A 115,343-nucleotide genomic window follows, 5' to 3' on the forward strand; every position below is an offset into this window, starting at 1 on the left:
GATGGGGGCGGCCTGGGCGGGGGTGCCGGGGGCGGGGATGCCCTTGCCGGGGATGGGGTCCTGGACGGCCCCGTAGTTCTTCAGGACGGTGGTGACGATTCCGGTGAGCTCGTTGAAGATCAGGGCGCCGTTCTGGAAGTCGGTGCGGACGCCGTCCTGGACCGGATATTCATTACTGGTCGGCAGACCGAGAAGTCCTGTGCCCGCGCCCAATTGCAGGAAACGCTCCAGAATCTTGCCGACCACCGAGTAGATCTGACCGGTCGGCGAGGAATACACGTAGCCATTGGTGAATTGGCCGTACTGGCCGCCGTCCGCCAAGGCGATCGGTTCCGCTTTCGGTTGTCCCAGTGGGCCGTTCGCGCCGCCCTGATCGTTCCAGTAGCGGGCCACCGGACTGCGGTCGAGCATGTTCAGGATCTTCTGGGTGAGGTCGGCCAGGGCGGCCAGATCCTCCTGATTGCCGGCGTCGGGGGCGGGGTCGGGCTGCGGATTGCCCGCGTTCTGGCCGGGATGGACCCGCGTCGGACCGGGTTCGGCGGGCGTGCTCGTGCCGGCCGCCACGTCCTCGGCGATCTGCCGGATCTTGTCCATCATGGCGTAGGCGGCGTCACCCGGGCAGGTGGTGTTGCCGACATCGCGGTGCGCGAAGATGTTCGGCAGCTTGACCGCCTGTCCCAGAGCGTATTTCGTGTAGTCACTGCCCTCGGAGTACATGGTGGTCTGACCCTCGGGATCGATGCCCGCCACCTTGGCGCGCCAGCCGATGTAGTTGCCGATCGCCTGGATGGACACGTCCGTCGGCGCCTCGTCCTCGTAGTCGCCCATCAGCGCGACGCCCGCGGTATTGATATTGAAGCCGCCCGCGTGCGCGCCCTCGACCGGCTTGTCCAGACCGCCGTAGCGGCCCTCGAAGATCTGCCCGTACTTGTCGACCAGGGCGTTGTAGCCGATGTCGCACCAGCCCAGCGTCTTCGCGTGATACGAGTAGATGGCGCGCACGATGCCCGCGGACTCGGCCTTGGTGTAGTCGTTGCGACCCGCGGTGTGGTGCACCGTGATCGCGGAGACGCCGTCGTCGTAGGTGGGCTCCTCGCAGCGCAGCGATTCGTCCGCGCCCCACTGCGCGCGGGCGATCACCTTGGGCCCGCCGCCGGGCAGTGGCGCCGCTACCGTCTGCAGGTTCTCGTCGATGCTGCCGCGGCCCGGATCGATCAGCACCGCGGCCAGCTTCTCCAGATTGATCTGCGCCGGATCGGCCGAACCGTCGTCCAGCGGTTTGGTTTCGGCGGGCGCGGCGGCCGGCTTGCGGGTCACCAGCATCTGCACGGTCTTGGTATTGCCGACGTAGATCGGCTCGGTGCCGGCGCGCTTGCCCGGCGTGGGATGGTCCTTGCCGTTCTCGGTTTCGGCGTCGTACCAGGGTCCCCAGGTGCCGTCGGGCCGCTGGGCGCGGAGCTTGGTAGTGGTTCCGGCCAGGTCCGCCGCGGTGAGCGCGACCATGCTGAACGGGGTGTCCCGGGTCAGCTCCTTGACCTGTGCACCGACCTTGTCGACCAGGTCGGCGGGCACCGCGCCCGCGTTCAGCGCGGGGGTGCGCAGGTCACCGGTGAGGCCGGGCACGGGGTGCGGGCCGGGGGCAGCCGGATTGTCGGCGGTCGGGATCGGAGCCGGAACCCCGGAATCGGCTGGGGCGACGGTTGTTCGACTGCCGGGAGCCGGTGTGACGACGGGAGCTACTGGCGCGGACGGGGTTTCGGCACCCGGCGGCCCGGGGACCTCGGGCCCGGGTTCGGCGATGAAGCCGGGCGTGCCCGTGGCCGGGCCGGTCGGCCGGGCGACGATGGTGGCGTTGGGGAGCGAGCCCGGGACGGTGGGGCGGGTGACGTGCGGCCCGGTGTCGGATGCGGGCCCGACGGGCTGCTGCTGCGGGTCGTTCAGCCGCGGTAGCGGAATCTCGCTGGGTAGTTGGACGCCCGGTATGAGATTCGGCGGGATCGGAATCGATTTGGGCAGCGGCAACATTCGCAGATCGGACAGGCGCAGGTCGGGCAGGTCCAGTCCGGTGAGCTCGCGCAGCGGCAGCACGATGTCAGGCACCGAGGAAAGGGCGACTTCTGCCATTTGTGCAGGTATAGCTGCCCAATTGCTTTCATCGGCGTTCCGGACATCCCGGGAATCGCTCAGCGCCAGAATGCCGACGGGAGCAGATAGCGCGAGGACGGTGATGACCGGGAGCGTATAGGCAGGTTTCGGTTTGCGATACGGCACAAGCATCTCCCATTCAGGTAAATCCGTCTAACCGCGCCCGGAGCCCAAGCTTGCTACTTGGCGCATCAACGATCACACTAGTCTCTACTGTCACATTCCCTGAACGTATGGTTGAGGCTTAGCTTTGGGGTAACTCGAATGTAGCTTCGACTCTCGACAGAACGGGTATGACATGCCGAACGGGTACCTAGCCAAGCGCCGTAGACGGCGCGGTCTGCTCACCCTCTCCCTCGCCGTCGCGGCCACCACCGGCGGCACCGCACTACTGGTCTGGGCCTGGCCCGACAATGCCTTCCTCTTCACCGCCGGCGCCGGTCACGGGCGTGGCCTGAGCCAGAACGGCGCCTTCGACAAGGCCGTCGCGGGTTGGAACGCCGACCGCATCCTGGCCAACTACTACTCCGGAGCCGAGCTGGCCGACGTCGGCCGGACCACGGTCCGCGTCCGCCTCATGGAGCAGGACGACAAGACCCTCGATCTCGCCTCCGACTCCGTCTTCTATGTCGCCGGCCGCCGTGTCATCCCCGGCCAGGCCGCGCATCTGACGCCCACCGCCACCGGCGCCGACGTCACCATCACCCAGGGCTGCGACGGAAACACCCTCTGGGAGGGCAGCACCGACGACCCGTGGGCCTACCCCGTCACCGACGGCACCGACCGCCCCGCCAACGAACAGCTCGAGATCTGCGGCGGCAACGCCTACCGCGGCGTCCTCGGCGTCGCCCTCGACAACGGCTCCCCCCGCACTGTCAACGAGGTCGACCTCGACGACTACCTCAAGGGCGTCGTCCCCGCCGAAATGGTCCCCGGCTGGGCCGACAAGGGTGGGGCCGAGGCGCTGCGCGCCCAGGCCATCGCCGCCCGCTCCTACGCCCTCGCCGAGCAGCGCTACTCCTACGCCCAGACCTGCGACACCGAGGACTGCCAGATGTACCTCGGCACCGACAAGGAAGACTCCCGCACCACCAGCGCCGTCGAGGTCACCTCCGGCCGAGTCCTGGTGCGCGACAACCACATCCTGCGCGCCGAATACTCCGCCGCCCCTGACGGCGGCCTCCCCACCCCCGCCTCCGCCATGGAGGTCGGCCCCGCCCTCACCGACTTCCCCGCCTCCGCAACCCCCGCCGACCCCAACCTCCCCTCCTTCGACCCACAGTCCCCCCAAACCCAGCCCACCCCAACGGAATCCGACCCGGCTGCGCCCACAACCCCGGACGCCACCACCACGGACCCCGTCACCCCGGGCGCTGCGACCCCGGACGCGACGGCCCCGACCCACACCGACCCGACCGACACCGTCCCCGGCACCCGAACTCCCGCCACCCCAGGCAATGTCACCCCGGCGACCCCGCTGCGCCCCACCCCCGACAACCGCTCCGGGTTCACCATCCCCCTGCCGTCCCCCGGCAGTGCCGACCCCAACTCCGTGCACTCCGACCCCCGCCACGCCCCGGCACCGGCGAACTCGGGCCCGGTCAACCCGGCGATCCGGACCGCGACTCCGGCTCCCCGAACCGCCTCCACCCCCGGCCCGTCGGCCCCGGTCCCGGCTTACACCCCGGCGCAACCGACCCCTCCTGCCTTGGCGCACTAGCAGTTTCGGCCAGTAGTTCAGTCCAGGGTGAGGTCGCCGAGGGATTCGGCGAACTTGCGGAGTAGGGGGATGAGGGTCTCGCGGTCGGCTGAGGAGAGGTCGGCCAGGAGGCGTTGCTCGTTTTCCATGTGTAGAGGGAGGATTCGGTCGATCAGGGCTCGGCCGGAGTCGGTCAGGTGGACCTGGATGGCTCGGCGGTCCTTGGGGTCGGGGACTCGCTCTACCCAGCCTTTGGCGGTCAGGCGGTCGATGCGGTTGGTGATGGCGCCGGAGGTGATCATGGCGGCCTTGTTGAGAGCGCCTGCGCTGAGGCCGGATTCGTTGCCGGAGCGGCGGAGGGTGGCCAGGACGTCGAATTCCCAGCGTTCCAGGCCGTGGGTGCGGAAGAAGTCGGAGAGCTCGCGGTCGACGATGCGGCCCAGGCGGGCGAGGCGGCCGAAGATCTCCATGGGGGAGGTGTCGACGTCGGGGCGCTGCTGACGCCAGGCGGCGGTGATCTGGTCGACGGCGTCGGGCACCGGCGGCCTCCTCTCGGGCGGCGGAATAAATCTCAACATTGAGATACTTGACGGTGAGGTATCCAGATGGTGTTATCTCAATGTTGAGATTATCAATGAGGAGCTATCGATGACCACCGCTCGCGCCGGAGCCGCCGGACTCGCCGGGACGCTCGCCCTCACCGGGCTCGCGCCGCTGGTCTGGGGATCCACCTACGCCGTCACCACGACCTTCCTGCCGCCCGATCGGCCCATGTTCACCGCGCTCATGCGAGTGCTGCCCGCGGGACTGCTGTTGCTGGCCATCACGCGGAAACTGCCGCACGGGCAATGGATTTCACGCGCGCTGGTGCTGGGCGGGCTGAATATCGGTGTGTTCACGGCCCTGCTGTTCGTGGCCGCCTATCGACTGCCGGGCGGGGTGGCGGCGGTGCTCGCCGCGGCCGCGCCGCTGTTCGCGGTCGGCTTCGCCGCCCTCGGCCTCAATGAGCGACTCACCGTGCGGAAGGTAGCAGCGGCTCTGATCGGGCTGGCCGGCGTGGCACTCGTAGTACTCAGGGCCACAGCCACTCTCGACACGCTCGGTATCATCGCCGGGCTGGTGGCCGCCATCGCTATGGCGGGGGGCACGGTGCTGACCAAGCGCTGGGGACGGCCCGAGGGCATCGGCCCGCTGGCCATGACGGGCTGGCAGCTCACGGCCGGCGGACTCCTGCTGCTGCCGGTCGCCGCCATCGCCGAGGGCGCGCCGCCCGCGCTGGACGGCCGGGCCATCGGCGGCTACCTCTACCTCGGCCTGATCGGCACCGCCGCCGCGTACGCGCTGTGGTTCCGCGGCATCGCCAAGGCCAATGCCACCTCGGTGGCCTTCCTCGGCCTGCTCAGCCCGCTGTCGGCGGCCGTCATCGGCTGGGCCGCGCTCGGTCAGGCGCTGGCACCGCTGCAGATCCTGGGCATGGCCATCGCGCTGGGCGGCACCCTGCTCGGCCAGACCGGATCCGCGCCCCGCGCAACGGAACCTGCGCCGCAGACCGACGACGACACTCCCGAGAACCGCGTCGCGGCGTGATTCGAACCCTCGATAAGGAGCGAAAGACCATGCAGATCACAGTGTTCGGAGCGAGTGGAGACGCCGGGAGCCGGGTCGTGGCCGAGGCGCTGAGCCGGGGCCACCGGGTGCGGGCGGTCGCTCGCACCGCCGAGCGGCTGCGGGAGCTGCCCGCGCAGGTAGAGGTGTGGACCGGCAATGCCACCGATCCAGCCGATGTCGAGAAGGCCGCGGCCGGCAGCGATGTCGTGGTCAGCGCGACCCGCCCGGCCCCGGGCCGCGAGCACGAACTGGCGGAGGTCGCCGCCGCACTGCTGGAAGGCTTGGCGGACAGCGGGATTCGGCTGCTGGTGATCGGCGGTGCGGGCAGCCTCACCGTCGCGGGGACCGGCAAGACCCTCACCGAGCAGCCGGACTTCCCGGCCGAGCTGGTGCCCATTGCCGAGGGCGGCAGCCGCCAGCTCGAGGTGTTCCGGACAACCCCGCACGCGGTGAACTGGTCCTACGTCAGCCCGGCCGCACTGTTCGAACCCGGCGAGCGCACCGGCTCCTACCGCCTCGGCGGGGACGACCTGCTCACCGACGACCAGGGCAATTCGGCGATCTCCATGGAGGACATGGCCATCGCCCTGCTCGACGAGATCGAGCAGCCCGCGCACCACCGGACCCGGTTCACCGTCGGCTACTGAAGATTCACCGTCTGCTTCTGAAAAACCGCACAGCACAACCGAACACCTGCCGAATGCGCCGCGGGGCGTGACCGGAGTACCCGGTCACGCCCCGCGGCGTAGAACTGTCTCGGAGATCAGGCGACGTGGAAGCCCGCGCCCGCGCCGCCCTGGCTGTCGATATCCGCCAGCACGCTGCTGATATTGGTGGCCAGCTCCGGCTCGTGGATCAGGTTCCCGCCACCGGTGCACAGCGGCAGCTCGACGCTGACCGGCCCCGCGTTGAAGTCGGTGCCCGCCACCACCATGCCGATCAGCTGGTCGCCGCGCAGCACCGGCGCGCCGGAGTCACCGTGATTGGCGCACACCTGGCTGCGGAAGTAGGTGGACCTGGTCTCCCAGACCGGGCCGCAGGTGAAGCCCGTGGTGCGGCCGTTCTTGCAGACGTTCTCACCGATCTGCGGCGGGGCGCCGACCGAGTTGATGACCGACTGCGCGACCTGACGGGTCGGGTTCACCCGGTCCGGGTTGAACACGATGATGCCCCAGTCCATCTCCTCGCCCTTCGCGGCGATGACGCCGATGCCCCCGGAGCGGGTGTACTCGGCCGCGATGCGCGCGCCGACCTCGCCACAGTGGCCGGCGGTCAGACCCACGAGCTGGTTCTTGTTGTCGTAGCCGATGGCGGTGATGGTGCACTCACTGACCGAGTTGGCATCGGTGAGGTCCTCGACGTAGACGCCGGAACCACCGCCGAGCACCACCGGTGCGGCCGCGTCCGCGGGCCCGGCGAACAGGAGCGTGGAGCTCACGGCGGTGGCGGCCACGGCCGCCCAGTGCAGAACTCGGGCGCGGCCCGCAGACAACATTGGTGTTCCTCATCCCCCGAATATCGAAATTCGTGCGCGCGCGGAAATCGGGAGTCCGGGAGCGCGCGCGTGGAGCCTCTCACGCCCGCCTACCCGGCGCAAGTCACGTCGGGGCCGACCGATTCGATGGCCTATTCGGAACGCTTTGCGCGGCAGCCGGTTCCGTCGCGAAACCGACTTGGCCGTGTCGGTGGCCCGTGATAGAAATCCGGCAGTGGTGATCGCACCACCGGAGTGCAACCGGAGCGGCTATTTTCGCCGCTGCCGAATGGGGAGAATTTCTAATGGCTTTTTCGGGCAAACTCGCCCTGACCATGTTCGTTTCCGCTGCAGCCGTGCTGGTTTCGACGGTGGGGGCCGGCACCGCGAGCGCCGAGCGCGGACCCGACGGCTCGCTGTACGGCTCGCTCGCGATGAGCACCGACGGCGGCACCTTCTATGGCGCGGCCTGGAACTACCCGAACTGGAGCGGCTCCGACGCCGACGCGCTGGGCCAGTGCGGGCACCGCGGCTGCAAGATCATGGTGCAGTTCCGGGACGGCTGCGGCGCCATCGCCGAGAGCGCCGACCACACCTACTACTACGGCGGTTCGGGCAGCAACCGCGCCGATGCCGAGCAGGACGCCATGACCCGGCTGACCAACTGGATGCCGGCGCCCGCCGCCATGTTCGGTAGCTCGGCCCCGCCGAAGCAGTCCGTGCACATCCGCTACAGCCAGTGCACCGACGGCGCGTAGTCCGTCGTCCGCGCCCCGGACGGGCGCATACTGATCAAGGCTTGACCTTGACGCACCGTCAACTTGCATCCTGAATTCGTCGAGGAGAACGAGGGGAAACGAAAGGCCCGAACGTGACAGCCGAATGGTCCATCCAGGAATTGGCCAAAGTGGCCCGAACCACCAGCCGCACCCTGCGGCATTACGGTGACCTCGGGCTGCTGCCGCCCAGCCGGATCGGATCCAACGGCTATCGCTATTACGACCAGGAATCCCTCGTACGGTTGCAGCGCATCCTTTTGCTCCGGGAACTCGGCCTGGGCCTGCCGACCATCGCCGAAGTCCTCGCCGGGCAAAAGGACACCGCTGCCGCCCTGCGCACCCATCTGGAATTGCTGAAACACGAGCAGGACCGGATTGCGCGCCAAATCACCTCGGTGCAAACGACATTGCGCAAAACGGAAACAGGTGAGCAACTGATGGCGAACGAGGTATTCGACGGATTCGACCACGCCCGGTACCGGGACGAGGTCATCGAACGCTGGGGCAAGGACGCCTGGGACAGCGGTAACCGCTGGTGGAACTCCATGAGCGAGGCCGAGAAGAAGGCCCACCTCCAGACCCACGTGGATATCGCCGCCGACTACGGGCGCGCCCACGCGGCCGGAGTCCCGGTCGACAGCGACGAGGTGCAGGCGATCGTGCAGCGTCACTACGACTGGCTCGGTAGGACCCCGACAGGCGGACCCGTCAACGCCCAGTACTTCAACGGTCTCGGTGACATGTACGTGGCCGACCCGCGCTTCGCGAAGAACTACGACAAGCACGGCGAGGGAACCGCCGAGTACGTCCGCGACGCGATGCGGGTGTATGCCGCCACCCGGCTGTAGCCGGAACCCACTTCCGCAGCCCTTTCGGTCATGGCCGAAAGGGCTGCCGTCGTCACCGGCCCGGCACCGGACGAATCGTATTGCCTGCGCGTGTCTGCGCACAGTGGCCGGGCAGGTGTGCTCATCCTCTGAATTCGGACTGCATGTCCACTGACCGGAAAGCGAACAGCCGCCCGGTGTTTCGGCCGGGCGGCTGTTCCCTATCGATGCCGGGTCAGGCCGCGCACATGGACTGCATGACACCGCGCAGGATCGGCGCGCCGTAGGTGGTGGGCGCGAACGCGATGGTCTCGGCCATGCTCAGCGGGGTCAGCACCGTCGAGGCGACGCCGGTGAAGCCGGCCACCGTATTGCCCACGGTGAGCAGCAGGCTGGTGGTGTCCAGCGCGAGGGTGATGAGCGAGAAGACGTTCTCCACCTTCACATCTCCCAGCGCCACGGTGTCGAGCGCCCGGCCCTCGTAGATGTCGAAGCCCAGGTTGGCCAGGAAGGTGAGCGGCCCGTAGTCCAACGAGTCCACGATCGGACCGAGCTGCTCGGTGCGGCGCATCATCATGACGTCGGCGACCCGGTTGCTCTGCAGGAAGCCTTGCAGCGCATCGGCATTGGCGTTCACGGTCGCGGCGTCGACGGGCAGCGCGCCGCTGGTGGCGAGGAAGTTGCGGGTGCGTTCGACCAGGTCGGACGTCTTGAGCTCGGCCAGCGGGGTACAGCTGCCGTCGGCCTTGGTGAGCTGGTTGGCCAGATCGATGAGCGGCTGCGGTACATCCACGTGCTCATCGGGCAGGTCCAGTTGCAGCTTCTGGTAGACGCCATTGGCATTGCAGCCCAGCGACAGCTGCGACTGGACCGCACGCGCCAGTGACTTCACGCCGTTGAACAGCGCGCCCACGATGGGCTTGAGCACGAAGCCGACGGTCGGCACCAAGCTGGTGGCGAACTGGGCCGGGATCTTCACGATCCGGGTGGCGAGGATGAACACCTCGACCACGTCGCGCACCTTCAGCTGAGAGACCGCGATGGTCTGGTGCAGCCGACCGGTCTTGATGGCGTCGAGGTTGTTGACGATGTAGGTGACGATCGGGTCGTCCAGGAATTGGGTGCGGTCGTTCACCTCGTCCGGGCTCAGCGGCAAACCGTTGCGGTGCACGTGGATCGAGGCGACGTTCTGCCGGAAATCATTGACCGATTGGTCGTAGGCCGCCTGCTGCTCGGCCGGGACGACGGTGCGAATGGCCGTAGCGGCCGCGGTGATGACGTCGTCGAAGGTGGCGGCGGGCTTGCCGCAGACGCCATCGCCATCGGCGACTGCGGAGGCGGCGAGGGTGTCGCCCTCGTCCGCGCGGGCGGTGGCCGCGTCCGGGATCAGGGCGGCCGCGCTCAGCACGGCGGTGATGGAGAGCGCTCCCACGAGTGGAGCGAAACGAGCGAGGCGCATGTACTTGTTCTTCCGGGGTCGAGCAAACGGCACGGCCGCGCTTAGCACACGGCAACGAACTGGTCGGTTTTACAATTCGAGTCGATATGTAATACAGCCCTCGTGACCCAGCTGTCAGCGATTTCGTGAACATTGCGCAAAAATCTTGCGACCGTTCTCGCTCACTGGGATGACTTGTGTCACTCGTCGGCCTATCCTCGCGGGGTTCGAGCCGAGTCCACCGCAACACCGTGGCATCGGTCACGCCCCGCCCCTGTCGACCCGCCCCGCCGGAGCCCACGCGCGCCCCCGGGCCATGCCGGTAGTCTGGGCACCCGTGACCGTCGCATCCCCGTTCGATCTCATCGTCGTCGGCTCCGGCTTCTTCGGGCTGACCATCGCAGAACGCACCGCCAACCTGCTCGGCAAGCGAGTTCTGGTGGTGGAACGCCGCTACCACCTGGGTGGCAACGCGTACTCGGAGGCGGACCCGGAAACCGGCATCGAAATCCACAAGTACGGCGCCCACCTGTTCCATACCTCGAACAAGCGCGTGTGGGATTACGTCAACCAGTTCACCGAGTTCACCGGCTACCAGCACCGCGTCTTCGCCATGCACAAGGGGCAGGCCTACCAGTTCCCCATGGGCCTGGGCCTGCTGTCGCAGTTCTTCGGCCGCTACTTCACGCCGGACGAGGCCCGCGCGCTGATCGCCGAGCAGTCCGCCGAGATCGACACCCAGAACGCCACCAACGTCGAGGAGAAGGCCGTCTCGCTGATCGGTCGCCCGCTCTACGAGGCGTTCATCCGCGACTACACCGCCAAGCAGTGGCAGACCGATCCCACGGAATTGCCCGCCGGCATCATCACCCGCCTGCCGGTCCGCTACACCTTCGACAACCGCTACTTCAACGACACCTATGAGGGCCTGCCGAAGAACGGCTACACCGCGTGGCTGTCGAAGATGGCCGAGAACGACCTCATCGAGGTCCGCGTGGACACCGACTGGTTCGAGGTGCGTGACGAGATCCGCGCCCAGAACCCGGACGCCCCGGTCGTCTACACCGGTCCGCTGGACCGCTACTTCGACTACGCCGAGGGCGAGCTCGGCTGGCGCACCATCGATTTCGAGACCGAAGTGCTGGAAACCGGTGACTTCCAGGGCACCTCGGTCATGAACTACAACGATGCGGACGTCCCGTTCACCCGCATCATCGAGCCGCGCCACTTCCACCCCGAGCGCGACTACCCGACCGACAAGACGGTCATCATGCGCGAGTTCTCGCGGTTCGCCCAGACCGGCGACGAACCGTACTACCCGATCAACACCCCCGACGACCGCGCCAAGCTGCTGGCCTACCGGGAGCGTGCCAAGACCGAGACCACCGAGGCCAAGGTGCTGTTCGGTGGCCGTCTGGGCACCTACCAGTACCTGGACATGCACATGGCCATCGGCGCGGCGCTCAGCATGTTCGACAATGTGCTGCGCCCGCACCTGGAATCCGGTGCGCCGCTGGTGGATCAGGAGGCCTGATGAGCCACACTGCGCAGCCCGCTGATCAGGCCGACGGGGTGCGGGAACTCCCGCAGGATCGAGCCGCCGAATGACCGCCCAACTCACGCGGGAAGACATGACCACCGAGACTCGCGCCGTATCCCTGCTCCAGCGCATCATCCTGCCCCGGCCGGGTGAACCGCTGGACGTGCGCAAGCTGTACCTCGAGGAATCCGAGACCAATTCCCGTCGCGCGCATGCCATTACGCGCACCGCGCTGGCCATCGGCGCGGAGTCGGAGGTCTCCTTCTGCACCTACTTCAACGCGGTCCCGGCCAGCTACTGGCGGCGCTGGAGCGTGCTGAAGTCGGTGGTGCTGAAGCTGGAGCTGTCCGGCCACGGTCGCGTGGACGTGTACCGCTCCAAGGCCGACGGTTCGCGAATCTACGTGCAGGGCAACGAGTTCAGCACGCCCGGTGAGGGCGCGGCGGCCGCCGCCTTCGTGGAGTTCGAGGTGGATCTGGGCCCGTTCGAGGACGGCGGCTGGATCTGGTTCGACATCACCACCGACAGCCATGTCGAAATGCGCAGCGGCGGTTGGTACGCGCCGATCGAGGCGCCGGGTGAGGGCAGCATCGCCGTCGGCATGCCGACCTTCAACCGCCCCACCGACGCGGTGAAAACCCTGACCGCCCTCGGCTCCGACCCGCTGGTGCTGGAGAAGATCAAGGCCGTCATCATTCCCGACCAGGGCACCCGCAAGGTGGTGAATGAGCCCGGCTTCACCGAGGCCGCGGCCCGCCTGGCCGGCCGGCTGGCCATTCACGACCAGCCCAACCTGGGTGGATCCGGCGGATACAGCCGGGTCATGTACGAGGCGCTCAAGACCACCGACGCCGAGTACATCGTCTACATGGACGACGACATCGAGATCGAGCCGGACTGCATCCTGCGCGCGCTGGCCTTCTCGCGGTTCGCCAAGTCGCCCATCCTGACCGGTGGCCAGATGCTCAACCTGCAGGAGCGTTCGCACCTGCACGTCATGGGCGAGGTGGTGGACCGCTCCATCTTCATGTGGACCGCGGCCCCGAACGTGGAGTACGACCACGACTTCGCCAAGAACCCGCTGCGCGACCGCGACAACTCCAAGCTGCTGCACCGGCGCATCGACGTCGACTTCAACGGCTGGTGGACCTGCGTCATCCCGCGCCAGGTGGCCGAGGAGATCGGGCAGCCGCTGCCGCTGTTCCTGAAGTGGGACGACGCCGAATACGGTTTGCGCGCACGCGAACACGGCTACCCGACCGTCACCCTGCCGGGTGCGGCGGTGTGGCACATGGCCTGGTCCGACAAGGACGACGCCATCGACTGGCAGGCCTACTTCCACCTGCGCAACCGCCTGGTGGTGGCGTCCCTGCACCTGCCCAACGACGGTCGGCCGATGGTGGTCAACACCATCAAGGCCACGCTGAAACACCTGCTGTGCCTCGAGTATTCGACGGTCGCCATCCAGAACGAGGCGATCCGCGACTACCTGGCGGGACCGGACAAGCTGTTCGAGCTGCTGCCGACCGCGCTGGGCAAGGTGCACGCCATGCGCAAGGAGTACCCGGACGCGGTGATCGTGCCGTCCTCCACCGAACTGCCGCTGGCCTCGCACGCCGAGGTGGGCGCGGTCGGCGAGCCGGGCAATCCGATCGCCAAGGTGGCTCGGCTCGGCAAGGGTGTGCTGCACAACTTCCGCAAGGCCAACCCGAAGCACCACGAGACCCCGCAGCTGAACGTACCGACTCTGGACGCCCGCTGGTTCCTGCTCTCGCAGGTGGACGGTGTCACCGTTACCACCGCGGACGGCCGTGGAGTCGTCTACCGTAAGCGGGATCCGCGAAAGGCCATGGAGCTGTTCAAGGAAGCGATGCGGCTGCGCAAGGAGCTGGCCGAGCGCTTCCCGGAGGTGCGTGAGCAGTATCGTCGCGCGCACGCGCATCTCACGAGCAAGGCCGCGTGGGAGAACGTCTTCGGTATCGACACTGATTCCGGCAGTACCCATTCGAGGAATGAGCCCAAATGACCGCTGCACAGCCAGCTTCCGGCCCGGACCGCGGATTGCACGTGGTCCCGGACGCGCCGGCGGCCCCGGTCGCGTCCCCGGCCGAGGTCAAGATCATCAACCTGGTGCAGGGCACCATTGGGCAGAACCCGGCGGTCGTCAAGGCCGCGCGCGGTATGTCGCATTTCGGTGAGCACTCGCTGGGCTGGCTGGGCATCGCCGCGGCCGGAGCGCTGCTCGACAAACCGCGCCGCCGCCAGTGGGCGGGCGTGGCCGTCGGCGCGTTCGGCGCACACGCCGCCTCGGTGGTCATCAAGCGCATCGTCCGCCGCCCCCGCCCGCACGATCCGTCCGTGCAGGTCAACGTGTCGACGCCGTCGAAGCTCAGCTTCCCGTCCTCGCACGCCACCTCCACCACGGCGGCGGCTGTGTTGCTGGGCAGGCTCACCGGGCTACCCTTGCCTGCGGTGCTCGTCCCGCCGATGCTGCTCTCCCGGGTCGTCCTCGGCGTGCATTACCCCTCCGACGTGCTCGCGGGTTCCGCGCTGGGCGCAGCATCAGCCGCAGCCGTGCTCGCCGCCGAAAAGAGACTCGCCAAGTGACCCAGGAAAGCGCCATCGTTGACATGAGCGAAGAGCCGACCAGCACCGACCTAGCAGAGGCGGTCATCAAGGGACCGCCGAAGACGTTGGGCGGCGGCTTGATCAAGGCCATGCGCCCCCGGCAGTGGATCAAGAACGTGCTGGTGCTCGCCGCGCCGCTGGCCGCCGGGAAGACCGCCGGCGGCACGCTCGTGATCACCGACCTGTCGGTGCTCGGGCACGTCGCCATCGCCTTCGTGGTGTTCTGCATGGCCGCCTCGGGCATCTACCTGGTCAACGACGCACTCGACGTGGAGGCCGACCGGGCGCACCCGACCAAGCGTTTCCGGCCCATCGCGGCCGGCGTGGTGCCGGTGAACCTGGCCTACGGGCTGTCGGCGGTGCTGCTGATCGGCTCGATCCTGTTGTCCTTCACCGCGAACTGGCATCTGGCAGTGGTGATGGCGGTGTACATCGGCATCCAGCTGGCCTACTGCTTCGGTCTCAAGCACCAGGCGGTGCTGGACATCTGCATCGTGTCCTCGGGCTTCCTGCTGCGCGCGGTCGCCGGTGGCGTCTCCTCGGATATCCGTCTGTCCCAGTGGTTCCTGCTGATCATGGCGTTCGGTTCGCTGTTCATGGCGGCCGGAAAGCGCTACGCCGAGCTGAAGATCGCGCTCGATACCGGCGCCAAGATCCGGAAGTCGCTGGAGTACTACACGCCGACTTACCTGCGTTTCGTCTGGACCCTGTCCGCCACCGCGGTCGTCGTGTTCTACGGTCTGTGGGCGTTCGAGCAGGATCGCGCCAAGGACACCATCTGGTTCGCCATTTCCATGATTCCGTTCGTCATCGCCATCATGCGGTACGCGGTGGACGTCGACGGCGGCGAAGCGGGTGAGCCGGAAGAGATCGCCCTGGGGGACCGTGTCCTCCAGTTCCTCGCAGTCGCCTTGATCGGAGCCCTGGGTGTCGCTGTCTATCTCACCTGACGTGGTAGAGGGAGAAGAGCGAGAGACGGGCGCGCCGACGGCACAATTGCCGGTCGGTCGCGCCCGTCGGCGTGCGGATGCCTCCGCACGCTTCTCGCGACTATCCCGCGCCACGTTCATCGGTGGGATCGTGCTGACCGCGACATTGTTCGCGGCCGGCGCGTGGCAGCGGCGCTGGATCGCCGACGACGGCCTGATCGTCCTGCGCACGGTGCGAAACCTGATGGCGAGCAACGGTCCGGTCTTCAATGCGGGCGAACGCGTCGAGACCAATACCAGCGCGGCCTGGACCTACGTCGTCTGGTTCTTCAGCTGGCTGACTGACATGCGGCTGGAGTACGTGGTGCTCGCCATCACGCTCACGCTGTCGGTGCTGGCCATGGCGTTCGCCATGCTGGGCGCGGCCCGGCTGTGGGGCGGCACCCGGTCCGCGCTGCTGGTGCCCGCGGGCGCACTGGTCTACATCGCGCTGCCCCCGGCCCGCGACTACGCCACCTCCGGACTGGAGAACTGCCTGGTCATCTTCTGGCTGGCGGTGTTGTGGTGGGGGCTGATTCGCTGGAGTCAGGCCGAACGGGTACGTCCCGCAGGCTTTTTCGGCCTGGTGTTCTTCGCCGGGCTGGCGCCGCTGGTGCGGCCGGAGATGACGGTGGTCGGCGGCCTGGCGCTGCTGATCCTGTTCTGCGCGCCGGTGCCGCAAACCCGGCTGCGGCCCTGGGTTTTCCGCTGCCTGGTGGTGGCGGTGGCCGGCCTGGTGCCGCTGGGATATCAAGTCTGGCGGATGGGCTACTACGGTCTGCCCTATCCGAATACCGCCGTGGCCAAGGACGCCGGTGGCGCGAAGTGGCACCAGGGCGTCATCTACATGTGGGACCTGGTGGGCCCGTACTGGTTGTGGCTGCCGCTGCTGGTGCTGGCGATCGCCGCGATCGTGCTGGTCCGGCAGCGCCGGGCCGAGCATCCGGCCGCGGCAGACGTGACCGCCGGCGCCGGAGACGAGAACTGGCGCGCCCGGATTCACCGTTTCAGCGTGTGGTTGCACACCCCCGCCGCGATCGTGACGCTCATGGTCGGCAGCGGTGTGCTGCTCACCGTCTACGAGGTTCGCGTCGGCGGCGACTTCATGCACGGCCGCATGCTGCTGCCGCAGCTGTTCCTGCTGCTCCTGCCGGTGTCGGTGCTGCCGCTGCGGCCCGCGCGGGGCTTCGGCCGGGGTGAATCCGGAATGCGCGGCCTGGACTGGGCTTTCGTACTGGTGGCGGCCGCCTTCGTGGGCACGGCGGGCTGGGCGCTGTTCGCGGCGAACACCACCGCCATCACCACCGGGACCAAGATCCGCGCCAACGGCATTGTGGACGAGCGCATCTATTACGTGCTCAACACCGGTCACGACCACCCGATCCGCGCCGAGGACTACCTGGACTATCCGCGTATGCGCGCCATGGTCCGGGACATCGCCAACTCGCCGGACGGTGCGCTGCTGCTCAACTCGCCCTCGTTCACGAACTGGTACCTGGTGCCCGCGCCGGTGCCGGAGGGCAATGGCGAGCACGTGGTCTTCTTCCTGAATCTGGGCATGACCAGCATGAACGTCCCGCTGGACGTGCGTGTCATCGACCAGATGGGTCTGGCGTATCCGCTTGCCTCGCATACCGATCGGCTCACCGACGGCCGTATCGGGCACGACAAGAACCTCTACCCCGACTGGGTGGTCGTGGATACCGGCATGGTCGATCGGCACCCGTGGATGCCGTGGTTCCTGGACGAGAAGTGGGGCGACCAGGCCCGAACGGCGCTGTCCTGCCCGGATACTCAGGCGATGCTGGCTTCCTCGCGGGCGCCGCTGACCTTCGACCGCTGGCGGCACAACCTGATGCAGGCGCTCGACTTCGCGAAGTACCGCATCGACCGGGTGCCGAAGTACGAGATCCAGCGCTGCCATCTGGAGGATCCGACCCAGCCGGCGCCGCCCGCGCCGCCGAGGTGATCCGCGCACTGCACGTGTGAAAAGACCCCGCATCCTGGCCGGATGCGGGGTCTTCGCTTGTCCGTGAGGGGTTTTGACCGAAACGTCACGTTCAGGGCTGCGAGTTGTGGTTAGCTATCTCGATTTGGTAACACCCCGGTGTGGGTTTCGCGATAAGCTCCGCGAGTACTCCCGACGCCGACCAGAAACCCGCTGTGCGACAACGGTTGTCGCAATACGAACCCGGGCGGGTGGACGGGGGGCCCGGGGCGCACGGACGGAAGGCCGAATATGCGGGGCGTGACGGTTCACGGTGGGGCGCGGAGCTGGTTGCGGAAGTCGGTGCTGGCCTTGGCACTGGCAACCATGGTGCCGATGGGGGTGTCGGTCCTGGACGCGCCCGCCGCGCAAGCCGCCTTCGGTCCGGACGGTATGGACTTCTACGTCGATTCGAGCATGGGCCCGATCAAGTCGCGCGTCTTCCGTGCGGCGGACGGCAATACCAACCGGGTGGTCTACGCGCTGGACGGTGAACGTGCGCGCGAGGACGACAACGGGTGGGAGATCAATACCGATATCGCCCATGCGCTGACGGCCGCCAATATCAATGTCGTCATGCCGGTCGGCGGCCAATCCAGCTGGTACGCGGACTGGAACTCGCCGAGCACCTTCCTCGGCGTTCCGGCGGGCACCGCCTCCGTACAGTCCGGATCCGGTGCCACCCAGGCACTTTCCGGCGGTCCCGGCAAGTCCTACACCTACAAGTGGGAAACCTTCCTCACCACCGATCTACCCAACGCGCTGCGGGATCGCCTGGGCTTCAGCACGACTCGCAACGGCATCTTCGGCCTGTCCATGAGTGGCGGTTCCGCGCTGATGATGGCGGCCTTCCATTCGAACCAATTCGCCTACGCCGGTTCGATGTCCGGTGCGCTGGACCTGTCGCTGCCGGAAATGCGCACCGCCGTCCGGCTGGCCATGGTGGACGCCGGCGGCTACAACGTCGACGCGCTGGCCGGGCCGAAGGACCTCAAGTGGCAGCACCTGGATCCGTTCCAGTTCGCACCCAAGCTGAAGGCCAATGGCACCAAGATGTTCATCTCGGCGGGCAGCGGCCTGCCCGCGTCCACCGACGCCATCAATGCCTCGACCATCGAGGCCATGGGCATCGAGGCGGTGGCCCTGGTCGGCACCAAGGCCTTCCAGGCCCGCTGGGCGGCACTGGGTGGCGGCAATGTCGTGTACGACTTCCCGGCCGTGGGTGTGCACAACTGGCGCAATTGGGAAGCCGAGCTGAATCGGATGCTCCCGGACCTGTCCGCGAACATCGGGTGAACCGGGCCGGCCGGCGGTGAGTTCTCTGAGAGTTTCGAGAGTCGCAGCGCGCCTTCGGTATTCGCCTTGTGTTATCGGGGATGCTGAAGTCGCGCAATGTGGTTCGCGCAATGTGGAGTGATAGTTGATGTGCATGAGTCTGTGGGGGCGGAATTCGACTCTCGAGTCGCAAGCTGGCGCTGATGTGCGCCACATTCCTCGCCGACAGTGGCGCTCGTCACTTTTGTCACGATCCGATAACGTCTCGTTGGCCCTCGCGCGATAGGGTCGCCGAGACCTCAAACGTGGTTACGAGCACACGTTGAGACCGAACGATTGGAAAGGCCGGACAAATAAATGCGAGGCGATAGACGTCAGAGATCCCGCGGTTGGCTCAAGAATTCCGTGGTCGGACTGGCGCTGGCGATTGCACTGCCGTTCGGGGTGTCGGCGGTGGGCGTCGGCACAGCGAACGCGGCACTGGACCCCGACGGGTTCGACTTCTACGTCGACTCGGCATCCATGGGCCCGGTCAAGTCGCGCGTCTTCCGCGCGGCCGACGGCAATACCTCCCGCGTCGTCTATGCCCTCGACGGCATGCGCGCCCAGCAGGACCTGAGCGGCTGGGAGATCAACACCGACATCGCGCATGCGCTGACCGCGGCGAACATCAATGTCGTGATGCCGATCGGCGGCCAGTCCAGCTTCTACGCCGACTGGAACGCGCCCAGCAGCGTGCTCGGCGTGGGCGATGGCGCGGGCTCGTCCTCCGGCTCCTCCAAGGTGTCCTCCGGCTCGGCCTCCGGCTCGTCCTCGGGCTCGGGCGCCTTCCAGATCCTGGGTGGCGGCCCCGGCAAGAGCTACCGCTACACCTGGGAGACCTTCCTGTCCCAGGACCTGCCCAGCGCGCTGCAGAGCCGGCTCGGCTTCAGCCGCACCCGCAATGGCGTCTTCGGTCTCTCCATGGGTGGTTCCGGTGCGCTGACCCTGGCCGCCTACCACCCCGATCAGTTCAGCTTCGCGGGCTCGTACTCCGGCTACCTGAACATCTCCGCGCCCGGCATGCGTGAGGCCATTCGCGTCGCCATGATCGACGCCGGCGGTTACAACGTCGACTCCATGGCTCCGCCGTGGGGGCCGCAGTGGCTGCACATGGACCCGTTCGTCTTCGCGCCGCGTCTGAAGGCCAACAACACCCGGCTGTGGATCTCGGCCGCGAGCGCGCTGCCCGGTCCGGGTGACGTCTCGGGTGTGATGTCGGTGCTCCAGGGCATGCCGCTGGAGGCCCTCGCGCTGGTGAACACCCGGGCGTTCCAGGCCCGGATGGCGTCCCTGGGCGCCGGCAACGCCACCTACGACTTCCCGGCGACCGGTGTCCACAACTGGAACAACTGGAACGCCGAGGTCTACCGGATGCTGCCGGACCTCTCGGCCAATATCGGCTGACAGCACCGGCTCTCGGCACTGCAGAAAGCCCCCCGCCTTCTCCGGCGGGGGCTTTTCGCATGCCTGGCCGTCCATCCCGAACTCGCGGACGTCCTCGCCGCGATGCCCGAGCGCCCGAACTTCTGTCTGTCCGGTCTTCCGTCCGCCTTCGTCCTGGTCTGCGACCTGGATCCGCTGCGTGACGAGGCGCTGGATTACGCACGCCGGCTCATGGATTGCGGTACTTCGGTTACGGTGTGCAAGGTGCCGGGTGCCTGGCACATGTTCGAGCTGTCGGCCCCCGATTCCGCATCCGCACGGGATACACAGCGGAAATGGCTGGGAGACCTGCGCGTGGCCCTGGATCGCTGAGGGCTGGGTCCGAATCGTCGAGGATCGATTCGCGACTCGCCGCAGCGACCGCACCGGACACGCCCAGCTGGGCATCCGATACTCAGGTTGTACCGAAGATTTGTACCGAAGATCAGTTCTGCGTGATCAATGTTCTGCTCACACGAGAAGGGCTGGGTCGATGCGGGTTCGAGGCTTCACACGGAAGGTATTGGGCGTCGCCGCTGCCGCCCTACTGGTGCCCCTGATGGTGGTGATCGAATCGCCACCGGCCACCGCGGCGTTCGACCCGGCCATCTTCGATTTCTGGGTCGAGTCCCCGTCCATGGGCCCGATCAAGACCCGCGTCCTGCGCGCTCGCGACGGCAATACCCAGCGCGTCGCCTACGTCCTGGACGGGATGCGCGCCCAGCAGGATCTGAGCGGCTGGGAGATCAACACCAATGTCGCCGAGGTGCTGGCGGACCAGAACATCAATGTGGTGATGCCGATCGGCGGAGAGTCCAGCTTCTACGCCGACTGGGATGCGCCGAGCTCGTTCTTCGGCGCCGCGCCGGGCACCGGCTCCGCGGCGTACGGCACCGGGTCGGGCGTCACCGAGTCCATGGGTGGCGGCCCGGGCAAGAGCTACCGCTACACCTGGGAGGACTTCCTCGCCAACCACCTGCGCTGGGAGCTGCAGAACCGCCTGGGCTTCAACCCGTATCGCAACGGCGTGTTCGGGTTGTCCATGGGCGGCAGCGCCGCGCTCACCCTGGCCGCGTACCACCCCGACTTCTTCAGCTACGCCGGTTCGTACTCCGGCTACCTGAATATCTCGGCGCCCGGTATGCGCGAGGCGATCCGGGGCGCCATGCTCGACGCGGGCGGCTACAACGTGGACTCCATGGCCCCGCCGTGGGGGCCGCAGTGGCTGCGCATGGACCCGTTCGTCTTCGCGCCCACCCTGATCGCCAACAACACCCGGATGTGGATCTCCGCCGGCAGTGGCGCGCCCAGGCCCGACGATCTGAACATCCCGCTCGGCGTGGCGGCCGACCGGCTGATCCGCGGTGCGCCGCTGGAAACGTTGGCGCTGGCCAATACTCGCGCCTTCCAGGTCCGCATGCTCTCACTGGGCGCGCAGAACATTGTCTGGGACTTTCCGGCCACCGGGCTGCACGCCTGGACGAACTGGCAGGACGACGCCTATCGAATGATCCCGGATATGTCCGCGCACATCGGATAGGCCCGACCCCCGGATGCGGCCGCCGTCCTCGCGGACGGCGGCCGTCGTCTGTTTCGCACCGAGCCGGTGATCCATCACGGTTTGGTCGCGGGCGGTGTTTCGACGCCCGGCGACTCCGAATATGCGCCTAAGAAGATCCTGCGACAACAGTTTCTGCATTTCGGATGTGGTCATCGAAGACCACGCTCGTGAAAGGCGAGTCGATGCGGTCTGTTCGGGTACGCGAGTGGGTGCAGCGGTCAATGGTCGGTTCGGTCCGGGCGGTTTTGGCGGTTTTGGCTGTGGCCGTGACGGTTCCGCTGGCTGGGACAATCGGGGCGATGGCGCCTGCGCATGCGTCATTCGATCCCGGCGGTTACGACTTCTGGGTCGATTCCGACATGGGCCCGATCAAGTCGCGCATCTTCCGCGCCCGTGACGGCAATACCCGCCGCGTGGTGTACGCGCTGGACGGATTGCGTGCCCGCAACGACCTTTCCGGCTGGGAGATCAACACCGATATCGAGCGGGCGCTCACCGCGTGGAACATCAATGTGGTGATGCCGGTGGGCGGCCAGTCCAGCTTCTATTCGGATTGGGTGGCCCCGTCCGACACCAATGGCCAGACCGTCCCGTATGCCTGGGAGACCTTCCTGACCCGGGACCTGCGCAAGGCGCTGGCCGCCCGGCTGGGCTTCAATCCGCGCGGGAACGGGGTGTTCGGGCTGTCCATGGGTGGCAGTGCGGCCCTGGTGCTGGCGGCCTATCACCCGGACCAGTTTCGTTATGCCGGATCGTATTCCGGCTATTTGAATATTTCGGCACCGGGTATGCGGGAGGCCCTGCGGGCGGCGCTGCTGGACGCCGGCGGCTTCAACATCGACGCCATGTGGGGGCCGCCCTGGAGCGAATTGTGGCTGCGCAACGATCCTTTCGAAATCGCGCCGATGTTGCGGGACCACGGCACCCGGATGTGGATCTCCAGCGGCAGCGGTGTTCCCGGTTCGCGGGATGTCGTGCAAACGCCGCTGGACGCGTACAACCTGACGGTTGGGATGGGTCTGGAATCGATAGCACTTGCGAATACCCGCGCGTTCGAGGCACGCATGGACTCCCTGGGCCCCAGCAATGCGGTGTTCGACTACACCCCCGAGGGCGTGCACGCCTGGCCCTACTGGTCGGATCAGGTCTACAAGATGCTACCGGACCTGAGTGTCAACCTCGGCTGAGGGAAACCGCCAAGGTTGCTTGCGGCGTAAGGGATTTGCACGTTGCCGCGACATCACGAGGGATTCGCGATATGGTCACCGCACCATTACGGTCGTATGCGACAGTGACTGAGTGATTCACTGAACCAGCCACTCATTAGCGTGGCCTTGCCAACCGCTCGGAGCGTCGAATACCCTCCAGCGAGCAAGTGTGACCAATCCGTGGTAGCGCTTCACTCACAGGAAGTGTCGGGATTCGCTGTGAGTGGTGATTGCGCGTGTCCGCGCATGGCTTTGTCATGCTCGGGGTGCGCGATTGACAACTTAAGACACCGCAGCAGCGCAGTGCTGCGGTAGAGAAGGAGCAATATCCATGCGTTTCGGCAGGTCCGCCGTGCCGGGAGGAGTTTCGTCGCGACGCCGTGCGCAGAGTGCTTGGCGCACACGGCTTGTCGCGGCCACCGTCACCGCAGCGGCGCTCGCGGTCCCGACCGCCTCCCTGGCCGTCCCGTCCATCGCCTCGGCCGCCCCGGCGTTCGGCCCGATGCACCGCGGTATTCCGGGCAGTTTCGAAGAGCTGATGGTGCCGTCCAGCATGGGCCCGATCAAGGTCCAGGTGCAGTGGGCCAAGAACGGCGGCAGCTCCGCGGTCTACATGCTCGACGGCATGCGCGCCCGCGACGATCGCAATGCGTGGGCCAATGCCGATGAGGGTGACGCCCCCGGCATCTTCGCGAACGACGACGTGAACGTCATCATGCCGGTCGGCGGTCAGTCCAGCTTCTACGCCGACTGGGTGTCGCCGTCCAACACCAACGGTCAGAAGTACACCTACAAGTGGGAGACCTTCCTGACCAGGGAACTCCCCGATTTCCTTTCCGGCTACGGTGTTTCGCGCAACAACACCGCCATCGCGGGGCTGTCCATGGGTGGTTCGGCCGCCCTCATGATGGCCGCCTACCACCGCGACATGTTCAAGCAGGCCACCTCGATGTCGGGCTACCTGAACCTGTCCGCGCCGGGCATGCGTGAGGCCATCCGCCTGGCCATGCTGGACGCCGGCCGCTTCAACGTCGACTCGATGGCCGCGCCGTGGAGCCCGGCCTGGCTGCGCATGGACCCGTTCGTGTTCGCACCGCAGCTCAAGGGCCTGCCGATGTACATCTCGTCCGGTAACGGCATCCCCGGTCCGTACGACGGCGTCGGTTCCGCCGCAGACGTTTTCAACACCGGTAACGCCATCGCACTGGAGGCGCTGGCGAGCGTGAACACCCGTGCCTTCCAGGCGCGCCTGGGTCAGATCAACGTTCCGGCCCAGTTCGACTTCACCGCGACCGGTACCCACAAGTGGCGCTACTGGCACGACGAGCTGGTGAAGGCCCGCCCGCAGATGCTGAGCGCGCTGGGTCTCGCCTAGTAGGAACGACCGCTGGTCGCCCCGGGCGATAGCGTGAACGAATGAACCGGCCATCCGACAGGGTGGCCGGTTCTTTTATGCCTCCCCATCATTCGCCGCGACGCGGTAGAAACCTACTGTGACAGCTGTGGCAATTGGTAGATGGGGGAGGGGCGGCCGCAGAGGGCTGGTCGCGCTCGCGGTAGCCACGACAGCCTTGCTGACGGGTGGGGTTGCCGGTGGGGGCGCAACGGCATTCGCGGAACCGGGGGCCGCGCCACCAACGGGCGATCCGGCGAAGCCCACCAAACCAGATATTCGAAATGTGGTGTGGCTGAGCGACAGACGCGTGGCCCTGTGGGTGGATTCCCCCGCCATGGGCGCGCAGATCCAGGTGCAACTGCTCCTGGCCAGAGACTGGAAAGCCAAGCCGGACATCAAATTTCCCGTGCTCTACCTGCTCGATGGCCTGCGCGCGAGCGACGATCAGAGCGGATGGACCAAAGATGCTGGGGCGGAAGGCTTCTACGCCGACAAGAACATCACTGTCGTCCTGCCCGTCGGCGGCGCGGCCAGTTTCTATTCCGATTGGAAGCAGCCCGACAACGGCAAGACCTACAGATGGGAAACCTTCCTCACCAAGGAATTACCGCCGCTGCTGGACCGCGACTGGCGCACCACGAATGTGCGGGGCCTGACCGGGCTCTCCATGGGGGGCTCCGCGGCTATGACGCTGGCGTCCCGCAACCCCGGATTCGTGCGCTACGCCGCCTCCTTCTCCGGCTTCCTCACGCTGACGACTCTCGGTATGCCGCAGGCGATCGCGTACGCCATGCGGGACGCGGGCGGCTACAACGCCGACGCCATGTACGGCCCGCCCACCGACGCGGAATGGGAATCGCACGATCCCTACGCGCTCGCGGAAAAACTGAAGGGCCTCAGCCTGTATGTGTCCAGCGGTAGCGGCCTCGCGGGCGTCCACGACATTCCGGCCGGGGTTCCGGGCGTGAGCACCAACTGGGTCGGCATGGCCCTCGAAGTGTTGTCGCGCTTCTCTTCTCAGCAGTTCATCGCCAAGCTGAACAAGCTCAGCATTCCGGTGCAGGTGAACTACCGGCCCTCCGGCACGCATTCCTGGCCGTACTGGGATTTCGAGATGCGGCAGTCCTGGCCGCAGGCGGCGGCCGCGCTGGGCGTGGAGGCGACCAAGCCGGACTGCGCCGCGGCAGGCGCGATTCAGTCTGTGGCGCTGACGAAGTCGTGGCTGGGCGACTGCCTGACCTCGGAGTATCCGCTGGCCGGTGGTGCGGCGCAGGACTTCCGGGGCGGGCGGGTGGTGTGGTCGGCGGCCACCGGCGCGCATCCGGTGGGCGCCATGATCGGCGGCGCCTACGAGGGCGCGGCGGGACCCGCTGGCGCACTCGGCTTTCCCACCTCCGACGAAACGCCCATAGCGGGCGGAGTGCAGCAGGCTTTTCAGCACGGCACCATCGTTTTCCACGACGGTAAGGCCGAGATACACGCCAGTTGAACCGGATACCCGCCGATAACCTCCGGGCCGACGGTAGAGTGCACCGTTGTCCGTGACTCCCGTCACGTCGGTGTGGTTCCCCCTGCGGTTCAGGAGATCGATCTCTATGGCAGTACAGGGCGCTTCGTCATGCCCGCAGCACGGTTCGATTCGGATGTCCGGACGCGCCCGCGTCAGACGCGGCTGGCGGCGCGCCCTCGCGGTCGCCGCGGCCGTGCTGGCGCTCCCGGCGCTGGCGGGGCCTGCCCTCGCCATGCCCGCGCATCCTCAGCACCGCGCCCGCGAGGGCGGCTTCGAGGAGCTGATGGTGCCCTCCAGCATGGGCCCGATCAAGGTGCAGGTGCAGTGGGCCGCGCACGGCGGCGATGCGGCGCTGTACCTGCTCGACGGCCTGCGCGCCCGCGACGACTCCAATGCCTGGACCTTCGAGACCAACGCCCTGCAGCAGTTCGCCAATGACAATGTCACCCTGGTGATGCCGGTCGGCGGGCAGTCCAGCTTCTACACCGACTGGCGTGCGCCGTCGAACACCAACGGGCAGAAGTTCACCTACAGGTGGGAGACCTTCCTGACCGACGAGCTGCCCGCCTTCCTCGAGGGCTACGGCGTCTCCCGCACCAACAATGCGGTGGCCGGACTGTCCATGGGCGGGTCGGCGGCACTGGCGCTGGCCGCTTATCACCGCGACCAGTTCAAGCACGCCTCCTCGTTCTCCGGCTACCTGAACATCTCCGCGCCCGGCATGCGCGAGGCCATCCGCGTCGCCATGCTCGACGCCGGCCGGTTCAATGTGGATTCGATGGCCTGGCCGTGGAGCCCGCAGTGGCTGCGCATGGACCCGTTCGTCTTCGCGCCGCAGCTCCGCAACCTGCCCATGTTCATCTCCGCGTCCTGGGGCGCGCTCGGCCGGCACGATCACCCGGACTCGCCCATCGGCATCTTCAACACCACGAATGCCGTTGTGCTGGAAGCCCTGTCGATGGTGAACACACTCTCGTTCGTGGGCCGGATGACCCAGCTCGGCATCGGCGCCCACTACAACCTCCAGGTCGCGGGCACCCACTCGTGGCCCTACTGGCAGGACCAACTGGCCACCGCCCGCCCCGACATCCTCGCCGCACTGGGGGTTTGATTCCGGACGTATGCCAACGCGACAGCTGATTTCGTGGCGGTCGGGGTAACTCCAGGGGTACGCCCAAATAGGTTTGCCACCCGACCGCCTGCACGCGCGTGGGGACGCCGACGGATCTCAGCTGTGCGCTGAAGGCGCGGGGAGGCGGGTAAGAAACTGGACGTTTGCTGTGGAACGGCTGGTTTCCGTGTGTCCTGCCGGGACTCGCGCGCTTCCGGAGGTACAACACTTGTGTGGCTGGAGTTGTCCGTGGGATCAAAGGAAGGCGCATGCGCTGGATGGCATGTGCTGTAGCGGCGCTGTTTCCGCTGGCCGCGGGCACTTTCGCGCAGTGCGGACCGGCAAGCGCCGCACCGGATGTGCCCGCCGCTCCCGCGGCGTCCATCCAGAAGATGTCGTGGCTCAACGACCACCGGGTCGCCCTGTGGGTGAATTCGCCGGCCACCGGCACACCCGTCGAAGTCCAGTTGCTGCTGCCACGTGACTGGAACGCCAAGCCGGACGCCAGGTTCCCCGTCGTCTACATGCTCGACGGTCTGCGGGCCACCGACGACGAGAACGGCTGGACCAAGGACGCGAGCGCGGCCGGCTTCTATGCCGACAAGAATTCCCTGGTGGTGCTGCCCATCGGCGGCCAGTCCAGCTTCTACGCCGACTGGCTGGCCCCCGACAACGGCCACAACTACCAGTGGGAGACCTTCCTGGTGAAGGAGCTCCCGCCGCTGCTGGAGAGCCAGTTCCGCGCCACCGATGCGCGTGCGGTGGAGGGACTATCGATGGGCGGCACCGCGGCCATGATGCTGGCCGCCCGCAATCCCGGCTGGGTGCGCTCGGCCGCCTCCTACTCCGGCTTCCTCACCCTGACCTCGCTCGGTATGCCGCAGGCGGTCGATTTCGCCATGCACGACGCGGGCGGCTTCGACTCGTCGAAGATGTTCGGCCCGCCGGGCAGCCCGGCCTGGAAGGAACACGACCCCTACGAGCTGGCCGACAAGCTCAAGGGCGTGGCCCTCTACGTTTCCAGCGGCAACGGCGTCGCGGGCACGACCGACCCGCTCTCCGACATTCCGGGCATCACAACCAATTACGCGGGCCTGGGCCTCGAGGTGCTGTCCCGGCTGAGCACCCAGAACTTCGTGGCCAAGCTCAACAAGCTGAACATCCCCGTCTCGGTGAACTACCGCCAGTCGGGCACCCACACCTGGCCGTACTGGGATTTCGAGATGCGCCAGGCCTGGCCGCAGACGGCCACCGCGCTGGGCGTGGACTCGACCCCCGTCGACTGCAGGACCGGTGGCGCGATCGCGCCGGTGGCGCAGGGCAACTCCTGGCTCGGTGACTGTCTCACCGCGGAGTACCTGCTGCCCGGCGGCGTGGCCCAGGACTTCCGCGGCGGCAAGGTGTTCTTCTCGCCGGCCACCGGCGCCCAGCCGGTGGCCGGTGCGATCGGCGGCAGCTATGGCGGACTGGGCACGGCGGCAGGCCCCCTGGGCTTCCCGATCGCGGGCGAGGGCGGCCTGCCCGACGGCCGCGGCCGACTGCAGCCGTTCCAGCACGGGTCGATCTACTGGACCCCGCAGACCGGTGCGCAGGCGGTGCGCGGGGCCATCCTCGACGAATGGGCCAGGCAGGGCTACGAGCGCGGCCCGGCCGGGTACCCCACCGGCCAGGAGGCCCGGACGCCCCAGAAGGACGGCGCGGTGCAGGGTTTCGAGAACGGGCCCATGTACTTCAGCGCCAAGACCGGCGCGCACATGGTGCAGGGCCTGATCCTGGGCAAGTACGCACAGTTCGGATTCGAGAACAGCCCTTACGGATTCCCGACCTCGGGTGAGCAGCCGCTGCGTGACTTCGGCCGCTGGTCCGGCTTCGAGGGCGGCAATATCTACTGGAGTCCGCTCTCGGGCGCCTGGGGCGTGCGGACCGGTCCGATCATGGACGCCTGGGGCGCAACCGGATTCGAGAACGGACCGCTCGGCTACCCGATCTCCGACGAGAGCCAGGCCCCGGGCGGCACCCAGCAGACCTTCCAGGGCGGCACCATCACCATCCGCGACGGCCGGGCCGCCGCGGCCACCCTCGACGGCCGCCCGATCGCCATCCCCGGCAGCGAGCAGCCCAAGCCGGACCCGGCCCGGCCGGCCGCCCAGCAGCCCGCACTCCCGCTGCCGGGCCTGCCCGCCCTGCCGCAGCCGGCGCCGCCGGCCCCCGCCCCCGAGGTTCCGGTCCCCGTGCCGGCGACCCCGGCCGCCGCCCCCGCCGCCCCGGTCGTCCCTGCCGCGCCGGCCCCCGCCGCGACCCCCGCGCCTGCTCCGGCACCCGCGCCTGCCGCGGCTCCGGCCCCGGCACCCACCACGGCTCCGGCCTCGGCGCCCGAGCCCTCACCTGCGGATCCGGCCCAGCCCGCGCCCATTCCGGCGCTGGGTCCGGAGGTCCGTCCCAACTGAGACTTCCCGGCCGAACAGCCCTAATCAGCCCTAAGAAGTAGATGTGGTTCCGTTGTGGCCCGGGACTCCGTCCCGGGTTGCGGCTAGCCTGGGGGCGACCTCTTGCCCCTGGACAGATATAGGAAGCGAATTGATGCACGGTACCCGTGGAAAGGTATTCGGAGTGGTGGCCGCCCTCGCCGCCGCTGGACTGCTCGCCGCCTGCGGTAGCAATGACTCGACCGCCAAGAGCACGCCCACGCTGACCACCACCAAGACCACGGCCGCCGCGCCCACCACCCCGGGCGAGGCGGCGCCGTCCACGGACCAGCAGGCTCCGCAGGCCGCGCCGGATGCCGGGACCCCCAGCTCCACGGCCGAGCGCCCGGCGCCGGTGCCGAGTCAGTTCATCACCACCCCGAACGGCTCCCCGGCGCTGTCGGACAAGGAGAAGAGCTTCCTCGACGACCTGAAGAAGGCCGGTATCACCCCGGGTTCCCCGGATATCGCCATCACCGCGGCCAATCTGGTGTGCCAGGGTAAGTCGGAGAACGCCCCGCAGGATCAGATCATCACCTACGTGACCGCGATCGCCGGTTCCGATCCGTCCTTCGATCCGTCCAAGATGACGGTCGAGCAGGCGGGCAAGATCTACTACGACGTCGCCTCGAAGAGCTACTGCAACAAGTGACGATGCGACGCCGAATCGGACAGCGCCGGTCGCGGCCGGTGGGTTGCCTGCTGCTCGCCATCGCCGCGATCGTGATCGCGGTCGTGGTGGCGCTGCTGCTGTGGTACCTGCTGGCCGGACGGTTGCGGCTGCCCGGCCCCAAGCCGCCGGCCCCGCCCCGTCCGAGTTCGCAGCCGGCCACCTGCCCGGACGTGCTCATGCTGTCCGTGCCCGGCACCTGGGAGTCGAACAGCAACGACGACCCCTACAGCCCGGCCGCGAACCCGGCGTCGCTGATGTTGAACATCTCCAACCCGATTCGGGCCAAGTTCCCCGATGAGCGGGTCGAGGTCTACACCGTCCCGTACGTCGCGCAGTTCTCCAACCCGGTCGCCATTCCGCCGGACGGGCAGTCCTCCTACAACAACAGCCGTTCCGAGGGCGCCAAGCGGGCCAGCGACAAGCTCGCGCAGACCGCCGCCCAATGTCCGCTCACCACTTACGTTCTGGCGGGTTTCTCGCAGGGCGCGGTGATCGTCGGTGATCTCGCCGCGCAGATCGGCGCGGGCAAGGGCCCGGTGGCCGAGGACCTGGTGCTGGGCGTGACCACCATCGCCGACGGCCGCCGCGATGTCGGCGATCCTGGCGAGGCCATCGAGATAGGCCCGACCCCGCCCGGCGTCGGCGCGGAGGTGGCACTCAAGGGTCTGAACGTCCCGGGCATCACCATGACCGGACAGCGCGGCGGCTACGGCAAGCTCACCGGCCGCACCTTCACCATCTGTGCCGCAGGCGATTTGATCTGTGATTCCCCTCGCCAGGCGCTGAGCCCGAACAATATCCTCGGCAGCCTGAACATCCTGGTCCGCGCCGCGGGCAATCCGGTGCACAGCCTCTACAACGGCTACCAGGTGGACGACAACGGCACCACCGCCACCGAGTGGACGGTGAACTGGGCGTCGGGTCTCATCGAAAACGCTCCGCACCCAGCACATACGTAAGCATCCGCTCAGGCTTCCCTATGTGAGGGCAGCCACCCTTCATGGGTAGGCATGCTCCACCCCGAGCCAGTCGGAGCGGAGCCTTCGGAATGCGGCTTCGCACCCGCTCTTTCGCGGATCACCAGGTTGTTCGCGGCCGCCTCGGTCTGGACCGCGGCTCCGTAGACCCGCGCCTTGGAACGGGAACGGGAGCGAAGCGGAGGAGCGGAGGAAGGAAGACCGAGGTAACAGGGCCGCGAACCCGCCCGGAGCGCAGCGGAGGGCAATCGGACACAGGCCCCCCAGTTTCGGGGTCACCCGGTAAAGTGCTCCGGGTTGCGACACTGCCGAGACCCGGTGGGTGCGGCAACTCACATCCAGTCCTAGTTGTGTCCTATGTGGGGCGCTCCCCACCCATTTGGAGGCATTCGCGCCGGTGAAGCACTAGTCCAGAGGTGTGAGCTGGGAGATGTTCGGCCGCTCCGAAGCATGGCCGGGCGGCCCCTCTGTAACATGTCCCTGGTTTGAGAACATCTAGCCATTAGACGGTCACCGCGCAGACCGCAACACAATTCTGCAGGTTGGCTCTCGCATGGAGCTCCCGCGGGCGAAGAGAGTCGGGGCCTCACAGGTAACAGCGGCAATGCATGCCGTCTCATGCCGCGTGTGCCTCGGAGGAGAAGAAGGAATGGACGAGACTTTCGACGATTACCTCGACGAAACGGGGAACATCACGATTCCCGAGGGACGCACCCTCGTCGACTACGTCGAGAAGCACACTCACGGTAACGATGCCAATGACTTGGCCTACCGCTACATCGATTACTCACGCGAGCGCGACGGTGAGTACCAGGACCTCACTTGGAGTCAGTTCGGTACGCGGCTGCGCGCGGTGGCCGCCCGACTGCAGCAGGTGACCAAGCGGGGCGATCGGGTCGCGATCCTGGCTCCGCAGGGCCTGGATTACGTCATCTCCTTCTTCGCCGCCATCTACGCGGGCACCATCTCCGTGCCGCTGTTCGATCCGGACGAGCCGGGCCACACCGATCGCCTGCACGCGGTCCTCGGTGACTGCACGCCCTCCGCGATCCTGACGGCGAGCTCCTCCGCCGCCGGTGTCCGCCAGTTCTTCCGGTCGCTGCCCGCGGCCCAGCGCCCGCGCATCATCGCCGTCGACGCGATTCCCGACAGCGTCGGGGAGTCCTGGATCCGCCCCGACATCGTGGTCGACGACATCGCCTACCTGCAGTACACCTCCGGCTCCACCCGGGTGCCCGCCGGTGTCGAGATCACCCACCGCGGTGTCGGCACCAATGTGCTGCAGATGGTGAACGCGCTTGATCTGAACGAGAATTCGCGCGGTGTGACCTGGCTGCCGCTGTACCACGACATGGGTCTGCTGACCGTGATCCTGCCCGCCGTGGGCGGCAAGTACATCACCATCATGTCCCCGGCCTCGTTCGTGCGCCGGCCCTCGCGCTGGATCAACGAGCTGGCCGCGGTGTCCGACGGCGCCGGGACCTTCGCCGCCGCACCGAACTTCGCCTTCGAGCACGCCGCCGTGCGCGGTCTGCCCAAGCCGGGCGAGTCGCTGGACCTGTCGAACGTGCTGGGCCTGATCAACGGCTCCGAGCCGGTGACCACCACCTCGATGAAGAAGTTCAACGAGGCGTTCGCCCCGTACGGCCTGCCCAAGACCGCCATCAAGCCGTGCTACGGCATGGCCGAGGCCACCCTGTTCGTGTCGGCCACCCGGCACGAGGACGAGGCCAAGGTCATCTACGTGGACCGGCTGGAGCTCAATGCCGGTCGCGTGAAGAAGGTCGAGCAGGGCACGGAGAACACCATCGCCCAGGTGTCCTGCGGTTACATCGCGCTGTCGCAGTGGGCGACCATCGTGGACGGCGACTCCATCGACTCTCCCGAGGGCGCGCGTGAGCTGCCCGACGGGCAGGTCGGCGAGATCTGGCTGCACGGCAACAACATCGGCATCGGCTACTGGGGCCGCGCCGAGGAGACCCAGAAGACCTTCCGTAACCAGCTCGCGCATCGACTGTCCGAGGGCAGCCACGCGGAGGGCGTGCCGACCGACGGCATCTGGCTGCGCACCGGTGACTACGGCGTCTACGTGGACGGCGAGCTCTACATCACCGGCCGCGTGAAGGACCTGGTCATCGTGGACGGCCGCAACCACTACCCGCAGGATCTGGAGTACTCCGCGCAGGAGGCCTCGACCATGCTGCGTCCCGGTTTCGTCGCCGCCTTCGCGGTGCCCGCCAACCAGCTGCCCGCCGAAGTCTTTGCGCAGGACAGCCATTCGGGCCTGAAGTACGACGCCGACGACGCCAGCGAGCAGTTGGTCATCGTGGCCGAGCGCGGCCCGGGCGCGGGCAAGGCCGATCCGGGGCCCATCGCGGACGCGGTCCGCGCGGCCATCTCGTCCCGGCACGGTGTCACCGCGCGTGACATCCTCCTCGTTCCGGCCGGGTCGATTCCGCGTACCTCCAGCGGCAAGATCGCCCGTCGCGCCTGCAAGGCCGAGTACATCGGAGGCACACTGCGTGGTGGTTACACGCAGCAGGCCTTCCCCGATGCACCAGACGAGGAGTGAGACGACCGTCTCGAAGTTGGATGGCGCGAGCCCGTTCGGTTCGCGCCATTCATGCATGAAAGGCAGTGCCGTTCCGGCACGCGAAGACAGAGCCGTTCGGGCAGGGAACGGCGAGAGTCCCGATAACACCGCCGCGCACCGTGAGCAGACAGGTAGCTTGAGGAACTGATGGCTGAGAACGAGGGCACGGACCCCACCCAGACGAGCGAGAACGCACCGGCGGCCGAGGGCGAGACCGCGCAGAAACCTGCCGCGGCCGACATGTCGGTGGCGGACCTGCGGGAATGGCTGTGCCGCTGGGTCGCCGACGCGACCGGGCAGCCGATCGAGAACATCACCGTGGACCGGCCGATGGAGGAGTTCGGCCTGGCCTCGCGCGATGCCCTCGCACTCGGTGGCGATATCGAGGAGCTGACGGGGGTCGTGCTGAACGCGACCATCGTCTACCAGCACCCGACCATCGCCTCGCTGGCCGAGCGAATCATCAATGGGGAGCCCGACCTTCCGGCCGAGGTGGCCGACGACTCGTTCTACACCCAGGGTTTCCAGCCGGGCGAGGCGCACGATATCGCCATCGTCGGGCTCTCGACCCGGCTGCCGGGCGCGGGCGATACCCCCGAATCCACCTGGGACTTCCTGATCAACCGCGGCGATGCCATCCGGGATGTGCCCGAGGGCCGCTGGTCGGAGTTCCTCGACGATCCGCGCCTGGTGGAGCAGATCGCCAAGTCGAACGTCAAGGGCGGTTACCTCGACCAGGACGTCCTCAAGAGCTTCGACGCCGAGTTCTTCGCCCACTCGCCGGTCGAGGTGGAGCGTATGGACCCGCAGCAGCGGTGGGCGCTGGAGCTGACCTGGGAGGCCTTGGAGCACGCCCGGATTCCCGCCAACACCCTCAAGGGCGAGCAGGTCGGCGTCTACATCGGTTCGACCAGCACCGAGTTCATGCTCCTCGCGGCCATGGCGGTCGGGAACACCGATCCGGGCACGCCGCTGTCGGCCGAGGGCTACGGCATCATGGGCAGCGTCTCGGCCATCATCCCCAACCGGGTCTCGTACTTCTACGACTTCCGTGGCCCGTCGGTGGCCGTCGACACCGCGTGCTCGTCCTCGCTGGTGGCGGTGCACCAGGCGGTGCGGGCACTGCGCAGCGGCGAGGCCGATCTGGCGCTGGCCGGTGGCACGAACGTGCTGCTGTCGCCGGCCGCGACGCTGGCGTTCGATGCCAATGGCGGTGTATCGAAAGACGGTCACATCAAGGCGTTCTCGTCGGATGCCGACGGCATGGTCCGCTCCGAGGGCGGCGCGCTGGTGGTGCTCAAGCGCCTCGCCGACGCCGAGCGCGACGGCGACACCATCTACGCGGTCGTAAAGGGCTCGGCGGTCAACAGCGACGGCCGGTCCAACGGCCTGCTGGCCCCGAACCCGGACGCGCAGGCCGCCGTACTGCGCAGCGCCTACCGAGATGCCGGAATCCCGCCGTCCCAGGTCGACTACATCGAGGCGCACGGCACCGGCACCCCCATCGGCGACCCGATCGAGGCGGATGCGCTCGGCCGTGTCATCGGCCGGGGCCGTGAGGCCGACAAGCCCGCTCTGCTGGGTTCGGCCAAGACCAATTTCGGTCACCTGGAGGCCGCCGCCGGCGCCGCGGCCCTCGCGAAGGTCATCATGGCGTTGCAGCACAACGTCATTCCGCCGCACCTCAACTACGCGGGTCCCAGCCCCTTCATTCCGTTCGACCAGGCGCACCTGAAGGTCACCGACCAGCCGACCGAATTCCCGCGCTACAGCGGCAAGGCCACCATCGGTGTCTCCGGCTTCGGCTTCGGTGGCACCAACGCGCACGTGGTCATCCAGGAGTACGTGCCGGCGTCCGCCGCTGCGCAGGCTCCCGAGACCGCCGACCCCGACACCGAGACCACCGACGTGGTCGCCGAGGCCGAGTCCATCACCGAAACCGCTGTGCCGGAACCGGAGTGGGGCAATCGTGAAGAGCCGATGCCGCTGATCCTCCCGGTGTCGGGCTACCTGCCCTCGCGGCGCAAGCGCGCCGCCAAGGATCTGGCCGACTGGCTGGAATCCGAAGCGGGACAGGCGACTCCGCTGGAGGATGTGGCCCGGACGCTGGCCAAGCGCAACCACGGCCGCTCGCGCGGCGTGGTCGTGGCCAAGACCCATGACGAGGCCATCGCGGGCCTGCGGGCCATCGCGGAAGGCAAGCCGGGTAATGGCGTCTGGACCGCCGATTCCCCCGCCGCCAAGGGCGCGCTGTGGGTGATGGCCGGTTTCGGTGCGCAGCACCGGAAGATGGGCAAGCAGCTCTACACCGAGAACTCGATCTTCCGTAAGGCCGTCGATCAGGTCGACGAGCTGGTCATGGACGAGGCCGGGTACTCGGTCAAGGAGATGATCCTCGACGACTCCATGGACTGGGACATCGGTACCGGCCAGGTCGGTACCTTCACCATCCAGGTGGGTCTGGCCTCGATCCTGCGCGCGCACGGCGCCGAGCCCGAGGGCGTGGTCGGCCACTCCCAGGGTGAGGTTGCGGGAGCGTACATTTCGGGCGGTCTGCCGCTCGAGGACGCGGTGCGGGTGATCTGCGCGCGCTCGCGGCTGATGGCCGAGGGCGAGGCCATGCTCACCGACGACCAGGTCCGCAATATGGCGCTGCTGGAGTACTCCGCCGAGGAGATCGCCAAGCTCGTCGAGACCGAGTTCCCCGAGATCGAGGTCGCGGTGTACGCCGCGCCCAACAACACGGTGATCGGCGGTATGCCGGACCAGGTGCACGCGATCGTGGCGCGCGCCGAGGCAGAGGGCAAGTTCGCGCGGGTGCTGCAGACCCGCGGCGCGGGCCACACCTCGCAGATGGACATGCTGCTGGGCGAACTCGCCGCCGAGCTGGCCGGCATCGAGCCCACCAAGCTCAAGCGCGACCTGTACTCGACCGTCCACAAGGACACCGTCTACCGCGCCGGGCACGCGCCCGTGCAGGACGTGGACTACTGGGTCATGAACATGCGCGGCTCGGTGTACTTCACCAATGCCATCCGGCAGGCCGTCGACACCGGTATCACCACCTTCCTGGAACTCGCGCCGAATTCCGTTGCGCTCATGCAGGTCCTGGGCACCACCTTCGCGGCGGGCGTGCACAATGCGGCACTCATCCCGACCCTCAAGCGCAAGGAGGACGAGGCCGCGGGCGTCATCTCCGCGCTGGCGCAGCTGTACGTGCACGGCCACAAGGTGGACCTGCCCTCGCTGCTGCCCGCCGGTGACTTCGCCGCCGCGCCGCGCACCGCATTCCTGCGTAAGCAGTACTGGCCCAAGGTGACCGGCAGCTTCGGCGGCGGCGCCGGCAATGCTCGTGTCCCGGGCGCGCATGTCGCGCTGCCGGACGGCCGCCACGTCTGGGAGGTGCAGGCCCCGGCCGTCACCGACCTGGCCGCGCTGGTGAATGCCGCTGCCGCGCAGGTGCTCTCGGATGTCACCGTCGGCGCATCCATCGCGCACGGCGCGGTCCCCGCCGCGGGCACGCTCACCACCACGCTGACCCCGCACCCGGGCGGCGCGTCGGTCTCGGTGCACGCCAAGGAGGGCAATGCCTTCCGCCCGCTGTTCGACGCGGTCGTCGTCTCCGGCGCGCCGCTGCCGGAATCGGCTGTGGCACAGCCGGTCGCGGCCGTGCAGGCGGCGCCGGCCGCCGCGGTCGAGGTGGCCGAGACGGCTCCCGGCGAGCGCTGGGATCCCAAGGGCACGCAGACCATCGAGCAGCGCCTGGCCATCATCGTGGCCGAGTCCATGGGCTACGCGGTGGAGGATCTCCCGATGGAGATCCCGCTGATGGAGCTGGGTCTGGATTCGCTGATGGCCATGCGCATCAAGAACCGCGTGGAATACGAATTCGACATTCCGCAGCTGCAGATCCAGGCCGTGCGCGACGCCAGCCTGCTCGAGGTCGGCAAGGTGCTGCACTACGCCATCGAGCATCGCGATCAGCTCGACGACATCGCCGCGCGGCAGGCCGCCGGCGAGGACATCACCGTCGACGCCGACTTCATCTCCGCCGCGCGGGCCGCCATGGCCGCGGGCGAGGACCCGGCCGCGCTGCTGCCCAAGACCGAGACCACCGATGTGGTGGCCGAGGCCGAAGAGGTTGTCGCCGAATACGAGGCCGCGCCGGAGGTCGCCGAGACCGACGCCGACAATGTCCCGCCGCGCAATGCGCCCGAACGACTCGTCTTCGCGACGTGGGCATTGGTGACGGGCAAGTCGGCGGGCGGCATCTTCAACCCGCTGCCGGATATCGACGACGAGACCTTCGGCAAGCTGGTCGCCCGGTTGTCCGAGCGCGCGAAGGCCCAGATCGATCCGGAGCGGATTCGCGCGTGCACGACCATCGAGAAGATCTCCGACGTAGTGGCGGAATACCAGGAGCACGGCGATGACGTCGAGGGCTTCGTCCGCACCCTGCGTCCGAAGGAACCCGGTTCGAATGCCGTGCCGGTCTTCGTGTTCCACCCGTCGGGTGGCAACACCCTGGTGTACGAGCCGCTGTTGAAGCGGCTCCCGGCCGAGACTCCGATGTACGGGTTCGAGCGGGTCGACGGTGCCATCGAAGAGCGTGCGCGCCAGTACATTCCGGAGATCCGCAAGCGGCAGCCCGAGGGTCCGTACGTCTTCTACGGGTGGTCGCTGGGTGCGGTGTTCGCACTGACCGTCGCGCAGCTGATGCGCGCGGAAGGCGCGGATGTGCGCTTGGTCGGCCTGATCGATCTGGCCATTCCCGTTGAGCCCGAGCGCAATACGGCGGAGGAGCGGCTGGACCGCATGCGCCGGTACCAGGCCTTCGCGCAGAAGACCTACGGTTTCAACGGCGAACTCGATGATGAGCAGCTGGAAGAGCTGGCCGCGGCCTCGGACGAAGAGCAGATCCAGATCATTATGGAGCTGGTCAAGTTCGCCGGCGCGAATATTCCGGGTGGCGTGCTCGAACACCAGCGCACGTCGTTCATCGAGAACCGCGAACTGCAGAAGCTCGAGCTGTCGGACTACGACGGCCCGGTCACGCTCTACCTGGCCGACCGCTACCACGACGGCCTGATCGAGCTGGAGCCGCGCTTCGGCGATCGTCGCCCGAATGGTGGCTGGTCCGAGCACATTCCGGAGCTGGAGATCATCCATATCCCGGGTGACCATCTGCAGATCATCGACGAGCCGCGGATCGCCACCATCGGCGCCGATCTCACCAAGAAACTGTCGGAAATCGACACCTCAACGAAATAGCACCAAGGCGACACGAATTCTGCAAAAGTAGACTTTTGCCGAAAGGAGTGTCCAGTGAGCACCGCCGCCGACAAACTCGCCGACCTTCGACACAGGCTCGACATCGCGAGGGAGCCGGCGGGAGATGCGGGAATCGCCAAGCGGGCCAGGAAGGGAATTCCCTCGGCCCGCGACCGCATCGAGATGCTGCTGGATTCCGGGACTTTCGTGGAAGTCGGTGCGCTGGTGCGCAATCCGGGCGACGAGGCCGCCCTCTACGGGGATGGTGTGGTCACCGGCCACGGCCTGGTGGAGGGCCGCCCGGTGGCCGTCTTCTCGCACGACCAGACCGTCTACGGCGGTTCGGTCGGCGAGATGTTCGGCCGCAAGGTCGCGGGCATAATGGAATTCGCGGCCAAGATGGGTTGCCCGGTGGTCGGCATCAACGACTCCGGCGGCGCCCGCGTGCAGGAGGCGGTGACCTCCCTGGCCTGGTACGCCGAGCTGGGCCGGCGTCAGGAACCGTTGTCCGGCCTGGTGCCTCAGATCTCCATGATCCTGGGCAGCTGCGCGGGCGGCGCGGTCTACGCGCCCATCAATACCGACGTGGTGGTGGCCACCGAAGCGGCCTACATGTTCGTCACCGGGCCCAAGGTGATTCGCGAGGTCACCGGTGAGGACGTCAGCCTCGAAGAGCTCGGCGGCGCGAAATCCCAAGCCCAGTACGGCAATATCCACCACGTGGCCCCGGACGAGGCCGCCGCCTTCGAGTGGGTGCGCGAGTACCTCGGCTATCTGCCGTCGAGCTGCAAGGAGCTGCCGCCGGTGGTGAATCCCGGTCTGGAACCGGAGATCACCGAAACCGATCTGGAACTCGACGGCATCGTGCCCGACGCCGACAATGCCGGCTACGACATGCACGAGATCCTGCTCCGGATCTTCGACGACGGCGCGTTCCACGAATTCGGTGAGGCCGCGGGCAAGAACGTCATCTGCGGCTTCAGCCGCGTGGACGGCCGCACGGTCGGCGTGGTGGCGAATCAGCCCCTGGTCTACGCCGGTGCGCTCGATGCCCGCGCCTCGGACAAGGCCGCCCATTTCGTGCGGCTCTGCGACGCCTTCGAAATCCCGCTGGTCTTCGTCGTCGACACCCCGGGCTTCCTACCCGGGGTGGAGCAGGAGAAGATCGGCGTCATCAAGCGCGGCGGCCGGTTCATCTTCTCGTTCGTGGAGGCCACGGTCCCGAAGGTCACCGTGGTCGTCCGCAAGTCCTACGGCGGCGGCTATGCCGTCATGGGGTCCAAACAGCTGGGCGCGGACGTGAATCTGGCCTGGCCCACCGCCCGGATCGCGGTCATGGGCGCAGAGAGTGCGGTGTCGCTCATCGGTGCCAAGACCCTGGCGGCGGCCCCCGAGCCGGAGCGCGCGGCCATGCGCAAGCAGATGATCGAGTTCTACAACGCCACCGTCGCGACGCCGTGGGTGGCGGCCGAACGCGGCTATATCGACGCGGTCATCGAGCCCGCCACCACCCGCCTGGAAATTCGGCGTGCCCTGCACCTGTTGCGCGACAAGAAGTCTCCGACCAACCCCCGCAAACACCATCTGCTTCCGTTGTAGCCGCGCCTGTTTCGCCGGTTTCAGGCCGTGCCATCGCGGATTCGACGTCGGCCATTGCGACGCGGCCTCGTGTGTGAAAATATCTCATTTCAATTTCGAAAATGAGAGCTTGGGAGCGAAGCAGTAATGGCTACCCTTCGAATTCGGCACACGATCATCGGCGGCGCGGCCACCGCCGCGACCGCCCTCGCGGTCCTGTCCGCCGCACCGGCCGCCTCCGCACAGGTCACCGCGCTGTCGGCCGGGACCGGGCTGGCGCACATCAATACGACCTACACCGTCACCGCCTCCGTCGGCGGCACGAGCGCGGGCACCCAGGTGGGCTTCTGGATCGCAAGCCCGTCCGGCGGCGCAGCCGCGTACGTGGGCGCCTCTCCGGTGGATTCCACCGGTCACGCGACCTACCAGTGGACCCCGACCACCGTGGGTATGTACACGCTCATAGCGAGTGACGACGGCAGCAGCACCAGCAGCAACGCCCAGACCATGGGCATCAGCGTCACCGCGGTTCCGGTGGGCGGCATGGGCACCGGCAGCGCCTCGAAGATTCCGATCGTCGGTGGCCTGCTGAGCAGTCTGCTGAGCCTGCTCGGCCTCGTCTGACACCAATTTCTTCCGCCTGAAGCCGGCCCGCGCCCGCTCACGGGCCGCTTGTTCAGGCGGCTCGCCGATTGCGCTGAATCTATCGGGTGACCCGTACAGATGTGAGAGCCTTCAGCTATGAGTACCTCACCTTTGGCGCTACTCGAAGGCGGGCCGGATGGCCTCGAAACGCGGATCGTCCCGATCACGCCACCGGGCGTCGAGCTGCGAGTGGCCTTCGGGGGCGGGTACGAGCGCTTCAGAGTGACGTCACGCTGGCAGGACACTCCAGAGGGGAGTCTGCCCGTCTACGAGTGGGTGGCGCACGTAGACGCGAAAAAATAAGGTCCGGGACGCGGCAACCGATGTCGCATGGTTCCGGGTAACTCGTCGGGTACGACCGAGATCGGCTCGGCGCTCAACCTCCGGTGCGGGTGCGAGACTGGCAACGGCTCTTTGCCGCCCGCTGAAGGCCCGGGGAGGCGGAACAGCAGTGGCCGCCCGCGACGTCGCGGGCGGCCACCGATTGTCACGTGTCCCGGGTCAGAAGACGCGCATCTTCCCCGGCGACCAGAACCCGGAGCGGGTCACCACGTGGGTGTCGACCTGCGCGGGCTTGGGGAACTTGGCCTTGGCCGGGTCGGACGGATCCGGATAGAACGGCTCGTACTGCTCCAGGGAGCCCCAGTCGCGGGCGTAGTTGTCCTTCAGGTAGGTCGGCACCGTCTTGGAGGCCGACAGCATCTCCGCCCAGCCCAGCGGGCCGCCGAATTCCTCGGCCTGCCAGGTATTGGTGGAGCTGATGGCCAGCGGGCGGTCGGGCAGGATGCGGTACTTGGGCGCCGCGTCCACCACACCGTTGCGGTGATCGAACTGGTGCTGGCACGGGAACTGCAGGCCCACGGCCCAGTCCAGCAGGATGGGCTGGGTGGAGCCCAGATAGCTGTTGAGCGACACCAGCTTCGGCACCCGCGGCGGGGTGAAGGCCAGCCACTGGTCGCCGATCAGGATCGGGTCGCGGGCGTAGATGCGGACCGCGTCGGCATTGTCGGGCAGCGCCGAGCGCGGGATGCGCAGGTTGCGCCAGGACGGGGCCGGGCCGACGTCGAGCGGGCGGTACTTGTCGAGGAAGGTGACGGTGCCGTCCGGGTTGTGGTGGCCGTACTCCAGGAAGATGTCCTGGCCGTAGGTCATATTGCCGGTGTCGTCGAACGACATCACGCGCCCGGCCGCCGAAATCACGATCAGCGGTGAGTCGTCCGAGCGCGGCGGCAGCTGGTACCAGCTGGAGGTGAGCTCGGCGGGCTGCTGCACGCCGTCCTGGTAGCTGCCCATGACCGGGGTGGTGGCCGGGTCCAGGCCGAAGGGCAGGGCCACGGTGGACCCGTTCACGCCCTGTGCGCCCTTGCCGCCGCCGGTGCCCGCGTTCTGGCCCTTCTCGAAGGCCGGGCCGACGGTCTGGGTGGAGGTGTTGCCGGTGCCCGGCTTCACCTCGACGCTGTCGGCGTCCAGCTTGTCCGCGACGCCGTTGGGGGAGAAGCCGACCGGGCTCTCACCGGCCAGCGGGTCGCCGTTCAGTGGTGGGTGGGCCGGATCGACGATGGGGGTCAGGTTGCCGCTGTTGACATTTCCCTCGACCAGCACGTCATTGGCGAGCCCGCAGGTGTTGCCGGTGACCGCGTCGATGTTCGAGCGCGCCAGCGAGTACGCCGGGTACTGCTGCACCGCGCCCTTGAGCAGCGACACCACCTCGAAGAGCACCATCAGCGCGGCGACCACGGTGAGCGGGATGGCGGCGAACTTGCGGACTCGCCGGCCGCGCTTGGTCTGCCCGTTCGCCATCGGCTTGGCGTAGCCCTCGCGCAGCGACTGCCAGGCCACCACGGCCAGCGCCAGCCCGAACAGCACCAGCATCAGGGTGTTGGACTGGAAGCCGTGCAGGGAGACGGTCTTGTCGTACCACGGCACCCCATAGCTGGAGACGTACCAGTAGCCGTTGATGCCGGAGAAGGCCACAGCGAGGGTGAAGAGCAGTCCGGCCAGGAACACCGACCGGTTCTTCCGGGAGCGTAGTGCGGTGGCGGACACGGCGACCGCCGTCACCGCCGCCAGCGAACCCGCGATGCCCGCGTACGAACCGAAGTGGTGGGTCCACTTGGTCGGGTTGAACATCATGAAGAAGATGGTTCCGAAGACCACGCCCATGAGCCGCCAGGTCGGCGCGCTCGCGATGCCCGGCACCTGCCGCCGTCGCAGCAGCACCAGCATGGTGGTGATCAGGCACAGGATCATGAGCAGGAACGCGAAGCGCCGCGCCAGCGAGCCGTCCACGGTCTCGACGAACAGGTAGTAGTAGCGCAGATAGTCCTCGTACCAGGCCAGATTCGGCCCGGTCACCTGCCGCACCCGGTTGGCCTCCATGATTCCGGCGAAGGTCTGATCGGCGAAAACCGCCACCAGCACCAGGAATCCGGCCGCGGCGATGGGGGCGAGCAGGGCCAGATCGCCGAACTGCTCGCGCCGCCGCACCACGATCCGCACCAGCGGCCGGATGCCCGCGAGCAGCGCCGCCACACACATGAGACCGGTCGGCGCCGCCGCCAGCGTGAACGCCGCCACCAGCACCGCGACCGCGGCGGGCAGCAGGCGTGAGGTGGCGATGGCCCGCTCGATGGACACCCAGGTCAGCAGCGCGCCCAGGGCCACGATCGGCTCCGACCGCAGGCCGTTGTCGTAGGGCAGCCAGAAGGCCAGGAACACCAGGCCGCCGGTCCACAGCGCGACCTGGGACTTCGCCACCGCATTGCCCAGTCGCGGCACCACCTCGCGGCTGATGACCAGCCAGCACAGGATTCCGCAGAGCAGCGCGGGAATTCGCACCCACGGGCTGGCGGTGGAGACCTCGGCGAAGGCCTGGATGACGTAGTAGTACCAGCCGAACGGCGCCTCGGGCACGCCGAACCAGCGGAAGTAGTTGGCCAGGTAGCCCGCGTGCGGGGCCGCCCGCACCATGGTCAGGATGTAGCCGTCGTCGGAGGTGTTGGCGCCCACGAAGTGCCACAGCAGCAGGGTGCCGATGATGCCGCCGTCCGCCCAGGTCGGCTTCAGCCAGTGCGCCGGCAGGATGCGCCGGTGCCCGCGGCCGTCACTGGTGTCCAGCACCGCCAGGGCGCCCATGGCCAGCAGGGTGAGCAGGACCGCGGCGATGATGGCCACCAGCTTGATGACCGTCGGCGCGGAGGAGAACCGGGAGTCCACGGTCATGTGGAACGAAAGGCCCGCCGGCACGCCGCCTTTCATATCGGTGAACACGCCCACCACCTGGGGGCGCAGATCGCCGAGCAGGCGGCCGTCGACGGGCACGGTGACCAGTTCCCGTCCGCCGTCGGCGGTGGGCTTCTCGACGGTGCGGGTGACGCCTTCGAAATTGGCGTAGGTCTGGGTGCTGTCGGAGGTGATGACCAGCTGCGAGCACTGGTTCATCTCGGTGCGGGTGGCGCTGGCCACCACGGCATTCCGGTCCAGCACATCCACGCTCTCGCCGGAGACGCGGACGAACAGCGCCTCCAGGTCCGCGCCCTTGCCCTGCGGCGGCGCCGTTGCCAGCAGGATGCCGCCGCGCGGATCCAGCTGCTGGACCGCGGAACACGGGATGGTGGCGTTCGCGTCGATGGGCACCTGCGACATCAGCGCCGCCTGCACCGGATCGAGCGAGCCGCCCTGTGGCCAGCTCACCTCCGCCTGGGTCTGCTGCACCGGCAGGAACGGCGTCGCCAGCGCGAACAGCGCCCCGAGCACGCCCGCGACGATCGCTATGAGCTTCGCGACGCGATAGTCGCGCGGTGTCGCGGGGTCGGTCGCCGGGGGATTCGGCTTTGTCAGTACAGCGGAGGCGTCTGGCACGGTTGCTGATGGTAGCCCCCCCGCCGCCCCGAGACTTGGCGCACGGCTTGGGATCCGTTGCCAGTTTTGCACGCGTGCCGGCGGTTGGGTGCCAACCCGATTTTGGCCGTACCCGACGAGTTACCCTCATCTCACGAAATCAGTGGTCACCTTTCATTTCGTCTTGATAGGCGAATCCTTGGCCAGGCCGGAGCGGGACTCGACGGTGACGTCCAGGGTCGGCTCGAGGTTCGCACCCGGGACATAGGGGGTGAACTTCTCGAGCGAGCCCCAGTCCCGGCTCCAGTCGTGATTCAGGTACGACGGCCGGGTCTCCGACTGGAGCAACAATCCTGTCCAGCCCAGCGGGCCGCCGCCGATGTCGTCCTGCCAGGCATTGGAGGCGTCCTGGCCGACACGGTCCGGCAGAATGCGCCATTCGGGCACCTCGGCCACGCCGTCGTGGTGATCGAAGGGGCGCTGGCACGGGAAGGCGAGGCCGACGTGCCAGTCCTCCAGCACCGGAGCGCTGTCGCCGACAAGGGAATTCAGGGTCTGCAGCCGGGGCAACCGGGGCGGGGTGACGGCCAGCCACTGGCGCGGGGTGATGTCGGCGTCATTGAGCACCAGGCGAATCGCGTTGGCGCCCGCGGGAATCTGATCCAGCGGGATGCGCAGGTTGCGCCAGGACGGGCTCGGGCCGATATCGATCGGCCGGATCTGCCCGGTGTTCGTGACAGCGCCCTGGGCGTCGCGGGTGCCGTACTCGACGAACAGGTCCTGTCCGTAGGTCTCCACACCGTCCTTGTTGAAGGACCGGATGCGCCCCGCGGCCGTCACGACCAGCACCTTGTAGGCGGGATCATTGCGGAGAGTGGTCAGTTTCTCCGCGTTGTACCACTGGGTGGTGAGCTTCGAAACCTGCTGCTCGCCATCGGTGTAACTGCCCTGGACCGGGGTCTTGGCCGGGTCCAGGCCGAAGGGCAGCGCGACGGAGCTGCCGTTGATGCCGGCCTCTTCGCTCTTGCCGCCGCCGGTGCCCGCGCCGGTGGTCTTGGACGTCTTGTTGCCGGACTTCTCGTTCACCGAGTTGGCCCCGCCGGTGACGGTCTCCTCCGCGTCCGCGGTGAGGTCGGAGGCGACGCCATTGGGCGTGAATCCGGTGTTCTCGGCGGACAGGCCATCGGCGTCGGATCCGGTCCACGGGTGCAGCAACGAATCGGCGGTATTGGTCTCCACCAGCACCTCGTTGGCCAGCGCGCACGAATCACCTTGCAGCGAACGCAGATTAGACTCGGCGATGGAGTAGGCCGGGTACTGGCCGACGGCCGCCTTGGCCAGCGACAGCACCTCGAACAGCACCAGCACGGCCGCCGCGATGGTGAGCGGCATGCTGGCGAACCTGTCGAAGCCGCCCACCGGCTTCGGCTGCGTGTACGGCTCGCGGAAGTGCTGGTAGGCGGCGATGAGCAGGCACAGCACCGCCAGGCCCAGGAACAGCGTGGAGAAGCCCTTGCCGGCGACGAGCGGCGCCTTGTCGAACCATGGCACGCCGTAGCTGGACACGTACCACCAGCCGTTGGACCCGGTGAAGGTCATGGCCAGCAGGAAGAACACCGCGGCGGTGAACAGCGTCCGATTGCGCGGCGAGCGAATCCCGTTGAGCCCCACCGCGACCGCGGCCAGCGCCGCCACCGATCCGGCCAGTCCGGCATACACGCCGAAGTGGTGGGTCCACTTGGTGGGCGTGAACATCATCAGGAACAGCGACATGAAGATGATGCCCAGGATCCGCGCCGACGGCCCGCGTGAGGTCCCGGGGATGCGGCCGTTCTTGCGCAGCATCACCATCACGCACACGCCCAGACACAGCAGCATGGCCAGGATGCCGAAGCGGCGGGCCAGCGAGCCGTCGGGGGAGAGCATGAGCAGCGAGTCCCAGCGCGTGCGCTCGTCGAACCAGGCCACATTGGGGCCGATGAGCTTGCGTACCCGGGTCGCCTCCATGACCGAGGCGAGGGTCTGATCGCCGAAAACCACCACCAGCACCAGGGTTCCGGCGGCCGCGCCGGGCGCCAGCAGCGCGCCGTAACGCAGCAGCCACGATCCCTGGCCCTTGGCGCGCTTGATGACGACCATGAGCACCGGCCGCGCGCCCGCGATGAGCGCCGCGATGCAGATGAGGCCGGTCGGCCCGGCGGCGAGCGAGAAGGCCGCGATCAGCACGCCCACGGCGGCGGGCAGCAGACGCCCGGTGGCAACGGCCCTTTCGATGGAGCACCAGGTCAGCAGCGCGCCCGCGGCAATGAGCGGCTCCGGGCGCAGGCCGTTGTCGTAGGGCATCCAGGCGGCCAGGAACACCAGTCCCGCGGTCCAGATGGCGATGGTGTCGCGGCGCACCCGTGAACCCAGGCGCGGCAGCACTTCCCGGCTGATGACCAGCCAGCACACAATGCCGGCCAGCAGTGCGGGCAGGCGCATCCACGGGCTGGAATCGCTGACCCGGGTCATCCAGGCCAGCACCTCGTACGGCCAGCCGAAGGGCGCCTCGGCCACCCCGAACCAGCGGTAGTAGTTGGCCATGTAGCCCGAAACCTTCGAGGCCCGAGCCATATTCAGGATGTAGCCGTCATCGGAGGTGTTGGCGCCGATGATGTGCCACACCACCAGCGTGCCCAGCACCGCGACGTCGGCCAGCCGCACCCGCCACCAGTGCGCGGGCAGGAAACGGCGCGGCTTGCGGCCGTCGGAGGTGTCCAGCAGGTGCAGCGCGTAGAGGGCGAGCAGGGTGAACAGCACCGCCCCGAGCGTCGCGATGCGCTTGAGCCAGGTCGGGCTGGAGGTGAAGCGCGCGTCGATATCCACGGTGGCGGAGGCGTTCCCGAGCTGATCCCGCTTCAGATCGGTGAACAGGCCCACCACCTGTGGCCGGGTGTCCCCGCCGACCCGGCCGGCGAAGGGCGTGCCGTCCTGGCGGTGCACCCCTGCGAATTCGACCCGGGTCTCGGCGGCGTCCGAGTGCACGGTGACCGCCGTGCAGTCCTGGATCTCCGCCACCGGCGCACTGAGCAGCGGAATCAGCCGCACCAGCACCGATACCGTGCGTCCCTTGCCGGGCTCGTCGGTGACCTTGACGACCAGGCCCTTCGACTCGGCCTGCCCCGAGGCCGCGGGCACGGTCGAGAACAGCGTGCCGGTCGGCAGTTCTCGCAGCACCTGGCACGGCAGGCTCACGTCCAGGCTCAATGGCGTGTACGACACCAGCGGCGCCGCGACGTCGGCCGTATCCCCTTGCGGCCAACGCAGTGTCGGCCGGTCCTGGTTTACCGGCAGGATCGGCGTGATCACCGCCAGCAGGAATCCGAGTAACCCGGACACCAGGGCGAGGATGCGGATGCGGTGGAACGCTCGGGAGTCTGCGCGCACGAGCACCGACTCTATCCATCGCGCGCATGGCGGTTGCACATCTCCCGGCGTTCCGGCCGCCTCGAAGCGGCTGACCTGTAGCCGAATCGGCGGATGTCCGTCAGGATGGTTGTTATCCGAACTGGGCGTGGGGCCGGGCCGGAAGACGAAGAGGAAGCATGACCGAGCTGCGACCTGGCGAAATCATCGCCGGGTATGTGATCGCGCGGCGAATCGGTGCCGGAGGTTCGGGCGTCGTCTACGCGGCGCGGCATCCGCGGTTACCCCGGCTCACGGCCCTCAAGATCTTGAAACGTGACGACGTCGCCGAGGATGACGAGGTCTGGCGGCGTTTCGAGCGCGAGGCCGATATCGCGGCCCACTTCGACCACCCCAATATCGTGCAGGTCTACGACCGCGGCGTCGCCGAGAACCAGTTCTGGATCTCCATGCAGTACATCGACGGCGTGGATGCCGCTGAACTGCACCATGTTTCGCCGGATCGGGGCCTGCGCATCGGCGCCGATATCGCTGCCGCACTGGATTACGCGCACGGCAAGGGCGTCCTGCACCGGGATGTGAAGCCCTCCAACATCCTCATCGCCGATCCCGACAGCGGCCGCCCCGAGCGCGCCCTGCTCACCGACTTCGGCATCGCCCGGCTGCGCGACGAGACCACCAAACACACCCATACCGGAAATATCTCCGCCACTTTCGCTTTCGCATCACCGGAGCAGGTGACCGGCCGGCCGGTGGGCCCGCGCTCGGATCAATACTCGCTGGCCTGCACGCTTTTCGTGCTGCTCACCGACCGCCGGCCCTTCCGCGCCGACAATCCGCTGGGCTGGGTGCACGCCCACACCCGGGAGCGGCCGCTGCGCCCGAGCGAGGTGAATCCCGAGCTGCCGGCGGCCCTGGACGAGGTCTTCGACCGGGCCCTGGCCAAGGATCCGGAGGACCGCTTCGACAGCTGCGCGGATTTCGCCTATGCGGCCACCCAGGCGTACTACTCCGATCCGGCCCTGGCGGTGACCGCCGCGGCCGGTCTGCTGCCGCATCCGCCGCCCAGGCACCTCCGGAGCTGGGGCCGGAAACCGCTGTGGCAGCGCGTCTTACACCGGCGCGTCCTGGTTCCGGTGGCGGTGGCCGCGGTGACGGCCGCGGGCGTCGGTTTCGCGCTGCACCAGGGCGATTCGCCACCGGCCCGATCCGGGCTCGGCCTGGTGCCGGACACGTTCGTGGGCACCTGGCTGGCCACCGAGGGGCAGACCAACTACCGGCTGACCGTGCAGCAGGCCAAGATCGGTGACCCGGTGCTGTCCAATCGCGTCGACGGCGTGCTGCCCGACGGTTCACCGTTCCACTGCGAATTCTCCGCGCCGCTGGACCGGGTGCCCCACGAGGGCGACCGCCTCATCATCGGCACCTCCGAGATCGTGGTCCGGGAGCCGGCCAATGCCTGCCGCGCCAACGGTCCCACCACCCTCACCCTGCTGCCCGACGGGCGGATCAGCCGCAAAACCGATGTGAGCGGGCTGATCACGTACAGCAGTGCGACCGCGCTGGTCTCGTCCTGGGGCCGGGACGATGCCGCCATCGCCCGCACCTTCCCCAGCCTGGTCGGGCAGCTCGCCTCCACCGGCACCGCGGTGGGCTGGCAGGGCGGATCCTGCCGGCCCCGGGATCCGGGTCCGGGCGAGGCGGCCCAGGGCGCGCATCGCGTGCTGTGCAATGGCGACGACGGCACCGGCCAGGTGCGCTTCGACGTCTTCGACTTCGACACCCGGCCGGGCAGTTCCGTCGCCGCGATCTTCTTCGGCAACAACGCCCGTGTCACCACCCGCACCCACGATGACGTCGCGGGCGCATTGACCGTCACCACGGCTGCCGGCGTGGATCCGGCCGCCACCCAGGACACCGACGCCCATCGCGCGCTCGCCGCCGTCTCCTTTCCCGACGGTGATCCGAGATCGCGCTTCGTCATGGTGCTGCGCTGGCCCGGGCACACGGTGAACAGCCTCCTGACCGACTGGCTCGAAAGGGCTCCCCTGAAGTAGGTAGGTGCGCGACCATGGCCGATCTGAAGCCGGGCGAGGAGATCGCCGGATACGTCATCGAACGCTGGATCGGGGCCGGGGGTTCGGGCACCGTCTATGCCGCGCGGCATCCCCGGCTACCGCGCCTGGCCGCCCTCAAGGTCTTCAACCGGGACGAGGTGACCGCCGACACCGAGGGCTGGCGGCGCTTCGAGCGGGAGGCCGATATCACCGCCCGCTTCGACCACCCGAACATCGTGTCGGTGTACGACCGCGGCCTCGACGACGGACGCCTGTGGATCGCGATGCAGTTCGTGGAAGGCCCTGATGCGGACGGTCTTTCGGGCCTGGCCCCCGAGCGGGCGCTGCGCGTCGGCGGCGGCATCGCCTCCGCCCTGGACTACGCGCACGGCAAGGGCGTGCTGCACCGGGACGTGAAGCCGTCGAACATCATGCTCTCCCCGGCCGAGGACGGGCGCCCGGAGCGGGCCCTGCTGACCGATTTCGGCATTGCCCGGCTGCGTGACGAAACAACCCACGTCACCAAGACCGGAGACATCTCCGCGACCTTCGCCTTCGCCTCGCCGGAGCAGGTGTCAGGCCGCTTCCTGGATCCGCGCACCGATCAATACTCGCTGGCCTGCACGCTTTTCGTGCTGCTCACCGGATCCCGGCCGTTCCTGGCCACCGATCTGGCGGGGCTGATCTACGCGCACACCAGCACGCCGCCCCTGCACGTCACCCAGGTGCGCCCCGATCTGTCCGCGGGTTTCGACGCGGTCTTCGACCGCGCGCTGGCCAAGCATCCGGACGAAAGGTTCCCCAGCTGTACGGATTTCGCCGAGGCTGCCCGGGCGGCGTGGCGGTCGGCGACCGCGCCCACCGTGCTGAGCGCACCGCCGACCGTGCTGACCACGCCGCCGCTCGGCTTCGTCACCGATCCGGCCGCGCTGCGTTCGCCCCGGACGGATCCGACGGTGCTGCGTTCCCCGCACACCGATCCGGCCCTGCCGCGCTCACCCCGCACGGATCCGACCGTGCTCGGTCCGGGGCGCTACTACACCGAGCCCGGCGCACCCGTGTACGGCGCGGCCTACGGTGCGAGCACCGGATCGTTCGAAGACGCTGCGCCGCACCGGCATCGGGTCCCCGAACCGGCGCGGACCGGGTCCGGGGTGGGGCGCGGCGTGCTCACCGGGCTGCTGGCGGTGCTGGCCGCGACCGTGATCGCGGGTGGCGCCATCCTGGTGACGGTGGATCTGGAGAGCCACGGAAGAACAAGTGGCGCACCGGTGTCCGCGTCGGTGCCGACCGTGGCGACCGCGATGTCCACCGGCGGGCAGACCCCGATCGCCGCCGTGCCGCCCTCGACGCTCGCGGGCCGGGTGCCGGGCGACTTCATCGGTCAGTGGGCGGGCACCAGCGACGCCAATGCCGACGACTACCGCCTGGTCATCCGGCAGGGCAACCTGAACGACGATGTGGTGACCTCCACGGTGCTGCGCGACAACCGGCCGATCTGTGTCTTCGACTATCGCCTGCTGGGCGTTCCCGGCACCGGCGACATCACGGTCGGCGCCGGCACCCTCGTCTCCGGCGGTTCCGGCTGCAACCCGCAGAGCACCCACGAGCTGCTGTTGAGCAATGGCAAGATCACGCGCGCGCTCTCGACCAGCGGCTACGTCACCTACACCCGCGTCGGCTGACTACGCTGGAGCGCTCGCGCCCACCAGGTCGCGCACGTCCCAGAGCCATACGCCGTCGACGTATCTGGCGGGGAAGCCGATCAGCTGGTCGACGGTCAGGCGCAGGGTGTCGCCGTTGTCGGTGGGTGGCAGCACCACCACGTCGGCCTGCCAGTAGCGCAGATCGGCCAGCGCCTGCGCCCGGGTGGCGTCGTCCACCACCGGAATCGTCTTGGACTGCTGCGCCTTCATCAGCAGGCTTGCGGTGGGCCGGTCGTCGGGGCCGTAGCGGCCCTTCTTGGAGGTGCCGGTCGGACCGACGAAATAGCCTCCCGCGAGCGGGAATTCGAAGCCGGAGTCGGCCTGCCAGTGCAGTGCGCGGGCGTCCGGCGGGGTCGGCGGCGGCGCGACCACCACCGAACCGTGCGATACGTATTGGCGCACCGTGCCGTCCGCGAAGAAGTCCGGGGTGGGCGGGCGCTGCACCACGGGCAGGATGGTCGGGGTGAGCGGCAGCAGGGCGAAGGCCAGCGCGCCGAACAGGGCCAGCGGTCGCCAGTCGGTCGCCGAGACCTTCCAGTAGTCCAGGGCACGCTGGGTGGCCAGCGCCAGGATCAGGGCGATGGCCGGAATCGCGGCCATGGTGAAGCGCGACTCCAGCACCGAATTCAGCAGCGGCGCATCCTCGAGCCGCTTCCAGGGCAGGGTGATGCCGGTTTTGTGGTGGCCGATCATCAGGGTCGCGCCCAGCGACAGCACGGTGAACGCCACGATCACCGCGGCGGCCGCGCGCACCGCCCGCTCCCGCCACATGAGCGCCACGGCCACCGTGACCACGATCCACAGCGGCCAGCCGAAGTACGAATTCTCCTCGGTCGGATTGATGGCCACGTTCTGCCCGTGCGAGAACATCCCGCCCAGCGACTCGGACGGGAACTGGAACAGCGCCTCGAGATCATTGTTCATCGGCCCGTGCTCGATGGACCGGTAGGACTGCGGGCCGAAGAACTGCCACCACAGCGGAATCTCGGTGAGCGCCACCGTGATCAGCGCGGCCAGCAGCACGGTCGGGGTGATGGCGCGCAGCGCGCGCAACCCGGTGCGCGGGGTGTGCAGGTGGTATGCGAGCGCGAAGACGCCGAAGGACAGCGCGAAGATGAGCAGCGGCTCCTCACCGAGCGCGATCTGCAGGGCCACCAGCAGGCCCAGAAAGAAGGCGTCGCGATTGCGCCGCGCCTTGCGCACCTCGCGGGTGAGCTCCGCGCGCCGTGCCATCCGGATCAGCTGCAGCACGATCAGCGGAAGCAGCGCCAGCACCACGAAATTCGGGTGTGCGTTGGCGTGCGAGATCATGGCCGGGGCGAAGCCGCAGAACAGACCGCCCACGGCCGCCGCGAATTTCGACGCCACCAGTTCCCGCGAGAACAACCAGTACCAGGCGAACGCGGTCCCGAACAGGCCCACGGTGAGCACCAGCACGAAGGTGACGGTCGGCCCGAACATCAGGGTGACCGGGGTGAGCGGCACGCCGACACCGAACATGGCGGTATTGGCCATCATGTTCACGCCGTCGGGATAGTTCTGCAGCATGGAGCCGAGCGGGTTCTCCAGATGCGCGACATTGTGGGCGGTGACCGCGAAGAACCACTCCCACATGGTCTGATCCTGGCCGCTCTTGATCAGGTAGCCGCGATCGGTGTGCAGCCATTGACCCGACAGCACCAGCACCGCCAGCGACAAATAGGCCGCGGCGACGATCAGATCGGCGCGGGCCGGCCGGATGCGGCGGGCGACGCGCTGTGGCCGAGAAAGCTTGGGGCGGGGTCTTTCCGGGGCGCCGTGGTCGAGAACCGCTACCGCCGAACCGCCGTCATCCCCCGGGCTGGGTGCCCACCCCTCTGTCACGCGCAAACTCCTCGGTGCCTTGCAACGCAAACTCTTGGGTGCCTTGCAATCAGCGGCCCACGCTACCGGGTTCGACTGAGATCGCACTGGCAAGTCGTGAAGTTATCCACAGAAGCCGGTGTTTATCCACAGAAACCGGAGGGTTTTTGGGGATAAGTGATCCTGGTCTCGCACTGGTGTTCAGACGCGCACAACCAGGGTGAACGGTCCGATATCGGTGATCCGGTAGTGCGCGTCGTCGAACAGCGCCTTGGGGAAGGACACTGTGAACCGCTTCACATTCGGGTCGTTCGGGTACACGTCCTGCGAGAGCCGCAGCGTGTAGTCATCCCCCGAACGCCGGAATAGAAAGGCATCCGGTGCGCGCCAGCGGCAGTGGTTCAGCGCGTCGGTCAGCTCCTGCGGCGTCTTCAGCGTGCTCCAGCGTTGGATTTCGGCGGTGCGCGCCGCGAAATCGGCCAGCGGGTTGGCGTAATGCGAAGTGAGAGCCTGGAATCCGTAGTACGGGTAGATGGCCAGGAAGCTGGTGTCCGCGGTGAGCACCACGCTGGCGTCACGCGGCCGGCCGGTCTGCTCCCGCAGTGTCGCGTCGACCTCGCGGTAGTTCGACACCGCCGACGGCGGTCGCGTGTCGGCACGGAAACCATTGCCGTCGGTATCGGTGTAGGCGGTGGTGATCTCCGCCGCCAGCACCGTCGGAATGCCCTGGCTGAACCCGATCGCACCGGCCACCGCGACCGCCGCCGCGGCGATCCGGAACCGCCCGGGCTCGTTCAGCGCCTGGTAGATCGCCCGCGCGCCCTCGGCGAAGGCGAACACGCCGGCGGCCGACAGCAGTGCCATGAGCGGGGATTCGAGCCGGAACGACAGCAGCGTGGTCCCGGCCGCGGTAGCCGCCATGGACAGCAGACACCACAGATAGATAGCGACGACGCCGATGCCGAGCGCCTGCGCACGACGCGAATTCGCCGCGCGCAGCACCAGCCAGATGGTCCCGGCCAGACAGAAGACGCCGAGTAGATTGAATTCGGTCATCGGCAGCGGCAGCCGCGAGCCCGTCTCGGGCAAGTAGTGGAAGGCCGAGCCCGAGCCGAGAGATGCTTTGCCGGACAGGAACTTCAGCAGGAAGGGCGTCCACACGGTGAGCGCCAGCAGGCCCGCGACCGCACCGATTCCGATGAGCCGTACAAGGATCGGCATGATCGCCCGCCAGGTGTGCCGTGTCCGGATCGAGAGTCCCGCGGCGATCACCGCCATGAGGCACACCGCGAAGACCGCGACACCGAAGTACAGGCTGTAGAAGGTGGCGGCGAGCCCGAGGAACAGGCCGGTACCCAGCACCGCGCCCCACCCACCCGCGGTCGGTTCTGCCGCATCGTCGCCGACCTCGGCGGGCCGGTGCAGCGCACCCCAGGCCAGCACCAGCGCGGGTCCGAGTAGCAAGGTGAGCACCGCGCTGTACGCCTCGGGGGAGCCGTAGGTGAGGGTCACGGCCGTGGTTGCGGCGGCGACAGCCACCGCCCAGTCCGCCCGGATCAGGTTGGACCACAGCACAAGAGCGACAACCGCCGCCACTGCCAGGCCGATGATCGCGAAGGGCTTGAACGCCTCCCACCCGGCCATCCCGGTCAGACTGGCGAACCGGCCCCCGATCCAGAACCAGCCCGCGGGGTAGAACGGCGGCAGGTCGATGTAGTTCATGTCGTGCAGCGCCGCACTGTCGGTCAGTCGCGTCAGATATTGCGTCCGGAACTCCTGGTCCACGGACATCCCGAACAGATAGAGCTTCGTCGCGGCCAGCGGCATGCCCAGCGTCACGGTCACGAACGCCGAAAGCCCGGCCCAGGACAGCACTTTCGCCAGCCGGAGCCACCTGTGCAATCGCAGCAGCACCACCGCGACCACCAGCACGGCCAGGGCGACCACCTGCCCGACGGTGGTGAGCGCGCGAGTCACATTGGAGGAGTTGAATGCCGGCCAGTGCACGGTCGCGAACGCCTCGAGCCCGACCGCCGCCACCACGCCCGCCACCACCGCGGCGAGCACCGCCTCCCCGACAGCCCCACCGGCCTGCCGCGCCAGCACCCCCATCCGTCCGCTCGCCCGCTTGCTCATCCGCACCCTGCCTCCGCATTCGTGTCCATGGACCGCGCGCCAGCCTAGCCAGTGCGGTGCACTCGAACCCGACCGCCGGGTCCAACCGGCGGATGTCCGGGGTCTTCGGGCCGGAACGGCGCATGCCGCGCCCGGGTGTCGGACGCGGCATGCGTATCGGTGCGAGAATGTGTCGCCTAGATGGGGAGGCGGCGGAAGATCGGGCGCGGCACGTGGCGCAGGATCATCATGACGTAGCGGAAAACGCCCGGGGCCCAGACGATCTCCTTGCCCTTCTCGGAGGCGGCGACCGCGAGCAGGGCGACGTCCTCCTTGTTCACGGTGAGCCCGTTCTCCTTGGCGTGCGCGGAGAGGCGGGTGCGCACCATGCCGGGGCGGATGACCGTGACGCGCGGACCGAACTTCGCGACCGCCTCGCCGAGACCCAGGTAGAAGCCGTCCAGGCCGGCCTTGGTGGAGCCGTAGACGAAGTTGAACCGGCGCACGCGCTCACCGGCGACCGAGGACATGGCCAGGATGCGGCCGAAGCCCTGCGCCTTCATCTTCTCGCCGAGCAGCACGCCGACGGAAACCGCCGCGGTGTAGTTGATCTCGGCCATCATGACGGCCTTGCGCTGGTCCTGCCAGAAGATCTCGCCGTCACCGTCGATGCCGAACGCGACGATGGCCACGTCGACGTCACCGTCGGCCCACGCTGCGTCGATCACGGCCGGGTGGCTGTCGGTGTCGAGCGCGTCGAAGTCGATGACCTGCACCTCGGTGGCACCGGCGGCCTTCATCTGCGACACGGCGTCCTCGCGCAGCGGGTCGCCGGGCAGGGCGGCCAGGATGATGCGCGCGGGACCCTTCTTCAGGTACTCGGCGCAGATCGCCAAGCCGATCTCCGAGGTGCCGCCCAGCAGCAGAATGGATTGCGGGTTCCCTACCGCATTGATCACTGAAGCTCCAGCCTTCTCGCCATATCGGACATGAAAACGCCTGTGGGATCCACGCTTCGGCGGATCTTGATCCACTCGTCGATCCGCGGGTACATCTTGTGGAAGGTCTCCGCGTCGGTCCGTGAATCCTTGGCAGTGTAGAGGCGACCGCCGAATTCCAGGACGCGTCGGTCCAGTTCGCGCACGAAGTCATTGAGACCTGGGCGGACCGGGAAGTCGACGCAGATGTTCCAGCCCTCCATGGGGAAGCTCAGCGGCGCCGGGTTGCCCGGGCCGAAGAACTTCAGCACATTGAGCGCCGAATGGTGACCCGAGCGCTGGATATCCACGATGATCTTGGTGAATTCGTCGAGCGCCTCGGGCGGCAGCACGAACTGGTACTGGATGAATCCCTTGGACCCGTAGGCCCGATTCCACTCCGAGACCACGTCCAGCATGTGGTAGAACTGCGTCAAGTTCATCAGCTTGCCGGTGTAGTTGCCGCCGAGCGCGTAATACGCCTCTCCGACCATGCCCAGCGTGAACTTGTTGGCCGCGAAACTCGGGAAGATATCCGGCACCGTCAGCAGATTCGGCGCATCGAACTTCAGCGGATTCTTGCGCAGCTTCTTCGGCAGCTCATCGAGCTTCGCCAGCCGTCCGCGAGACACATTGGCGCGTCCCAGTTTCGGCGGCCCGGAGATCACATCGAACCAGGTGGAGGAGTAGGTGTAATTGGCCTCGGATCCGTCCTTGTGGACCGCGATCGTCTCGTCCAAGTCGACGGTCTTGATGCCGTCGGAGATGAAATAGGCCGTCTCGGTCGGCGTCATCTCGATGGTGGCGCGCAGCACGATGCCGGTCAGGCCATTGCCGCCGACGGTGGCCCAGAACAGCTTGGCGTTCTTCTTCGGCCCGATGGTCTGCACCTTGCCGTCGGCGGTGAGCAGATCGATGGACCGCACGTGATTGCCGAAGCTGCCCGCGCTGTGGTGGTTCTTGCCGTGGATATCCGAGCCGATGGCCCCGCCCACGGTCACCTGCCGGGTGCCCGGCAGCACCGGAACCCACAGGCCGAACGGCAGCGCCGCCTTCATCAGCTGGTCGAGGCTGACGCCCGCGTCCACGTCCACCAGCCGGGAGTCCCGGTCGATGCGGTGGATGCGGTTGAGTGCGGTCATGTCGACGACCAGGCCACCCGCGTTCTGGGCGTGATCGCCGTACGAACGGCCGAGGCCGCGGGCGATGACGCCACGACGCAGGTGCGCGGGCTTGGAGTCGTTGTCCTCCGCGACCATGGCGACCGCCTTGGCGATCAGCTCCGGGTCATCGGTGGAGAGCACTTCCGAGGTGGTGGCTGCGGTGCGACCCCAACCGGTCAGGCGCCGGGTCTGCGTCGGCAGGTCGAACGAACCCGGTGACGCCGTGCCCTCTGTGTCTTTGCCTACAACGGGGCCCTCGCCTGCCGAGCTGGGCTCGGTGGCGGCCGCGGTGGTGGTCTGAGCTTTCGTGGACATCGGCATAGAGGCTACAGGCATAACCGTCTCGAGGCTTGTGTCCTTTGTCCCGGGCGTTACTCTTCTGCGTTGTGACCGCGGAACCCCATCTGCCCCTGCCGCCCGAGCTGCCCCTCGTCGATGAACCGGGTGGTACGGAGGTTGACCTCAAGACGCAGATCATCCGATTCGCGGTCACCGGTGGCCTGTCCGCCATTGTCGACTTCGGTCTGTACACCCTGCTGTTCAAGCTGGTCGGACTGCCGCTGCCGGTGGCCAAGTCCATCAGCTTCATCGCGGGCACGACCACGGCGTACCTGATCAACCGGCGCTGGACCTTCCGAGCCGAGCCGAGCCGCCAGCGCTTCATCGCGGTGGTGCTGCTGTACGCGGTGACCTTCGCGTTGCAGGTCGGCATCAACCAGCTCTGCTATTACGCGCTGCCGGATGCGTGGTGGCGGATCTGGCTCGCCTTCTGCGTCGCGCAGGGCACCGCCACCGTGATCAACTTCATTGTTCAGCGCGCGGTGATCTTCAAGATCGACTAGGACTCGACCAGGGCGTTGGTCTCTTCCTTCGCCCGGAAGTAGTCGCCGCCCTTGGCGCGCACATTGTCGGTACCCCATTGGCGCTGCTCGCGCCCGGCCGGGACCAGGTGTGGAATGTGCTTGCGGCAGTGGATGTAGGCCTCCTCCACATCCACCACCACCCAGCGCTCCGGAATGCGGCCCCGGGTATCGGCCGGCAGGTCGGGGACGCAGCGGCGCATGAGCGCGTCGTCCACGATGCGCGCGGTGCCATTGAGGTGCAGGCCGATCAGGTCGTGCACGAAATCGATCATGAGAATGCCGACATGAGGGTTCTCGAGAATATTGCCGAGGCTGGCCATCACGCCGTTGCCGCGATATTCGGGATAGGCGACGGTGCGATCGTCGATCACGTGCAGGAAGCCCGCTTTGCCGGCGCGGAAGCTGGCATCGCATTCACCGTGCTTGTCGGAGGTGGCGATGAAGGCCATGTCCATGTGCCGGATGAAATCGATCATGTGGGTATTGAGCCGATCTCGCACTTGATCGGAGTAGAAGCGTTGCGCCCGTTCCTCGGTACCGTATCGCTCCTGCAGTTCCCGTTCGCCGTCGCTGCCGTTTCTGATACCGGGCATCGTGCGCCCCCTTTGGTAGCTGAATACCGGATGGAAGAGGCTCGGCCACGAACTTCGGCCATCCGAAATCCTATACGGTTTAACTATTTTCGTGTGGCTAATGCGTGAATCGGCGTATCTGCCCTGGTGGGACTTCCTCGACTGCTGCCGGACAAACCTTCCCGAGGGAGGATCCTCCCGGATGAAAGGACCCACAAGGGACCTTCGGCCCTCGGCTGCGGGGATGCTGCTCGTCGTTGTGGACCGCAGGAATGCGAGATCCCCAGGGGGCGCGGGGATTTCGCATTCCTGATTTGTCCATATCGCAGAGTTTCCGGGGTGGCGTGCGGCCGTCATCCCCCTAGGTGGCGCTGATCTTCGGTACTCGAAACATAAATACTGAAGGGTCTTTCAGGCACGCCGACTCCGGCTGCGGGCACGGTGTGGTTCGGCTCCGCCTCACGCCCGGGTGAGCGTCACCGGCACGCCATTGAACACGGCGTTCCCGGACGGGGCATCCACCAGCGAATCATCGGTCAGCGCATTGGCATTCACCCCGGCGTGCTCGCGCGCGACGGTCTGCGTGCTGTCCCCGTGTCCCCAGCCGTGCGGCAGGCTGACCACGCCGGGCATGATGTCCTCGGTCGGCTCCACGTCCACGGTCAGCGTGCCTGCCGCCGACTTCACCACGGCCTGCCCGTTCAACCCCAGCCGCGCCGCGTCCTCCGGATGGATGTGCAGCGTGCACCGATTCGACCCGCCCACCAGCGGCGGCACATTGTGCAGCCAGCTGTTGTTGGATCGCAGCTGCCGCCGCCCCACCAGCACCATCTCCGGCCGCTCGACCCCCAGCCGCGCCCGCAGCCGGTCCAGGTCGGCCAGCAGTTCGGCGGGTGCCAGCTCGACCCGGCGCGAGGCCGTCCGCAGCACACCCGGCAGCCGGGGCTCCAGCGGCCCCAGATCGATGCCGTGCGGATTGTCCAGCAGCACTTGCAGATTCAGCTTGCCGCGCCATTCGTGCTCGTCGTCCGGCGTGGTGGACCATTCGCCGAAGGGGCCCAGGCGCAACATCAGGTCCAGCCGCTGTTCGGTGGTGTTCGTGCCGAGCAGTTCGCCGCGGCGGTCGGCCAGGCCGGCCTTGTGCAGGGTCCCGGCGATGACGATCTCGTCGACGGCACCGAGCGGATCCAGTCCGGGCTGGGCTTCCTGGCCCGACACGGCCAGGGCCAGCCGCGCCAGCACCTCGGCCTCGGACAGCTCGTTCGCGCCGAGCGGCACCAGCGGCCGCGAGTAGCGGGCGTAGTTGTGGACCGCGAAATTGAGCAGCGCGAAATCGTAGTGCGGTGACTGCAGGATGCGCGGGGGCGGCAGGATGACGTCCGCGTGGCGGGTGGTTTCGTTGAGGTAGCGGTCCACGCTCACCATGAATTCCAGTCCGGCGAAGGCGGTGTCGAGACGCGCGCCGCTGGGTGCGGAAAGCACCGGATTGCCCGCTACCGTCACCATGGCCCGGATCTGCCCGTCGCCGGGCGTGCGGATCTCGTCCGCCAGGGTGGCCACCGGCAGTTCACCCATGGCCTCCGGCAATTCGCGCACCCGGCTGGCCCAGCGCGCGAGGCGGAACGGCCGCGACCGCACGATGCCCAGCGCCGCCCCCGTCGCGAACATGGCCCCGCCGGGTGAGTCGAAATTGCCGGTGAGCACATTGACGACGTCCACCAGCCACTGCGTGAGCGTGCCGAATTCGGCCGTGCAGGTGCCGATCCGGGCGTAGACGGCGGCCGTCGGCGCGGCGGCCAGCTCGCGCGCGATGCGCACGATAGTCTCGCCGGGCACCCCGGTGCGCCCGGATACCAGCTCCGGCGTGAATTCGGCTGCCGCGGCCCGCACCTCGTCCAGCCCGTTCACCTCGACCCGGACGTCGGTCAGGCCCTCCGCGAACAACGTGTGGACGATCCCGAACAGCAGGTAGGCATCACTGCCCGGCCGCACGAACACGTGCTCGTCGGCCAGCTTGGCGGTGCGTGTGCGCCGCGGATCCACCACCACCAGCCGCCCGCCGCGCTGCCGCAGCGCCTTCAACCGGCCCGGGAAATCCGGTGCGGTGCACAGCGATCCATTGGACTCCAGCGGATTCGCGCCCAGCATCAGCAGATAGTCGGTGCGGTCCAGGTCCGGCACCGCCACGGTGAGCGGATCACCGAACATCAGCCCGCTCGACACCTGCTTGGGCATCTGGTCGGCGGTGCTGGCGGAGAAGAGGTTCCGGGTGCCCAGCGCCCGGATCAGCAGCGGCACGTACAGTGCCCCGGCCACGGTGTGCGCATTGGGATTGCCCAGGTACAGCCCCACCGCCTGATTGCCGTGCGCGGCCGTCACCTGCGGCAGCCGCTCCCGGATCACCCCGAAGGCCTCGTCCCAGCTCGCCTCCCGCCAGGTGTCGGTGGCGCGGTCGCGAATCATGGGCGCGGTCAGCCGATCCGGATCGGCGTCGAGATGTCCGAGGGTGGCGCCCTTGGGGCAGATGAAGCCCCGGCTGAAGGGATCGGCGTGGTCACCGCGCACCGAGACGATGTGATCGGTGCTGTCCAGGGTGAGCTCGAGGCCGCACACCGCTTCGCAGAGCGGGCAGGTGCGTAGCAATGTCCGAGGGCTGTCCGTGACGTGGGTCATACCTCATGATCGCCCGGAAACGTACCGGGCGGAACACCTCTGGCCGCCCGGAATGCCGGACGCGGACTCCCGGCGGCCGCCGATGCCGGAGCCTCGGATTATGTCCGTTATCGCTTAATTTGCAACGTTCGGAAGCGGATACGGCAAAACCCGCGAGCGCCGGGGTGCACTCGCGGGTCTAGTGTCGTTGTGAGCGTCAGGAGGCGATACGGGCCGCCTGCGGCGCTCCCTTGGCGGCGGCGCGGACACCGGCGGCGATGGCGACCACCGGCGGGACCCAGCGGGCCTCGTGCGGGGCGACGCCCCAGCAGGCCGCACCGGCGGACAGCTTGGTCGGCGGCAGCGGGATGCCTGCGCCGTCGGCGTAGACGACCACGCCGGACTCACGCAGTGCCTCGATGGCGCGTTCGGCCTTGCGCAGGCCGGTGACGAGGTGGATCTCGCGGCGCTCGGCGCCCGGGATCTCGATGACCGGGCCGGTCAGGTCATTGGCCCGTAGGTAGCGGCGCACGAAGGCGGCGGTGTCGCCGGTGACCTCGATGCCCGCGATGTTCTCGTCGGTGACCAGGCACACGCCATTGGCGGTTTCGGCGACCGTCCAGCCGCGCCGGATGTAGTCCTGCGCGGATTCCGCAACGGCTGACGAAAACGTCGTACGCACTGGTTTCTCCATTCCCCGGTAGTTCTGAATTCCTGCTCTGTGCCTCGTATCGGAACGTGGGGTTCGCGGTGTTACACCTTCTTTTTCAAGTCGGGTCCGATGGTGTCCCGGAGCGTCATTCGTCCGGTTTGTGCCGACCCGATGGTGACCATGGCCCAGCTGCGACACGACCTCGATGTAGCGGCCCTGCCTGCGACAACACCGTCAAGGGGTCTGCCGTCGGACCCGGAGCCCAGGGCCTGCCCGCGAGAGTGACGTGTTCTACACCACACTGGCTCAGCCTGCGGCACCCCGGCGTTACCGGAGACACTGAGTCGGCCGAAAAGGTCTGCGGGAGAGGAGATCGTCGGCATGACCGATCAATCGGGCGGGAACACGGCCGAGCTCGAGGAATACGACGAGTTCGACGAGATCATCACCGAGGGGCGCTGGGCCGCCTTCAAGGAGTCCGCCACCCGGCGTATGTCCGGGCGGCTGGCGGCGGACGAGGAGGCCGAAGAGCCGGTCGAACCCTTCGCCAGCCCAGGCGCTTTCGGCTCCTGGAGCGTGGACGCCGCCCGTGCCCTGCTGGACCTGCAGTTCCAGCGCGCCGCCACCCGCACGCTGCTGCCGCTGGCATATCTGCTGGGCCTGGCGAGCGCCGTCGCCATCCCGATCGTGGGAACCATAGGGTTGTGGCGAATTTCGGCCTGGCTGGGCATCGTGTTCGCGGTGGTGTTCGCGGTCCCGCTGGGCCTGGTGATCGCCGCGGTGGTGCGCCTGCTGCTGGAGTTCGTTCTCAATGCCTCCCGGCTGGCGGCTCGGGTCGCGCACATCTCCGATATGGCCGACGATCTGTTCCAGGCCCTCTCGGATGTGGCCGAACCGGTCAATCAGTTGTCCAAAGATGTTCAGGCAGTTCAGTTCTGGCGCTTCCGCCGGCGCTCGTCCCGGAAGTAGGCCGGCCGGCGGCCGCTATCCTGGCCACGAGGCGGTGCGAAATCTGCCCCCCAGGCCGCGTCCCGCGTCCATGGATCGCTGAGTTTTCCTGTGCAACAATGCGATCGCAACACTGGTTTAGGGGGACGAATGGCTCTACCGCAGGGGATTACCGGATCGACCGTGCCGCGCCGCCAGCTCGGCCGGCACCTGCGCGACCTGCGCAATCGGGCGCGCATGACGACCCGGGTGGCCGCACAGCGCTTGGAATGGTCCGAGGCCAAGATCTGGCGAATCGAAACCGGACAGACGTCTTTGCGCAGTCTGGATGTCGAGGCCATGTGCCGCATCTACGGCGCTCCGGAGGACGCCATCGAACCGCTCACCACGTTGGCCCGGGAGACCAAGGCCCGCGGCTGGTGGACCGAGTTCAGTGACGTGATCGACGAGGGCTACGAGGTCTACATCGGGCTCGAGGAGGCGGCGCGCCGGCTCACCAGCTATGAGAACGAGCTGGTACCAGGGCTTTTGCAGACCGAGCAGTACTACCGCGCGGTGCTGGCCGGAGCCTACCCGGGCATCTCCGCCGAACAGCTGGACCGCCGGGTCCGGGTGCGCACCGCGCGCCAATCGCTGCTCACCCGCGCGGAATCGCCGCTGCAACTGGATGTGGTGATCGCCGAGGCGGTGCTCTGGCATCGTATCGGCGGCGACGACGTGACCCGCGGCCAGCTGGACCGGCTGCGCAAACTCGCCGAACTGCCCAATGTCCGGCTGCGGCTGCTGCCCGCCGAGTGCGGCTACCACCACGGCATGGACGCGGGCCGCTTCGTGCTGCTCGAATTCCCCACCGCCGCAGGCGAACCCACCGAACCGCCGGTGGTGTACGTGGAAGCCCTGACCGGCTCCTCGTATCTGGACAAGGAGCACGAGGTCGAGCGCTACCGCGAAGCCTCCGCGGCGGTGAGTTCCATTGCGGTGGACGCGCTTCCGGTCATCGAGACGCTGCGCGCGGCGGTCTAGCCCAGATTCTGGGCCAGCACCTCACGGTGTGTGGGCGCGGCCTGCCGATGCAGTTCGCGCCCTTTTTCCGTGACGCAGACGAAGATCGCGCGGCGATCCTCGGTACACAGCGTGCGGTCGACCAGTCCGTCGCGCTCGAGTCTCGCCACCGTGCGGGAGAGCGCGCTCTGGCTGAGATAGATGTCATTGGCCAGATCGCTCATCTTGCAGCTGTCGCTGCCGGATTCGACGAGGCGGTCCAGGGTTTCGAATTCGCTGAGCCCGATGTGGTGGCGGCCTTGCAGTTCCTTTTCCAGAGCGCACGAGGTCGTCGCGTGCCGGGCCAGCAGATCGCGCCACTCACCCACCAGCCCTGACGCCTCCACTGGCGTGATGACGGGCCGGTCGACCGGCGCTGTCGGCTTCGGCATGCGGCCATCCTAGTCTGTCCGCCGAAAGCATGCAACCGCATTAAATGCTTGTGCATTTGATGCGCACGCATGTACTGTCGCTTCTCGTGACTTCCACCGAGATACGCCCCGCAGTGAGCACCGCGGCCGACACCACGCAGTGGACCGCCCGGCTCTGGGGCATGCTCATCACCCTGTGCATCGTGCTGTTCCTGGACGGCCTCGACGTGTCGATGATCGGCGTCGCGCTGCCGTCGATCGGCACCGAACTCGACATTCAGACCTCCACCCTGCAGTGGCTGGTCAGCGGTTACGTACTGGGCTACGGCGGCCTGCTGCTGCTGGGCGGCCGCACCGCCGACCTGCTGGGCCGCCGCAAGGTCTTCCTGATCGCCTTGGCCGTCTTCGCCTTGGCCTCGCTCGCAGGCGCCCTGGTGAGCTCGCCGGCGCTGCTCATTCTGACCCGCTTCGTGAAGGGCCTGGCCGCCGCGTTCACCGCGCCGACCGGTCTGTCCATCATCACCACGAATTTCCAGGAGGGACCGGCCCGTAACAAGGCGCTGTCCATCTACACCGTCTTCGGCGCCGGCGGCTACTCCATGGGCCTGCTGTTCGGCGGCCTGATGACCGGCCTCGGCTGGCGCTGGACCTTCCTGCTCCCGGTTCCGGTGGCCCTCGCCGCGCTGGCCTCCGCGTATTTCCTCGTCCCCAAGGACAAGCCCGCCGAGGAGGGCGGACACGACCTGATCGGCGCGCTGCTGTCCACCGCCACCATGCTGCTGCTCGTCTACACCGTGGTCTCCGCGCCGCAGGCGGGCTGGGGCTCGGCCCGCACCATCGGATCATTCGTCGCGGTGGCCGTGCTGGGTGCGGCGTTCGTCTACGCCGAGCGCAAGGTGCGTTACCCCCTGGTGCGCCTCGGCATCCTGCGCAAGCCCACCCTGGTCCGGGCCAGCCTGGCCATCATCGCGGTCGCCGGTTCGTACTTCAGCTGGCAGTTCATCACCACGCTGTACCTGCAGGACACCCTGGGCTGGTCGCCGCTGAAGCTCTCGATGGCGCTGCTGCCGGTCGGTCTGCTGGTGGTCGCCTCGGCCTTCGTCTCCGACAAGCTCGTCGACCGCTTCGGCACCGGCCCGATCATCGCGATCACCATGGTGGTCATGGCCGTCGGCTACCTGCTGTACCTGCGCATCGACACCGCACCGTCCTATCTGACCGTGTTGCTGCCCGCGGTGCTGCTGGTCGGCATCGGCTGGGTCGGGTTCCCCGCCATCAATATTCAGGCCACCAGCGGTATCGACGATGACGAGCAGGGCCTGGCGGCCGGTGTCCTGCAGACCGCCATGCAGGTCGGCGCGGCCATCGTGCTCGCGGTGACCACCGCCATCGTCACTTCGAGCGCGCCGAGCAACCCGACCCCGTCGGCCATGCTCGACACCTACCGTCCCGGCCTGGAATTCGCCGCCGGTGTCTCCATCGTCGGCGCCCTGGTCGCCCTCACGGTCTTCCTCCCGAGGTTGCGGGCCCGCCGCCAGGAGGCCCGTGACCTGGAGGTCGAACTGGTCGGTTGACACTAGATGGTTCCGCCCGCAGCTCACACGGGCGTAACCTTCGAAAAATACCGGGGCGCACCGCATTACGCGGTGCGCCCCGGTGACGTAACAACTGATTTCGTAAGGATCCGGGTAACTCGCCGGGACGTCCAGAGTCGGGTTGGCACCGACCGCCGGCACGGGTGTGGGACAGGCGACGGCTCTCAGCTGTCCGCTGAAGTCCCGGGGAGGTGGGACAGAGACGGCTCTCAGCCCTCCGCTGAAGTTCCAGGGAGGCGGGACAGCAGTTTCAAATCCGCCAGGCGCGGAGCCGCGGCGTCCTTGTCCGAGCGAACGAAAGTGAGCGGTTCGCCGTTGCGGCCGACGGCCGGCCACTCGATGGCCAGGTCCGGGTCGAAAGCGTCCAGATCCCGGTCGAATTCGGGCGAGTACTCCAGCGAGCACAGGTAGTTGACAGTGGAGTCGTCCTCCAGCGACAGCAGCGCGTGCCCCAGGCCCTCGGCCAGGAACACCGACTTGCGCTCCACATCGTCGATGACGACCGCGTCCCAGCGGCCGAAGGTGGGGGAGTCGCGGCGCAGGTCCACCACCACGTCCAGGAAGGCCCCGCGCACACAGGTCACATATTTGGCCTGCCCGGGCGGATTCTCTGTGTAGTGGATGCCGCGCAGCACACCCGCCGCGGAGGTGGAGATATTGACCTGCAGCAGGTCGAAGGGCCGTCCCACCGCCTTCTCGAATTCCGAGGCCTTGAACGACTCGTAGAAGACGCCGCGCTCGTCGCCGTGCAGCCGGGGCGTGAACTCCCACGCGCCCGGCACCGACAGTTCCCGAATCCGCATGCCTACTCCCAGCTTCGCCCGTGGTCCAGCAGGCCCAGCAGGTACTTTCCATAGCCCGAGCGCACCAGGGGTTCGGCCAGCCGGGTGAGTTCATCGTCGCCGATGTAGCCGAGCCGCCAGGCCACCTCCTCCGGCACGCCTATCTTGAGGCCCTGCCGCTCCTCGATGGTGCGCACGTAATTGGCGGCGTCCAGCAGGGAGTCGAAGGTACCGGTGTCGAGCCAGGCGGTGCCGCGGGCCAGCACCTGCACGTGCAGCCGGCCCTGCTCCAGATAGGTGCGGTTGATGTCGGTGATCTCGTATTCACCGCGGTCCGACGCCTTCAGATCGCGCGCGATGGCGAGCACGTCGTTGTCGTAGAAATACAGCCCCGGAATCGCGTAATTGGAGCGCGGCGCCTTGGGCTTCTCCTCGATGGAAATGGCCCGGCCCTCGGCGAATTCGACCACGCCGTAGGCGGTGGGGTCGGAGACCCGATAGGCGAAGACCGCGCCGCCGTCCAGGTTGTGGAAGGTCTGCAGCTGGGTGCCCAGGCCCGGGCCGTGGAAGATGTTGTCGCCCAGCACCAGCGCGGCGCTGTCGGTGCCGATGTGGTCGGCGCCCAGCACGAAGGCGCGGGCCAGCCCGTCCGGTTGCGGCTGCACCACATAGGAGATGGACACGCCGAACCGGCTGCCGTCGCCGAGCAGCCGGGCGAAGGCGTCGGCGTCCTCGGGAGTGGTGATCACCAGAATGTCCCGGATCCCCGCCAGCATGAGGGTGGACAGGGGGTAGTACACCATCGGTTTGTCGTACACCGGGACCAGCTGTTTGCTCACCCCGCGCGTGATCGGGTGCAACCGCGATCCGGTGCCCCCGGCCAGGATGATTCCGCGCATGTCACGACAGTCTGCCAGTTCGATGGCGGAGCGCGGCGGTCAGGTTCCGACTGGACTTCGAATCGATCACGGGCGTTTACGTGCGCGCGGATACGGCGATATCTGTTGCGTAGGTCACGTTCTCATGGTGTTCTGAAATGACTCTATGTGAGATGTCAGCGCCGACTCTCGCGCGCCGGGTGCCGAGCCAACGTATCGGTCGCTCCGGACGAACGGCTCGGCGCGCCAACAACGAGGTAGGTGCGCGATGGCTCACGAACGGCCTGTCAACGAAACGGCCCACGAGGACGTCCCCGTCCAGAACCCGAACCGGACCAGTGCCGCCGCCCGTGCGCTGACAGTGGTGGCTCGCACCATGATCCGTCCGGCCGGCGAGCTGGTGCCCGTCACCGTCGCATCCATGCCGGTGGCCAGCACCGTCATCAACAGCCTGGCCAAGCTGCGCCCGGCTCCGCGGGGAGTGGAGCGGGAACAGGTACGGCTCAACGGCTTCCGCATGGAGATCGTGCGGCCCGCCGGGGCCCGTAAGGCGCTGTGCGACGGCGCGGTCCTGTACATGCACGGCGGCGGCTTCTTCCTGTGCGGGCTCGACACCCACCGCCCCGTGGTCGCGGCCATCGCCCGGCGTACCGGGCTGCCGGTGGTGAGCGTGGAGTACCGGCAGCTGCCCGAGACCGATATCGCCGGATCCGTCACCGACTGCCTGACCGCCTACAAATGGTTGCTGGCGCACGGCGTCCCGGCCTCGAAGGTGGTGTTCGCCGGTGACTCCGCGGGCGGCTACATGACCTTCGCCACCGCCCTGCGCGCCCGCGACGCCGGACTGCCCGTCCCCGCCGGACTGGTCGGGCTGTGCCCAGCGCTGGATCTGGACTGCACCGAGAAGCGCGCGCACCCCAACTACCGCCGCGACGCGCTGATTCCGCTGTCCGCGCTGGAGTCCGTGATCAAGCTGGGCGCCGAGGTGAACGGCCGTCTGGATCCGCGGCTGTCGCCGGTCAACCATGTGCTGGCGGGCCTGCCGCCCGCGCTGCTCATCGTCGCCGAGGACGAGGTGCTGCGCCGCGACAGCGAGATCATGGCCCAGCGGCTGGCCCAGTCCGGCGTGCCCGCCACGCTCGAGATCTGGCGCGGACAGGTGCACGCCTTCATGGCCATCTTCCCTGCCATGCCGGAGAGCCGGGCCGCCCTGGCCCACGTGGCCCGCTTCGTCCGCGACCGCATCGAGGCCGGGCAGGTCGCCCGCACAGCATGACTTGGTGACGTGCCACCCGATCGATTCGGGTGGGGTGCAGCCTGATTGATGATGTGGGGCTCGGGGCGCCGATCTCGGGCCCCACATCTGTTTCGTGGCCGCTGTTCCCGGATACGGCGGAACCCCCCGCCCGGATGATCCGGGCGGGGGGTTCCGTGATGCAGTGGGCGTGTCTTACTTCGCCGGAGCCGGCTGGATGTGCGGCTCGTTGATGGTCGAGAAGTACTGGATCGCGGCGGCGATGGCGACCGGCGCGGTCACGAACAGCTGACCCGCCAGGGTGCCCAGGAAGCCGACGGTGGCCGCACCCACCACGCAGCCCGCGAGCGGACCGGCGCCGAACAGCGTCAACAGCGCACCGGTGGCCACCAGACCCACGCCGATGCCGGCGACACAGCCGATGGCCGCGCCGCCGAGACCGCCGACCAGGGTGCCGATGGTGGCGCCGGTGGAGATGGTGTCCTTCAGGCGGTTCCAGGCGGCCTGCTCACGGTCGTAGTCCGACTTCCACGGAGCCTGGTCCTCGTAGGGGAGGGCGACCGGCTTGTAGACGGCGTGGTTCACGTCGTACTGCGGGGTGATGCTGGCGGTGTGGTCGTCGCTGATCTGCGCGGCGATCGGGAACTCGAAGTCGTCGACCCGGAAGCTCAGCGGCAGGCCGGCCACGACGGTGCCGTTGGCGGCCTTGATCTCGAAGGTGTTGTTCTCGATGACCATGGAGCCGGCGTCGGTGTGGATGATCGCACCGTTGTCGGGGGTGTTGGTGGCCGAGTAGTTGATCACGCCGTTGTCGGCCTGCTCGGCGGGCGCGGCGTTCACGGTGCCGGCGGTGATGGCCACGGCCGCTACGGCCAGCGCCGCGGTGGCGGCGAATTTCCTCATCAGCATTTGTAGAAACCTCATCGAAGAGCTCGGGGGGACACGTCGAATCGAAATGGAGAACAGCTAACGAGCGGTGAACCCATCGTGTCCGTCCGTTCAAATTTTGTTCACCAAGACGATCGTGCGGTCTGCAAGGTAGTGGAAACGTGCTGCAAGGGAAAGGTTTTGACGCAGATATACGATCCGCCGGATCGTTACCCGCAGCCGTTCGTGTGAGGAAGGTCACATACGTCGCATGGAAAGTCGTGACGCTGGTCGCATGAATGTCGCGGCGGCACCGTGGAATTGCGACATTTGGACCGAGCGGCCGCCTTTCAATTACGTGCGTTTGTTTCAACCGGATGTCCGATTCCGCGCACAACGGCGGCTCGGCTGGTGTAAAGAAGGCAACTTCCCGTACCCATCGCGAGCGTTCGCCCCGGCCGACGTAGTGTTTCCCTGTGCGACTGCTCGTAACCGGCGGCGCCGGGTTCATCGGCGCGAACTTCGTTCACCAGACTGTGACTGCACGTCCCGGTGTGCATGTCACCGTGCTGGACAAACTCACCTATGCGGGCAACCGCGCCTCACTCGACCCGGTCGCGGACCGAATCGAGTTCGTGCACGGCGACATCGCCGACACCGCGCTGGTGGATCGCCTGGTGGGCGGTGTGGACGCGGTGGTGCATTTCGCCGCCGAATCGCACAACGACAATTCGCTGGCCGACCCGTGGCCCTTTGTCCAGACCAATATCATCGGGACCTATTCGCTGCTCCAGGCGGTGCGCCGCCACCAGGTGCGCTACCACCACATCTCCACCGACGAGGTGTACGGCGATCTGGAACTCGACGACCCCTCGGCATTCGACGAGAACACCCCCTACAACCCGTCGAGTCCGTACTCGGCCAGCAAGGCCTCCAGCGACATGCTGGTCCGAGCCTGGGTGCGGTCGTTCGGGGTGCGGGCCACAATCTCCAACTGCTCCAACAACTATGGGCCCTACCAGCATGTGGAGAAGTTCGTCCCGCGGCAGATCACCAATCTCATCGACGGTGTCCGCCCCCGCCTCTACGGTGCGGGTCACCAGGTGCGCGACTGGATCCACGTGGACGATCACAACAGCGCGGTCTGGGAAATCCTGGAGCGCGGGCGCATCGGCCAGACCTATCTGATCGGCGCGGACGGCGAGCGCGACAACAAGTCCGTGGTGGAGCTGATTCTGGAGGCATTCGGCCGTGCCCCAGACGATTTCGATCACGTCACCGACCGTCCAGGCCACGATCTGCGCTACGCCATCGACGCCTCCCTGCTGCGCACCGAACTCGGCTGGGAACCGCGATACCGCGATTTCCGCCAGGGCCTGGCGGCCACCATCGACTGGTACCGCGACAACGAATCCTGGTGGCGCCCACAGAAAGCCGCGACCGAATCCGCCTACGTCGCCGCGGGTGAAAAGGTCATCTAGCCGCTGAGGACGGCGGACCGGGCCCAGTCCTGCGAATGCAATCCGGGTAGCGGATCGATAACCGGAGCGGAGATCGACAGCAGCGCATGCCGGGCCCGAGTGCGGGCGCGTACCCGATCCAGGATGGTGAGATAGCCCCCCCGATCCCGAGCGCATCGGTTCGAAATCGAAGTGAATACCGTCGAATCCGAGATCGAGTACCTGCGACGATGTCGTGACGACTTGATCGCGAGTCCCCGGATCATCGGTATTCGGACCGTCTAATTCGGGAGTGAGCACATCGCCGAGCCACGCTTGTACGCGAATTCCGGGCAGCGTCCGATGCACGGCCCCGAGGAACCAGCGGGCCTGTGGATAGAGCTCGGGAGACAGCGTGCCGTCGTTGTCGAGCGGCCCGGTGTGCACGTAGAGATCCTTGATTCCGGTCCCTGCCAGCAGAATTCCCAGCTGGGCGATATCGGCGTCGGATTTACGGCCGTCGACCCGGGCGTGCCCCAGCCGGACGGCGTCGTGGCCGCGGGGTGCGGGCATCGCCCCGCAGTGCGCCGGCATCCCGCAGGCGCAGGAACACTGCGGCCGTCGCGACGGGAGTCAGCAGGATGGCGACAAATGATCAGCAACACCACGGCAATTCGCCGCCCGCGACCATCGACGCCATCGGACTCCCCACCGGGTCATCCCCAGACGATAGTCGAATACTTGATCACCGCAGCGATGAGCGCCACCGAGGTGGCCGCCACCACCGTGATCGCCGCGCCGCGCACCGGGACCCGGCCCGCGGCGTCGGTGAGCCGCAGCGGCATCCAGCGCAGCACCACCGCCAGGCCCAGCACCGCCAGCGGCACGAAGTAGCGGCCCTGCACCCCGTCGATGATGAAGTAACCGACCGGCGTGAAGGACATGTACAGCGTCACGTAGATCATGGCCACGCTGGCCGCGATGGTCAGCAGCACCAGCCAGGTGCGCGTGCGGTCCGCGCCGCGCGCCGTGAAGCGCTCGGCCGTACCGATGCTCATGGTGAAGGCCAGCAGACTCGCCAGGATGGTGAGCGCGGGCACCTCGACGTACGAGAAGCCGAGCTCGCCGAAGAACTGGGTGAACCAGTGCTGGTCGCGGCGGGCGATGCTGTCGCCGAATATCCGCAGGAAGTGCAACGGATCGGTGAGGATGCCGTGCAGCTGGTCGCCCGGACGCACGGTGCCCCACTGCTTCTCGGGCCGCATCAGGCTCATGCCGTCACCGGTCGGGGCGGCGATCTTCATCCACACCGCGAACGAGATCGCGCCGACGCCCGCGGCCGCCCACGGCAGCACCCGCTGCCACGCCGCGATCCGCTCGGTGCCGCCGAAGCCGAAGCGGCGCACCGGGATCAGCACGGTGAGCATGGCGATCAGGACGTAGGTCGGCTTGCACACCGGCAGCAGCACGGTGGTGGCCAGCGCGGCCACCGTCTCCGGCCGGGTCAGTCGTTCGCCGAGGAACAGGCCCTTCACGACCAGCGCCGACACCAGCAGGGCCAGCGCGTTGGTGACGGTGTCCGCGGTGACGGTCCCGGCCTGGAACAGCGCGATGGGCAGCACCGCGACGGTGAAGGCCAGCCACTGCACCCGGTGCCCGCGCAGCACGCGCAGCGCGAAACCGACGATCACCAGGTAGGCGATCAGCCCGGCCCAGCGGGTGGCCAGCACCATGCCGCCGACACTGAGGTCGAACGTCTCGGCGATGCGGATGCCCGCGGCGGGCGGCAGGTACGGAACGGGGGAGTAGGCCGCGGTATTGGTGAACCACACCTGCTTGGTCTGATCGGAGACCGCGGCCCCGCCGAGCTGGTCGTAGACGTGCGGATCCTCGACCATGGGCTCCGGCTCGTCCGGGTTGTCCTGATAGTCGTTGAAGGCGTAGCTCATCAGCGCGTCGATGCTGACCGGCACGTCGCCGCCCCACGCGGGGCCGCGATCGTCGTGGATCTTCTCGGGCAGCAAGCCGCCGTGCGCGATCTGATAGGCCCGGCCGAACTGGGTGATCTCGTCGTGGCCCCAGAACGGGGGCGTCAGCACCGACCACACCGCACCGAAGATGCCGGCGATCAGCACGAAAACCACGGTGGCCGAACCGAAGCGCCGCTCGATGCCGATCACCGCACGCCGCAGCCCGGCCGCCTTCGGCGCGGGAGCGGCCGATGCCGGTGCCGTGATGGTCGTGCTGTCGTTCACTTCGGTAACCACGGTGTCCGATTCTGCTTTGCCGTCGGGATTCTGCCCGGCAAGCCGCACCGTCATCGCAGCGAACCGCCCGGCCGGGCATCGGGGCCGGTCTCGCCGACCGCCGAATAACGCAGGTACATCAGGCGGGCGGCCTCGTGCCGGGAGCGGCGGATGCCGTCCAGGATCAGGCCGGCGGTCCAGGCCAGGCTGCCGAGCAGCAGCAGCGTGAACCCGAGGAACAGCGTCGGGAACCGCGGGACCTGGTGAATCTGATAGAACTCGATCACGATCGGCGTGATGAGGATGACCGAGACGATCCAGGCCAGCGTGCCGAAAAGGCCGTAGAAGGCGACCGGCCGCTCGTGCCGGGCCAGGCCGATGATCAGGCGCAGGATCTTGAAGCCGTCGCTGTAGGTGCGCAGCTTGGACTCGCTGCCCGCGGGCCGATCACGGAATCCGACCGGAACCGCCGTCTGCGGGACCCGCAGATGCTGCGAGTGCACGGTCAGCTCGGTCTCGATCTCGAACTCCCGCGACACCGCCGGGAAGGACTTCACGAATCGGCGCGAGAAGACCCGGTAGCCGCTGAGCATGTCCTCGACGTTCTCGCCGAAGACCTTGCCCACCACACCATTGAGGATCTTGTTGCCGGTCTCGTGCCCGGCCCGGTACGCCGAGCCGGCCTCGACCTCGCGGCGCACGCCCAGCACGTGGTCGTACGGGCCCGACAGCAGGGTGCGGATCATCTCGGGGGCCGCGGCGGCGTCGTAGGTGTCGTCGCCGTCGACCATCAGGTACACATCGGCCTCGATGTCGGCGAAGGCCCGCCGCACCACATTGCCCTTGCCCTTGCGGTTCTCGGTCCGCACGATCGCCCCGGCCGTGCGCGCCTTGTCGGCGGTGGCGTCCGTGCTCAGGTTGTCGTAGACGTAGACGACTATGCCCGGGACGGCGGCCTTGAGGTCGGTGACGACCTTCGCGACGGCGGCCTCTTCGTTGTGGCACGGCACAATGGCGGCAATACGAAGCTCGGTGGAGTCCACCCGGTCAATCCTCTGATCGGAGGCGAATATGAACACCGGGAGGTTACCCGACCTTCACAGGTATGGGGGTGCGGCGGGTTGCGGTACCGTCGGCCGGTGCCTGCGAACGAGTCCACGGCGGTGGATGAACCCACCCCGAATGCCTCTCTGACCGGCAAGGTCCGGGCCCTGCTGCAGCGGGGCGGGGCATTTCTGGTGGTCGGCGCGATCGGCTTCGTGGTCGATGCGGGCACCTACAACCTGCTGGTCTTCCTCGGCGGCGAGGGCCCGCTGTTCCACGCCCCGCTGGTCGCCAAGATCATCTCCATCGGGGTGGCCACCGTGGTCACCTATTTCGGCAACAAGTGGTGGACCTACTCCGACCACCGGGGCGATACGGGGGTGCGGCACATCCTCGTCTACGCGCTGCTGAATGTGTTGGCCATCGGCCTGCAGCTGGGGTGTCTCGGATTCTCGCGCTACGTTCTCGGACTGGACAGTCCGTTGGCGGACAATGTTTCCGGGACACTCATCGGCCAGGCGGTGGCCATGGGCTTCCGATTCTGGGCCTACGGGAAATTCGTCTTCGCCGGAACACACGAGGACGACCGTTAGCGCGGGTTCGCGCTGCCGCGGCGGATAGCGATTGATATTCTCGCCCGGCCGAGCAAGACAGTGGCGGTGCGACCACGTCGGATGAGCCGGTGTCTCAAGTATTCAAAGGATGTCGAGGGATTCATGGATGCGTCGGCTGGGCAGGCCGTGACCGAAACCGAAGACCGGGAGAACGCTGAGGAGGCTCCCACCACCCTGCGCGCGGAACACACCGCGCCGGAGCGGCTGGTGCTGGCCCGCGGCATCTTCTGCGGACCCGCGCCGAAGATCAGCGACGACCTGTACGCGGTGGCCAAGGGCAAGGTCACCCGCGATCGGCAGACGCTACGCCTGGAAAAGGGCGCGTCGGTCAACACCAACACCTACTTCGGGCGCTTCGCCGCCGCCTACTGGCAGCGCTGGACCAAGGTCACCGAGGTCGAGGTGGGGATGACCCTCGAGGCGACCGGCAAGGTACGGATCCGGCTGGCCGCCTCCGATATCGCCGGGCACCGCCGGGTGGTCGACACCGCGGTGGTCAAGGAGACCGGCCGGGTGGTGCTGCGCGCAGCTCTGGACATGTACATCGACGGCGGCGCGCTGTGGCTCGAGATCGAGGCCCTCGGCGGCGAGGCCGTGATCACCGATCTGGAGTGGACCGCGGCCGCGCCCGAGCAGGTGCGCCCGGTGGCCATTGCCATCTGCACCTTCAACCGCGCCCAGGACTGCGCCAATACCGTTGCGGCCCTGGCCTCCGACCCGACCGTGCTGTCGCTCCTCGACGCCGTCTACGTGGTCGACCAGGGCACCGACCTGGTGCAGGACCAGACGCTGTTCACCGAGACCCAGCCGATGTTCGGCGACAAGCTGCGCTACATCCGGCAACCGAATCTCGGTGGCGCGGGCGGCTTCACGCGCGGCCTCTACGAGGTGTCGGGCGCCAACGAGCACGCCGACGTCATCCTCATGGACGACGACATCCTGTGCGAGCCGGAAACCGTGCTGCGGCTCAACGCCTTCGCCAATCTGACCGTGGAACCCACCCTGGTGGGCGCGCAGATGCTGTTCCTGTTCAACCCCGACTACCTGAATGTCGGTGCGGAGGAGACGAATCTGGGCAAGCTGCGCCACGGCCAGAAGGTGGCCAAGGCGCTGCGCAATACCAGCATGCTCAAGAAGCACCAGGAGCGCCGCGTGGACGCCGGCTACCAGGCCTGGTGGACCTGCCTCATTCCGGCCGAGGTGGTCAAGAAGATCGGGCTGCCGGTGCCGATCTTCTTCCAGTGGGACGACGTGGAATACGGCCTGCGCGCGCGGGAGAACGGTTTCGTCACCGTCACCCTGCCCAACGCCGCGGTGTGGCACGCCGACTTCTACTGGAAGGACTTCGACGACTGGGCGCGCTACTTCTCCTCGCGCAACTCGCTCATCGTCTCCTCGCTGCACCACGACCTGGACGCGAAATCCATTACCCGCCAGCTGCTGCGGGAGATCGGTGAGTACCTGGTCGGCATGCAGTACGGCCTGGCGCACACCACCCTGCAGGGCATCGAGGACTACCTGCGGGGTCCGGAGATCCTGCGCGACGGCGGTATCGAGGCGCTGGCCAAGGCCCGCGGCTCGCGCTCGGACTACCCGGAGACCGTCAAACATCCGGCCGCCACCTCCCCGGTCCCGAACGCGCACCTGCACGTTCGCCGCGCGGGCGGTGAGCCGAGCCACCCGCTGCTGGTGCTCTACAAGCGCGCCATCAGCCAGTGGACCGGCCGCGTCATCCCCGGCCCGGTCGCGGTCACCCGCGAGGACGCGCACTGGTGGCACGTCGGCCTGTTCAACCACGTGGTCGTGACCGACGCCTCCCAGTCCGGCGTCCGGGTCCGCGTGCGTGACAAGGAAACCGCCCGGCGCCTGCTGATCCGCACCGTCCGCGTGCTCCGCCAGCTCCGCAAGGACCTCCCCGATCTGCAGCGCCGCTGGCGAGCCGCCATGCCGGAACTCACCAGCCGCGAGAACTGGGAACGCCTCTACGGAATCGACTAGCGGCCAGGATATTCGCCTGACCATGGCCCGGGACCCCCTGTCCCGGGCCATGTTTCGTCTCAGCGGCGCCCCAGCCCTTGGTTCGCACCTGTTACGAGGGCAATGCTCATGTGTCCGGTCAAACTCCCACGAACGCACGTATTCCCTTGTGTGCCAAATGGCCTCGGCTGAGCGAGCTCAGCCGAGGTAGCCGATCGAGGTCAGAGGAACAGGTCCGTGGTGAGCGGGCCGTCGCCGGGCACCACGCGGTACTTGTCGAGATCGGTGATCCCGTGCGAGGCGAGGACTTCGTCGTCGATGAAGAAGTTGCCGGTGGTGTCCTTGGCGGGCGAGGTGAGCACCAGGTAGGCGGCGTCGGCGTAGATGTCCGGGGTGCGTGAGGTGGCGACCATCTCCTCGCCGCCGAGCAGGTTCTTCACCGCCGCGGTGGCGATGGTGGTGCGCGGCCACAACGAGTTCACACCGATCCCGTACTTGCGCAGCTCCTCGCTCAAACCCAGTGTGGTGAGCGACATTCCGTACTTGGCGATGGTGTAGCCCAGCGCCGTGCCCGCCCACTTCGGATCCAGGTTCAGCGGCGGCGACAGGGTGAGGATGTGCGGATTGCGACCGGCCTCGGCGGATTTCCGCAGCGCCGGAATGCTGAGCTTGGACAGCAGGAAACTGCCGCGGCAGTTGATGTCCTGCATGAGGTCGTACTTCTTCATCGGCAGGGACTCGGTCGGGGACAGATCGATGGCCGAGGCATTGTTCACCACCATGTCGATGCCACCGAAGCGCCCGACGGTCTGCCGGACCGCGTCCGCCACCGCCTCGTCGTCGCGCACATCGCCGAGGTACTTCAGCACGGTGCCGCCCGCCTGCTCCAGTTCGGCCGCCGCGGTATGAATGGTGCCGGGCAATTTCGGATGTGGCGCATCGGTTTTCGCGATGATGGTGATGTTCGCACCGTCGGCCGCCGCCCGCTTGGCGATCTCCAGCCCGATGCCGCGACTCCCGCCCGACATGATCATGGTCCGGCCCGCCAGCTGCTTCGATGCGTCGGTCATAGTCCGCTCCCGTCTGCTGTGTGTCGCCCCGGGTTCGATCATCCGCGTCTCGGAGGCCGAGTGGGGCGGAAATTCTCCCAACTCGAACAGTAGGTGAGAAATGGTCTATATGCAACAAGGTGCATATAGGTAGCGCTGGCACTACCTCCGCCGCGGTACCGGGCGCGACCTCGGTCGGGGTGCGCGGGGCATGGGCCGCCGGTCCCCGCGTTCCTAGGCTCGAACTGGCCGGAGAACCCGGCCTGAACAGGAGGAATGTCTTCCATGAGCGCATTGCGGCGCCCGCGCGGCCGGATCGTGCTGGCCGGTTTCGGAGTGCTGGCGGTACTCGCGGCCCAGGCGTGCGGCACCGAATCCCGAAGCGGTGAGCCGGCGCGCAAGGAGCTGTACCGCACGGTCACACAGGCCCTCGACACCGTGATCCGCAGCGGCTTCCCGGGTGCGCAGGTCGTCATCGACGGCCCCGGCGGCCATCACGTCCTCACCGCCGGCGCCGGCGACCTGGGGACCGGCGCACCCATCCCCGACAATGCCCGGGTCCGGATCGGCAGCAATACCAAGACCTTCGTCGCCACCGTGGTGCTGCAACTGGCCGGTGAGGGCAAGGTCGAACTGGACGCTCCGATCGAGCGCTACCTGCCGGGCGTGGTGCGGGGCAATGGCAATGACGGCAACCGCGTCACGGTCCGGCAGCTGCTACAGCACACCAGCGGCCTGCCCGACTACCTGGCGGGCGGCCGACCCGAGCCGACGCCCGTGCCCGGCTTCCCGCAGCTGAAGGCCGACGCCGACGGAATCCGCTGGGGCCATTACGAACCCGCGGACCTGGTGCGCATCGCCATGTCCATGCCGCCGCGCTTCGAGCCCGGCGCGCGCTCGGTCTACACCAACACCAACTACATCGTGCTGGGCATGCTGATCGAAAAGGTCTCCGGCCGCCCGGCGGCCGCCGAGATCGGCAGCCGCATCCTGGAACCGCTGGGTCTGCGCGACACCTACTTCCCGGACGCGCGGGAGACCGGCATCCGGGGCCCACATTCGCGGGGGTATCAGGAAACCGACGGCAAGCGTATCGATTTCACCGACCTTGACCCGTCCTGGGCCGACACCGCGGGCGCGATGGTCGCCACCCCCGCCGACCTGAACCGCTTCTTCACCGCCCTGCTCGCCGGGAAACTGCTGCCCGTGGCCCTCTTGGACGAGATGAAACAGACCGTCCCCTGGGACCGCGGCGAACCCGGTTCCGGCTATGGGCTCGGTCTGATCCACCACCCGGTCTCCTGCGGCAAGCAGGTGTGGGGCCACGGCGGCAGCATCCCCGGCTTCGGCACTCGCAATGGCGTGGCCTCCGACGGCACCGCCGTCGTGGTGACCGTCAATCAGCTCGCGACCGATGATGCCGGCTCCGACGCGGTGTCGAAGCTGTTCGATGCCGTCATCTGCGATCGCGCCACCGCGGAGCCCTTGGACAGCTACCACCACCAGACGCTCACCTGGAAGTCCTGCGATGCGCCGGGCCTGGACGACATGGGCGCGCAGTGCGCCGATGTCACCGTGCCGCTGAATTACGCCGAGCCGCAAGGCCGCACGATCACCGTCGCCATCTCGCGCATCCCCGCCACCGACCCGGCCCGGCGGCGGGGTGTCATACTGTCCAACCCGGGCGGTCCGGGCGGCGCGGGCCTGGACTACTTCGTGGACACGAGCAAAGCCATGACTCCCGAGGTCCGCGCCCGCTACGACCTGATCGGGATGGACCCGCGCGGTGTCGGCCGCTCCTCGGCGGTGAACTGCCACTGGCCGCACGGATTCGGATTGCAGTTCGCAGGCATCGATGCCGCGGGTTTCGCCGAATCCGTCGCCGACCAAGCCGATCTGGCGGCGCGCTGCGCCACGGCGGAAGGGGATCGCCTGCCGCACTTCACTACTCGCAATACCGCTCGGGACATGGATGTGATCCGTACGGTGCTCGGCGAAACCAAGATCAGCTATGTGGGCACCTCCTACGGCACCTATCTGGGTGCGGTGTACATGCAGATGTTCCCGGAACGTTCCGACCGCATGGTGCTGGACGGCAGCGTGGACCCGGACCGCTACGGTGCGGTCGGCATGGTGCAGGACATGGGCTCACCCAACGAGGCCGCGCTCGATACCTGGGCGGCCTGGACCGCACAGCGCGACGGCGAATATCACCTCGGCACGACCGGTGCGGCCGTACGCGGTCTGGTCGAGCGGCTGATCGAACACGCTGCCGCCCAGCCGATCCGGATCGGCGACTACGACCTCGACGCGCATTCCCTGCCATTGGCGCTGTACATTGCCTTCGATTCACCGCACGGCTACGGTCTTGCCGCGCAACAGATCCGGGAGCTGGCCGACGCCGCCGCCGGGAAACCGATACGGCCGGACGAGGATCTGGCGGGCAAGCTGGCCATCATCCTGCGCGCGCAGCCGCGCGACATGTCACCCCAGATGGCCATCCTCTGCGGAGATGTCGGCGCACCCCGCGACCCCGACTGGTACCGGCGCAATATCGAAGCCTCCCGCGTCACCCAGCCGGTCTTCGGCGCGATGGCGAACAACATCACGCCGTGCGCGTTCTGGGCCCCGCCCGCCGAATCCCCCACTGCGATCGGCAATTCGGTGCCGAACCTGATCGGCCAGGCCACGGGCGACACCCGCACCAACTATGGCGGAGCACTCGCCATGCACCGGGCGCTCACCGGCTCTCGCATGGTTACGTTGCAGGACGTCGCCATCCACTCGATCCTCGGTCGCTACCCGAATTCCTGCGTGTACGACGCCGTGAACACCTACCTGGCCGACGGCACCCTGCCCGCTGCCGACCTCACCTGTCGCGACGACTGATCATCCGGCATTCAGATAGGCGAGGACGGCCAGCACCCGCCGATGGCCCACCTCGTCGGCGAACAACCCCAGCTTGGCGAAGATGCTCCGAATGTGTTTGAGCACAGCGCCTTCGGTGACCACGAGGCGCTCGGCAATGGTGGCATTGTCGAGCCCCTCGGCCATGAGTGCCAGCACCTCGCGTTCGCGCGGGGTCAGCGCGGCCAGTGGATCGTCGGTCTTGCGCCGCACCAGCAGCTGCGAGATCACTTCCGGATCCATGGCGGTCCCACCCTCGGCGACCCGCCGCAGCGAATCCAGGAACCGATCCACCTTCCCGACCCGCTCCTTGAGCAGGTATCCGATCCCGCCGGCCCCATCGCCGAGCAGTTCGGCGGCATAGCTGTCCTCGACCCAGGCCGAGAGCACCAGCACCGGCAGGCCGGGGTGAATCTCGCGGGCCCGCACCGCGGCTCGCAATCCGTCATCGGTGAAGGTGGGCGGCAGCCGCACATCCACGACCACGGCATCGGGCCGATCGGCGGTCACCACCGCGAGAAAATCGTCCGCATTGTCGACCGCGGCGACCACCACGATCCCCGCCGTCTGCAACAGCAGCGCCAGCCCCTCCCGCAGCAGGGCATCATCCTCGGCGATCACAACCCGCACGGCAGCCCCACCCGCACCACGGTAGGCCCACCCGCCGGACTGCTGAGCACCATCCGCCCGTCCAGCGCCTCGGCCCGCCGCCGGATCCCGGCCAGCCCGCCACCCTCGGTCTCCCGCGCCCCGCCGACCCCGTCATCCAGGACCTCGACGGTCAGAAGCCCGGCATCACCTCCGAGGGAAACCCGAAGACGTTCGGCCCCGGAATGTTTGGTCGCGTTGGTGATCGTCTCGGAGATGACGAAATACGCCGCCGCCTCGACGGCCGCGGGCCAGCGTGGCCCCGATCTGCTCGAATCCGGTACCTCGGTCGTGCCCGGGCGCAGCGCGGCAGTACCGCCGAGAGCGAGTTCGACCGGAATCGGGGAGCGCGCGGCCAGCGCCGAAATCGCGCTCGCCAGACCACGATCCGCGAGCACCGGCGGATACACGGTCCGCACCACATCTCGGAGTTCGGCCAACGCGGCCTCGGCCGTGTCCTGCGCCTTGCGGACCAGGTCGGACGATGCGGCCGGATCCCGTTCGCGCAGCTGGTCGGCCAGCCCGAGCTGCATGATGACCGCCGCGATCCGCGCCTGTGCGCCGTCGTGCAGATCCCGTTCGATGCGCCGCAGTTCCGCCCCGTGCGCGTCGAGCGCGGCGGCCCGGGTCGCGGTCAACTCCGCCACCCGCACCGCGAGCTCGGTGCCCGGCGCCGGACCGAGCAGCGTGCGCGCCAGCAGCGCCTGCCAGCGGGCCACCGTGGGCAGCCGGAGCACCAGGGCCGCCAGGGGAATCGCGATGAGGGCGCTGAGCCCGGCCAGCGGCCAGGAATCGACCACGAAGCCGAAGCTGTCGACGGTGCCCGGCGGCACGATCTGCCAATACACCGGAATCGCCAGCTGATTCAGCACACCCGACGGCAGTCCGATCGAGAACAACGCCACCACCATGCCGGGCACCCCGTGCACGCACAGCCACGCGATATCCCGGCCGTTCGCCGGATCCCGGAAGGCACCGGCCAGCCGTTGCCGCAGCCCACCGGTCATCGGCCGATACGCCACCACGATCGGCGCGCCCAGCCGCTTGCCCGCCCGCCGCCGTTCGAACTCGGTCAGCGGCCGGATCAACCGCAGGTATTCGGGAATCGCCGGAATGCCCACCCCGCCGAGGCTGGTGGCCGCCACCACGAACAAACCGACCGTAGCGAACGTGGCCGCCATGCCGGTAGCCCCGCCGACCAGCAAATAGCCGATGCTCCCCGGCAGCGCCCGCAGCCGACCCGCGACCCAGCGCCGCACGGCCACGGGACCGTGCTGCGGCATCGGGTCGGCAGTCATCCCACCAACCTACTGACCGCGGGATCGGCCCGGTCGTGGAGATCCGCCGGGCGGTCAGCGTTGCTTGCCGCCACGCTCCTTGTACATGCGTCGCTGGTCCTTGTTGATCTGCTTCCACACCTTCGTCCGCTCGGCGCGCATGCGCGCGTCGCCGCGGGCGGCCAGCCATTCGTTCTCGCGGCTCAGCTTGCGGTAGCTGTCCAGACGACGCCGGGGGAGCGCGCCGGACTCGATGGCCGCCAGCACCGCGCACCCCGGCTCGCTCTCGTGCGAGCAGTCGGTGAAACGGCATTGCCCGGACAGGGATTCGATATCGCTGAAGGTCCGCCCGAGCCCCTCGGCGGCATCCCAGAGCCCGACCGACCGCAACCCCGGGGTATCGATGAGGGTGCCGCCGCCGGGCAGTGGCCGCAGTTCGCGGTGCACGGTGGTGTGGCGGCCGCGCTTGTCGCCCTCGCGAACCGCGTTGGTGGCGAAGACTTCCGCGCCGAGCAGCGCATTGGCGAGGGTGGATTTGCCCGCTCCCGAGGGCCCGATCAATGCCACCGTGCCGGAGAGCAGCGAGGTCAGCACATCCATGCCGACACCACCGGTGGCGCTGACCGCCACCACGGTGACGCCCGGCGCGGCGGCTCGGACTTCCTCGATCGGAATATCGTGCGCCAGATCGGCTTTGGTGAGCACCACGGTCGGCTGGGCGCCGGATTCCCAGGCCAGCGCGAGCAGCCGCTCGATGCGCCCGAGATCGACATCCCCGTCGCCGGCGGTGCACACCAGTACGGTGTCCACATTCGCGGCCAGCACCTGATTGGCCGATTTGGCGCGGGCATCGGGCTGCCCGGACACGGCGGCCCGGACGATGGCGGTGCGGCGCGGCAACAGGGCCCGCACCGTGCGCCCGGCGTCGATGGCCACCCAGTCGCCGGTGCACAGCCCACTGACCTCGGAATCCGAGCGGGGGAGCCGGGCCCGCACCACCGCGGCCGTCAGGCGGCTCTGGTAGTCGGCGGTGGGAAGGGGTGCGGCGATATCGCATTCACTGCGATCCATGCGGATCACGCGGGCCGGAATCAGATCGTCACCCAGCAGTGGCCGGTAGTCGGCGGCGAGGGAGGTGTTCCAGCCATAGGGAACGAGCAGGTCGAAATCGACCGAAGACATGTGTGGAGTCCTTTGCCGGGCCGAGTCCGAATCACGGACTCAGCGAGAGGAATTCGAGGTGGATGCGCGTGGGGCGAACACTCGTCCGGGCACGGCAATCCGCACTGCCGTCGTCACGTAACTCCACCTCCCATCTCTCCTCATGCCGTCACCGTGGTGACCGCGCCGAACAAGAACGGGGACAACCTTGTCAGGCTGTCCCCGTCGGCGCAACGTATTTTTCCCGGTCAGGATTTCGGCTTGTCGAACTGCTCGCGGCGGCCCATCCGCTGCAGGCGCAGCCACTCCATCAGCCCGGCCGGATCCTTCTGCTGGATCAGGAAGAACCATCCGAAACGGGCGACCTCCTGCGGCAACAGTTTTCGCATGCCCGGCTGCGCCATCAGGTAGCCGCGGTTGCGGTAGGTGAAGTGCCGCTTGATCGGGTCGTCCGGGTACTGGGTGTGCATGCGCCCGCCCAGGATCGGCTTGAACTCGGCCGACCCGTTCGGGTGCAGGTACGCGGTCTGCAGGCAGGTGCCGAACGGCAGCCCCGAGCGCACCAGCCGCCGGTGCACCTCCACCTCGTCGCCGCGCACGAACAGCCGCAGATCCGGCACACCGATCTTGTCCACGGCCTCGGCCGAGATCAGCGCACCGTTGAACAGCGAGGCGATCCCGGGTAGGAAGTCCTCGTCACCCAGCTCCGACCGCAGTCGCCGCCACACCACGCCCCGGCGCAGCGGGAAGGCCAGTCGATCCGGGTCGTCGATATCGGCCACCACCGGCGACACCTCGACCAGCCCGTGCCGCTTGGCGCAATCGAACAGCTTGGCGAGCACGTCCGGACCCTCGGGGCGGCCGTCGTCATCGGCCAGCCACACCCAGTCCGCGCCCATGGTGAGCGCGTGCAGCATGCCGAGCGCGAACCCGCCCGCGCCGCCCAGATTGTGTTCCGAACCGACGTACGTGGTTTCCATGGGCTGCTGCTTCACCAGCTCGCCGACCTCGGCCTCATTGCCGTTGTCCACCACGATCAGGTGGTCGATCTGCCGGGTCTGGCTGCCCAGCACCTTCAGCGACTCGGCCAGCTGCTCCCGGCGTTTATGGGTGACCACGATGGCGACGATGCGCGCATCATCGCCGTACACGGGGGTGGACTGTTCACTCATGCGGGATTCCGTTCCGGTTCACGTTCACGTTCCAGATCCCGCAGCACCTGCGCCACGTGATCACCCGCCTCCGGGCCCTCGTAGGCTCGCACCACATCCTCGATGCCGCCCTGCATGCGAATCTGCCCGTGATCGATCCACATCGCGGAATCGCACAGCTGGGCCAGGAATTCATTGGAGTGGCTGGCGAAGACGAGAATGCCCGAACGCGAGACCAATTCCTGCAGCCGGACCCGGGCCTTCTTCATGAACTCCGCGTCGACCGCGCCGATGCCCTCGTCGAGCAGCAGGATCTCCGGATCGATGGACGTGACCACGCCCATGGCCAGGCGCACACGCATACCCGTCGAGTAGGTGCGCAGCGGCATCGCCAGATAGTCGCCCAATTCGGTGAACTCGGCGATCTCGTCGATCTTGGCGAGCATCTGCTTGCGACTCTGCCCGAGGAAGAGCCCGCGAATGATGATGTTGTCGTAGCCGGAGATCTCCGGGTCCATGCCCACGCCGAGATCGAAGACCGGAGCCACCCGCCCGCGGATGCGCGCGCTGCCGCGGGTCGGTTCGTAGATGCCCGAAAGCAGCCGCAGCAGTGTGGATTTGCCCGCGCCATTGTGGCCGACCAGGCCCACGCGGTCGCCCTCCTTCAGCGACAGCGTGATATCCCGCAGCGCCTCGACGACCACCACATCGGATTGATTGCGTCCGATGGCGCCGCCGGCCGAACCGAGCACCGCCTTCTTCAGCGATCGGGATTTGGCGTCGAAGATCGGGAATTCCACCCACGCGTTCTGGGTCTCGATACTCACATGGTCGGTCATTGAGCCTTCACACCCAGTAGGGGACTCGGGAACGGAACTTCTTCATAGCCAGTATCGCGACTATCCAGCCGACGATGGTGATCGACAGCACCACCACCCAGCTGCGCAGGTGGATCGGGTCGCCCAGCAGGGGCGCGCGCACGATCTCCAGATAGTGGAAGGTGGGGACGAGCTCGGCCAGCTTGGCGCGATCGCTCGCGGTGCCCGACAGCGCCGAGGTCTTCCACATGACCGGGGTGAGGACGAACAGCATGAGCGTGGTGCTGCCCAGGATCGGCGCCAGATCGCGGTAGCGAGTGCTGAAGATGCCGAACACGATCGTCACCCAGATGGCATTGAGGAACAGCAGCAGCAGGCCCGGAATCGCGAGCAGGGCCGACCAGTGCAGGTGCCGCCAGATGCTGAAGGCGGCCACCATCACCACGTAGATGATCAGGTTGTGCGCGAAGAACAGGAACTGCCGCCACACCAGGCGGTACACGTGCACGCTCAGTGCCGACGGCAGCTGCTTGATCAGGCCCTCATTGGCGATGAAGACATCCGAGCCCTCGAGAATGCTGGCATTGATCACATTCCAGACGATCAGGCCGACGGTCACATAGGGCAGATAGGAGCTCAGCGACTGCCCGAAGAGGGTGGCGTAGAGGACACCCATCGCGGCCGCCTGCAAACCGGTGGCGATGGTGATCCAGAACGGACCCAGTACCGAGCGCCGGTACCGCTGCTTGATGTCCTGCCAGCCGAGCGCCAGCCATAGTTCACGCTGGGAGAATCCGTCGCGGAAATCCTTGAATGCGCGACCGAAGGACTGGGAGTCCGACACGAGCGGCACCGATTCATTGTCCGGGCGCACGTCCGTCATCGCCGAGTCGGGGGGAGCAGCAGCAGGCACAGCACCCGACCTTAGCTGAACTATTTTGCCCTCCGCTTCGCTACGGGCGGGTTCGCGGCGCTGGAAGTCTCGTTCTTCCCTGCTCCGCTTCTTCGCTTCGCTCCCCCGCTCCAAGGCGGAGATCTATCAAGCCGCAGTCCAGAACGAGACGCGCCGCGAACTCACGGCGTACGCCCAGGAACAGTGATTCAGAGGTACTGGCCGCCGCCGGGATTCTGCTGGCCGCGCAGGTCGCCGTGGCTCATGCCCGGGGGCAGCGCCTGGCGCATCTGCTCGAGCTGGGCGCGCGCGGCCATCTGCTGAGCGAACAGCGCGGTCTGGATGCCGTGGAACAGACCCTCCAGCCAGCCCACCAGCTGGGCCTGGGCAATGCGCAGTTCCGCGTCGGAAGGGACGGTGTCGTCGGTGAAGGGCAGCGCCAGCCGCTCCAGCTCCTCGCGGAGTTCCGGGGCCAGGCCGGTTTCCAGCTCGCGGATGGAGGTGCGGTGGATCTCGCGCAGCCGGGTGCGGGAGGCGTCGTCCAGCGGTGCGTGCCGGACCTCCTCGAGCAGCTGCTTGATCATGGTGCCGATGCGCATGACCTTCGCGGGCTGCTCCACCATGTCGGCGAGCGACTCCTCTTTGTCGTGCGTGTCGCCCGCCTCGCCCGAAAGATCCTCACCGACAACCTGTCCGGTGATCTCCACCGGCTCCCCGCCGATCTGCGCCGCCGCCGGGATGAACAGCGGCTTTCCCTCGGGACCGATCACGACGATGGATTCCGGAACCCCATCCGATTGCGTCATGCCCCCCATCCTGCCCAACTTCCCCCGAACCCGCTAAGCGCCACCCCAAGTTCGTAACACGCCGAAGATGCGACACGAAGGGACAAGTCGAGATGGTTCGCGGCCGTCTTGATTCTGGACTGCGGCTTGATAGATCTCCGCCTTGGAGCGGGGGAGCGGAGGAGGGAAGAATCGAGACCTCGGGGCCGCGAACCCGCCCCGTAGCGGAGCGGAAGGGCAAATCAAGCACAGCCCCCGTCCAGTTTGTACGGTAGGCGCTGGTCGTCCTGGTCCTCGCAGGTTGCTTCCCTCCCTACCGTTACCCTGTTGTGCCCTCTCCCTTTAGAGTGGCCACCATGACTTACGACGTCGCAAGGGTGCGGGGCCTCATACCGTCCCTGGGCGACGGCTGGATCCACCTCGACCCGCAAGCGGGCATGCTGGTCCCGGATTCGGTATCCCGGGCCGTCTCAACAGGTTTCCGGACCTCCGCCTTCTCGCACAGCAATCGGCACGGCGCCGCCAAGCGCAGCGCCGCGATCCTGGAGGCCGCGCGCGAGGCCGTCGCCGATCTCGTCGGCGGTGATCCGGCGGGCGTGGTGCTCGGACCCGATCGCGCGGTGCTGCTGGCCTGGCTGGCCGAATCGCTGAGCTCCCGGCTGGGTCTCGGCACCGGGATCGTGCTGTCGCGTCTGGATGACGAGGCGAACGTGGCGCCGTGGCTGCGGATAGCGAATCGCTATGGCGCGCACGTGCGCTGGGCGGAAGTGGAGATCGAGACCTGCGAGATGCCGGCCTGGCAGTTCGAGGAGCTCATCGGACCCACCGCTCGGCTGGTGGCGCTGACCGCCGCCTCACCCATCGTCGGCTCGGCACCGGCGGTGCGGGTGGCCGCGGACCGCGTGCACGAGGTCGGCGGGCTGCTGGTCGCCGACTGCTTCGGCGCCGCGCCCTACGCGCTCCTCGACATCGACGAACTCAATGCCGACGTGATCGCGCTGAGCGCGCCCGCCTGGGGCGGTCCGCAGATCGGCGCGCTGGTCTTCCGCGATCCCGCGTTCCTGGACCGCATCCCGTCCATGTCGCTGAACCCCTATGCCAAGGGCGCGGAGCGGCTCGAGGTGGGCGGCCACCAGTACGCCCTGCTGGCCGGTCTCACCACCTCCATCGACTACCTGGCCTCGCTCGACGAGCGCGCCGAGGGCACCCGGCGCGAGCGCCTGGAAATGTCGATCACGTCCCTGCAGGACTATCACGACCATCTCTTCGAGCACCTGATGTCCGTGCTCGACACCATCCCCAACCTGACCGTCATCGGCCGCGCCTCCACCCGCATCCCGACGGTGAGCTTCACCATCTCGGGCATGCAGGCGGAGAAGGTCTCGGCCAAGCTGGCCGACGCCCGCATCGGCACGCTGAGCGGCTCCCACGGCGGCAGCCGCCTGCTCGACGCGCTGGGCGTCAACGACGAAGGCGGCGCCGTGACCATCGGACTCGCGCCCTATACAACGAAATTCGAGATCGACCAGCTGGGCCGCGCGCTGGCGGCGCTGGACACCTAGAGCTCGCGAATCTGCAGGATCACCTTGCCGACCGTCTCGGCGGAGTCCAGCAGGCGGTGGGCCTCGGCGGCGTCGGTGACCGGCACCTCCGCCGACACCACCGGCACGACGGTCCCGTCGGAGATGAGCGGCCACAGGTGGCGGCGCAGCTCGGTGATGATCTCCGACTTCGATCCGCGCCCGGTCTCGGGGCGGCGCCGCAGATTGGTGGCGTGAATCGATCCCCGCTTGCCCAGCAGCACGCCCAGATTCAATTCCGCGGTGACCCCGCCCTGCATGCCGATCACCACCAGGTGCCCGTCCTCGGCGAGCGCCTGGACATTCCGCTCCAGATACGCCGCGCCCATATTGTCGAGAATGATGTCCGCGCCCGGATATTCGCTGTGCAGCGTGGTCACGAAATCGTGCTCGCGGTAATTGATCAGCACCGTCGCGCCCAATTCCGCGCACCGGTCCAGCTTGTACTGGGAACCCGCAGTGACCGCGACCCGCGCGCCCAGCGCGCGCGCCACCTGGATGGCGTGGGTGCCGATTCCGCTGCCGCCCCCGTGAATCAGCAGCAACTGACCGCTGTGCAGACCCGCGGTCATCACCAGGTTGGACCACACGGTGGCCGCCACCTCCGGCAGCGCTGCCGCCGCGGCCACATCCAGTCCCTCCGGCACAGGCAGCAGCTGGGTCGCGGGCGCGACCACCCGCTCGGCGTAGCCGCCGCCGGACAACAGCGCGCACACCGGATCCCCGGCCCGCCAATCCCGCACGCCCGGACCGACTTTCGCGACCACCCCGGACACTTCGAGGCCCAGAATCTCGCTGGCTCCCGGCGGCGGCGGATAGAAACCCTGCCGCTGTAGCAGGTCGGCGCGATTCACCCCCGCGGCCACCACATCGATCGAAACCTCGCCCGGTCCGGGCGCGGGCAGGTCGTCCACCTGCGCCCATTTCATGACCTCGGGCCCACCGAAACCGTCGAGCGTCACCGCATACATGGAAACGAGCGTACGGCCGGAGCTCACCGATTACTGTCAGGCCGTCCTCGGCGTGGGCCCAGCATCTTCTCAGCATCGGCCGTCACCGTGGAGTGGAGGGATTCGAGAGGAGATTCCATGATCACCACCCTGGCCGTCCTCGGCGGCATGGTCATCCTGGCGGCTATGGCGATGTCCGGATTCATCGCGACCGATGCGCCGCGTGCTCTGGTCCGTGTTCGCAAGCGCTGAACCGGGCCGCGGCGTAAACCCTGATAACGCGGCACGTCCGGGCCGGAAAGGTTACGCCCGGGGAAAGTAACTTCGACCCCCTCCGCACAGGGGTGGAAGGTACTAGCGTTCCGGGGCATGAGCAGTTTCGTCGATTTCCAGAACGAGATCTATCTCTCCGGCCTCGCGGGCATCGTCCCGGCGCTACCGATGACGGCGGCGGGCCTGGAGGAGAAGGCTCGGGAGGTGCTGGATCCGGCGGCCTTCGCTTATGTGGCGGGCAGTGCGTCCACCGAGCGCACCGCGCACGCCAATCTCTCCGCCTTCGAGCGGTACCGGCTGCTGCCGCGCGTGCTGCGCGGCGCCAGCGGGCCCGGGGCCCGCGACCTGTCGGTGGACGTGCTCGGAACCCGTGTGGCCGCACCGATTCTCACCGCGCCGATCGGCGTGCTGGGTTTGCTGCACGAGCGTGGCGAGACCCTGGTCGCCGAGGTCACCCGGGAACTGGGCATCGGCATGTGCCTGTCCACCGCCTCCTCCTCCACCATCGAGGAGGTCGGCGCGCGGGCGGGCGACTGGTGGTATCAGCTGTACTGGCCCAATGACATGGAGCTGGCCTGCTCCTTCGTCGAGCGCGCCGAGGAGTCCGGCGCCAAGGCCATCGTCGTCACCGTCGACACTCCCAGCCTGGGCTGGCGGCCGCGTGACCTACAGCTCGGGCACCTGCCGTTTCTGCAGGGCAAGGGCATTGCCAACTATCTGTCCGATCCGGTCTTCCGCGCCAAGCTCAGCGCCCCGCCGGAGGAGAGCGAGGAGGCGATGCGGGCCGCCGTGCTCACCTGGATCGGGCTGTTCGGCAACCACGGTCTGCGCCCGGCCGACATCGCCCGGCTGCGGGAATGGACCGAACTGCCCATCGCGGTGAAGGGCGTGCTGCACCCCGACGACGCCCGACAGGTGGTCGACGCGGGCGCGGACGCGGTGGTGGTGAGCAATCACGGCGGCCGCCAGGTGGACGGTGCGGTCGGTGCCCTGGACGCGCTGCCCACCATCGTGGCCACCGTCGGCGATCGCGCGGATGTACTGTTCGACTCCGGCATCCGCACCGGCTCCGACGTGATGATCGCGCTCTCGCTGGGCGCCAAGGCCGTCCTCTACGGCCGCCCCTGGGCATACGGCCTGGGCCTGGCCGGCGCCGACGGCGTGCGCCACGCGCTGCGCTGCCTGCTCGCGGATTTCGATGCGGCCATGGGACTTTCGGGCTGCACCAGCCTGCACGACCTGAGCCGGACCATGATCTCCACCTATCGCGTTTAGGCCTTCCCCGCGGAAGGCATCCTGCTGTGGGAACGCGTTCGTCCGGGCCGCGAGCTGAGGAGGAGCGATCAAACGCCGTCACAACAACGAGCCGGTGGCAGAGGCCGGCGGCCGGGCCGTGGCCGAACCGCGGTGGCTCACCGCGGAGCAGCAGCGCGCCTGGCGGGCCTACATGGACGGCAGCCAGCGGCTCATGGCCGACCTCAACCGGCAGCTACAACATGACAGCGACCTGTCCTTCGCCGACTATCGCATCCTGGTGAAGCTGTCCGAGGCGCCCGGCCGCTCGCTGCGCATGAGTGACCTCGCCGACGGCGTGCTCTCCTCCCGCAGCCGCCTCACCCATCAGATCCGCCGCATGGAGGCGCAGCAGATGGTCCGCCGCATCGCCTGCGAGGACGACGGCCGCGGCGTGCTGGCCCAGCTCACCGACGAGGGCATGCGGCGCCTGCGGGCCGCCGCCCCCGGCCATGTCGCCGCGGTGCGCCGCTTCTTCGTGGATCTGCTCACCCCCCAGCAGCTGGCCGCCGTGGCCGCCGCCCTGGACCTGGTGAATCTGGCCGCCGACCACCGCGCCGGCGCCCGCGCGACAGCCGATCTCGACTGACTGGTCCGCCCGAATCGGAAGTGGGAGGCAGACCGCACACGCCATCAGTTAGGATCGATCGCCTGGAAGCGTGGCAGAGCGGCCGAATGCACTCGCCTTGAAAGCGAGCGTCGTGAAAGCGACCGGGGGTTCAAATCCCTCCGCTTCCGCTGAGAACCCGCAGGTGGATAAGGCTTTTCGAGCCCGAGAACGCCTGCGTGGTCAACGTCGTCGACGGATGAGCGTGGGTGTCGGCCTGGGTATCCCCGCCGACACCCTCGGCATGCGGCACGCCTTCGACGCCGATTACACCGCCATCGGACTGCTGAATCCGGTTTCCCTCGTGGTGATCTGAAAGGTCTGTCTCCCCGCGGAGTGACGGTCCCCGGGAAATGTGGATCTACGGTCTCTGCTGAACGCCGAGCGACGGTTTCTGGTAAATGTGGCGGGGTGGCCAGCCGTCGCATCGCGAGTCGCTTGTTCGGTGCCTTCGCGAGCGCTGCCCTGCTGGCCGGCGCGGCGACCGTCGAAGCCCCACTCGCCGTGACCGATCCACCCGTGGAGACCGGCTCCAATGAGGAGTCCGCGCCGGGCCTCGATCCGGTCCACCCCGGGCAGGCTCGCATCGAACGGGTCGAGACCGTGGCCGGGAACCTGCTCGCCGTCTTCGTCGCCTCCCCGGCCATGGGCCGCACCGTCGAGGTGCAGGTGCTGCTCCCCGCGCACCGTGACAGCCCCCGTCCTACCGTCTACATGCTCGATGGCCGCAGCGCGGCACCCGATGTCAACAACTGGACCGCCCGCGGCGGCGCGCTGCCCTTCTTCGCCGACAAGAACGTGAATGTGGTCTTCACCCTCGGCGGCCCGGCCAGCTACTACACCGACTGGCGGCGCAGCGATCCCAAGCTCGGCACCAATCGCTGGGAGACCTTCCTGACCCGCGAGCTCCCGCCGCTCATCGACACTCGCTTCGGCGGGGACGGCATGAACGGCCTGGAGGGCGTCTCCATGGGCGCGGAGGCGGCCATGATGCTGGCCACCCGCAATCCGGGCCTGTATCGCGCGGTGGCGGCACACAGCGGCTGCTACGCAATGAGTTCCGACTTCGGGCAGGCGCAGGCCCGTGCCGTGGTCGGGACGTTCGGCGGGGATCCGGACAATATGTTCGGGCCGTCCGACGACCCCCAGTGGGCCGACCACGACGTACTGGCCCGAGCGGAAGCCTTGCGCGGCAAGGCGATCTACCTGTCGTCCGGTAGCGGGCTGCCCGGGGAGCACGACACTCCGGGCAATCCGGACCTGCGCAATGCCGTGCTGTTCGGCGGGCCCATCGAGGCGGGCGCCGACATGTGCACCCGCCAATTGGCCGACCGGCTGGCGCAATTGGCGATCCCCGCCACGGTCGACCGCCGGCCCACCGGAACGCACTCCTGGCCCTACTGGGCCGACGAACTGCCCCGCTCCTGGCCGACCATGGCCGCGGGACTGGGCATCGGTTAGCGGGCCGTTCAGCCGACGAAACGAGCGACGATCTCCGGATCCGTGGCGAAGCGCAGGAAGTCGTCGTTCTCGTGCGGGTCGCCCGCGGTGACGCGGACGCCGTCGGTGCCGTAGGGCCGGATGATGACGCCCGCCTCGGTGCTCGCCGCGCCGTACTCGGCGCTGCGCTCGCCCAGCGGCAGCCAGACGAAGTTGGAGTGGCTCACCGGCACCCGGTAGCCCGCCGCGAGCAGCGCCTCCCGCATGCGATCGCGTTCGGCCACAACGGCATCGGTGCGCTCCAGCAGTTCGTGCCGCGCCTCCAGCGAGGCGATGGCCGCCGCCTGCGCCACCCGGCTCACGCTGAACGGGATGTGCACCTTCATGAGCGCGGTGATCACCTCGGGCGCGCCGACCGCGTACCCGACCCGCAGACCGGCCAGGCCGTACGCCTTCGAAAACGTGCGCAGCACCAGCACATTCGGCCGGGTGCGGCCCAGCTCGACGCCGTCGGGGAAGTCCTCGGCGGGCATGCGCAGGTACTCGAAGTACGCCTCGTCCAGTACCACCAGCACGTCGGAGGGCACCCGGTCGAGGAACTCGACGATCTCCGCCTTGCCGCGGGCGGTGCCGGTCGGGTTGTTCGGGTTGCAGACGAAGACCACCCGTGTGTTCGGGGTGATGGCCGCCGCCAAAGCGTCCAGATCATGGGTGAATTCGTCGTCCAGCGGCACCTGCAACGCCTTGGCGCCCGCCACCTGGGTGACGATCGGGTACGCCTCGAACGAGCGCCACGCGAACAGCACCTCGTCCTCGGGATTGCGGCAGGTGATCTGCACCAGCTCCTGACACAGCGCCACGCTGCCGCAGCCGGCCGCCACGTTCTCGAGCTCCACACCCAGGAAATCCGCGAGGGCGCCACGCAATTCGATGGCATGGTTGTCCGGGTACCGGTTCGACAGCTCGACCGCCTCGGCAATGGCCTTGGTCACCGACGGCAGCGGCGGGAAGGTCGTCTCGTTGCTGGCCAGCTTCACCGCGCCGGGGTGCGTCTTGCCGGCGACGTACGCCGGGATGGCATCGAGGTCCGGGCGAATGTGCGCGCTCACCCCTCCACCCTATGTCCCGGCCGGCCGCGGCCGCTCCGGGGTGTCGCCTGGTTTGCCCGATCGGGAGTCGCGTGGGGCCGAATGGGACTCGGCCGGAATATCTCCGGGATATCGGACCCCGGGAAAGATTTATCTCGTTTTTACCTAGCGCAACTACAGTGGCCCTATGTCGGGCATCTATCGAGATATCGCCCCTGTGCACGACACGACCACGGTTCCGCTCACTGTGCTAGAACCCGAGGGGCATGCGCGCGGCGGCATCGTGGTGTTGCACGAATCACGTGAATTCACCGAGCCATTGCTGGAACTCATGCGTTCGCTCGCCGACGACGGGTGGACCGTCCTGGCCCCCGACCTCTTCCACCGCCCCGCCAACGGCAGCGCCCACCCGATCTTCGGTGACGACCTGTTCGCCGACTTCGACGCCTGCTTCGAGTGGCTCACCGGCCACGGCGTCTTCAGCGACTGCATCGGCGTGCTCGGCTTCGACTCGGCCGGCACCGCCGCCGCCCTGGTCGCCACCAATCGCCGCATCGGCGCGGCCGTGAGCGTCGCGGCCCCCGGCATCGAAACCCCGCTCACCCCGCAGGCCGTCGCGCTGCTCGCCGCCGCCCCCGCCTTCCAGGCGCCCTGGCTCGGCCTCTTCGGCGAGGACGACCCGCTGACCCCGCCCGACCAGGTCGACCGCCTGCGCGAGGCCGCCGCCCGCGCCGACGTCGCCACCCTGGTGGTCACCTACCCCGGCCTCCACCACCGCCCCGACCAGCCGGGCTTCGACCCCGCCGCCCTCGACGACGTCGCGGTCCTCGACGCCCAGACCAGAATCTACGAATGGTTCGACTCGCACCTGCGCTGACCAGCCGATTTGGCCTATTGGTCACCCGCTGTGTAATCTTCTGTCCCGGCGGTTCGAAAGGAACCGGCGCCCTCGAAGAGGGGCACCAGGAGGCGTGCCAGAGCGGCCGAATGGGACTCACTGCTAATGAGTTGTCCCTTCACGGGGACCGGAGGTTCAAATCCTCTCGCCTCCGCCACCGCCCGGTACGCCGGGTGCACATTTGAATAGACATGCGCCCGTAGCTCAACGGATAGAGCATCTGACTACGGATCAGAAGGTTGGGAGTTCGAGTCTCTCCGGGCGCGCTTCAGCTCAATGGCCCCACACCAGAAGGTGTGGGGCCATTGGCTTTTGGTGGCCCCGGCGGTTGGAGGCCGAGGGCCTTCAGGATGCTACTTCCAGGCGGCCAGGTCGGGGAGGTCGCCGGTGAGGTCGGTGCCGGGGGAGCGGCCGATCAGCCAGGCGGCGAGGGCGGCGGTGGGTCCGGTGATGGTCGCGGTCGGGACGCCGACGGTGCCGGAGTAGCCGGAATCGGTGGCGGTGACCGTGAAGCCGGCGCCGTCGGCGGGCTCGACCTCGGTGATGGACTGGGCCAGCAAGCGGGCGGCGAAGTCGGCCGACCAGTCGGCGGGGGTGTAGCCGATGTCGAGGTCCACGTGGTGGATCTCCACCTCCAGCAGGCGCATCCACGGGATGCGGGTGGCGGGGATCTCGCCGCCCTGGCGGTTGCGGACGATGGTGGGCCAGCGGTCGGCGGGCATGACCCGGGCCAGGTCCAGCCAGCGTTCGGCGGAGGCGGTGAAGTCCTCGAGTTGGTCGCGCAGCGGGCGGGGGGCGCCCGCCTCGATGTCGGCCTCGCGGAGGAATTGGCTTGCGTACTGTGGGGTTTCGATGCCGGTGCGGGCCCACAGCAGCAGGTTGACCAGGCTGTCGGCATTGCGGGAGAGGTGGGCGAGCACGTGGCCGCGGGTCCAGCCGGGCAGCAGTGAGGGTTCCACCAGGTCGGCGTCGCCGAGGGCGGCGATCGCGGGGAGCAGGCGCTCGGTCGCGGCGGCGACGGTGTCGAGCAGGGCTGCGGTGTCGGCGAGTTGCGCATCGCTGGTCACGGGTCCGACCCTACCCAGTCCGAGCGGTCAGTGGCCGGATGAGCGCGCGGTGCGCCGATGCCGGGCCGGAATTCCGGAATCCCGTTCGGCCACAACGATTTGCACCGCCAGCGCCACCAGCCACAGCGACATGGCCCCGACCTGGATGCGCTGTGCGATGCCCAGGCCGTAGTTGCCGGGCAGATTGTCGGCGATCAGCATCCATGCCGTCACCGCCGAACCGACGATCAGAATCCACAGTCCGGTGTGCCGCAGAATCGGCCAGCGCCGGTATTTGAAGGCCGCCACGGTGAACGCGATCATCGCGATGTAGATGGAGAACACCGCCAGCGTGCTGGTCAGCGCATGGATCTGGTGCAATTGCGGGAACAGGCCGGTGTCCACATACCGTTTGGGCCCGTTCGGATCGTCCGGCACGATGGGCCATTGCGCGTCCGCGATGGTGGACGCGCCGAAGCAGGCCAGCGCCGCCCAGCCGATGGTCGAGTACCGCCGCCGCGAGAACAGCAGCAGACCGCCCAGTCCCGCCACCACCAGCAGCGAGCCGGACCCGGTGTCACCGGTGGTGAACACCCAGCGGAACGGCGCGCCCTTCTCGGCCAGCTGGCTCAGGAAGGTGTTGGTGGGATTGCTGTGGATCGGGAGGATGAATTCCAGGACCCAGGAGGAATAGCCGAGTCCGGCGACCGCGATCAAGATCGCGATGAACCACCGCAGCACCCGTCGCCATCGCGGCTGGAGGGTCTCCTCCACGGGGGCCGCCTCGGCTAGTTTCTGCTCGGTTGGCATCACCGCGCTCGCTTTCGCTGGCCTCGCTTACTCGTACTGCCCTGCCCGCAGCTTCCGATCTGTCCGGACTGGTCGGCTGGTCCGGTCGTAGGACCATTGTCTCCCATCCACCGGCGCGGACGTCAGACGCCGCGCGCCAAAGCCCGCATCACCAGGTCGGCCGCCGAATCCGCGGCCTCGTGTTCCCAGACCCGCACCACGGTCCAGCCCGCCGCCGCCAGCCGGGCATCGGTGTCGCGATCGCGGGCCACATTGCCCGCCAGTTTGTCGGCCCACCACTCGGCATTGTTCTTCGGGCGTGTCGCGTGCTGCGGGCAGCTGTGCCAGAAGCATCCGTCCACATAGACCGCCACCTTCCGCCGCGGGAACACGAGATCGGCCCGCCGCCGCAGTCCCGGCAGCGGAGCCCGGTCCACGAAGAAGCGTTTTCCGCGCCGATGCAATTCCCGCCGCAGGGCCAGCTCCGGCTTCGTCCCCACGCGCCGCTGCCTGGCCATGCGCGCGCTGGTGGCCGCATCGGTGCCCGGTCGTCGCGCATCCGCCATCGGGCCATCCTCGCCGCGCCCGGCACCGCCGGCAAGGTGCCCCGGAGGTGTCATGCGGCCTCGCGCGGTGCGCCCCCCATGCGCTCGAGATGGTTCTCCACATCGTCGAGGAAGCCCTCGGGGAAGCGCAGCGAACCCATCCGGGTGCGACGCAGGAAGCCCGCGGTCGCCCGCGCGGACAGCAGCCGGGAGTCGTCGAGGAACCAGCGCAGATCCTCGTACGGCGCGTGAACGGGCCAGGTGGACACCGGAACCCGATATACCTCCCCGCGATGCCCCCACGCCGCCGTCGGCCAGCTGCGGCGGGTCAGCGGTGCGCCGTCCGGGATCGGATCGTCGGACGGGTTGGTGAGGCGCTCGGCGATCCAGGACGCCATGCGCACGCTCACCGCATTGCCGACCAGTTTCCAGCGATGCCCCGGCCGCACCCCGTGCACGGCGAGAGCGGCTGTGGTCCAATCCCGGTCGAAGCCCTGCAGCCGCTCGGCGTCGGTGATGCCGGGCGTGACCAGTTCACCCGAGGGCAGCCGTACCGCGGGCGGGCTCGCAATGCCCAGGGCCGAACCGCCTTTCAGGGTGGGCACGGCATTCACCGCCCAGCCCAGGCCGCGGGTGCCCTCGGTCCAGTAGAAGCCGCACGGGTCGTGCGCCGGGTCGCCCACATTGCGGGGCCCGGCGTCGGTGCCGAACAGGATCGGCCGCGGATCCTCGGTGCGGGAGGCCAGCATCAGCACCCGCTCCCGCCGCTGCGGCAGCCCGAACGCGCGCGCGTCCACCACCCGGTAGGCCCAGGTGTAGCCGAGGTCGGTGAGCGCGGCGGTGATGTGCCGCATCGCCGCGCCGCCGCCGAGCTGCAGCATGAACGGCACATTCTCGATGAGCAGCCAGCGCGGCCCCTTCTTGCGTTTGACCAGCCGGAACACCTCGTCCACCAAACCCGAACGGGCCCCGGTGATTCCGGCCGTCCGTCCGGCCTGCGACAGATCCTGGCAGGGGAAGCCTGCCGCCACCAGCTCCGTCCCCGACGGCAGCGCGCGCAGCCTGGTCACATCGGAATGCAGTGGTACGTCAGGGAAATGCGCGGCCAGCACCGCCTGCGCTCCCGAGTCGATCTCGCACAGCAGTTCACTGCGCCATCCGTGCGCCGCGAGCCCGAGCTCCAGCCCGCCGATGCCGGCGAACAGGCCGACCATCCGCGCGCCCGTCACAACAGTCCCTTTCACCCCGGAGTCCCCCGTGCCCAGAGCACGTTACTCGAGTCCTCGCACCCCCACCGTGACCAACACCCCTGCCCACCCCAGGTCCAGAGCCGCTCGCTATGGCTCGGGCGGGTGATCGGTGGTCGGTGTCGTGAGCGAACATCGAGGAGCGGCCGGCACCATTGCATGTTGATCACGATGTGCCGCCGGGGGAGTGATACCGGCCGGGGAGCGCGGGTGCGCGGGCGCGGGGAACTACGGTTATAGGCGTGACGGATAACGGGAGTGAGGACGCCAACCCGGCTGCGCCGCGGTGGCCGGCCATTCTCACCTGGCGAGCGCACAACGCGTCGCGCATGGAGTCGGTGCGGGTAGTGCTGAGCGGCAACCGGATTCGCGCCGCCGGCCGGATCATCGCCGGCGACTGCGAGGACCACCCGGCCTTCAGCGCGTCCTACGACCTGGTCACCGACGAATCCGGGGTCACCAAGCGGCTGTCGCTGCGCAGCACCCTCGCTTCGGGCGAACGCCACGCCTCCATCGCCCGCGACGAGGAGAACTACTGGCTCATCGACGCCGGAAACACCCACGTGCGCTCCACCTTCGGCGGCGCGCTGGATGTGGACGTGGTGCTGAGCCCTTTCTTCAATACCCTGCCCATCCGCCGCTACGGGCTGGCCCATGCCAGTGAGGACGTGCAGGTTCCCGTCGTCTACGTGCGCCTGCCCGATCTCCTCGTGCAGGAAGCCAGCCTCATCTACAGCAGCGGTCCCGACGGCATCCACGTGCTCTCGCCCGTCTCCAGCGCGACCGTCACCGTCGACGAGGACGGCTTCCTGCTCGACTACCCGGGCCTGGCCGAACGGATCTAGCCCGGGGCCGGGCGCGCCTAGTCCAGGGCGGTCAGGACGCCGCCGGAGCGGCCCGCGTCGATGAGCTTGGTGAGCCAGTTGTGGTCGCCGGGGCGGACATCGGTGATGACCCAGCGCTCGTTGTCCTCGTAGTCGTTGCGGGCGTCGTGCCCGGCTTCGGTGAGTTCGGCGATGGTGCCGTTCGCGCGCAGGCTGTCCCGGGCCTGGGTGAGGACCTCGAGGGTGTCGTCGAGCACGTCCAGCAGCGCCGCGGCATTCGGTTCGCAGATGGCGCGGACCAGGTCGGGGGCGGTGGCGGCGACGCGGGTGCCGTCGCGGAAGGAGCCGGCCGCCAGTCCGAGGGCCAGCGGGCCACCGTTGGAGCCCTCGATGGCGAGGGCCTCGGCGAGGACGTGGGGCAGGTGCGAGATCCGGGCGACCGCGCGATCGTGTTCCACCGCCAGCACCGGGACCACCACCGCGCCGCAGTCCAGCGCGAGCTGGGCGACACGCCGGAAGGGGTCGGCGTGTACGCCCGGATCGACGCTCACCGCCCACGCCGCGTTCTTGAACAGTTCGGGAGAGGATGCGGCCCAACCGGATTCACTGGTCCCGGCCATGGGGTGGCCGCCGATGTAGCGGGCGCCCAGTTCGTGACGCTGCACGGCCGCCGCGACCGGCGCCTTCACGCTCACCACATCGGTCAGCACACAGTCGGGCGCGAAGGTCTTCACATCCGAGAGCACGGCGTCGATGGCCGGCATGGGCACGCCGATCACCACCAGCGCATCGCGGTCGGCCGCTCGCGTGAGCACCGCCTCCACATCGCTGATCACGTCGTATCCGTCCAAGCGGGCGGCCTTCGCGCCGACCTCGGACCGGTTGTAGCCGAACGCCTCGTACCCGGCGACGGCAGCGGCGCGCAGCACCGAACCGCCGATCAAACCGGTACCCAGGACGCAGACAGCTGGTTTCGGAGAGCCCGTCATGCGATCAGATTCGCATACGACTTCAACATTTCCCCCGAAGCGGACTACCGTTGCGGCCATGGCAGCACAGCGCTCGAGCACGAACAGGGCGGCGTCGGATGAGTTCGACGACGTGGAAGGGTTCGCAGTGGCGGTTGTCCGCGAGGAAGCCAACTGGAAAGTGACGCCCCTGAGCGACGCCTCACTGTCCAGTCTGTCCGCGGCCGAGCACGAGCTGCGGGCGTTGCGAAGTTCCGGCGCGGTGTTCGGCCTGCTCGATGTCGACGACGAATTCTTCATCATCCTGCGCCCGGGCCCCACCGGCAGCCGCATCCTGCTGTCCGATGCCACGGCCGCCATCGACTACGACATCGCGGCCGACGTGCTCGAGGAACTCAATATCGAGATTCCCGACATCGACCCGGACGAGATCGACGATGTCGAGCCCTGGGAGGAGGGCGACCTCGGCGTCCTCGCCGATCTCGGCCTGCCCGAGCCGGTGCTGTCGGTCATCCTCGCCGAGACCGACCTGTACCCGGACGAGCAGCTCGGCATGATCGCCCAGCGCCTCGGCTTCGCCAACGAATTCTCCGCGGTCCTGGACAAGCTGCCGCGTTGATCGGCTCGCTCGCCTCGGACGAGGCGATGATGCGTGCCGCCATCGCCGCGGCAGCTGCCGCCGACCCGCGCGATGTCCCCGTCGGCGCGGTCGTTTTCGATGCCCAGGGCCGGGAACTGGCGCGTGCCGCCAATGCCCGTGAGGCTCTGGGCGATCCGACCGCCCACGCCGAGATCCTGGCCCTGCGTGCCGCCGCCCGGGTGCTGGGCGACGGCTGGCGCCTCGAGAGCGCGACCCTGGTCGTCACCCTCGAACCGTGCACCATGTGCGCCGGCGCCCTGATCCTCTCCCGCATCGGCCGCCTGGTCTTCGGCGCCTGGGAACCCAAGACCGGTGCCGTCGGCTCCCTCTGGGACGTGGTCCGTGACCGACGTCTGAATCACCGCCCCCAGGTCCGCGCCGGCGTCCTCGAACCCGAATGCGCCGCTCTCCTCGCCGATTTCTTCGATTCCCACCGCCCCTAACCCCTCTCTCCAGGCGATTTCAGGATCCGGCGGGTGCTCAGGTAGAGTCACCAGCGGTGGCGTGTCCGAGCGGCCTAAGGAGCACGCCTCGAAAGCGTGTGAGGGGTAACCCCCCTCCGAGGGTTCAAATCCCTCCGCCACCGCTGAGGAGCCCCTCACCTGTTCGCGCGGGTGAGGGGCCTCTTTCTTTCTTCCCCGTGGAACGGGCGATCGAGCGGGCTGCCCACACTCGTCGGTGCCCACATCGCACTCGTAGCCGACCGACCCCTACTCGGAATCCAGTGCGGCGGAGATCGTGCGGTGTGATCGGCCCTCGGCCCGTTTCACCGCGTCGGTGAACCAACCGTCGACCGTCTTCGCCTCGGCGGGGACTTCGGTTCGTCGTCGGGATGCGGGGACACCAGCGGACCCGATGGCCGCCTTCGATGTGAGCGGCCAAGTCGGACAGAATGAATCGCGGAACTGGAACGCTTCGAATCCTCGGCTGCGAGATGGACGCGCCGCTCTTTCGCACCGGCATCGACATCCGGCCTCCCCCTCGGCAGCCTCGCGCTCCTGGGCAGGCGGCCGTATGTCCAGAATCCAGTCACGCACCGCATTCTGGGTGATGTCACCGATTCGTTCTGTGCCCCAACGGGGTTCGATGTGGGTCCGCCACGCGAAATCGAGTGTGCGGTAATTCGGCTACGGCCAGCACCAGTCCAGGGTCGCTGATCCGGGCGTCGGGATGTGGACGCAAATGGTCACCGAGATGAACGGCGCGTCCACATTCGACAGCACGGGCTGGTTCACATTCGACACCACGGGCCGGCTCGCGGATGCGGACGGTGCTGCGAGGGCAACGAGCGGGACGGCTACCGCGGCGACTACTGCCGAGCGGGCGATTCCTGCAAGCATCTGATGAACTCCTTTGGTTACGCGTGATGGCGGGTGGTTTCCAGGTGCCGTCGATGATGAGTTGCTTTCCTCAGCAAGAGGTTTGCCCGCAGCTGTCTCCTGTCTGCTTCAATCAGCAAACCCAGAGCAAGAACTGTCTCGAGCAGCCACGTTAACACCGACAAATCGGATAGCTGAGAATTGTCTGTAGCCTGGTCGGTGCCAACACTCGCCAGTGGTCCCACCGCTGGGGAGCCTCTCGCCCGTTCCGGCAGGTCAGGGGCTCCTTCTCTGTCCTCCATGCGCCCCGCCCTCTATTCGAACGACAAGGTTTGAGGGGCGCCGCCCAGGATTCCTTGCGGCGCGCGACTTTCCGAGTCAGCGGGTGGTCGGGAGGATTCGATGTTCCACCCGCACAACCAGTCTGGCGTGCCGGTCAACTACCCATCTCCGGCGCCTGCGACTCAACCCGAGAGCGGCGGGACGGGACTCCTTGCCGCCGTGTGTGCTGTATGGCACTACCCGGCTCGCCGCGGCGACCGTTGCCAATGGTGTTGCGTCGGTGGCGGTTCGCGCCGATGACGATCGGCACGCGCGGCAGCGTGCCGAAGATGCTCGGATTCCGATCCGGATCAGGGGGATCCGGCAAGCAGCCCCGCACCGGGAAATCGGTGCGGGGCTTTCTTTTTCAGGGGCGGAGGCCGTCGAGGAGGAGGTCCAGGACTCGGTTGATGGCGGTGGGGTAGGGCTCGGTGGGGGTGGCGTAGATCTGGAGGGTCATCAGGCGGGCGATGTCTTCGGGGGTGACGTCGGGGCGGAGAGCGCCTTCGGTGTGGGCTCGGGTGGTCAGGTCTGCGATGCGGTCCGTGATGGTGGTGCGGACTTCGGTGAGGGCGGGGTCGGACCTGATGTCGGCGTGGAGGGTGGGTTCGACGGCGGCGGCCAGGGCGCCCAGGCGGAGTTCGGCGCATTCGCGGAGGATGCGGGTGAGGGCTTGCCAGGCGGTGGGCGATTCGCGGTCGGCGGTGGCGGCCAGGTCGGACAGGGCCGACAGGTAGGAGTGGGCGGCGGCGGTGATGAGGGCGCCGCGGTCGGGGAAGCGGCGGTAGAGGGTGCCCACGCCCACGCCGGCGGCGTCGGCGATGTCCTTCATGGAGACATTGACGCCCTGCACCCGGAAGACCTCCTGGGCCGCGGCCAGGATCTGGTCGCGATTGCTGCGGGCATCGGCTCTGAGTTCGGCCGTTGTCCTCACCTCCGATGTGGACGAAATTCTTCCGGTTAGCGTACCTTGTGGCAAGTGGACGAAAATCGTCCACTTGAAGCGAGGTGATGACGATGAGCAAGACAGTGCTGATCTCCGGGGCGGGCATCGCGGGATCGACCCTGGCGTACTGGCTGGGGCGCAACGGTTTCGACGTGACCGTGGTGGAGCGGGCGGAGATGCCCAGGTCCAGCGGGAATCCCGTTGACGTGAAGGGACCGGCCGTCGACGTGGTCGAGGGCATGGGGGTGATGCCCCGGCTGCGGGCGGCCGCCTCGCAGGTCGAGCGGATGAGCTTCGTCGATGCGACGGGACGGGAACGATCAGGGTTGCGGCTCAGCGCTTTTCAGGGTGGTGCGGGTGACCGAGAGGTCGAGGTTGCTCGCGCCGATCTGGCCGCCATCCTGCTCGGCGCGGCCCGCGAACAGGCCGAGATCCGCTGGGCCGATTCGATTTCCGAGATCGCGCAGGACGCGGACGGCGTGGATGTCGTCTTCGGGAACGGTGATCGTGGACGCTACGACTACCTGATCGGCGCCGACGGCCTGCACTCGAATGTCCGCGGGCTCGTCTTCGGTCCGGAAGCCGAGTTCCTTCGCCACCTGGGCATGTACGCGGCGACCCTGCCGGTGGGCCGGGCCTTCGGGAACGAGCGTGAGGTGATCATGTTCAACCGCCCGGGACAGGCCATCAGCGTGCATCCGTCCAAGGGAAAAGCAGTGGCGGCCTTCATGTTCCGCCATGACGCCGTCCCGGGCCTGGGGCACCGCGATCTCGACGGGCACAAGCGGCTGATCGCGGAGGCATTCTCCGGGCCGATCGGCATCTTCGGCGACCTGCTCGACCAGGTGGATGCCGCCGACGATCTTTACTTCGACTCGGTGAGCCAGGTCCGGCTGCCGCGCTGGTCCGAGGGCCGCGTCGCCCTGCTCGGCGACGCCGGATCGTGCCTGTCCCTCTTCGGCGACGGCTCCACCCTCGCCATCGCGGGCGCCCACACCCTCGCCGAGGAACTGATCCGTACCCCTGATCACCCGCACACCGCGTTCGCCGCCTACGAGCGGCGCCACCGGAAGCTGGTCGAGCCCAAGCAGCGCGGCATGCGCGTCGCGTCCACGCTCATGGTGCCCGCCACCTCCGCGGGCATCGTGGTCCGCAATGCCGTCACCCGCTTCCTGCGATGAGACAACGAGTGGCACAAAAAACTCGGCCCCCACCCGGTGAATCGGGTGGGGGCCGAGCGGCTTTCGTGCGGGGGTCAGCCGACCGTCGCGGGCTGCTTGTCCTCGACGGGGGTGGCGGACTGCTTCAGCTCGGCGAGCTTGGCGCCTTCCACGTCGATGTCGGGGAGGATGCGGTCCAGCCACTTCGGGAGCCACCAGGCCCACTTGCCCAGCAGGGCGAGCAGGGACGGGATGAGGACCATGCGGACGATGAAGGCGTCGAAGAAGACACCCGCCGCCATGGCGAAGCCCATGGACTTGGCCACCACGTTGTCGTCGAGCATGAAGGCGCTGAACACCGAGATCATGATGATGGCGGCGGAGGTCACGACGCGGGCGCCGTGGTGGTAGCCGCTGATCATGGCGTCCTTGGCGGACTTGCCGTGCACGTACTCCTCACGCATGCGCGTGACCAGGAAGACCTGGTAGTCCATGGCGAGACCGAAGACCAGGCCGATCAGCATGATCGGCAGGAAGCTCACCAGCGGATGCCCCTCCACCAGGCCGAAGTGGCCCTCCTGGAAGATCAGCACGGTCGCGCCGAAGGTGGCCGCCATGGAGAGCAGGAAGCCCAAAGCGGCGGTCAGCGGCACCAGGATGGAGCGGAACACCAGGAGCAGCAGGATGAATGCCGCGCCGGCCACGATCGCCAGGTACGGAATGATCTTGTTCAGCAGCGCCTGCGAGACGTCCGCGTAGATGGCGGTGGTGCCGGTGATGCCGTACTCCATGCCGTACCGGTCATGGAACTCGGACTCGGCATTGCGGGCGTTCTCGACCAGGTCCTTGGTCTCCTGGTTGTTCGGCCCGGACTTGGGCACGCCCATGAACATGGCGGCCTGCTTGTCCGCGCTGGGCCGGGCCAGGGTCAGGTAGTCCATGCCCGGGTAGGAGGCCAGCTTGGAGCGCAGCGCGTCGAGGGCCTCGGTGTGCTGGTTCTCCGGCGTCTTGCTGAGGTCGACGGCCACCAGCAGGGTGCCGTTGGCGCCCTCGCCGAAGCCCGCGGTCTGCAGGTCGTACGCCTTGCGGACGGTGGTGTGCTCGGGCATGGAGTCGCCGCCGGGCAGACCCAGCTGCAGGTTCACCGCGGGCGCGGCCAGCAGGCCCAGCAGCACGACCGAAATACCCAGCGTCAGCGCGGGCGCCTTGCCGATGAGGCGGGCGAAGCGCATGCCGTTGGTGACCGAGTGCTCGTCCTCGGGATCGTGTTTGGCGACCAGCGGCAGCTTCGGCTTGAACAGGAAGCGGCCGAACGCGCCCATCAGCGCCGGCATCAGGGTGACGGCCACCAGTACCGCCATCGCGGCCGAGACCGCGCCGAAGATGCCCATGTAGGTGAGGAAGCTGACGCCCACGAAGCTCAGACCGGCCAGCGCGATGATGACGGTCAGACCCGCGAAGATGACGGCCGAACCCGCGGTGCCGACCGCGGTGCCCGCGGCCTCCTCCGGCGAATTCGATACGGCCAGTTCGTGTTTGTAGCGCGAGACGATGAACATGGCGTAGTCGATGGACAGCGCCAGGCCGATCATGGAGGCCAGGATCGGGGTGAAGGTCGGCACGGTCAGGAAGTGGGTGCCGAACATGATGATGGAGATGGCGGTGCCGACACCGACGAGCGCGGTGAGGATCGGCACGAAGGCCGCCACGATCGCGCCGAACGCGATCACCATGACCACGAGCGCCACCGCGATGCCGATCAGCTCGGAGGAGCCGTTCGAGCCGCCCGGATCCTGCGCGATCGAACCGCTGAGCTCGACCTGCAGCCCGGCCGCCCGCGCCTCGTCGCCCACCTGGTAGGCGGCGTCGCGGTCGGCCTGCTTGATGTCGGAGAACTTCGCGATAGTGAACTTGGCCTGGACCGTCGCCACCGAATCCGGGTTGGTCTTGTTCAGCACGTTCAGCGGCGCGCTGGAGCAGATCGCGGAGAAGTTCGGGTTGGAGCGGTCGCCGCCGAGGCAGTCGATGCCGGCCTGCTCGCCGATCTTCTTGGTGGTGTCGATGGGATTCATCAGCGGCGACGACTTGTCCACGATGGGCAGCTCACCGAGCTTGGTCAGGAACTGCGACAGCGCGGCCTGCGGCCCGGGATCGGTCAGCTTCTGACCCTCCGGCGCGGCGATCACATAGGTGGCGCTGACGGCATTGGGGTCGAACTCCTTGGATGCCCCCGGGAAATGCGCGTCGAGGATTTCCGTGGCCCGCTCCGAGGGCAGGTCCGGCATGGTGAAGGAGTCCTGGAACGGCTTGGCGAGGGCCCCGCCGAGTCCGCCGATGACCAGTAGCGCGGCGATCCACGCTGTGATGACTATCCATTTCCGGCGGAAGGCGAACTTTCCCCACCGATAGAGGTATACGGACACGAGGGGTTCTCCTGGGCGATGGTTTGTGCGGGCGAAAACAGGGTGCTGGTGTGCGAGCGCGTAGACAGCACTGCCGCCGGGAGCTCTGCGGGCTCCCCGCCTCCACGAAACTAAATCTGCCTACCGTGCGGTAGGTAGACTACCGAGCGAATAAGCGGAGGAACAACCTCGACTCTAGGTGGCGTTGATCGCACACCGAGCGCGGGTGAGAGGATGAGAACATGGGTGGCCAGATCGGTTCCGGAACAGTTGTCGCAGGTAGAAGCACCAAGGATGCGATCCGGGACGCCGCTCTTCAGTTGTTTTCGACCAAAGGGTTCGATCACAGCAGCCTGCGCGAGGTCGCCGATGCGGTGGGAATCACAAAAGCCTCCCTCTACTATCACTACGCCTCGAAGGTCGATCTTCTGGTAGCGATCATCGAGCCGATGTTCGATGAAGTGCGTGATCAGGTCGAGGGTCTCGATGACATTCCGCACACCCCGGAGAACGTGCGCGAGGTGATCCGCCGGCGCCTGCGGTCGACACTGGCCAACCGTCAGGTGGGCGCGCTCTGCATGCGGGACACCGTCGCGATCGTGAATGCCCTCGGCAACCGCTATCCCGACATGATCGAACTGCATCGCCGCATGTGCCGCTGGATGGCCGGGCCCGATGCCGACGATGACACCCTGCTGCGCGCCGCCGCGGCCATGCAGGTGCTCAGCACCGCGATGATGTCCCAGGAGATCGTGCCCGACGCCGATGCCGATCACGTCGAGACGACATTGTTGAATGCCGCACTCGGCGTGCTGAATCCGGCGCGATAGGGTTCTCCCTCACCACCGATCTGTTTCAGGAGTTCTCGTGCACATCACCGCGAAGGTCGATTACGCGGTGCGCACCCTTGTGGAAGTCGCGAAGGCGCAACCGGATTCGGTGAAGGCCGACGCCATTGTGGCCGCCCAGGACATTCCGCCCAAGGTGCTGGAATCGGTGGTGGCGGATCTGCGCAAGGGCGACCTGGTCGTCAGCCGCCGCGGTCCCGACGGCGGTTATCGCCTGGCCCGCCCGGCCGCCGAGATCAGCATCGCGGATGTGATTCGTGCGGTGGAGGGTCCGCTGGCCTCGGTGCGCGGGCAGCGGCCGGAGGATGTCGGCTACCCGGGTGCGGCCGAACCCCTGCAGCGGGTGTGGATCGGGCTGCGGGTGAACATCCGCTCGGTGCTGGAGCGGGTCACCGTCGCCGATATCGCCCACGATCTGCTGCCGTCCTTCCTGGACGAGCTGCTGCACGATCCGGATGCCTGGACCCGCCGTCCCCGCCCCGCGGGCGGACCGGTCGCGGCCGGGTCGGCGTCCAATGGAGGATCGCCCAGCGCGCCCGCGGCGGGCGGGTGGCGAGATCTGGATCAGCCCGACATCTAGCCGGTCCTGGCAGCGCTGACTGGGCGGTCCCGACAGCCACGCGTAGATGGATCACCCGCGTGTTCGCGGCCGTCCCGATTCTGGACTGACGGAGCGGGGGAGCGAAGCGGAGGAGCGGAGGAGGGAAGAATCGGGACCAGGGGCCGCGAACCCCGCCCCGGAGCGAAGCGGAGGGGCAGTTAGGCACAGGCCGCAAAACGTCGCGGCGAGCTCCGGAGGATGACGGTAGCCTGCCACCATCATGTTGATCCGACTTCTACGCACCTTCCTCTGGCCCTACCGCAAGCAGTTGGCGGGGGTCGTCGTGCTCCAGCTGATCTCGGTCATCGCCATGCTGTACCTGCCCACACTGAACGCCGACATCATCGACAACGGCGTCACCAAGGGCGATATCGGCTATATCTGGTCCACCGGCGGGTGGATGCTGCTGGTGACGGGCATCCAGATCGTCGCACAGGCCGTATCGGTGTACCTGGGCGCGCAAGCGGCCATGGGCGCGGGCCGCGATATGCGCGCGGCGCTGCTGCACCGGGTCGGCACCTTCTCCGCGCGGGAGGTCGGCGTGTTCGGCGCGCCGTCGCTGATCACCCGCAATACCAATGACGTCGGGCAGGTGCAGCTGCTCGTGCTGATGAGCGCCACCATCCTGGTGATGGCCCCGATCATGTGCATCGGCGGCATCTTCATGGCGCTGCGCGAGAGCTTGCAGCTGTCGTGGTTGCTGCTGATCGCGGTGCCGGCGCTGGGCCTGTCGATGGCCTTCATCATCAGCCGCATGGTGCCGGGCTTCCGGCGCATGCAGGAGCGTATCGATGCGGTGAACCGCGTACTGCGCGAACAGATCACGGGCATTCGCGTGGTGCGGGCCTTCGTGCGGGAGCGGCAGGAGACCTGGCGCTTCGGGGTCGCCAATACCGAGCTGACCGAGCAGTCGCTCTATGTCGGCAAGTACATGGCCCTCATGTTCCCGGCCGTCATGCTCATCTCGAACGTCACCACGGTCGGCGTCATCTGGTTCGGCGGCCACGCGATCGACAACGGGGAGATGCAGATCGGCTCGCTCACCGCGATGCTGGCCTACATCATGCAGATCCTGATGGCGGTCATGATGGCGTCCTTCCTGGCCATGATGGCCCCGCGCGCCGCCGTCTCGGCCGAGCGCATCGGCGGGGTGCTGGACACCGAGTCCTCGGTGTCGGAGCCGCGGCTGCCGCAGCCGTTCAAGGGTGATCCGGGCACGGTGGATCTGGCCTTCGCGGAGTTCAAGTTCCCGGGCGCCGAGAAGCCGGTGCTGCGGGACATCCGCTTCGAGACCCGGCCGGGCACCACCACCGCCATCGTCGGTGCGACCGGTGCGGGAAAGACCACGCTGATCAACCTGATTCCACGGCTGATCGACGTCACCGACGGTGCGGTCTACGTGGGCGGCACCGACGTCCGGCACCTGCTTCTGGAGACATTGCGCTCCGAGATCGGCCTGGTGCCGCAGAAGGCGTACCTGTTCTCCGGCACCGTGGCCTCCAATCTGCGCTACGGCAAGCCGGACGCCACCGATGCGGAGCTCTGGCACGCGCTCGAGATCGCGCAGGCCGCCGATTTCGTGCGCGAGATGCCGCGGGGCCTGGAAACGCCTGTGGCACAGGGTGGTACGACCGTCTCCGGTGGTCAGCGCCAGCGGCTGGCCATCGCCCGCGCGCTGGTGCGCAAGCCGCGCATCTACCTGTTCGACGATTGCTTCTCCGCCCTCGACGTCGCCACCGATATGCGGGTGCGCGAGGCGCTGCGGCCGGAGACCTCGGACGCGTCGGTCATCATTGTGGCGCAACGGATCTCGACGATCCGCGATGCCGATCAGATCGTGGTGCTGGAGGACGGCGCGATGGCCGGCATCGGCACCCACGAGGAATTGCTGCGCGACTGTCCCGAGTACCGCGAGATCGTGGAGTCGCAGTTCAGCGTCGAGGAGGTGCGGTGAGACACAGTCGCGAAGCGCTCATCGCGCCGACGGGGTGCGGGATCTCCCGCATGGCACAGCTGGAGGTGCGATGAGGCCCGGAGCCGTCAATCCCGGTGCGCCGGATGCCAAGGCGAAATCCTTCGGCCCGTCGCTGAAGCGCCTGCTGCGCATGCTCGCGCCCGACCGGTTCTATCTGGTCGCGGTCTTCCTGCTGGCCGTGGGCTCGGTGGTGCTCAACACCCTGGGCCCGCAGATCCTCGGCAAGGCCACCAACCTCATCTTCGACGGTGTGGTCGGCAAGCAGCTGCCCGCCGGGCAGAGCAAGGACCAGCTGGTCGAGGGGCTGCGCGCGAACGGAAACAACACCTTCGCGGACATGCTGGCCAGCATGAACGTGATTCCCGGTACGGGGATCGATTTCACCGCGGTCGGCCATGTGCTGGCCTGGGTGCTGGCGCTCTACATCGGCGCCTCGGTGTTCGGCTGGCTCGAAGCCCAACTGCTGATCATCGTGATCAACCGGACCGTGAAGCGATTGCGCGCGCAGATCGAGGAGAAGATCCACCGGCTGCCGCTGCGCTACTTCGACTCGATGCCGCGCGGCGATGTGCTCTCCCGCGTCACCAATGACGTCGACAATGTGGCGCAGACGCTGCAGCAGACCATGTCCCAGCTGATCATCAATGTGCTGTCGGTGATCGGCATCCTGATCATGATGTTCTGGATCTCGTGGCTGCTGGCCCTGATCGCGCTGCTGACGGTGCCGCTGGCGGTCATCGTGACGGCGCAGATCGCCAAGCGGTCCAAGCCGCACTTCGTGGACCAGTGGAAGCTCACCGGCGAGGTCAACGCCCAGGTCGAGGAGGCGTTCACCGGGCACGAGGTGGTCAGCGCCTTCGGCCGGGTGCGGGAGGTCGGCGAGAAGTTCGACGAGACCAACCACAAGCTCTACGACTCCTCGTTCAAGTCGCAGTTCATCTCCGGCCTGATCATGCCCGCCATCATGTTCCTCGGGAATCTGAACTACGTGCTGATCGCCGTGGTCGGTGGTCTGCGGGTGGCGTCGGGCAATCTGTCGCTGGGTGAGGTGCAGGCGTTCATCCAGTACTCGCGCGGGTTCACCCAGCCGCTCACCCAGATCGGCTCGATGATGAACCTGCTGCAGTCGGGTGTGGCCTCGGCGGAGCGGATCTTCGAGATCCTCGACGCCGAGGAGCAGTCGGCGGATCCGGATCCGGAGGATTCGCGGCCGGTGGATCGCGGCCGGGTGGCGTTCGAGGACGTGTCCTTCCGCTACGAGCCCGAGACGCCGATCATCGAGGATCTCTCGCTGGTGGCCGAGCCCGGGCACGTGGTGGCGATCGTCGGCCCGACCGGCGCGGGCAAGACCACCCTGGTCAATCTGCTCATGCGGTTCTACGAGGTGGATTCCGGCGCCATCAGCATCGACGGCGTCGACATCACCCGCATCACGCGCGACCATCTGCGGTCGCGCATGGGCATGGTGCTGCAGGACACCTGGCTGTTCGGCGGCACCATCCGGGAGAACATCGCCTACGGCAATCCCAGTGCCACCGAGGAGGAGATCCTCGAGGCCGCCCGGGCCGCCTACGTGGACCGGTTCGTGCACGCGCTGCCGCACGGGTACGACACCGTCATCGACGAGGAGGGCTCCGGCGTCAGCGCCGGTGAGAAGCAGCTCATCACCATTGCCCGCGCCTTCCTGGCCAAGCCGTCCATCCTGATCCTGGACGAGGCCACCAGCTCGGTCGACACCCGCACCGAGCTGCTGGTGCAGCACGCCATGGCGGCGCTGCGCCGGGATCGCACGAGTTTCGTGATCGCGCACCGGCTTTCGACGATCCGCGATGCCGACACCATCGTGGTGATGGAGAAGGGCAGGATCGTCGAGCAGGGGACGCACGAGACACTGCTGCGGTCCCGGGGCGCGTACTACCGGCTCTACAACGCGCAGTTCGCCGCCGCCCTCACCGATGGCGAGGGCAACAATGTGGACGATCCGGAACCCGATGCCGTGGTGCTCAGCAAGAGCTGACGCCTCGACCGTCGGCTGAGAACGACCCCTACTCCGGCCCGGCGCGCACCCAGCGGGCTCGACCCCCGACCTCTCCTCCGGCCTGGCCCGTACCGAACGGTGCGGGCCAGGCCACTTTTCACGGAGTGAGAAGATGGCCCGGTGTCTGCTGCCTCCGAGTTCTCGTTCAAGGTCGGTACCCGTCTGGAAGGACGGCACGGCCGGACGGGCGTGATCAGCACCCCACACGGGGACATCGCCACCCCTGCCTTCATCCCGGTCGGCACCAAGGCGACCGTCAAGGCGGTTCTGCCGGAGACCATGAAGGAGCTCGGCTCACAGGCGCTGCTCGCCAACGCCTACCACCTCTACCTGCAGCCCGGCCCCGACATCGTGGACGAGGCCGGCGGCGTGGCCGAGTTCATGAACTGGCACGGCCCGACCTTCACCGACTCCGGCGGCTTCCAGGTCATGTCGCTGGGTGTCGGCTTCAAGAAGGTGCTGGCCATGGAGTCGGTCGGCGTGCAGAACGACGATGTGATCGCCAAGGGCAAGGAGCGGCTGGCACACGTCGACGACGACGGCGTCACCTTCCGCTCGCACCTGGACGGCTCCAAGCACCGATTCACGCCCGAGGTGTCCATGGGTATCCAGCATCAGCTGGGGGCGGACGTCATGATGGCCTTCGACGAGCTCACCACGCTCATGAACACCCGTGGCTACCAGGAGGAATCGCTGGAGCGCACACGGCTGTGGGCCAAGCGCTGCCTCGACGAGCACGAGCGGCTCACCGCGGCCCGCTCGCACCGGCCGTACCAGGCGCTGTTCGGCGTCATCCAGGGCGCGCAGTACGAGGACCTGCGCCGTAAGGCATGTCGCGATCTGGAGGACCTGCGTGGCGCGGCCGGAACGGGATTCGACGGCTACGGCATCGGCGGCGCACTGGAGAAGCACAATCTGGGCACCATTGTCGGCTGGTGCTGTGACGAGCTGCCCGAGGGCAAGCCGCGGCACCTGCTCGGCATCAGCGAGCCCGAGGACATCTTCACCGCGGTGGAGAACGGCGCGGACACCTTCGACTGCGTGAATCCCTCACGCGTGGCCCGCAATGCGGCGCTGTACACCGACGAGGGCCGCTTCAATATCAATACGGCCCGGTTCAAGCGGGACTTCACGCC

The 115,343-nt window shown here is 67.8% G+C and carries 86 protein-coding genes, 4 tRNA genes and 2 pseudogenes (2 of these 92 only partly in view); 55 read left to right on the top strand and 37 right to left on the bottom strand.

Translation table 11 applies throughout. The features are described from left to right. Nucleotides 1-2,124 carry the 5' portion of an N-acetylmuramoyl-L-alanine amidase gene (locus ACQP1O_RS00525; protein ID WP_433563985.1) on the bottom strand. It extends 21 nt beyond the left edge of the window, so 2,124 of the gene's 2,145 nt are visible here — the first part of the coding sequence; its start codon is at nt 2,122-2,124; its stop codon lies beyond the left edge, outside the window. A gap of 319 nt (nt 2,125-2,443) precedes the next feature. Here ACQP1O_RS00525 and ACQP1O_RS00530 point away from each other — a divergent pair, with 319 nt between their 5' ends. Beyond that, a complete protein-coding gene (locus tag ACQP1O_RS00530) occupies nt 2,444-3,865 on the top strand; it encodes a SpoIID/LytB domain-containing protein (protein ID WP_433563986.1) in 1,422 nt (473 codons plus the stop codon). Nucleotides 3,866-3,882: 17 nt separating this feature from the next. On the opposite strand, the gene ACQP1O_RS00535 is transcribed toward ACQP1O_RS00530, so the two are convergent. Continuing rightward, nucleotides 3,883-4,383: a MarR family winged helix-turn-helix transcriptional regulator gene (locus ACQP1O_RS00535; protein WP_433563987.1), complete on the bottom strand. Its 501-nt coding sequence runs from the start codon at nt 4,381-4,383 to the stop codon at nt 3,883-3,885. 109 nt (nt 4,384-4,492) lie between these two features. Here ACQP1O_RS00535 and ACQP1O_RS00540 point away from each other — a divergent pair, with 109 nt between their 5' ends. Both ACQP1O_RS00540 and ACQP1O_RS00545 read left to right on the top strand, forming a co-directional pair. After that, nucleotides 4,493-5,431 (top strand): EamA family transporter, encoded by a 939-nt coding sequence (locus ACQP1O_RS00540; RefSeq protein ID WP_433563988.1) that lies wholly within the window; start codon nt 4,493-4,495, stop codon nt 5,429-5,431. A 29-nt stretch (nt 5,432-5,460) separates the two neighbouring features. Further along, a complete protein-coding gene (locus ACQP1O_RS00545; protein ID WP_433563989.1) occupies nt 5,461-6,099 on the top strand; it encodes an NAD(P)-dependent oxidoreductase in 639 nt (212 codons plus the stop codon). A gap of 116 nt (nt 6,100-6,215) precedes the next feature. Here the strand turns inward: ACQP1O_RS00545 and ACQP1O_RS00550 are convergent, their stop codons facing one another. Further along, nucleotides 6,216-6,947 carry a S1 family peptidase gene (locus ACQP1O_RS00550; protein WP_051151478.1) on the bottom strand — a complete coding sequence of 244 codons (732 nt, stop codon included), beginning with the start codon at nt 6,945-6,947 and terminating at the stop codon, nt 6,216-6,218. Nucleotides 6,948-7,231: 284 nt separating this feature from the next. Between ACQP1O_RS00550 and ACQP1O_RS00555 the strand changes: the two genes are divergently transcribed. After that, nucleotides 7,232-7,684 carry a DUF4189 domain-containing protein gene (locus ACQP1O_RS00555; RefSeq protein ID WP_433563990.1) on the top strand — a complete coding sequence of 151 codons (453 nt, stop codon included), beginning with the start codon at nt 7,232-7,234 and terminating at the stop codon, nt 7,682-7,684. Between the two features lie 113 nt (nt 7,685-7,797). After that, complete coding sequence (locus ACQP1O_RS00560) at nt 7,798-8,553, top strand: MerR family transcriptional regulator (protein ID WP_433563991.1); 756 nt, start codon at nt 7,798-7,800, stop codon at nt 8,551-8,553. A gap of 214 nt (nt 8,554-8,767) precedes the next feature. Here ACQP1O_RS00560 and ACQP1O_RS00565 read toward each other — a convergent pair whose 3' ends face one another. Further along, nucleotides 8,768-9,964, bottom strand: coding sequence for a hypothetical protein (locus ACQP1O_RS00565; protein ID WP_433563992.1), 1,197 nt, complete (start codon nt 9,962-9,964; stop codon nt 8,768-8,770). A gap of 322 nt (nt 9,965-10,286) precedes the next feature. On the opposite strand from ACQP1O_RS00565, the gene glf reads away from it, so the two are divergent. The 21 genes and pseudogenes from glf (at nt 10,287) to ACQP1O_RS00670 (ending at nt 41,123) form a co-directional block, all read left to right on the top strand. Then, nucleotides 10,287-11,504, top strand: a complete 1,218-nt coding sequence (gene glf, locus ACQP1O_RS00570) for a UDP-galactopyranose mutase (protein ID WP_433563993.1) — start codon at nt 10,287-10,289, stop codon at nt 11,502-11,504. Nucleotides 11,505-11,574: 70 nt separating this feature from the next. Beyond that, nucleotides 11,575-13,536, top strand: a complete 1,962-nt coding sequence (locus ACQP1O_RS00575; RefSeq protein WP_433563994.1) for a glycosyltransferase — start codon at nt 11,575-11,577, stop codon at nt 13,534-13,536. Further along, complete coding sequence (locus tag ACQP1O_RS00580; protein WP_433563995.1) at nt 13,533-14,117, top strand: phosphatase PAP2 family protein; 585 nt, start codon at nt 13,533-13,535, stop codon at nt 14,115-14,117. The genes ACQP1O_RS00575 and ACQP1O_RS00580 overlap by 4 nt, the downstream gene beginning before the upstream one ends. A 23-nt stretch (nt 14,118-14,140) precedes the next feature. Then, the gene (locus tag ACQP1O_RS00585) at nt 14,141-15,088 is read left to right on the top strand and encodes a decaprenyl-phosphate phosphoribosyltransferase (protein WP_433568008.1); all 948 of its coding nucleotides are present in this window, start codon (nt 14,141-14,143) and stop codon (nt 15,086-15,088) included. Nucleotide 15,089: 1 nt separating this feature from the next. Next, nucleotides 15,090-17,075 carry a flagellar motor control protein ZomB gene (zomB, locus tag ACQP1O_RS00590; RefSeq protein ID WP_433563996.1) on the top strand — a complete coding sequence of 662 codons (1,986 nt, stop codon included), beginning with the start codon at nt 15,090-15,092 and terminating at the stop codon, nt 17,073-17,075. 270 nt (nt 17,076-17,345) lie between these two features. Next, nucleotides 17,346-18,389, top strand: coding sequence for an alpha/beta hydrolase (locus tag ACQP1O_RS00595; protein ID WP_433563997.1), 1,044 nt, complete (start codon nt 17,346-17,348; stop codon nt 18,387-18,389). A gap of 336 nt (nt 18,390-18,725) precedes the next feature. Continuing rightward, entirely contained in the window at nt 18,726-19,814 is a 1,089-nt protein-coding gene (locus ACQP1O_RS00600; RefSeq protein WP_433563998.1) for an alpha/beta hydrolase, read from the top strand. A 63-nt stretch (nt 19,815-19,877) separates the two neighbouring features. Further along, a complete protein-coding gene (locus ACQP1O_RS00605) occupies nt 19,878-20,165 on the top strand; it encodes an alpha/beta hydrolase (RefSeq protein ID WP_433568009.1) in 288 nt (95 codons plus the stop codon). 160 nt (nt 20,166-20,325) lie between these two features. Further along, nucleotides 20,326-21,372 carry an alpha/beta hydrolase gene (locus tag ACQP1O_RS00610; protein WP_433563999.1) on the top strand — a complete coding sequence of 349 codons (1,047 nt, stop codon included), beginning with the start codon at nt 20,326-20,328 and terminating at the stop codon, nt 21,370-21,372. A 203-nt stretch (nt 21,373-21,575) separates the two neighbouring features. Then, on the top strand, nt 21,576-22,580 hold the full coding sequence (locus ACQP1O_RS00615) for an alpha/beta hydrolase (RefSeq protein ID WP_433564000.1): 1,005 nt from the start codon (nt 21,576-21,578) through the stop codon (nt 22,578-22,580). Between the two features lie 352 nt (nt 22,581-22,932). Beyond that, entirely contained in the window at nt 22,933-23,976 is a 1,044-nt protein-coding gene (locus ACQP1O_RS00620; RefSeq protein ID WP_433564001.1) for an alpha/beta hydrolase, read from the top strand. A 127-nt stretch (nt 23,977-24,103) separates the two neighbouring features. Continuing rightward, nucleotides 24,104-25,447: pseudogene (locus ACQP1O_RS00625) on the top strand (alpha/beta hydrolase-fold protein); the annotation flags it as partial. Between the two features lie 193 nt (nt 25,448-25,640). Further along, the gene (locus ACQP1O_RS00630) at nt 25,641-26,618 is read left to right on the top strand and encodes an alpha/beta hydrolase (RefSeq protein ID WP_433564002.1); all 978 of its coding nucleotides are present in this window, start codon (nt 25,641-25,643) and stop codon (nt 26,616-26,618) included. 278 nt (nt 26,619-26,896) lie between these two features. Continuing rightward, nucleotides 26,897-28,684: pseudogene (locus ACQP1O_RS00635) on the top strand (alpha/beta hydrolase-fold protein); the annotation flags it as partial. Nucleotides 28,685-29,198: 514 nt separating this feature from the next. Further along, entirely contained in the window at nt 29,199-29,735 is a 537-nt protein-coding gene (locus ACQP1O_RS00640) for a DUF732 domain-containing protein (protein WP_433564003.1), read from the top strand. A 2-nt stretch (nt 29,736-29,737) separates the two neighbouring features. Then, on the top strand, nt 29,738-30,715 hold the full coding sequence (locus tag ACQP1O_RS00645; protein ID WP_433564004.1) for a cutinase family protein: 978 nt from the start codon (nt 29,738-29,740) through the stop codon (nt 30,713-30,715). Nucleotides 30,716-31,382: 667 nt separating this feature from the next. Next, complete coding sequence (fadD32, locus tag ACQP1O_RS00650; protein WP_433564005.1) at nt 31,383-33,305, top strand: long-chain-fatty-acid--AMP ligase FadD32; 1,923 nt, start codon at nt 31,383-31,385, stop codon at nt 33,303-33,305. 168 nt (nt 33,306-33,473) lie between these two features. Then, complete coding sequence (gene pks13 / locus ACQP1O_RS00655; RefSeq protein ID WP_433564006.1) at nt 33,474-38,597, top strand: polyketide synthase Pks13; 5,124 nt, start codon at nt 33,474-33,476, stop codon at nt 38,595-38,597. Between the two features lie 54 nt (nt 38,598-38,651). Then, the gene (locus ACQP1O_RS00660; RefSeq protein ID WP_433564007.1) at nt 38,652-40,196 is read left to right on the top strand and encodes an acyl-CoA carboxylase subunit beta; all 1,545 of its coding nucleotides are present in this window, start codon (nt 38,652-38,654) and stop codon (nt 40,194-40,196) included. Nucleotides 40,197-40,322: 126 nt separating this feature from the next. Beyond that, a complete protein-coding gene (locus tag ACQP1O_RS00665) occupies nt 40,323-40,799 on the top strand; it encodes a hypothetical protein (RefSeq protein WP_433564008.1) in 477 nt (158 codons plus the stop codon). 117 nt (nt 40,800-40,916) lie between these two features. Next, nucleotides 40,917-41,123, top strand: coding sequence for a DUF5988 family protein (locus tag ACQP1O_RS00670; RefSeq protein ID WP_433564009.1), 207 nt, complete (start codon nt 40,917-40,919; stop codon nt 41,121-41,123). A gap of 198 nt (nt 41,124-41,321) precedes the next feature. Here the strand turns inward: ACQP1O_RS00670 and ACQP1O_RS00675 are convergent, their stop codons facing one another. Together ACQP1O_RS00675 and ACQP1O_RS00680 are read right to left on the bottom strand one after the other, a co-directional pair. Beyond that, entirely contained in the window at nt 41,322-44,681 is a 3,360-nt protein-coding gene (locus ACQP1O_RS00675) for an arabinosyltransferase domain-containing protein (protein ID WP_433564010.1), read from the bottom strand. Between the two features lie 153 nt (nt 44,682-44,834). Continuing rightward, complete coding sequence (locus ACQP1O_RS00680; protein ID WP_433564011.1) at nt 44,835-48,086, bottom strand: arabinosyltransferase domain-containing protein; 3,252 nt, start codon at nt 48,084-48,086, stop codon at nt 44,835-44,837. A gap of 158 nt (nt 48,087-48,244) precedes the next feature. On the opposite strand from ACQP1O_RS00680, the gene ACQP1O_RS00685 reads away from it, so the two are divergent. Beyond that, nucleotides 48,245-50,122 (top strand): serine/threonine-protein kinase, encoded by a 1,878-nt coding sequence (locus tag ACQP1O_RS00685; RefSeq protein WP_433564012.1) that lies wholly within the window; start codon nt 48,245-48,247, stop codon nt 50,120-50,122. A gap of 14 nt (nt 50,123-50,136) precedes the next feature. Next, nucleotides 50,137-51,807, top strand: coding sequence for a serine/threonine protein kinase (locus tag ACQP1O_RS00690; protein WP_433564013.1), 1,671 nt, complete (start codon nt 50,137-50,139; stop codon nt 51,805-51,807). Here the strand turns inward: ACQP1O_RS00690 and ACQP1O_RS00695 are convergent, their stop codons facing one another. The 4 genes from ACQP1O_RS00695 to ACQP1O_RS00710 all read right to left on the bottom strand — a co-directional run bounded on the left by ACQP1O_RS00695 (nt 51,808) and on the right by ACQP1O_RS00710 (nt 58,246). Next, nucleotides 51,808-53,691, bottom strand: a complete 1,884-nt coding sequence (locus tag ACQP1O_RS00695; protein WP_433564014.1) for a glycosyl transferase — start codon at nt 53,689-53,691, stop codon at nt 51,808-51,810. Between the two features lie 180 nt (nt 53,692-53,871). Beyond that, nucleotides 53,872-55,806, bottom strand: a complete 1,935-nt coding sequence (locus tag ACQP1O_RS00700) for a galactan 5-O-arabinofuranosyltransferase (RefSeq protein ID WP_433564015.1) — start codon at nt 55,804-55,806, stop codon at nt 53,872-53,874. 176 nt (nt 55,807-55,982) lie between these two features. Then, the gene (locus tag ACQP1O_RS00705) at nt 55,983-56,744 is read right to left on the bottom strand and encodes a decaprenylphospho-beta-D-erythro-pentofuranosid-2-ulose 2-reductase (protein ID WP_433564016.1); all 762 of its coding nucleotides are present in this window, start codon (nt 56,742-56,744) and stop codon (nt 55,983-55,985) included. After that, on the bottom strand, nt 56,741-58,246 hold the full coding sequence (locus tag ACQP1O_RS00710; RefSeq protein ID WP_433564017.1) for an FAD-binding protein: 1,506 nt from the start codon (nt 58,244-58,246) through the stop codon (nt 56,741-56,743). The genes ACQP1O_RS00705 and ACQP1O_RS00710 overlap by 4 nt, the downstream gene beginning before the upstream one ends. Before the next feature lie 65 nt (nt 58,247-58,311). Here ACQP1O_RS00710 and ACQP1O_RS00715 point away from each other — a divergent pair, with 65 nt between their 5' ends. Beyond that, nucleotides 58,312-58,767, top strand: a complete 456-nt coding sequence (locus tag ACQP1O_RS00715; RefSeq protein ID WP_433564018.1) for a GtrA family protein — start codon at nt 58,312-58,314, stop codon at nt 58,765-58,767. Here ACQP1O_RS00715 and ACQP1O_RS00720 read toward each other — a convergent pair. The 3 genes from ACQP1O_RS00720 to ACQP1O_RS00730 all read right to left on the bottom strand — a co-directional run bounded on the left by ACQP1O_RS00720 (nt 58,764) and on the right by ACQP1O_RS00730 (nt 62,694). Beyond that, nucleotides 58,764-59,381, bottom strand: a complete 618-nt coding sequence (locus tag ACQP1O_RS00720) for a pyridoxamine 5'-phosphate oxidase family protein (protein WP_433564019.1) — start codon at nt 59,379-59,381, stop codon at nt 58,764-58,766. The genes ACQP1O_RS00715 and ACQP1O_RS00720 overlap by 4 nt on opposite strands. A gap of 438 nt (nt 59,382-59,819) precedes the next feature. Beyond that, on the bottom strand, nt 59,820-62,033 hold the full coding sequence (locus ACQP1O_RS00725; protein WP_433564020.1) for a molybdopterin-dependent oxidoreductase: 2,214 nt from the start codon (nt 62,031-62,033) through the stop codon (nt 59,820-59,822). A 196-nt stretch (nt 62,034-62,229) separates the two neighbouring features. Further along, nucleotides 62,230-62,694 carry a hypothetical protein gene (locus tag ACQP1O_RS00730; RefSeq protein WP_433564021.1) on the bottom strand — a complete coding sequence of 155 codons (465 nt, stop codon included), beginning with the start codon at nt 62,692-62,694 and terminating at the stop codon, nt 62,230-62,232. Between the two features lie 351 nt (nt 62,695-63,045). Between ACQP1O_RS00730 and ACQP1O_RS00735 the strand changes: the two genes are divergently transcribed. Both ACQP1O_RS00735 and ACQP1O_RS00740 read left to right on the top strand, forming a co-directional pair. Then, nucleotides 63,046-63,633, top strand: coding sequence for a DUF4282 domain-containing protein (locus ACQP1O_RS00735; RefSeq protein WP_433564022.1), 588 nt, complete (start codon nt 63,046-63,048; stop codon nt 63,631-63,633). A 129-nt stretch (nt 63,634-63,762) separates the two neighbouring features. After that, nucleotides 63,763-64,635 (top strand): helix-turn-helix domain-containing protein, encoded by an 873-nt coding sequence (locus ACQP1O_RS00740; protein WP_433564023.1) that lies wholly within the window; start codon nt 63,763-63,765, stop codon nt 64,633-64,635. On the opposite strand, the gene ACQP1O_RS00745 is transcribed toward ACQP1O_RS00740, so the two are convergent. Continuing rightward, nucleotides 64,632-65,045: a MarR family transcriptional regulator gene (locus ACQP1O_RS00745; RefSeq protein WP_379393130.1), complete on the bottom strand. Its 414-nt coding sequence runs from the start codon at nt 65,043-65,045 to the stop codon at nt 64,632-64,634. The two genes, ACQP1O_RS00740 and ACQP1O_RS00745, sit on opposite strands and share 4 nt — an antisense overlap. 161 nt (nt 65,046-65,206) lie before the next feature. On the opposite strand from ACQP1O_RS00745, the gene ACQP1O_RS00750 reads away from it, so the two are divergent. Further along, on the top strand, nt 65,207-66,598 hold the full coding sequence (locus ACQP1O_RS00750; RefSeq protein ID WP_433568010.1) for an MFS transporter: 1,392 nt from the start codon (nt 65,207-65,209) through the stop codon (nt 66,596-66,598). Nucleotides 66,599-66,828: 230 nt separating this feature from the next. Here the strand turns inward: ACQP1O_RS00750 and ACQP1O_RS00755 are convergent, their stop codons facing one another. Then, nucleotides 66,829-67,422, bottom strand: a complete 594-nt coding sequence (locus tag ACQP1O_RS00755; RefSeq protein ID WP_433564024.1) for a dTDP-4-dehydrorhamnose 3,5-epimerase family protein — start codon at nt 67,420-67,422, stop codon at nt 66,829-66,831. Nucleotides 67,423-67,424: 2 nt separating this feature from the next. Further along, nucleotides 67,425-68,300 (bottom strand): glucose-1-phosphate thymidylyltransferase RfbA, encoded by an 876-nt coding sequence (rfbA, locus tag ACQP1O_RS00760; protein ID WP_433564025.1) that lies wholly within the window; start codon nt 68,298-68,300, stop codon nt 67,425-67,427. 247 nt (nt 68,301-68,547) lie between these two features. Between rfbA and ACQP1O_RS00765 the strand changes: the two genes are divergently transcribed. After that, nucleotides 68,548-69,555: an alpha/beta hydrolase gene (locus ACQP1O_RS00765; protein WP_433564026.1), complete on the top strand. Its 1,008-nt coding sequence runs from the start codon at nt 68,548-68,550 to the stop codon at nt 69,553-69,555. Between the two features lie 174 nt (nt 69,556-69,729). Here the strand turns inward: ACQP1O_RS00765 and ACQP1O_RS00770 are convergent, their stop codons facing one another. Continuing rightward, on the bottom strand, nt 69,730-70,443 hold the full coding sequence (locus ACQP1O_RS00770) for a hypothetical protein (protein ID WP_433564027.1): 714 nt from the start codon (nt 70,441-70,443) through the stop codon (nt 69,730-69,732). Nucleotides 70,444-70,877: 434 nt separating this feature from the next. Between ACQP1O_RS00770 and rfbB the strand changes: the two genes are divergently transcribed. Next, the gene (rfbB, locus tag ACQP1O_RS00775; protein ID WP_433564028.1) at nt 70,878-71,882 is read left to right on the top strand and encodes a dTDP-glucose 4,6-dehydratase; all 1,005 of its coding nucleotides are present in this window, start codon (nt 70,878-70,880) and stop codon (nt 71,880-71,882) included. A 674-nt stretch (nt 71,883-72,556) separates the two neighbouring features. Here rfbB and ACQP1O_RS00780 read toward each other — a convergent pair. Further along, nucleotides 72,557-74,095, bottom strand: coding sequence for a DUF2142 domain-containing protein (locus ACQP1O_RS00780; protein WP_433564029.1), 1,539 nt, complete (start codon nt 74,093-74,095; stop codon nt 72,557-72,559). Between the two features lie 62 nt (nt 74,096-74,157). Next, nucleotides 74,158-75,129: a glycosyltransferase gene (locus ACQP1O_RS00785; RefSeq protein WP_433564030.1), complete on the bottom strand. Its 972-nt coding sequence runs from the start codon at nt 75,127-75,129 to the stop codon at nt 74,158-74,160. A gap of 96 nt (nt 75,130-75,225) precedes the next feature. Here ACQP1O_RS00785 and ACQP1O_RS00790 point away from each other — a divergent pair, with 96 nt between their 5' ends. Next, the gene (locus ACQP1O_RS00790; RefSeq protein WP_433564031.1) at nt 75,226-75,723 is read left to right on the top strand and encodes a GtrA family protein; all 498 of its coding nucleotides are present in this window, start codon (nt 75,226-75,228) and stop codon (nt 75,721-75,723) included. A 123-nt stretch (nt 75,724-75,846) separates the two neighbouring features. Beyond that, entirely contained in the window at nt 75,847-77,742 is a 1,896-nt protein-coding gene (locus ACQP1O_RS00795) for a glycosyltransferase (protein WP_433564032.1), read from the top strand. 200 nt (nt 77,743-77,942) lie between these two features. Here ACQP1O_RS00795 and ACQP1O_RS00800 read toward each other — a convergent pair whose 3' ends face one another. After that, nucleotides 77,943-78,791, bottom strand: a complete 849-nt coding sequence (locus ACQP1O_RS00800; protein WP_433564033.1) for an SDR family oxidoreductase — start codon at nt 78,789-78,791, stop codon at nt 77,943-77,945. Between the two features lie 264 nt (nt 78,792-79,055). Between ACQP1O_RS00800 and ACQP1O_RS00805 the strand changes: the two genes are divergently transcribed. Continuing rightward, entirely contained in the window at nt 79,056-81,659 is a 2,604-nt protein-coding gene (locus ACQP1O_RS00805) for an alpha/beta fold hydrolase (RefSeq protein WP_433564034.1), read from the top strand. Here ACQP1O_RS00805 and ACQP1O_RS00810 read toward each other — a convergent pair whose 3' ends face one another. From ACQP1O_RS00810 to ACQP1O_RS00840, 7 genes are all read right to left on the bottom strand, one after another. Next, a complete protein-coding gene (locus ACQP1O_RS00810; protein ID WP_433564035.1) occupies nt 81,660-82,307 on the bottom strand; it encodes a response regulator in 648 nt (215 codons plus the stop codon). It abuts the gene before it with no gap. After that, a complete protein-coding gene (locus ACQP1O_RS00815; RefSeq protein WP_433564036.1) occupies nt 82,295-83,623 on the bottom strand; it encodes a sensor histidine kinase in 1,329 nt (442 codons plus the stop codon). The genes ACQP1O_RS00810 and ACQP1O_RS00815 overlap by 13 nt, the downstream gene beginning before the upstream one ends. A 54-nt stretch (nt 83,624-83,677) precedes the next feature. Next, nucleotides 83,678-84,784, bottom strand: coding sequence for a ribosome small subunit-dependent GTPase A (gene rsgA, locus ACQP1O_RS00820; RefSeq protein WP_433564037.1), 1,107 nt, complete (start codon nt 84,782-84,784; stop codon nt 83,678-83,680). A gap of 227 nt (nt 84,785-85,011) precedes the next feature. Beyond that, nucleotides 85,012-85,935 (bottom strand): galactofuranosyltransferase GlfT1, encoded by a 924-nt coding sequence (glfT1, locus tag ACQP1O_RS00825; RefSeq protein ID WP_433564038.1) that lies wholly within the window; start codon nt 85,933-85,935, stop codon nt 85,012-85,014. Further along, on the bottom strand, nt 85,932-86,753 hold the full coding sequence (gene wzt / locus ACQP1O_RS00830; protein ID WP_402764149.1) for a galactan export ABC transporter ATP-binding subunit Wzt/RfbE: 822 nt from the start codon (nt 86,751-86,753) through the stop codon (nt 85,932-85,934). Before wzt ends, glfT1 begins: the two co-directional genes overlap by 4 nt. A gap of 7 nt (nt 86,754-86,760) precedes the next feature. Continuing rightward, a complete protein-coding gene (gene wzm, locus ACQP1O_RS00835; protein ID WP_433564039.1) occupies nt 86,761-87,615 on the bottom strand; it encodes a galactan export ABC transporter permease subunit Wzm/RfbD in 855 nt (284 codons plus the stop codon). Between the two features lie 218 nt (nt 87,616-87,833). Beyond that, nucleotides 87,834-88,430 (bottom strand): bacterial proteasome activator family protein, encoded by a 597-nt coding sequence (locus ACQP1O_RS00840; RefSeq protein WP_433564040.1) that lies wholly within the window; start codon nt 88,428-88,430, stop codon nt 87,834-87,836. A 335-nt stretch (nt 88,431-88,765) separates the two neighbouring features. On the opposite strand from ACQP1O_RS00840, the gene ACQP1O_RS00845 reads away from it, so the two are divergent. After that, nucleotides 88,766-89,971 (top strand): cysteine desulfurase-like protein, encoded by a 1,206-nt coding sequence (locus tag ACQP1O_RS00845; protein WP_433564041.1) that lies wholly within the window; start codon nt 88,766-88,768, stop codon nt 89,969-89,971. Here the strand turns inward: ACQP1O_RS00845 and ACQP1O_RS00850 are convergent. Beyond that, on the bottom strand, nt 89,968-90,960 hold the full coding sequence (locus tag ACQP1O_RS00850) for an NAD(P)H-quinone oxidoreductase (RefSeq protein ID WP_433564042.1): 993 nt from the start codon (nt 90,958-90,960) through the stop codon (nt 89,968-89,970). The two genes, ACQP1O_RS00845 and ACQP1O_RS00850, sit on opposite strands and share 4 nt — an antisense overlap. A gap of 348 nt (nt 90,961-91,308) precedes the next feature. Here ACQP1O_RS00850 and ACQP1O_RS00855 point away from each other — a divergent pair, with 348 nt between their 5' ends. From ACQP1O_RS00855 to ACQP1O_RS00870, 4 genes are all read left to right on the top strand, one after another. Further along, nucleotides 91,309-92,487, top strand: a complete 1,179-nt coding sequence (locus ACQP1O_RS00855) for a lactate 2-monooxygenase (protein ID WP_433564043.1) — start codon at nt 91,309-91,311, stop codon at nt 92,485-92,487. Between the two features lie 172 nt (nt 92,488-92,659). Next, a complete protein-coding gene (locus tag ACQP1O_RS00860; protein ID WP_433568011.1) occupies nt 92,660-93,094 on the top strand; it encodes a MarR family winged helix-turn-helix transcriptional regulator in 435 nt (144 codons plus the stop codon). 64 nt (nt 93,095-93,158) lie between these two features. Continuing rightward, nucleotides 93,159-93,243, top strand: a tRNA-Ser gene (locus ACQP1O_RS00865). A gap of 280 nt (nt 93,244-93,523) precedes the next feature. Continuing rightward, nucleotides 93,524-94,573 carry an alpha/beta hydrolase gene (locus ACQP1O_RS00870; protein ID WP_433564044.1) on the top strand — a complete coding sequence of 350 codons (1,050 nt, stop codon included), beginning with the start codon at nt 93,524-93,526 and terminating at the stop codon, nt 94,571-94,573. 8 nt (nt 94,574-94,581) lie between these two features. On the opposite strand, the gene hisC is transcribed toward ACQP1O_RS00870, so the two are convergent. After that, the gene (hisC, locus tag ACQP1O_RS00875; RefSeq protein WP_433564045.1) at nt 94,582-95,661 is read right to left on the bottom strand and encodes a histidinol-phosphate transaminase; all 1,080 of its coding nucleotides are present in this window, start codon (nt 95,659-95,661) and stop codon (nt 94,582-94,584) included. A 166-nt stretch (nt 95,662-95,827) separates the two neighbouring features. On the opposite strand from hisC, the gene ACQP1O_RS00880 reads away from it, so the two are divergent. The 3 genes from ACQP1O_RS00880 (at nt 95,828) to ACQP1O_RS00890 (ending at nt 96,804) form a co-directional block, all read left to right on the top strand. Then, nucleotides 95,828-96,517 carry a dienelactone hydrolase family protein gene (locus ACQP1O_RS00880; RefSeq protein WP_433564046.1) on the top strand — a complete coding sequence of 230 codons (690 nt, stop codon included), beginning with the start codon at nt 95,828-95,830 and terminating at the stop codon, nt 96,515-96,517. Between the two features lie 88 nt (nt 96,518-96,605). Next, nucleotides 96,606-96,695: transfer RNA gene (locus tag ACQP1O_RS00885), tRNA-Ser, on the top strand. Between the two features lie 36 nt (nt 96,696-96,731). Continuing rightward, a tRNA-Arg gene (locus ACQP1O_RS00890) sits at nt 96,732-96,804 on the top strand. Between the two features lie 87 nt (nt 96,805-96,891). On the opposite strand, the gene ACQP1O_RS00895 is transcribed toward ACQP1O_RS00890, so the two are convergent. The 4 genes from ACQP1O_RS00895 to ACQP1O_RS00910 form a co-directional block, all read right to left on the bottom strand. Beyond that, complete coding sequence (locus ACQP1O_RS00895; protein WP_433564047.1) at nt 96,892-97,605, bottom strand: maleylpyruvate isomerase family mycothiol-dependent enzyme; 714 nt, start codon at nt 97,603-97,605, stop codon at nt 96,892-96,894. A gap of 27 nt (nt 97,606-97,632) precedes the next feature. After that, nucleotides 97,633-98,394, bottom strand: a complete 762-nt coding sequence (locus ACQP1O_RS00900; RefSeq protein ID WP_433564048.1) for a DUF998 domain-containing protein — start codon at nt 98,392-98,394, stop codon at nt 97,633-97,635. Between the two features lie 122 nt (nt 98,395-98,516). Further along, nucleotides 98,517-98,939 carry a very short patch repair endonuclease gene (locus ACQP1O_RS00905; RefSeq protein ID WP_433564049.1) on the bottom strand — a complete coding sequence of 141 codons (423 nt, stop codon included), beginning with the start codon at nt 98,937-98,939 and terminating at the stop codon, nt 98,517-98,519. A 50-nt stretch (nt 98,940-98,989) separates the two neighbouring features. After that, entirely contained in the window at nt 98,990-100,132 is a 1,143-nt protein-coding gene (locus tag ACQP1O_RS00910; RefSeq protein ID WP_433568012.1) for a DNA cytosine methyltransferase, read from the bottom strand. Between the two features lie 275 nt (nt 100,133-100,407). Here ACQP1O_RS00910 and ACQP1O_RS00915 point away from each other — a divergent pair, with 275 nt between their 5' ends. Beyond that, nucleotides 100,408-101,010, top strand: coding sequence for a putative glycolipid-binding domain-containing protein (locus tag ACQP1O_RS00915; RefSeq protein ID WP_433564050.1), 603 nt, complete (start codon nt 100,408-100,410; stop codon nt 101,008-101,010). Nucleotides 101,011-101,027: 17 nt separating this feature from the next. Here ACQP1O_RS00915 and ACQP1O_RS00920 read toward each other — a convergent pair whose 3' ends face one another. Beyond that, nucleotides 101,028-101,978 (bottom strand): prephenate dehydrogenase, encoded by a 951-nt coding sequence (locus ACQP1O_RS00920; RefSeq protein ID WP_433564051.1) that lies wholly within the window; start codon nt 101,976-101,978, stop codon nt 101,028-101,030. 58 nt (nt 101,979-102,036) lie between these two features. Between ACQP1O_RS00920 and ACQP1O_RS00925 the strand changes: the two genes are divergently transcribed. The 3 genes from ACQP1O_RS00925 to ACQP1O_RS00935 all read left to right on the top strand — a co-directional run bounded on the left by ACQP1O_RS00925 (nt 102,037) and on the right by ACQP1O_RS00935 (nt 103,183). Beyond that, a complete protein-coding gene (locus ACQP1O_RS00925; RefSeq protein ID WP_357001154.1) occupies nt 102,037-102,576 on the top strand; it encodes a tRNA adenosine deaminase-associated protein in 540 nt (179 codons plus the stop codon). Between the two features lie 26 nt (nt 102,577-102,602). Continuing rightward, complete coding sequence (locus tag ACQP1O_RS00930; RefSeq protein ID WP_433568013.1) at nt 102,603-103,040, top strand: nucleoside deaminase; 438 nt, start codon at nt 102,603-102,605, stop codon at nt 103,038-103,040. 55 nt (nt 103,041-103,095) lie between these two features. After that, nucleotides 103,096-103,183 (top strand) — tRNA-Ser (locus tag ACQP1O_RS00935). A 541-nt stretch (nt 103,184-103,724) separates the two neighbouring features. Here the strand turns inward: ACQP1O_RS00935 and ACQP1O_RS00940 are convergent. Continuing rightward, nucleotides 103,725-103,937, bottom strand: a complete 213-nt coding sequence (locus ACQP1O_RS00940) for a hypothetical protein (RefSeq protein ID WP_433564052.1) — start codon at nt 103,935-103,937, stop codon at nt 103,725-103,727. 667 nt (nt 103,938-104,604) lie between these two features. After that, the gene (locus ACQP1O_RS00945; protein ID WP_433564053.1) at nt 104,605-105,171 is read right to left on the bottom strand and encodes a TetR/AcrR family transcriptional regulator; all 567 of its coding nucleotides are present in this window, start codon (nt 105,169-105,171) and stop codon (nt 104,605-104,607) included. A gap of 83 nt (nt 105,172-105,254) precedes the next feature. Between ACQP1O_RS00945 and ACQP1O_RS00950 the strand changes: the two genes are divergently transcribed. Further along, on the top strand, nt 105,255-106,364 hold the full coding sequence (locus ACQP1O_RS00950; protein WP_433564054.1) for an FAD-dependent monooxygenase: 1,110 nt from the start codon (nt 105,255-105,257) through the stop codon (nt 106,362-106,364). A 74-nt stretch (nt 106,365-106,438) separates the two neighbouring features. Here the strand turns inward: ACQP1O_RS00950 and ACQP1O_RS00955 are convergent, their stop codons facing one another. After that, entirely contained in the window at nt 106,439-108,766 is a 2,328-nt protein-coding gene (locus tag ACQP1O_RS00955) for an MMPL family transporter (RefSeq protein WP_433564055.1), read from the bottom strand. A 221-nt stretch (nt 108,767-108,987) separates the two neighbouring features. Here ACQP1O_RS00955 and ACQP1O_RS00960 point away from each other — a divergent pair, with 221 nt between their 5' ends. The 5 genes from ACQP1O_RS00960 to tgt form a co-directional block, all read left to right on the top strand. Then, on the top strand, nt 108,988-109,575 hold the full coding sequence (locus ACQP1O_RS00960; RefSeq protein WP_433564056.1) for a TetR/AcrR family transcriptional regulator: 588 nt from the start codon (nt 108,988-108,990) through the stop codon (nt 109,573-109,575). A 37-nt stretch (nt 109,576-109,612) separates the two neighbouring features. Continuing rightward, the gene (locus ACQP1O_RS00965; protein WP_433564057.1) at nt 109,613-110,173 is read left to right on the top strand and encodes an RrF2 family transcriptional regulator; all 561 of its coding nucleotides are present in this window, start codon (nt 109,613-109,615) and stop codon (nt 110,171-110,173) included. 241 nt (nt 110,174-110,414) lie between these two features. Further along, the gene (locus ACQP1O_RS00970; RefSeq protein WP_433564058.1) at nt 110,415-112,148 is read left to right on the top strand and encodes an ABC transporter ATP-binding protein; all 1,734 of its coding nucleotides are present in this window, start codon (nt 110,415-110,417) and stop codon (nt 112,146-112,148) included. Between the two features lie 70 nt (nt 112,149-112,218). Then, nucleotides 112,219-114,186, top strand: a complete 1,968-nt coding sequence (locus tag ACQP1O_RS00975) for an ABC transporter ATP-binding protein (protein ID WP_433564059.1) — start codon at nt 112,219-112,221, stop codon at nt 114,184-114,186. A gap of 141 nt (nt 114,187-114,327) precedes the next feature. After that, nucleotides 114,328-115,343, top strand: the 5' portion of a protein-coding gene (gene tgt / locus ACQP1O_RS00980; protein WP_433564060.1) for a tRNA guanosine(34) transglycosylase Tgt. 235 nt of this gene lie beyond the right edge of the window; only the first 1,016 of its 1,251 coding nucleotides appear in the window; it begins with the start codon at nt 114,328-114,330; the stop codon falls past the right edge of the window.

The sequence above is a fragment of the Nocardia sp. CA-151230 genome (assembly GCF_050942175.1).
Classification (GTDB): domain Bacteria; phylum Actinomycetota; class Actinomycetes; order Mycobacteriales; family Mycobacteriaceae; genus Nocardia.

Coding starts and splice junctions, on each gene's coding strand:
- ACQP1O_RS00580 (WP_433563995.1), top strand. CDS start 13,533: ATGACCGCTGCACAGCCAGCTTCCGGCCCGGACCGCGGATTGCACGTG.
- ACQP1O_RS00815 (WP_433564036.1), bottom strand. CDS start 83,623: ATGACTGCCGACCCGATGCCGCAGCACGGTCCCGTGGCCGTGCGGCGC.
- ACQP1O_RS00640 (WP_433564003.1), top strand. CDS start 29,199: ATGCACGGTACCCGTGGAAAGGTATTCGGAGTGGTGGCCGCCCTCGCC.
- ACQP1O_RS00585 (WP_433568008.1), top strand. CDS start 14,141: ATGAGCGAAGAGCCGACCAGCACCGACCTAGCAGAGGCGGTCATCAAG.
- ACQP1O_RS00800 (WP_433564033.1), bottom strand. CDS start 78,791: ATGACCGACGCATCGAAGCAGCTGGCGGGCCGGACCATGATCATGTCG.
- ACQP1O_RS00755 (WP_433564024.1), bottom strand. CDS start 67,422: ATGCGGATTCGGGAACTGTCGGTGCCGGGCGCGTGGGAGTTCACGCCC.
- ACQP1O_RS00645 (WP_433564004.1), top strand. CDS start 29,738: ATGCGACGCCGAATCGGACAGCGCCGGTCGCGGCCGGTGGGTTGCCTG.
- rfbA (WP_433564025.1), bottom strand. CDS start 68,300: ATGCGCGGAATCATCCTGGCCGGGGGCACCGGATCGCGGTTGCACCCG.
- ACQP1O_RS00725 (WP_433564020.1), bottom strand. CDS start 62,033: ATGACCCACGTCACGGACAGCCCTCGGACATTGCTACGCACCTGCCCG.
- ACQP1O_RS00910 (WP_433568012.1), bottom strand. CDS start 100,132: ATGGTCGGCCTGTTCGCCGGCATCGGCGGGCTGGAGCTCGGGCTCGCG.
- glf (WP_433563993.1), top strand. CDS start 10,287: ATGCCGGTAGTCTGGGCACCCGTGACCGTCGCATCCCCGTTCGATCTC.
- wzt (WP_402764149.1), bottom strand. CDS start 86,753: ATGACCGACCATGTGAGTATCGAGACCCAGAACGCGTGGGTGGAATTC.
- ACQP1O_RS00845 (WP_433564041.1), top strand. CDS start 88,766: ATGACTTACGACGTCGCAAGGGTGCGGGGCCTCATACCGTCCCTGGGC.
- ACQP1O_RS00970 (WP_433564058.1), top strand. CDS start 110,415: ATGTTGATCCGACTTCTACGCACCTTCCTCTGGCCCTACCGCAAGCAG.
- ACQP1O_RS00735 (WP_433564022.1), top strand. CDS start 63,046: ATGACCGATCAATCGGGCGGGAACACGGCCGAGCTCGAGGAATACGAC.
- ACQP1O_RS00770 (WP_433564027.1), bottom strand. CDS start 70,443: ATGCTGATGAGGAAATTCGCCGCCACCGCGGCGCTGGCCGTAGCGGCC.
- ACQP1O_RS00745 (WP_379393130.1), bottom strand. CDS start 65,045: ATGCCGAAGCCGACAGCGCCGGTCGACCGGCCCGTCATCACGCCAGTG.
- ACQP1O_RS00840 (WP_433564040.1), bottom strand. CDS start 88,430: ATGACGCAATCGGATGGGGTTCCGGAATCCATCGTCGTGATCGGTCCC.
- ACQP1O_RS00620 (WP_433564001.1), top strand. CDS start 22,933: ATGCGTTTCGGCAGGTCCGCCGTGCCGGGAGGAGTTTCGTCGCGACGC.
- ACQP1O_RS00720 (WP_433564019.1), bottom strand. CDS start 59,381: ATGCCCGGTATCAGAAACGGCAGCGACGGCGAACGGGAACTGCAGGAG.
- ACQP1O_RS00690 (WP_433564013.1), top strand. CDS start 50,137: ATGGCCGATCTGAAGCCGGGCGAGGAGATCGCCGGATACGTCATCGAA.
- ACQP1O_RS00600 (WP_433563998.1), top strand. CDS start 18,726: ATGCGAGGCGATAGACGTCAGAGATCCCGCGGTTGGCTCAAGAATTCC.
- ACQP1O_RS00670 (WP_433564009.1), top strand. CDS start 40,917: ATGAGTACCTCACCTTTGGCGCTACTCGAAGGCGGGCCGGATGGCCTC.
- ACQP1O_RS00920 (WP_433564051.1), bottom strand. CDS start 101,978: ATGACGGGCTCTCCGAAACCAGCTGTCTGCGTCCTGGGTACCGGTTTG.
- ACQP1O_RS00575 (WP_433563994.1), top strand. CDS start 11,575: ATGACCGCCCAACTCACGCGGGAAGACATGACCACCGAGACTCGCGCC.
- ACQP1O_RS00950 (WP_433564054.1), top strand. CDS start 105,255: ATGAGCAAGACAGTGCTGATCTCCGGGGCGGGCATCGCGGGATCGACC.
- ACQP1O_RS00685 (WP_433564012.1), top strand. CDS start 48,245: ATGACCGAGCTGCGACCTGGCGAAATCATCGCCGGGTATGTGATCGCG.
- ACQP1O_RS00595 (WP_433563997.1), top strand. CDS start 17,346: ATGCGGGGCGTGACGGTTCACGGTGGGGCGCGGAGCTGGTTGCGGAAG.
- ACQP1O_RS00940 (WP_433564052.1), bottom strand. CDS start 103,937: ATGCTTGCAGGAATCGCCCGCTCGGCAGTAGTCGCCGCGGTAGCCGTC.
- ACQP1O_RS00930 (WP_433568013.1), top strand. CDS start 102,603: ATGATGCGTGCCGCCATCGCCGCGGCAGCTGCCGCCGACCCGCGCGAT.
- ACQP1O_RS00900 (WP_433564048.1), bottom strand. CDS start 98,394: ATGCCAACCGAGCAGAAACTAGCCGAGGCGGCCCCCGTGGAGGAGACC.
- ACQP1O_RS00700 (WP_433564015.1), bottom strand. CDS start 55,806: ATGAGCAAGCGGGCGAGCGGACGGATGGGGGTGCTGGCGCGGCAGGCC.
- ACQP1O_RS00905 (WP_433564049.1), bottom strand. CDS start 98,939: ATGGCGGATGCGCGACGACCGGGCACCGATGCGGCCACCAGCGCGCGC.
- ACQP1O_RS00740 (WP_433564023.1), top strand. CDS start 63,763: ATGGCTCTACCGCAGGGGATTACCGGATCGACCGTGCCGCGCCGCCAG.
- ACQP1O_RS00555 (WP_433563990.1), top strand. CDS start 7,232: ATGGCTTTTTCGGGCAAACTCGCCCTGACCATGTTCGTTTCCGCTGCA.
- ACQP1O_RS00795 (WP_433564032.1), top strand. CDS start 75,847: ATGGATGCGTCGGCTGGGCAGGCCGTGACCGAAACCGAAGACCGGGAG.
- ACQP1O_RS00880 (WP_433564046.1), top strand. CDS start 95,828: ATGTCGGGCATCTATCGAGATATCGCCCCTGTGCACGACACGACCACG.
- ACQP1O_RS00805 (WP_433564034.1), top strand. CDS start 79,056: ATGAGCGCATTGCGGCGCCCGCGCGGCCGGATCGTGCTGGCCGGTTTC.
- ACQP1O_RS00710 (WP_433564017.1), bottom strand. CDS start 58,246: ATGCCGATGTCCACGAAAGCTCAGACCACCACCGCGGCCGCCACCGAG.
- ACQP1O_RS00540 (WP_433563988.1), top strand. CDS start 4,493: ATGACCACCGCTCGCGCCGGAGCCGCCGGACTCGCCGGGACGCTCGCC.
- ACQP1O_RS00975 (WP_433564059.1), top strand. CDS start 112,219: ATGAGGCCCGGAGCCGTCAATCCCGGTGCGCCGGATGCCAAGGCGAAA.
- wzm (WP_433564039.1), bottom strand. CDS start 87,615: ATGACGGACGTGCGCCCGGACAATGAATCGGTGCCGCTCGTGTCGGAC.
- rsgA (WP_433564037.1), bottom strand. CDS start 84,784: ATGTCTTCGGTCGATTTCGACCTGCTCGTTCCCTATGGCTGGAACACC.
- ACQP1O_RS00545 (WP_433563989.1), top strand. CDS start 5,461: ATGCAGATCACAGTGTTCGGAGCGAGTGGAGACGCCGGGAGCCGGGTC.
- ACQP1O_RS00615 (WP_433564000.1), top strand. CDS start 21,576: ATGCGGTCTGTTCGGGTACGCGAGTGGGTGCAGCGGTCAATGGTCGGT.
- glfT1 (WP_433564038.1), bottom strand. CDS start 85,935: ATGAGTGAACAGTCCACCCCCGTGTACGGCGATGATGCGCGCATCGTC.
- ACQP1O_RS00925 (WP_357001154.1), top strand. CDS start 102,037: ATGGCAGCACAGCGCTCGAGCACGAACAGGGCGGCGTCGGATGAGTTC.
- ACQP1O_RS00855 (WP_433564043.1), top strand. CDS start 91,309: ATGAGCAGTTTCGTCGATTTCCAGAACGAGATCTATCTCTCCGGCCTC.
- ACQP1O_RS00850 (WP_433564042.1), bottom strand. CDS start 90,960: ATGTATGCGGTGACGCTCGACGGTTTCGGTGGGCCCGAGGTCATGAAA.
- ACQP1O_RS00765 (WP_433564026.1), top strand. CDS start 68,548: ATGGCTCACGAACGGCCTGTCAACGAAACGGCCCACGAGGACGTCCCC.
- fadD32 (WP_433564005.1), top strand. CDS start 31,383: ATGGACGAGACTTTCGACGATTACCTCGACGAAACGGGGAACATCACG.
- ACQP1O_RS00550 (WP_051151478.1), bottom strand. CDS start 6,947: ATGTTGTCTGCGGGCCGCGCCCGAGTTCTGCACTGGGCGGCCGTGGCC.
- ACQP1O_RS00530 (WP_433563986.1), top strand. CDS start 2,444: ATGCCGAACGGGTACCTAGCCAAGCGCCGTAGACGGCGCGGTCTGCTC.
- ACQP1O_RS00630 (WP_433564002.1), top strand. CDS start 25,641: ATGTCCGGACGCGCCCGCGTCAGACGCGGCTGGCGGCGCGCCCTCGCG.
- ACQP1O_RS00750 (WP_433568010.1), top strand. CDS start 65,207: ATGCTCATCACCCTGTGCATCGTGCTGTTCCTGGACGGCCTCGACGTG.
- ACQP1O_RS00860 (WP_433568011.1), top strand. CDS start 92,660: ATGGACGGCAGCCAGCGGCTCATGGCCGACCTCAACCGGCAGCTACAA.
- ACQP1O_RS00960 (WP_433564056.1), top strand. CDS start 108,988: ATGGGTGGCCAGATCGGTTCCGGAACAGTTGTCGCAGGTAGAAGCACC.
- ACQP1O_RS00665 (WP_433564008.1), top strand. CDS start 40,323: ATGGCTACCCTTCGAATTCGGCACACGATCATCGGCGGCGCGGCCACC.
- pks13 (WP_433564006.1), top strand. CDS start 33,474: ATGGCTGAGAACGAGGGCACGGACCCCACCCAGACGAGCGAGAACGCA.
- ACQP1O_RS00610 (WP_433563999.1), top strand. CDS start 20,326: ATGCGGGTTCGAGGCTTCACACGGAAGGTATTGGGCGTCGCCGCTGCC.